The 111414-nt window shown below is 65.1% G+C and carries 107 protein-coding genes, 1 tRNA gene and 2 pseudogenes (2 of these 110 cut by a window edge); 61 read left to right on the top strand and 49 right to left on the bottom strand.

The window, feature by feature from the left end; translation table 11 throughout:
- The 4 genes from AC25MA_RS10625 to AC25MA_RS10610 all read left to right on the top strand — a co-directional run.
- On the top strand, nt 1-935 hold the 3' portion of the coding sequence (locus tag AC25MA_RS10625; RefSeq protein ID WP_288520205.1) for an ABC transporter permease. Its footprint begins 649 nt before the window's first position; only the last 935 of its 1584 coding nucleotides appear in the window; its start codon lies off the left edge, out of view; its stop codon occupies nt 933-935.
- Entirely contained in the window at nt 932-1795 is an 864-nt protein-coding gene (locus AC25MA_RS10620) for an ABC transporter ATP-binding protein (protein ID WP_486972006.1), read from the top strand. The genes AC25MA_RS10625 and AC25MA_RS10620 overlap by 4 nt, the downstream gene beginning before the upstream one ends.
- 85 nt (nt 1796-1880) lie before the next feature.
- A tRNA-Arg gene (locus tag AC25MA_RS10615) sits at nt 1881-1957 on the top strand.
- A 589-nt stretch (nt 1958-2546) separates the two neighbouring features.
- The gene (locus AC25MA_RS10610; RefSeq protein ID WP_197866685.1) at nt 2547-2786 is read left to right on the top strand and encodes a hypothetical protein; all 240 of its coding nucleotides are present in this window, start codon (nt 2547-2549) and stop codon (nt 2784-2786) included.
- A gap of 157 nt (nt 2787-2943) precedes the next feature.
- On the opposite strand, the gene AC25MA_RS10605 is transcribed toward AC25MA_RS10610, so the two are convergent.
- On the bottom strand, nt 2944-4788 hold the full coding sequence (locus tag AC25MA_RS10605; RefSeq protein ID WP_486972005.1) for a DUF3857 domain-containing transglutaminase family protein: 1845 nt from the start codon (nt 4786-4788) through the stop codon (nt 2944-2946).
- Between the two features lie 226 nt (nt 4789-5014).
- Between AC25MA_RS10605 and AC25MA_RS10600 the strand changes: the two genes are divergently transcribed.
- Complete coding sequence (locus AC25MA_RS10600; protein WP_486972004.1) at nt 5015-6745, top strand: dipeptidase; 1731 nt, start codon at nt 5015-5017, stop codon at nt 6743-6745.
- 146 nt (nt 6746-6891) lie between these two features.
- A complete protein-coding gene (locus AC25MA_RS10595) occupies nt 6892-7329 on the top strand; it encodes a CBS domain-containing protein (RefSeq protein WP_028688590.1) in 438 nt (145 codons plus the stop codon).
- 6 nt (nt 7330-7335) lie between these two features.
- Here the strand turns inward: AC25MA_RS10595 and AC25MA_RS10590 are convergent, their stop codons facing one another.
- From AC25MA_RS10590 to AC25MA_RS10580, 3 genes are all read right to left on the bottom strand, one after another.
- A complete protein-coding gene (locus AC25MA_RS10590) occupies nt 7336-7974 on the bottom strand; it encodes a hypothetical protein (protein WP_028688591.1) in 639 nt (212 codons plus the stop codon).
- A gap of 70 nt (nt 7975-8044) precedes the next feature.
- Nucleotides 8045-8287, bottom strand: a complete 243-nt coding sequence (locus AC25MA_RS10585) for a DUF2789 domain-containing protein (protein ID WP_028688592.1) — start codon at nt 8285-8287, stop codon at nt 8045-8047.
- A gap of 60 nt (nt 8288-8347) precedes the next feature.
- Nucleotides 8348-8806, bottom strand: coding sequence for an aminoacyl-tRNA deacylase (locus tag AC25MA_RS10580; RefSeq protein WP_088852180.1), 459 nt, complete (start codon nt 8804-8806; stop codon nt 8348-8350).
- A 96-nt stretch (nt 8807-8902) separates the two neighbouring features.
- Here AC25MA_RS10580 and AC25MA_RS10575 point away from each other — a divergent pair, with 96 nt between their 5' ends.
- Both AC25MA_RS10575 and AC25MA_RS10570 read left to right on the top strand, forming a co-directional pair.
- Nucleotides 8903-10246: an NfeD family protein gene (locus AC25MA_RS10575; RefSeq protein ID WP_486972003.1), complete on the top strand. Its 1344-nt coding sequence runs from the start codon at nt 8903-8905 to the stop codon at nt 10244-10246.
- 3 nt (nt 10247-10249) lie between these two features.
- Entirely contained in the window at nt 10250-11002 is a 753-nt protein-coding gene (locus tag AC25MA_RS10570; protein WP_028688595.1) for a slipin family protein, read from the top strand.
- Between the two features lie 28 nt (nt 11003-11030).
- On the opposite strand, the gene AC25MA_RS10565 is transcribed toward AC25MA_RS10570, so the two are convergent.
- The 3 genes from AC25MA_RS10565 to AC25MA_RS10555 all read right to left on the bottom strand — a co-directional run bounded on the left by AC25MA_RS10565 (nt 11031) and on the right by AC25MA_RS10555 (nt 14240).
- Nucleotides 11031-11663, bottom strand: a complete 633-nt coding sequence (locus AC25MA_RS10565; RefSeq protein WP_028688596.1) for a LysE family transporter — start codon at nt 11661-11663, stop codon at nt 11031-11033.
- 79 nt (nt 11664-11742) lie between these two features.
- Nucleotides 11743-12330, bottom strand: a complete 588-nt coding sequence (locus tag AC25MA_RS10560; protein ID WP_062359913.1) for a mechanosensitive ion channel family protein — start codon at nt 12328-12330, stop codon at nt 11743-11745.
- Nucleotides 12330-14240: an ATP-binding cassette domain-containing protein gene (locus AC25MA_RS10555; protein WP_028688598.1), complete on the bottom strand. Its 1911-nt coding sequence runs from the start codon at nt 14238-14240 to the stop codon at nt 12330-12332. Before AC25MA_RS10555 ends, AC25MA_RS10560 begins: the two co-directional genes overlap by 1 nt.
- 50 nt (nt 14241-14290) lie before the next feature.
- Here AC25MA_RS10555 and AC25MA_RS10550 point away from each other — a divergent pair, with 50 nt between their 5' ends.
- Nucleotides 14291-14770 carry a TIGR02444 family protein gene (locus tag AC25MA_RS10550; RefSeq protein WP_486972002.1) on the top strand — a complete coding sequence of 160 codons (480 nt, stop codon included), beginning with the start codon at nt 14291-14293 and terminating at the stop codon, nt 14768-14770.
- Here the strand turns inward: AC25MA_RS10550 and AC25MA_RS10545 are convergent.
- Nucleotides 14746-15828, bottom strand: coding sequence for an AlgP family protein (locus tag AC25MA_RS10545; protein WP_088852178.1), 1083 nt, complete (start codon nt 15826-15828; stop codon nt 14746-14748). The two genes, AC25MA_RS10550 and AC25MA_RS10545, sit on opposite strands and share 25 nt — an antisense overlap.
- A gap of 224 nt (nt 15829-16052) precedes the next feature.
- On the opposite strand from AC25MA_RS10545, the gene AC25MA_RS10540 reads away from it, so the two are divergent.
- Nucleotides 16053-16718: an FKBP-type peptidyl-prolyl cis-trans isomerase gene (locus AC25MA_RS10540; protein WP_028688601.1), complete on the top strand. Its 666-nt coding sequence runs from the start codon at nt 16053-16055 to the stop codon at nt 16716-16718.
- A 1-nt stretch (nt 16719) separates the two neighbouring features.
- On the opposite strand, the gene AC25MA_RS10535 is transcribed toward AC25MA_RS10540, so the two are convergent.
- The 7 genes from AC25MA_RS10535 to AC25MA_RS10505 all read right to left on the bottom strand — a co-directional run bounded on the left by AC25MA_RS10535 (nt 16720) and on the right by AC25MA_RS10505 (nt 23214).
- Nucleotides 16720-17190, bottom strand: coding sequence for an Rsd/AlgQ family anti-sigma factor (locus tag AC25MA_RS10535; RefSeq protein ID WP_028688602.1), 471 nt, complete (start codon nt 17188-17190; stop codon nt 16720-16722).
- Between the two features lie 230 nt (nt 17191-17420).
- Nucleotides 17421-17918, bottom strand: coding sequence for a disulfide bond formation protein B (locus tag AC25MA_RS10530; RefSeq protein ID WP_028688603.1), 498 nt, complete (start codon nt 17916-17918; stop codon nt 17421-17423).
- Nucleotides 17919-18209: 291 nt separating this feature from the next.
- On the bottom strand, nt 18210-19448 hold the full coding sequence (locus tag AC25MA_RS10525; RefSeq protein WP_028688604.1) for a heme biosynthesis protein HemY: 1239 nt from the start codon (nt 19446-19448) through the stop codon (nt 18210-18212).
- Entirely contained in the window at nt 19445-20545 is a 1101-nt protein-coding gene (locus AC25MA_RS10520) for a uroporphyrinogen-III C-methyltransferase (RefSeq protein WP_486972001.1), read from the bottom strand. Before AC25MA_RS10520 ends, AC25MA_RS10525 begins: the two co-directional genes overlap by 4 nt.
- Before the next feature lie 46 nt (nt 20546-20591).
- Nucleotides 20592-21359, bottom strand: coding sequence for a uroporphyrinogen-III synthase (locus tag AC25MA_RS10515; protein WP_486972000.1), 768 nt, complete (start codon nt 21357-21359; stop codon nt 20592-20594).
- Nucleotides 21356-22297 carry a hydroxymethylbilane synthase gene (gene hemC, locus AC25MA_RS10510; RefSeq protein WP_028688607.1) on the bottom strand — a complete coding sequence of 314 codons (942 nt, stop codon included), beginning with the start codon at nt 22295-22297 and terminating at the stop codon, nt 21356-21358. Before hemC ends, AC25MA_RS10515 begins: the two co-directional genes overlap by 4 nt.
- Nucleotides 22298-22464: 167 nt before the next feature.
- Nucleotides 22465-23214 carry a LytR/AlgR family response regulator transcription factor gene (locus AC25MA_RS10505; RefSeq protein WP_028688608.1) on the bottom strand — a complete coding sequence of 250 codons (750 nt, stop codon included), beginning with the start codon at nt 23212-23214 and terminating at the stop codon, nt 22465-22467.
- A gap of 297 nt (nt 23215-23511) precedes the next feature.
- Between AC25MA_RS10505 and argH the strand changes: the two genes are divergently transcribed.
- On the top strand, nt 23512-24906 hold the full coding sequence (gene argH / locus AC25MA_RS10500; RefSeq protein ID WP_028688609.1) for an argininosuccinate lyase: 1395 nt from the start codon (nt 23512-23514) through the stop codon (nt 24904-24906).
- Nucleotides 24907-25028: 122 nt separating this feature from the next.
- Here argH and AC25MA_RS10495 read toward each other — a convergent pair whose 3' ends face one another.
- Nucleotides 25029-25688 carry a glutathione S-transferase gene (locus tag AC25MA_RS10495; protein ID WP_062359924.1) on the bottom strand — a complete coding sequence of 220 codons (660 nt, stop codon included), beginning with the start codon at nt 25686-25688 and terminating at the stop codon, nt 25029-25031.
- Between the two features lie 146 nt (nt 25689-25834).
- Between AC25MA_RS10495 and AC25MA_RS10490 the strand changes: the two genes are divergently transcribed.
- From AC25MA_RS10490 to AC25MA_RS10480, 3 genes are all read left to right on the top strand, one after another.
- The gene (locus AC25MA_RS10490; RefSeq protein WP_028688611.1) at nt 25835-26137 is read left to right on the top strand and encodes a hypothetical protein; all 303 of its coding nucleotides are present in this window, start codon (nt 25835-25837) and stop codon (nt 26135-26137) included.
- Nucleotides 26138-26188: 51 nt separating this feature from the next.
- A complete protein-coding gene (locus AC25MA_RS10485; RefSeq protein WP_028688612.1) occupies nt 26189-26440 on the top strand; it encodes a TIGR02647 family protein in 252 nt (83 codons plus the stop codon).
- Between the two features lie 166 nt (nt 26441-26606).
- Complete coding sequence (locus tag AC25MA_RS10480) at nt 26607-29471, top strand: class I adenylate cyclase (RefSeq protein ID WP_062359925.1); 2865 nt, start codon at nt 26607-26609, stop codon at nt 29469-29471.
- 45 nt (nt 29472-29516) lie between these two features.
- Here the strand turns inward: AC25MA_RS10480 and rnk are convergent, their stop codons facing one another.
- From rnk to cyaY, 3 genes are all read right to left on the bottom strand, one after another.
- Nucleotides 29517-29927: a nucleoside diphosphate kinase regulator gene (gene rnk, locus AC25MA_RS10475; protein WP_028688614.1), complete on the bottom strand. Its 411-nt coding sequence runs from the start codon at nt 29925-29927 to the stop codon at nt 29517-29519.
- A 156-nt stretch (nt 29928-30083) separates the two neighbouring features.
- The gene (locus tag AC25MA_RS10470) at nt 30084-30302 is read right to left on the bottom strand and encodes a DUF1289 domain-containing protein (RefSeq protein ID WP_028688615.1); all 219 of its coding nucleotides are present in this window, start codon (nt 30300-30302) and stop codon (nt 30084-30086) included.
- Nucleotide 30303: 1 nt separating this feature from the next.
- Nucleotides 30304-30636 (bottom strand): iron donor protein CyaY, encoded by a 333-nt coding sequence (gene cyaY, locus AC25MA_RS10465; protein ID WP_028688616.1) that lies wholly within the window; start codon nt 30634-30636, stop codon nt 30304-30306.
- A 207-nt stretch (nt 30637-30843) separates the two neighbouring features.
- On the opposite strand from cyaY, the gene lptM reads away from it, so the two are divergent.
- From lptM to AC25MA_RS10435, 6 genes are read left to right on the top strand one after another with little or no spacing between them, the layout of a single operon-like run.
- Complete coding sequence (gene lptM / locus AC25MA_RS10460; RefSeq protein WP_050703271.1) at nt 30844-31050, top strand: LPS translocon maturation chaperone LptM; 207 nt, start codon at nt 30844-30846, stop codon at nt 31048-31050.
- Between the two features lie 9 nt (nt 31051-31059).
- A complete protein-coding gene (gene lysA, locus AC25MA_RS10455; protein ID WP_486971999.1) occupies nt 31060-32307 on the top strand; it encodes a diaminopimelate decarboxylase in 1248 nt (415 codons plus the stop codon).
- 4 nt (nt 32308-32311) lie between these two features.
- Entirely contained in the window at nt 32312-33142 is an 831-nt protein-coding gene (gene dapF / locus AC25MA_RS10450) for a diaminopimelate epimerase (protein WP_028688618.1), read from the top strand.
- A gap of 13 nt (nt 33143-33155) precedes the next feature.
- Nucleotides 33156-33866, top strand: a complete 711-nt coding sequence (locus tag AC25MA_RS10445) for a DUF484 family protein (protein WP_028688619.1) — start codon at nt 33156-33158, stop codon at nt 33864-33866.
- Complete coding sequence (gene xerC, locus AC25MA_RS10440; protein ID WP_028688620.1) at nt 33866-34765, top strand: tyrosine recombinase XerC; 900 nt, start codon at nt 33866-33868, stop codon at nt 34763-34765. Before AC25MA_RS10445 ends, xerC begins: the two co-directional genes overlap by 1 nt.
- Complete coding sequence (locus tag AC25MA_RS10435; RefSeq protein WP_062359929.1) at nt 34762-35457, top strand: HAD family hydrolase; 696 nt, start codon at nt 34762-34764, stop codon at nt 35455-35457. Before xerC ends, AC25MA_RS10435 begins: the two co-directional genes overlap by 4 nt.
- Nucleotides 35458-35571: 114 nt before the next feature.
- Here AC25MA_RS10435 and sutA read toward each other — a convergent pair whose 3' ends face one another.
- The 3 genes from sutA to glnK form a co-directional block, all read right to left on the bottom strand.
- Entirely contained in the window at nt 35572-35901 is a 330-nt protein-coding gene (gene sutA, locus AC25MA_RS10430; RefSeq protein ID WP_023632536.1) for a transcriptional regulator SutA, read from the bottom strand.
- Nucleotides 35902-36332: 431 nt separating this feature from the next.
- Nucleotides 36333-37667 carry an ammonium transporter gene (locus tag AC25MA_RS10425; protein WP_028688622.1) on the bottom strand — a complete coding sequence of 445 codons (1335 nt, stop codon included), beginning with the start codon at nt 37665-37667 and terminating at the stop codon, nt 36333-36335.
- A gap of 47 nt (nt 37668-37714) precedes the next feature.
- Nucleotides 37715-38053 (bottom strand): P-II family nitrogen regulator, encoded by a 339-nt coding sequence (gene glnK / locus AC25MA_RS10420; protein WP_002555808.1) that lies wholly within the window; start codon nt 38051-38053, stop codon nt 37715-37717.
- Between the two features lie 406 nt (nt 38054-38459).
- Here glnK and AC25MA_RS10415 point away from each other — a divergent pair, with 406 nt between their 5' ends.
- From AC25MA_RS10415 to AC25MA_RS10395, 5 genes and pseudogenes are all read left to right on the top strand, one after another.
- The gene (locus AC25MA_RS10415; RefSeq protein WP_028688623.1) at nt 38460-38723 is read left to right on the top strand and encodes an accessory factor UbiK family protein; all 264 of its coding nucleotides are present in this window, start codon (nt 38460-38462) and stop codon (nt 38721-38723) included.
- A gap of 24 nt (nt 38724-38747) precedes the next feature.
- Nucleotides 38748-38945: pseudogene (locus AC25MA_RS10410) on the top strand (TOBE domain-containing protein); the annotation flags it as partial.
- Between the two features lie 817 nt (nt 38946-39762).
- On the top strand, nt 39763-42474 hold the full coding sequence (gene mgtA, locus AC25MA_RS10405; RefSeq protein WP_486971998.1) for a magnesium-translocating P-type ATPase: 2712 nt from the start codon (nt 39763-39765) through the stop codon (nt 42472-42474).
- 10 nt (nt 42475-42484) lie between these two features.
- Nucleotides 42485-42919, top strand: coding sequence for a DUF2493 domain-containing protein (locus AC25MA_RS10400; RefSeq protein ID WP_236179218.1), 435 nt, complete (start codon nt 42485-42487; stop codon nt 42917-42919).
- A 93-nt stretch (nt 42920-43012) separates the two neighbouring features.
- Complete coding sequence (locus AC25MA_RS10395) at nt 43013-43285, top strand: type II toxin-antitoxin system RelE/ParE family toxin (RefSeq protein ID WP_062359937.1); 273 nt, start codon at nt 43013-43015, stop codon at nt 43283-43285.
- 9 nt (nt 43286-43294) lie between these two features.
- Here AC25MA_RS10395 and AC25MA_RS10390 read toward each other — a convergent pair whose 3' ends face one another.
- Nucleotides 43295-43561: a type II toxin-antitoxin system RelB/DinJ family antitoxin gene (locus AC25MA_RS10390; RefSeq protein WP_062359938.1), complete on the bottom strand. Its 267-nt coding sequence runs from the start codon at nt 43559-43561 to the stop codon at nt 43295-43297.
- 199 nt (nt 43562-43760) lie between these two features.
- Here AC25MA_RS10390 and AC25MA_RS10385 point away from each other — a divergent pair, with 199 nt between their 5' ends.
- The 4 genes from AC25MA_RS10385 to AC25MA_RS10370 all read left to right on the top strand — a co-directional run bounded on the left by AC25MA_RS10385 (nt 43761) and on the right by AC25MA_RS10370 (nt 48887).
- Nucleotides 43761-45248, top strand: a complete 1488-nt coding sequence (locus AC25MA_RS10385) for a YifB family Mg chelatase-like AAA ATPase (protein ID WP_028688629.1) — start codon at nt 43761-43763, stop codon at nt 45246-45248.
- A gap of 326 nt (nt 45249-45574) precedes the next feature.
- A complete protein-coding gene (locus AC25MA_RS10380) occupies nt 45575-45826 on the top strand; it encodes a DUF2790 domain-containing protein (protein WP_028688630.1) in 252 nt (83 codons plus the stop codon).
- Between the two features lie 31 nt (nt 45827-45857).
- Nucleotides 45858-46874 carry an alpha/beta hydrolase gene (locus AC25MA_RS10375; protein WP_486971997.1) on the top strand — a complete coding sequence of 339 codons (1017 nt, stop codon included), beginning with the start codon at nt 45858-45860 and terminating at the stop codon, nt 46872-46874.
- Nucleotides 46875-47099: 225 nt separating this feature from the next.
- A complete protein-coding gene (locus AC25MA_RS10370; protein WP_069015926.1) occupies nt 47100-48887 on the top strand; it encodes a monovalent cation:proton antiporter-2 (CPA2) family protein in 1788 nt (595 codons plus the stop codon).
- A 3-nt stretch (nt 48888-48890) separates the two neighbouring features.
- On the opposite strand, the gene AC25MA_RS10365 is transcribed toward AC25MA_RS10370, so the two are convergent.
- Complete coding sequence (locus tag AC25MA_RS10365; protein WP_088852700.1) at nt 48891-49169, bottom strand: HigA family addiction module antitoxin; 279 nt, start codon at nt 49167-49169, stop codon at nt 48891-48893.
- Between the two features lie 699 nt (nt 49170-49868).
- Here AC25MA_RS10365 and AC25MA_RS10360 point away from each other — a divergent pair.
- Together AC25MA_RS10360 and AC25MA_RS10355 are read left to right on the top strand one after the other, a co-directional pair.
- Complete coding sequence (locus AC25MA_RS10360; protein WP_028688634.1) at nt 49869-50153, top strand: DUF6124 family protein; 285 nt, start codon at nt 49869-49871, stop codon at nt 50151-50153.
- 90 nt (nt 50154-50243) lie between these two features.
- Entirely contained in the window at nt 50244-51155 is a 912-nt protein-coding gene (locus AC25MA_RS10355) for a LysR substrate-binding domain-containing protein (protein WP_280092183.1), read from the top strand.
- A 93-nt stretch (nt 51156-51248) separates the two neighbouring features.
- On the opposite strand, the gene AC25MA_RS10350 is transcribed toward AC25MA_RS10355, so the two are convergent.
- From AC25MA_RS10350 to ycaC, 3 genes are all read right to left on the bottom strand, one after another.
- Complete coding sequence (locus AC25MA_RS10350) at nt 51249-53219, bottom strand: amidohydrolase (RefSeq protein ID WP_486971996.1); 1971 nt, start codon at nt 53217-53219, stop codon at nt 51249-51251.
- Nucleotides 53220-53285: 66 nt separating this feature from the next.
- The gene (locus tag AC25MA_RS10345) at nt 53286-53852 is read right to left on the bottom strand and encodes an antibiotic biosynthesis monooxygenase (protein WP_028688637.1); all 567 of its coding nucleotides are present in this window, start codon (nt 53850-53852) and stop codon (nt 53286-53288) included.
- A gap of 125 nt (nt 53853-53977) precedes the next feature.
- The gene (ycaC, locus tag AC25MA_RS10340; protein ID WP_028688638.1) at nt 53978-54607 is read right to left on the bottom strand and encodes an isochorismate family cysteine hydrolase YcaC; all 630 of its coding nucleotides are present in this window, start codon (nt 54605-54607) and stop codon (nt 53978-53980) included.
- 258 nt (nt 54608-54865) lie between these two features.
- Between ycaC and AC25MA_RS10335 the strand changes: the two genes are divergently transcribed.
- Entirely contained in the window at nt 54866-56293 is a 1428-nt protein-coding gene (locus AC25MA_RS10335) for a mechanosensitive ion channel family protein (RefSeq protein ID WP_062359949.1), read from the top strand.
- A 95-nt stretch (nt 56294-56388) separates the two neighbouring features.
- Here AC25MA_RS10335 and amaA read toward each other — a convergent pair whose 3' ends face one another.
- Together amaA and amaB are read right to left on the bottom strand one after the other, a co-directional pair.
- A complete protein-coding gene (gene amaA / locus AC25MA_RS10330) occupies nt 56389-57675 on the bottom strand; it encodes an L-pipecolate oxidase (protein ID WP_197866825.1) in 1287 nt (428 codons plus the stop codon).
- A 147-nt stretch (nt 57676-57822) separates the two neighbouring features.
- Nucleotides 57823-59313 carry an L-piperidine-6-carboxylate dehydrogenase gene (amaB, locus tag AC25MA_RS10325; RefSeq protein ID WP_062359953.1) on the bottom strand — a complete coding sequence of 497 codons (1491 nt, stop codon included), beginning with the start codon at nt 59311-59313 and terminating at the stop codon, nt 57823-57825.
- 136 nt (nt 59314-59449) lie between these two features.
- Between amaB and AC25MA_RS10320 the strand changes: the two genes are divergently transcribed.
- The gene (locus AC25MA_RS10320) at nt 59450-60340 is read left to right on the top strand and encodes a LysR family transcriptional regulator (protein WP_028688642.1); all 891 of its coding nucleotides are present in this window, start codon (nt 59450-59452) and stop codon (nt 60338-60340) included.
- Between the two features lie 140 nt (nt 60341-60480).
- On the top strand, nt 60481-61866 hold the full coding sequence (hglS, locus tag AC25MA_RS10315) for a 2-oxoadipate dioxygenase/decarboxylase HglS (RefSeq protein ID WP_486971995.1): 1386 nt from the start codon (nt 60481-60483) through the stop codon (nt 61864-61866).
- 121 nt (nt 61867-61987) lie between these two features.
- Here the strand turns inward: hglS and AC25MA_RS10310 are convergent, their stop codons facing one another.
- The 3 genes and pseudogenes from AC25MA_RS10310 to AC25MA_RS10300 all read right to left on the bottom strand — a co-directional run bounded on the left by AC25MA_RS10310 (nt 61988) and on the right by AC25MA_RS10300 (nt 65078).
- Nucleotides 61988-62719, bottom strand: a complete 732-nt coding sequence (locus AC25MA_RS10310) for a methyl-accepting chemotaxis protein (protein ID WP_486972011.1) — start codon at nt 62717-62719, stop codon at nt 61988-61990.
- A 135-nt stretch (nt 62720-62854) separates the two neighbouring features.
- Nucleotides 62855-63967: pseudogene (locus AC25MA_RS10305) on the bottom strand (Cache 3/Cache 2 fusion domain-containing protein); the annotation flags it as partial.
- Nucleotides 63968-64148: 181 nt separating this feature from the next.
- Nucleotides 64149-65078: a LysR substrate-binding domain-containing protein gene (locus tag AC25MA_RS10300; protein WP_028688645.1), complete on the bottom strand. Its 930-nt coding sequence runs from the start codon at nt 65076-65078 to the stop codon at nt 64149-64151.
- Between the two features lie 157 nt (nt 65079-65235).
- Between AC25MA_RS10300 and AC25MA_RS10295 the strand changes: the two genes are divergently transcribed.
- The 6 genes from AC25MA_RS10295 (at nt 65236) to AC25MA_RS10270 (ending at nt 70481) form a co-directional block, all read left to right on the top strand.
- Nucleotides 65236-66624: a NorM family multidrug efflux MATE transporter gene (locus AC25MA_RS10295; protein ID WP_050703226.1), complete on the top strand. Its 1389-nt coding sequence runs from the start codon at nt 65236-65238 to the stop codon at nt 66622-66624.
- 342 nt (nt 66625-66966) lie between these two features.
- Nucleotides 66967-67179 (top strand): DUF1127 domain-containing protein, encoded by a 213-nt coding sequence (locus AC25MA_RS10290; RefSeq protein WP_028688647.1) that lies wholly within the window; start codon nt 66967-66969, stop codon nt 67177-67179.
- A gap of 297 nt (nt 67180-67476) precedes the next feature.
- Complete coding sequence (locus AC25MA_RS10285; RefSeq protein ID WP_028688648.1) at nt 67477-67794, top strand: DUF2388 domain-containing protein; 318 nt, start codon at nt 67477-67479, stop codon at nt 67792-67794.
- Between the two features lie 81 nt (nt 67795-67875).
- On the top strand, nt 67876-68169 hold the full coding sequence (locus AC25MA_RS10280) for a DUF2388 domain-containing protein (protein ID WP_062359958.1): 294 nt from the start codon (nt 67876-67878) through the stop codon (nt 68167-68169).
- 36 nt (nt 68170-68205) lie between these two features.
- Nucleotides 68206-68526, top strand: a complete 321-nt coding sequence (locus AC25MA_RS10275; protein ID WP_011531558.1) for a DUF2388 domain-containing protein — start codon at nt 68206-68208, stop codon at nt 68524-68526.
- Nucleotides 68523-70481, top strand: coding sequence for a DUF7844 domain-containing protein (locus AC25MA_RS10270; protein WP_486971994.1), 1959 nt, complete (start codon nt 68523-68525; stop codon nt 70479-70481). The genes AC25MA_RS10275 and AC25MA_RS10270 overlap by 4 nt, the downstream gene beginning before the upstream one ends.
- Before the next feature lie 38 nt (nt 70482-70519).
- Here AC25MA_RS10270 and AC25MA_RS10265 read toward each other — a convergent pair whose 3' ends face one another.
- Nucleotides 70520-70921: a GFA family protein gene (locus AC25MA_RS10265; protein WP_182321968.1), complete on the bottom strand. Its 402-nt coding sequence runs from the start codon at nt 70919-70921 to the stop codon at nt 70520-70522.
- Nucleotides 70922-71190: 269 nt separating this feature from the next.
- On the opposite strand from AC25MA_RS10265, the gene AC25MA_RS10260 reads away from it, so the two are divergent.
- From AC25MA_RS10260 to AC25MA_RS10220, 9 genes are all read left to right on the top strand, one after another.
- On the top strand, nt 71191-72498 hold the full coding sequence (locus AC25MA_RS10260; RefSeq protein WP_028688652.1) for a CitMHS family transporter: 1308 nt from the start codon (nt 71191-71193) through the stop codon (nt 72496-72498).
- Nucleotides 72499-72571: 73 nt separating this feature from the next.
- Nucleotides 72572-73342, top strand: coding sequence for a TerC family protein (locus AC25MA_RS10255; RefSeq protein ID WP_028688653.1), 771 nt, complete (start codon nt 72572-72574; stop codon nt 73340-73342).
- 263 nt (nt 73343-73605) lie between these two features.
- Entirely contained in the window at nt 73606-75264 is a 1659-nt protein-coding gene (locus AC25MA_RS10250; RefSeq protein ID WP_062359966.1) for a Na/Pi cotransporter family protein, read from the top strand.
- A 31-nt stretch (nt 75265-75295) separates the two neighbouring features.
- On the top strand, nt 75296-76702 hold the full coding sequence (locus tag AC25MA_RS10245) for a M16 family metallopeptidase (RefSeq protein ID WP_288519566.1): 1407 nt from the start codon (nt 75296-75298) through the stop codon (nt 76700-76702).
- A gap of 74 nt (nt 76703-76776) precedes the next feature.
- Nucleotides 76777-77799, top strand: a complete 1023-nt coding sequence (locus AC25MA_RS10240; protein WP_028688656.1) for a DUF5924 family protein — start codon at nt 76777-76779, stop codon at nt 77797-77799.
- A gap of 83 nt (nt 77800-77882) precedes the next feature.
- The gene (locus AC25MA_RS10235; protein WP_028688657.1) at nt 77883-79016 is read left to right on the top strand and encodes an ABC transporter permease; all 1134 of its coding nucleotides are present in this window, start codon (nt 77883-77885) and stop codon (nt 79014-79016) included.
- Nucleotides 79013-79798 (top strand): ABC transporter ATP-binding protein, encoded by a 786-nt coding sequence (locus tag AC25MA_RS10230; protein WP_062359969.1) that lies wholly within the window; start codon nt 79013-79015, stop codon nt 79796-79798. Before AC25MA_RS10235 ends, AC25MA_RS10230 begins: the two co-directional genes overlap by 4 nt.
- Before the next feature lie 3 nt (nt 79799-79801).
- The gene (locus AC25MA_RS10225) at nt 79802-80740 is read left to right on the top strand and encodes an MlaD family protein (RefSeq protein WP_028688659.1); all 939 of its coding nucleotides are present in this window, start codon (nt 79802-79804) and stop codon (nt 80738-80740) included.
- Nucleotides 80737-81351 (top strand): ABC-type transport auxiliary lipoprotein family protein, encoded by a 615-nt coding sequence (locus tag AC25MA_RS10220; RefSeq protein ID WP_062359971.1) that lies wholly within the window; start codon nt 80737-80739, stop codon nt 81349-81351. Before AC25MA_RS10225 ends, AC25MA_RS10220 begins: the two co-directional genes overlap by 4 nt.
- On the opposite strand, the gene AC25MA_RS10215 is transcribed toward AC25MA_RS10220, so the two are convergent.
- The 5 genes from AC25MA_RS10215 to AC25MA_RS10195 form a co-directional block, all read right to left on the bottom strand.
- Nucleotides 81333-82562: a nucleoside recognition domain-containing protein gene (locus AC25MA_RS10215; protein WP_062359973.1), complete on the bottom strand. Its 1230-nt coding sequence runs from the start codon at nt 82560-82562 to the stop codon at nt 81333-81335. The two genes, AC25MA_RS10220 and AC25MA_RS10215, sit on opposite strands and share 19 nt — an antisense overlap.
- A gap of 126 nt (nt 82563-82688) precedes the next feature.
- Nucleotides 82689-84023, bottom strand: a complete 1335-nt coding sequence (gltP, locus tag AC25MA_RS10210; protein WP_028688662.1) for a glutamate/aspartate:proton symporter GltP — start codon at nt 84021-84023, stop codon at nt 82689-82691.
- A gap of 729 nt (nt 84024-84752) precedes the next feature.
- Nucleotides 84753-85223, bottom strand: coding sequence for an inhibitor of vertebrate lysozyme family protein (locus AC25MA_RS10205; protein ID WP_028688663.1), 471 nt, complete (start codon nt 85221-85223; stop codon nt 84753-84755).
- 5 nt (nt 85224-85228) lie between these two features.
- Complete coding sequence (locus AC25MA_RS10200; protein ID WP_028688664.1) at nt 85229-85390, bottom strand: DUF1328 domain-containing protein; 162 nt, start codon at nt 85388-85390, stop codon at nt 85229-85231.
- A gap of 39 nt (nt 85391-85429) precedes the next feature.
- Nucleotides 85430-85714 carry a hypothetical protein gene (locus AC25MA_RS10195; RefSeq protein WP_028688726.1) on the bottom strand — a complete coding sequence of 95 codons (285 nt, stop codon included), beginning with the start codon at nt 85712-85714 and terminating at the stop codon, nt 85430-85432.
- 390 nt (nt 85715-86104) lie between these two features.
- Between AC25MA_RS10195 and algB the strand changes: the two genes are divergently transcribed.
- Nucleotides 86105-87451, top strand: coding sequence for a sigma-54-dependent response regulator transcription factor AlgB (algB, locus tag AC25MA_RS10190; RefSeq protein ID WP_062359975.1), 1347 nt, complete (start codon nt 86105-86107; stop codon nt 87449-87451).
- Complete coding sequence (locus AC25MA_RS10185) at nt 87448-89226, top strand: KinB sensor domain-containing domain (protein WP_028688666.1); 1779 nt, start codon at nt 87448-87450, stop codon at nt 89224-89226. Before algB ends, AC25MA_RS10185 begins: the two co-directional genes overlap by 4 nt.
- A 26-nt stretch (nt 89227-89252) precedes the next feature.
- Here AC25MA_RS10185 and AC25MA_RS10180 read toward each other — a convergent pair whose 3' ends face one another.
- The 7 genes from AC25MA_RS10180 to AC25MA_RS10150 all read right to left on the bottom strand — a co-directional run bounded on the left by AC25MA_RS10180 (nt 89253) and on the right by AC25MA_RS10150 (nt 96644).
- Nucleotides 89253-90872 carry an EAL domain-containing protein gene (locus AC25MA_RS10180; protein ID WP_028688667.1) on the bottom strand — a complete coding sequence of 540 codons (1620 nt, stop codon included), beginning with the start codon at nt 90870-90872 and terminating at the stop codon, nt 89253-89255.
- A 244-nt stretch (nt 90873-91116) separates the two neighbouring features.
- Complete coding sequence (locus AC25MA_RS10175; RefSeq protein ID WP_028688668.1) at nt 91117-91893, bottom strand: N-acetylmuramoyl-L-alanine amidase; 777 nt, start codon at nt 91891-91893, stop codon at nt 91117-91119.
- A gap of 79 nt (nt 91894-91972) precedes the next feature.
- Nucleotides 91973-93931: a GGDEF domain-containing protein gene (locus AC25MA_RS10170; RefSeq protein WP_062359981.1), complete on the bottom strand. Its 1959-nt coding sequence runs from the start codon at nt 93929-93931 to the stop codon at nt 91973-91975.
- A 96-nt stretch (nt 93932-94027) separates the two neighbouring features.
- Nucleotides 94028-94879 (bottom strand): endonuclease/exonuclease/phosphatase family protein, encoded by an 852-nt coding sequence (locus AC25MA_RS10165; RefSeq protein ID WP_028688670.1) that lies wholly within the window; start codon nt 94877-94879, stop codon nt 94028-94030.
- Nucleotides 94880-94891: 12 nt separating this feature from the next.
- Complete coding sequence (gene dsbA, locus AC25MA_RS10160; RefSeq protein WP_062359983.1) at nt 94892-95527, bottom strand: thiol:disulfide interchange protein DsbA; 636 nt, start codon at nt 95525-95527, stop codon at nt 94892-94894.
- 165 nt (nt 95528-95692) lie between these two features.
- Complete coding sequence (locus tag AC25MA_RS10155) at nt 95693-96310, bottom strand: c-type cytochrome (RefSeq protein WP_028688672.1); 618 nt, start codon at nt 96308-96310, stop codon at nt 95693-95695.
- 31 nt (nt 96311-96341) lie between these two features.
- Complete coding sequence (locus AC25MA_RS10150; RefSeq protein ID WP_028688673.1) at nt 96342-96644, bottom strand: c-type cytochrome; 303 nt, start codon at nt 96642-96644, stop codon at nt 96342-96344.
- Between the two features lie 208 nt (nt 96645-96852).
- Here AC25MA_RS10150 and yihA point away from each other — a divergent pair, with 208 nt between their 5' ends.
- Nucleotides 96853-97485, top strand: a complete 633-nt coding sequence (gene yihA / locus AC25MA_RS10145) for a ribosome biogenesis GTP-binding protein YihA/YsxC (RefSeq protein WP_028688674.1) — start codon at nt 96853-96855, stop codon at nt 97483-97485.
- A 382-nt stretch (nt 97486-97867) separates the two neighbouring features.
- Here yihA and polA read toward each other — a convergent pair whose 3' ends face one another.
- Nucleotides 97868-100618: a DNA polymerase I gene (polA, locus tag AC25MA_RS10140; RefSeq protein WP_486971993.1), complete on the bottom strand. Its 2751-nt coding sequence runs from the start codon at nt 100616-100618 to the stop codon at nt 97868-97870.
- Nucleotides 100619-100692: 74 nt separating this feature from the next.
- Between polA and AC25MA_RS10135 the strand changes: the two genes are divergently transcribed.
- On the top strand, nt 100693-100980 hold the full coding sequence (locus tag AC25MA_RS10135) for a DUF2782 domain-containing protein (protein ID WP_028688676.1): 288 nt from the start codon (nt 100693-100695) through the stop codon (nt 100978-100980).
- Nucleotides 100981-101051: 71 nt separating this feature from the next.
- Nucleotides 101052-102002 carry a homoserine kinase gene (locus AC25MA_RS10130; protein ID WP_028688677.1) on the top strand — a complete coding sequence of 317 codons (951 nt, stop codon included), beginning with the start codon at nt 101052-101054 and terminating at the stop codon, nt 102000-102002.
- Nucleotides 102003-102080: 78 nt separating this feature from the next.
- Here the strand turns inward: AC25MA_RS10130 and AC25MA_RS10125 are convergent, their stop codons facing one another.
- Nucleotides 102081-103037, bottom strand: a complete 957-nt coding sequence (locus tag AC25MA_RS10125; protein ID WP_051555603.1) for a zinc ABC transporter substrate-binding protein — start codon at nt 103035-103037, stop codon at nt 102081-102083.
- 18 nt (nt 103038-103055) lie between these two features.
- Between AC25MA_RS10125 and zur the strand changes: the two genes are divergently transcribed.
- The 4 genes from zur to AC25MA_RS10105 all read left to right on the top strand — a co-directional run bounded on the left by zur (nt 103056) and on the right by AC25MA_RS10105 (nt 105923).
- Nucleotides 103056-103541 carry a zinc uptake transcriptional repressor Zur gene (gene zur / locus AC25MA_RS10120; RefSeq protein ID WP_028688679.1) on the top strand — a complete coding sequence of 162 codons (486 nt, stop codon included), beginning with the start codon at nt 103056-103058 and terminating at the stop codon, nt 103539-103541.
- On the top strand, nt 103538-104311 hold the full coding sequence (znuC, locus tag AC25MA_RS10115) for a zinc ABC transporter ATP-binding protein ZnuC (protein WP_028688680.1): 774 nt from the start codon (nt 103538-103540) through the stop codon (nt 104309-104311). The genes zur and znuC overlap by 4 nt, the downstream gene beginning before the upstream one ends.
- Nucleotides 104304-105086: a zinc ABC transporter permease subunit ZnuB gene (gene znuB / locus AC25MA_RS10110; RefSeq protein WP_028688681.1), complete on the top strand. Its 783-nt coding sequence runs from the start codon at nt 104304-104306 to the stop codon at nt 105084-105086. The genes znuC and znuB overlap by 8 nt, the downstream gene beginning before the upstream one ends.
- Nucleotides 105087-105215: 129 nt before the next feature.
- Nucleotides 105216-105923, top strand: coding sequence for a PA5502 family lipoprotein (locus AC25MA_RS10105; RefSeq protein ID WP_062359987.1), 708 nt, complete (start codon nt 105216-105218; stop codon nt 105921-105923).
- 93 nt (nt 105924-106016) lie between these two features.
- Here AC25MA_RS10105 and katE read toward each other — a convergent pair whose 3' ends face one another.
- On the bottom strand, nt 106017-108161 hold the full coding sequence (gene katE, locus AC25MA_RS10100) for a catalase HPII (protein ID WP_028688683.1): 2145 nt from the start codon (nt 108159-108161) through the stop codon (nt 106017-106019).
- Nucleotides 108162-108384: 223 nt separating this feature from the next.
- Here katE and AC25MA_RS10095 point away from each other — a divergent pair, with 223 nt between their 5' ends.
- The 3 genes from AC25MA_RS10095 (at nt 108385) to AC25MA_RS10085 (ending at nt 110898) form a co-directional block, all read left to right on the top strand.
- Entirely contained in the window at nt 108385-109392 is a 1008-nt protein-coding gene (locus AC25MA_RS10095) for a methionine ABC transporter ATP-binding protein (protein ID WP_062359991.1), read from the top strand.
- Nucleotides 109392-110063 carry a methionine ABC transporter permease gene (locus AC25MA_RS10090; RefSeq protein WP_028688685.1) on the top strand — a complete coding sequence of 224 codons (672 nt, stop codon included), beginning with the start codon at nt 109392-109394 and terminating at the stop codon, nt 110061-110063. Before AC25MA_RS10095 ends, AC25MA_RS10090 begins: the two co-directional genes overlap by 1 nt.
- Before the next feature lie 64 nt (nt 110064-110127).
- Entirely contained in the window at nt 110128-110898 is a 771-nt protein-coding gene (locus AC25MA_RS10085) for a MetQ/NlpA family ABC transporter substrate-binding protein (protein ID WP_028688686.1), read from the top strand.
- A 137-nt stretch (nt 110899-111035) separates the two neighbouring features.
- Here the strand turns inward: AC25MA_RS10085 and AC25MA_RS10080 are convergent, their stop codons facing one another.
- Nucleotides 111036-111414 carry the 3' portion of an SCO family protein gene (locus AC25MA_RS10080; RefSeq protein ID WP_028688687.1) on the bottom strand. 254 nt of this gene lie beyond the right edge of the window, so only the last 379 of its 633 coding nucleotides appear in the window; its start codon lies off the right edge, out of view; it ends in the stop codon at nt 111036-111038.

Raw genomic sequence — 111414 nt, 5'->3', positions numbered from 1 at the left:
CGTCCAGCGAAGGCATCGGCTACCTGATGGTCTGGGGGCGGCAACTGTTCATGCTCGACCTGGTGTTCCTCTGCATCCTGGTGATCGGCCTGGTCGGCGCGCTGATGGATCGCGGCTTCACGCGCCTGGAGCGCGGCCTGTTGCACTGGCCGCAACCGGCCACGGGCGAACAGCTGCGCGGCCAGGTGCCACGCGGCTGGCAAAGCCTGCTGCTGCCTGCGGGGCTGTTGCTGCTGTGGCAGGCCGCCAACAGCCTTGGCTGGGTCGACGCCAACATCCTCACCTCGCCGCTGGAAGTGCTGCGCAGCCTGTACGCAGGCCTGCTCGACGGTTCATTGCCCGAGGCCCTGCGCCTGAGCCTGCAACGCACCCTGGCCGGGCTGCTGCTCGGCGGTGGCGCGGGCTTCGTACTGGGCCTGCTGCTGGGCCTGTCAGCCAACGCCGAACGCATGCTCGGCCCGAGCCTGTCGGCGCTGCGCCAGGTGGCGCTGTTCGCCTGGGTGCCGCTGCTGACCGCCTGGTTCGGCCTGGGTGAAGGCGCCAAGCTGGTGTTCGTCGCGCTGGCGGCGTTCTTCCCGCTGCTGATCGCCACCCAGCGCGGCATCGCCAGCCTCCCGCCACAGCTGGGCGAGGCGGCCCAGGCCCTGCGTCTGGACCTGCCGCACCGGCTGCGTCTGCTGGTGCTGCCCGGCGCCGCCCCGGCGATCTTCGCCGGGCTGCGCCTGGCGCTGATCTACGCCTGGCTCGGCACCATCGGTGCCGAGTACTTCATGCCCTCGGACGGTGGCATCGCCAGCCTGATGATCGGCGCCCAGCAATTGTTCCGCATGGACCAGGTGATGGCCGCCATGGTCCTGATCGGCCTGGTCGGCGCCCTGCTCGGCCACCTCGGCCAACGCCTCGAATCGCGCGCCACGCGCTGGAGATCCGCATGAACGCCTTCATCACCCCGGCCCTGCACGCGGCCAACCAACCCGACGCCACGCCGCCACTGGTCAGTTTCGAGGGGGTCGGCAAGACCTTCAGCGTCGATGGCCAGCCCTTCGAAGCGATCCGCCACTTCGACCTGTCGATCAACGAAGGCGAGTTCATCGCCATCGTCGGCTCCTCCGGCTGCGGCAAGTCCACCCTGCTGCGCCTGCTGGTGGGGCTGGACACCGACTACAGCGGCACGATCCGGGTCGACGGCCAGCCGGTCGACGGCATCGGCGGCGAACGCGGCATCGTGTTCCAGGAGCACCGCCTGTTCCCGTGGCTGACGGTGGCACAGAACATTGGCTTGGGGCTAGTCAACGAGACGCTCACCCAAGGCAAGCGCGCCCGGCGCGTGCACGAGTACGTGCAACTGGTGGGCCTGGTCGGCTTTGAGTCGGCCTACCCGCACCAGCTGTCCGGCGGCATGGCCCAGCGCGTGGCCATCGCCCGAGGCCTGGTGGCCAGCCCACGGATCCTGCTGCTGGACGAGCCCTTCGGCGCCCTCGACGCGCTGACCCGCCAACAGCTGCAGGACGAACTGCTGGCGATTCGCGAACGCTCGGGGATCACCATCCTGCTGGTCACCCACGATGCCGAGGAGGCGACCTACCTGGCCGACCGGGTGGTGGTGCTGGAGCCGAGGCCGGGGCGGATCAAGGCGGTGGTGGAAATCGACCTGCCGCACCCGCGCCAGCGCACCGGCGTGGCATTGCATGGCTTGCGCGAAAAGGTCCTGCACCAGATCACCGGCAACGGCGGGTACCTGAAGCCGGCGGTACAGCGGGTGGAAGGGCTGCGGCCAGAGCTGATCGCACTGTGACCGGCACCCGCTGTCCCCCGGGAAAAAACTCCACAGATCAAGGCCATGGACGCCACCGACACAGATGGGTATCATGCGGCCCGTTGCACTCGTAGCTCAGCTGGATAGAGTACTGCCCTCCGAAGGCAGGGGTCGTGGGTTCGAATCCCGCCGAGTGCGCCATGACATCAGCAGTCACTCGTGTATGTTCACCGGTGCCGGCAAGCAAAAGCCCCGCTCAGATCACTCTGGCGGGGCTTTTTCGTTTCCGGTGTCCCGTCCTACGCTGCGAGAGGAGGGTCCAGCAGGCCTGCACTAGTCCTCAGCATCAATGAAGTGAGACCAGGGTTAAAGCGGGCCCAGAGATCAGTCCAAAGCGGCCAGCCTTGAGCACTTGAGGGCTGGATAGGCGACCGCTCACAGCTGAAAACAGTCGACTCGCCACGACTGCTGAACTACTCGGCTTAGCGACCGGCGACCCACTTATCTTTCGACCCAGAGAATTGTTATAACTTCAAATTAAATATAACAATCAAAAAATACTGTTTAATAGAAATGCTTTTAATAATTGTAATTTATTGATTTTTATTACTATTTTTTCCCAATATTTCATTGCCTCTACATGAGCGAGGAATAGGGCTTGTAATGCAAAAAAAAATGGGTAAGGCTTGCATCCTTCCCTCCGAAAGCCAGCCTGTATTCCTGCAAGAACCTGGGCCGACTCAAGAGGGGAGTGACAAACCTACCCACCTTTAAACAAAGTGATCATATCATGGCTGACAACGTAACGAACCACCGGGTGCGTGAGCTGGAGCGAAAGGTAGCTGGCCTGCAAACTCAGGTTCAGATTCTTCACTCCCTCCGGGACACGGATAACAAAAAACACGATCGCCAGATTCGCGATCTGGAGATCAACGCCGCCGTTAGCAAGGGTGTTCCCAAGAAGGAAGTGGCGAAAATCTTCAAGCTCTCTCCTGGCCGCATCAGCCAACTGACCCGCCGCTCGGCCTAACAACGGCGTAACCTGCTTGTTCAAACAGACGGCGAGGATTCCCTCGCCGTTTTTCGTTTGCAAACTACGCTCTACCGTCACCCACGTGTTTGCACGGTGACGGCAAAAGCAAAGCCCCGCTCAGATCGCTCTGGCGGGGCTTTTGCGTTTCCGGGCCTCAGCCCTGCACGATGATCTGGCCCTGCAGGTCTCGGACCATGGTCTCGATGACCGGCTTCATCGCCTTGAACTCCTCAGGCGTGCACACTGCCTTCGGGTGCTTGAACTGCATGCGGCGCTCGACCACCACGGCGTTGCCGTCACGGGTGTAACGGGCGCTGTAGTCGAAACTGCCTTCCTTCACGGCAACGGCCTTGGGCGTCGCCAGGACGGTGACCCCGGCCGGGAACTCGAAGCGCGATTGCTCCAGCGTTTCGTTGGAGATGCAGACGAAGCCCTGGGTGCGCTCGTTCTCGGTGGCAAAGCCATAGACTGACTGGGCGATGCCGCCCACCAGGCTGCTCAGGGCTGGCACGCCCACCGGGCCGGGCAGGTTCACCAGGTTCTCGGTATGGCCCTGGACCTGGCTGCGAAAGTGCTCCGGCGCCGTCGACGGCTGGATCAGGATCTTGCCGCTGCCCCGTTGCCCGTAGGCATTGAGCACCTGCTCGACAATGCGATCGAGGTCCGTCGGTTTCATCGTCTTGGCGCCATAGCGGTTGACCTCGCTGGCCCAGCCTTCGATGGTCGAGTCGCCGGTGAAGTCCGCGGCACCCGTGTCCTTGACCTTGAACAGCATTTCACCGACCTGCTTGCCGAACTGGGTGGCCGGGGTCTTGCCGAACACGCCGGTGGCGGTCAGCAGCGTGGTCTTGTCCAGGTCCATCAGCGGCAGGTAACCGGCGGCCACCGACGGGTCGGTCGAATCCAGGTACAGGTCGAGGCTCGGCACATAGGTCAGCACATGGTTGAGCACACCGAGTGTCGGCACCTTCGGCAGCTGGTAGGCATTGCCGAGGTTGATCAGCGCCGGCGAGCTCTCGATACCCGCCGCCTTGAGCAGCGCCTCGAGCAGGGCCACATGGTCCTTGCAGTCGCCATAGCGGTTGTCGAGCACGCTCTGCGCCGCGTGCGGAACCACGCCACCGGCACCGACATAGACCGCCACGTAGCGGATGTTCTCACGCACCCAGTCGCTGAGCTTGAGCGCCTTGGCCCGGGCGTCGGGCAGGTTCGCCGTCAATTGTCCGGCCAACGCGGCAATGGCCGGTGTCACTTGCACGTCGGCGCGCGCCTGGTAGCTGGCGGCAAGCCCTGCGTAGTCCTTGAAGGTCGAGACCGCGAGGTACTGGCCATAGTCCAGGTAGGACACGGCGCTCGCCTCGATCCTGGCCCTGTCGGTCGGCACGAAGTCCCAGCGGTAGACCTTGCGGCCCTTGCCGGCCTTGGGCGTGGACGCCTTGAAACCACGGGCGTCGGCATACAGCGGCAGGTCCGCCGGCAGGTCGTAGATCAGCGAGAACTGCTCCACGGGGTGAAATTCCGCCGCGGTGAGGTCCTCGAAATGGCCGGGGAACAGCGCGGTGGTGCGATGGCGCTTGTAGCGCAGCACCAGGCGGTCGCCGACGGCCACTTCCGGGAAGATCACCACCTTGACCCGGGAGTCCTGGAACATCGGCGCGTAGGTGGACGCCTGCTCCTGCTGCTCCTTGATCTGCGAGGCGTCGACCATGACCTTGCGCCCGTCGGGCTTCTGGGTGAAGGCCTGGTCGACCTCCAGGGTCTCGTACCCACGGTTGTAGCTCAGTGCTTGCTGGGCCTTGGCCTGGATGGCGCGCTCTTCGTTGATGCGCGAGACCGATTCGACCGCCACCTGGAAACTGCCGTCGCGCTGCACGGTGAAGGTCTGCACGACCTTTTCAAGGGTGACGGAGTGGTCGGTGCCATCGTCCCGAGCCTGGGCAGGTGCGATGCAGGCCAGGGTGAATGCCAGCACCCCGGCCAGGGGTGCAAGGTAAGACATGAACATGAGGATCCTTCTCTTGTGACGCGAGGGTTATTACAAAAAACGCTAATGATACGTATTTTTATCATAAACCTGCAGGCCGCGCCGTATATGAACGCTTGCACGTTTGTGCAGAAAAGCACATTGCCACCTCTCCCGTGCCGGTGGTCATTGGTGATAGCGTGGGCATCTTCCGTTTGCGTAAACGGTCACCCTCCACCCCTGCAAAGGAATGCGCACCCCCATGTCATATACCAAGCTATCCGCCGCATCGCTCCTGCTGGCCAGCGTGGCCATGTTCTCGATCCCGGCCCAGGCCAACCTCTCCCAGCAGCAGTCCGCCGCCATCATCAAGGCCTACGACGGCAGCGACCCGGCCGACTTCAAGCAGTTCCTCGGCAAGCTGGCCGGCAGCGACCTGGCCAAGGCCGACAAGCTGGACGACACCCTCAAGCTGTACCTGGCCGGCAAGCCGTTGAGCGCCGAACAGCAGGACGAGATCAGCCGCTTGCTGGGCCTGTACACCCGCATCAAGTACGGCAAGGCCGCCAAGGAAACCCTGCGCGAGCTGGTGGAGATTCCGACCGTTCGCAAGGACGGTGTACCGCAGCACGAGAATCCTGAGTTCATCAAGATCGCCGACAAGATCAAGGCCCTGGCCGAGGGCTTCGGCCTGACGTTCCGCAACATCGACAACCGCGTCTACGAGATCACCCTCGGTGAAGGCAAGGAAGTGATCGGCATCCACGCCCACGCCGACGTGGTACCGGTCACTCCGGACAACTGGAAGCTCAAGGACGGCACCAAGCTCGACCCGTTCAAGGTCACCCTGGTGGGCGACCGCATGTACGGCCGCGGCACCGAGGACGACAAGAACGGCATCGTCGTCGCGCTGTACGCGCTGAAGGTGGCCAAGGACGAGAAGCTGCCGCTGGCGCGCCAGTTCAAGCTGCTGGTGGACACCACCGAGGAAACCACCGGCGACGCCATCCCTTATTACTTCGAACGCAACGCCACCCCCGACTACAACCTGGCGCTGGACGGCGGCTACCCGGTGGTAATCGCCGAGAAAGGCTACGGCACCGTCATGGCCACCTTCGCCAAGCGTGCCGGTGACGGCAAAGGCGCCGAGGTGATCAACCTCACCGGCGGCCTGGCCACCAACCAGATCCCCGGCAGCTCGGTGGCGACATTGACCGGCGACAAGCCGGCCGACCTGGCCAAGGCGCTGAACAAGGCCGGCGCGGCCTACGTCAAACGCCATGGCGGCGACTTCAGCATCGACGCCAAGGTCGACGACAAGCAGGTGCTGCTCACCGTGACCGGCGTGTCGGCGCACTCCTCCGAGCCCGAGTCCGGGGTCAACCCGGTGGCGCGCATGCTCGACTTCCTCAACGGCCTGGGCAAGGACGTGCCGCTCAAGCACAACCACATCACCGACGCCGCTCGCTACGCCGCCGACAACTGGGGCCTGGACTACCTGGGCAACAAACTCGGCGTCGGTTTCAAGGACGACTTCATGGGCCCGCTGACCACCTCGTTGACCTTCGTCGGCCTGGATGACAAGGCGCTGAAGTTGGCCGTCAACCTGCGCATTCCCAAGGGCAAGTCGCTCGACACCCTCAAGGGCGAGATCGCCGGCAAGCTCGATGCGTGGAAGGCCAAGAGCAAGACCCCGGTGGCGTTCGACTACACCCTCGATGAGCCGATGTACCGCAACCCCGAGGGCGAATGGGTCAAGGCCCTGCTGGCCGTGGCCAGCGAGAACCTGGGCATGAAGCACGAGTACGGCACCTCCGCCGGCGCCACCTCGGTGCACGACCTGCCCAACGGCGTGCAGTTCGGCCTGGCCATGCCGGACGTCAAGTACACCGGGCACAACGACAACGAGTTCAAGACCGTGGAGCAGTTCATGCTCGACCTGCAGGTCGTCAGCGAGATGGTGGCGCGGATCGGGCAGATGCCGAAGCTCTGATGACCCACTCGGGGCCGCGTTGCGGCCCCTTGCCGCGATGACGTTTTTCAATCACCTCGATGCCGTTTCCTGCATTGCCGTGCAGAGCGCCGTGCCGGATGCTTTATTTACTCCGACACGTCGCATTTGCACCCACAGAGGCCCGTATGAAGAACGTCGAACAAATCCTCAAAGCCAAGTCCCAGCACCACACCGTCTACACCATCAACCCTGACGACTCGGTGTTGGATGCCTTGAAGTTGCTGGCGGAGAAGAACGTCGGCGCCCTGCCGGTGATGGAGCATGGCCAGGTAGTGGGAATCGTCAGCGAACGCGACTACGCCCGCAAGCTGGTGCTCAAGGGTCGCTCCTCGGCGGCCACGCCGGTACGCGACATCATGAGTTCTCCAGTGGTCACGGTTGAACCCAAGCAGAATCTCGAGTACTGCATGAACCTGATGACCAACCGCCACCTGCGCCACCTGCCGGTGGTGCATGAGGGCAAGCTGCTCGGGCTGCTGTCTATCGGCGACCTGGTGAAGGAAACCATCGCCGAACAGGCCAACCTGATCCTGCAACTGGAGCAGTACATCCGCGGTGAATGACCCAGCTCAGTGATAGGCGCGCTCCAGCTCGTCCAGCTGATGGTCGAAGCTGCGCAGGCGCGCCGACCAGGTGTACACCAGCACTTCCAGATCCCTGTTGAGCACGGCGGTGTTGCCGCCATCACGGGCCGGCGCGTCGCACAGGTCCAGCTGGTAGCGCTCGCGGGCCATGGCCGTGGCCACGCTGGACAGGTCGCGGGCATTGGCCAGCCAGTGATGGTGGTGGTCGTGCACTTCCCGGTCGAGTTCCCGGCACTGGCGCTTGAGGGCGTCCAGGCTCTGCTCCAGCGGCGTGCCCTTGAGCTCGCCCATCACCTCCTCGAAGGTGCGTCCGGAGTGCCAGTAGCTGCCCCAGAAATAGCGGTCGAACACCGTCTCGACCCGGCGCAGGGCGACCTTGGTGTTCCAGATGGTCAGCAACGTTCGTCCCTGGGCGACTTCGCGTCTGTTCAGGTGCAGCTGCTGCCAGGCGATCCACGCCAGCCCGCACAACGCCACCGCCGCGGTCACGGCGGCGGCGGCATAGAGAAACTGCACGGCCTGGTTCATCGTGTGGGTGTGCCGGATACCGTAGAAGTAGCCGGCGGTCAGGGTGCCCAGGATCGTCACGGTGCACCAGAAACCTGGTGCGTAGGGATCTTTCATTGCGCCATCCCCTCTTGTTTTCCCTGAGCATAGCAACGCCCCGATCACCCATCAGGTGCCGCTCGGCGCTTTATTGGCGGGGACGGCGCAGCGCCTCGTTGAGTTGGTCGAACAGCTCCGCCCAATCGGCATCTTCAAGGATGCTGTCCCTGAGGAACGAGCGCTGGGACTCGTTCCAGAACGGCGCATCCACCAGCTTCACATCCCCCTTGAGCGGCGAATGGCTGGTGATGAACTGGTCGATGCCCAGCGCATCGTCCGGCAGGCCCAGTTGCTTGAACAGTTCGGAAAACTTGTGGATCGGCGCTTCCATAATTCACTCCTATGGCCGGGCCGGTCGTCCACGACGCCAGCCCGGCGTGGGTTGCGAGCATCAGCTCAGTTCGCGCACTTCGGCGTGCGGCACCAGTTTCAAGTATTGCTCCATGCTCATGTGGATAAGGTGATCGTGGTCACCTGCCTCGAGGTAGACATCACCTTGGCGGGTAAGGGTCCGGTCGAGCAGCATGGGAATGTGGTAGGCATCGCCCAGGGCCGGGATGGCGCCGCGTTCGCAATCGCCGAACAGGCTCGGCAGGTTGCTTTCGCGGGTCAGCTGCCAGGCGCCGGTCATGCGCACTTCGGTCATGTCCAGATGCCGGTTGGCCGGCAGTACGGCCATGATGTAGTTGCCATGGCGGTCATCGAGCATCACCGACTTGGCGACCCGCTCGGCGGGTACGCCGGCCGTGCGCGCCGACTCCAGGCTGGTGGCCGAATGGGGATGGGGAATGATGTCGTAGTCGCAGTTGGCCTGGTCCAGGCGCTGCTGAAGGGTCTTGGCCATACGCATGATGCACCTCCGGTTTTGCCCCCACCCTCAAGTTTAGGCCGTGGCCCGGCAGCCACGACTAAACTTCAAGGACAGGTCCGCATGAGGTGACGACAGGTGATCGCCCGGCGCTGGCGCGTGCTGCTGTTGCTGCTGATCCTGGGCTTCGCCCCGGGCGGCCAGGCCGCGCCCGGTGCCAACGTATGGCTGCTGAGCGTCGACGACGCCATCGGTCCGGCCAGCGCCGACTACCTCCTGCGCGGGCTGGACCAGGCGCAGGCCCAGGGCGCGCAACTGGTGGTCATCCGCCTCGACACTCCCGGCGGGCTCGACAGCGCCATGCGCCAGATCATCAAGGCCATTCTCGCAAGCACGCTGCCGGTGGCCACCTACGTCGCCCCGGGCGGCGCCAGGGCGGCCAGCGCCGGCACGTACATCCTCTATGCCAGCCACGTGGCGGCCATGGCCCCGGGAACCAACCTGGGCGCGGCGACGCCGGTACAGATCGGCGCACCCGGCAAGGACGAAAAGCCCGCCGCGAACAGCGAGCAGGACACCCTCGCCCGTAAACAGGTCAACGACGCCGCGGCCTACATCCGTGGCCTGGCGCAACTGCGCGGGCGCAACGCCGACTGGGCGGAGAAGGCCGTGCGCGAGGCGGTCAGCCTGTCGGCCAACGAAGCCCAACGGCTGAAGGTGATCGACCTGGTCGCCGCTGACCTGCCCGACCTGCTGCGCCAGCTCGATGGCCGGACGCTGACCGTCGCCGGCCAGCCAGCATCACTGCAGACCGCCGGCGCCAATGTAGTGGAGCACCTGCCGGACTGGCGCACTCGCCTGCTGGCGGTGATCACCAACCCCAGCGTGGCGCTGATCCTGATCATGATCGGCGTGTACGGCCTGCTGTTCGAATTCATGAACCCAGGCTCCGGAGTCGGCGGCGTGGTCGGCGGCATCTGCCTGCTGCTGGCGCTGTACGCCCTGCAACTGCTGCCGGTGAGCCACGCCGGGGTGGCGTTGATCCTGCTCGGTGTGGCGTTCATGGTCGCCGAGGCGTTCCTGCCCAGTTTCGGGGTGATCGGCTTCGGCGGCATCGTCGCCTTCGTGGTCGGCGCGGTGATCCTGATGGACACCGACGCCCCTGGCTTTGGCATTCCGCTGACGCTGATCGTCAGCCTGGCAGTGTTGTCGGCGCTGTTGCTCGGCGGCGTGCTGGGCATGGCGCTGAAGGCGCGCCGACGCGCCCTGGTCAGCGGCGATGCCGGGCTGGTGGGCAGCCTGGTGACGGTGACCCAGGTACGCGCGGACAACCCGTTCTGCGGCTCGGTACAGGCCCAGGGCGAACAGTGGCAGGCGCAGTGCGCGACACCGCTGCAGCCGGGCCAGCACGTGCGGGTGACCGCCCGTCATGGCGTGACGCTGGAAGTCAGCGCCACTGCGCCCACGGCGCAAGGAGAGTAGACGATGTTCATGCAATTCGGATTCAGCGCCGTGCTGGTGCTGCTGGGCATACTGCTGCTCTCGGCCCTGCGCATCCTGCGCGAGTACGAGCGCGGCGTGGTGTTCCAGCTCGGGCGCTTCTGGCAGGTCAAGGGCCCGGGGCTGATCATCCTGATTCCCGGCATCCAGCAGATGGTCCGGGTCGACCTGCGCACCGTGGTGCTCGACGTGCCCTCCCAGGACGTGATCACCCGCGACAACGTCTCGGTCAAGGTCAATGCCGTGCTGTACTTTCGCGTGCTCGACCCGCAGAAGGCGATCATCCAGGTCGAGAACTTCCTCACCGCCACCAGCCAGCTGGCCCAGACCACCCTGCGCGCCGTGCTCGGCAAGCACGAGCTGGACGAACTGCTGGCCGAGCGCGAGCAGTTGAATTCGGATATCCGCGAGGTGCTGGACGCGCAGACCGACGCCTGGGGCATCAAGGTGGCCAACGTCGAGATCAAGCATGTCGACCTCAACGAGTCGATGGTCCGCGCCATCGCCCGCCAGGCCGAGGCCGAGCGCGAACGACGGGCCAAGGTGATCCATGCCGAAGGCGAGCTGCAGGCCTCGGAGAAGCTGATGCAGGCCGCGCAGATGCTGGGCAAGGAGCCGGGGGCGATGCAGCTGCGCTACATGCAGACGCTGGGGTCGATCGCCGGGGACAAGAGCTCGACCATCGTGTTTCCGCTGCCGGTGGATCTGCTCAAGGGGCTGGTGGACAAGCAGCGCTGATGGGGCCTCTGGGAGGCCCCATCACGCGTCAAAGCGGCGCGCGACGCAAGGTAGCGAGGAACGTCGCCGCACCGATGAACAGCCCGGCAAAGGTACGGTTCAGGCGCTTCTGCTGCTTCGGCGTGCGCAGCAGGCGCAGCACCCGCGAAGCCAGCCCGGTATATCCAGCCATCACCAGCATGTCGACACTGATCATGGTCACGGTGATCGCCACATACTGCGGCAACAGCGCCTCGTGCGGGTTGATGAACTGCGGCAGCACCGCCAGCATGAACACCAGCGCCTTGGGGTTGCTGACGTTGACCAGGAAGCCGCGGAACACCAGGCTCAGCGGCTTGCCGATCGGTCGTACGCCGGACTCGTCGCTCATGTCCATCGGCAGGGCTTGCCATTGCTTGTAGGCGAGGTAGACGAGGTAGGCGACGCCGAACCACTTGATGACCTGGAAGGCGGTGGCCGACGCGGCGAGGATGGCGCCAACACCGGCGGCGATGATGGCGATCTGCACGATCAGGCCCAATTGCAGGCCCAGGGCGTTCCAGTAACCACGCCAGAAGCCGTACTGCAGCCCACTGGACATCGAGGCGATTGCCCCGGCGCCCGGCGACAGGCTGATCACCCAGCACGCGGCAAAGAAGGCCAACCACGTTTCCATCGACATCGCACACCTCGCTCTAACAGCTTTTGCAAACCGCTAAGCTAAGGTGTTGGCGAAAAAATAACCAGACAATTCTGCGGCTTCAGTCGGTTTCCATCGCCTCAGGCTTGGCCGCCACGGCGGCTTCAGTGCCACGCCAACGCCGCACGGCCTTCTGGAAGAACTGGCTGTTCGGCACCTGCACCAGCGCTCCACCGGCTTCCGGCGTTTCCATCAGCGTGGTGTACAGCAGGTTGATGGCGATCACCCGGCCTTTCACCCCCGGCTTGTCGAGGGTATCGACCAGCTCGACCACATCGCCAATGCGAAACGGTCCGACGGTGAAGATCAGCACCGCGCACAGCAGGTTGGACAGCACGCTCCAGATGGCGAAGAACGCCACCGCCGCCACCGCGACGAAGCCCGACAATGCCGTCCACAGCACCGTGGCGGACACCCCCATGCGCTCGAGCACGAACAGCAGCGCGCTGCCCATGATCAGCCAGCGCAGGGCGCCGCGCACCGGCACCATCAGCTCGTGCGGCAACGGGTAGCGCTCGCCCAGGCTGCGCAGGCCGCGCGCGACCATGCGCTGCAGGACGAAGGCGGCGATCAGGATCAGCAGGATCTGCAGCCCCAGCCAGAACGAGTCCATCCACTGCCCCGGCAGCAGCGAACGCAGCGCCTCCATCAGGACAGCGCCTCGAGCTCGGCCTGCATGCTTTCCAGCGTTTCCAGGGCTTCCATCCAGGCTTCCTCAAGCTCGCCTTCGCGTTGCTTGAGCTTGGTCTGACGGGCCAGCAAGTCGCGCAGCTCATCCTTGCGCGTGGCCTCGTACAGACCGCTGTCGCCCAACGTCGTCTCGATCTCGGCCAGTTGCTGGTGCACCTGGTTGAGTTCGGCCTCCAGCTTGTCGGCCGCCTTCTTGTGCGGTGCCAACTGCTGACGCAGGGCCGCAGCGGCCTGGCGCTGGGCCTTCTTGTCGGTCTTGTCCGGGTTCGCGGGCGCGCTGCTCACCGGCGCGTTGCGTTGGCGGTACTCGACCAGCCAGCGGCTGTAGTCGTCCAGGTCGCCGTCGAAGGTGTCGACCTTGCCGTCGGCCACCAGCAGGAAGTCGTTGGTGGTGCTCTTGAGCAGGTGACGGTCGTGGGACACCACCACCACGGCACCGGCGAACTCCTGCAGGGCCATGGTCAACGCCAGGCGCATCTCAAGGTCGAGGTGGTTGGTCGGTTCGTCGAGCAGCAGCAGGTTCGGCCGCTCCCAGGCGATCAACGCCAGGGCCAGGCGGGCCTTCTCGCCACCGGAGAAATTCACCACCGGCTCGTCGACACGGTTGCCGTGGAAATCGAAGCCGCCGAGAAAGTCGCGCAGGGTCTGCTCGCGCTCGCCCGGGGCGATGCGCTGTAGGTGCAGCAGCGGACTGGCCTTGTCGTCCAGCGAGTCGAGCTGGTGCTGGGCGAAATAGCCGACGGCGAGGTTCTCGCCGCGCACCAGGCGCCCGGACAGCGGCTGAAGCTCGCCGGCGAGGTTCTTGATCAGGGTCGACTTGCCCGCGCCGTTGGGGCCGAGCAGGCCGATCCGCGCACCCGGCGCCAGTTGCAGCTTGACCTTCTCGAGGATGGCCTTGTCGCCATAGCCCAGGCGGCCTTCGGACAGGTCGAGCAACGGGCTGGAAATCTTCTCCGACTCGCGGAAGACAAAGTCGAACGGCGAATCGACATGGGCCGCCGACAGCTCCTCCATGCGCTCCAGGGCCTTGATCCGGCTCTGTGCCTGGCGGGCCTTGGTGGCCTGGGCCTTGAAGCGGGCGATGTACTTTTCCATGTGCGCGCGCTGCGCCTGCTGCTTCTCGTAGGCCTGCTGCTGCTGCGCCAGGCGTTCGGCGCGGGTGCGCTCGAAGGCGCTGTAGCCGCCCTTGTAGAGATTGAGCTTGCGCTGCTCGACATGCAGCACATGGTCGACCACTGCATCGAGGAAATCACGGTCGTGGGAGATCAGCAGCAGCGTGCCCGGGTAGCCCTTGAGCCACTCTTCCAGCCAGAGGATGGCATCGAGGTCCAGGTGGTTGGTGGGCTCGTCGAGCAGCAGCAGGTCGGACGGGCACATCAGTGCCTGGGCCAGGTTCAGGCGCATTCGCCAGCCACCGGAGAAGTCGCCGACGCGGCGGTCCATCTGCTCGTTGGTAAAGCCCAGGCCGGCCAGCAGCTTGCGCGCGCGGGCATCGGCGGTGTAGCCGTCGGCGCTGTCCAGCTCACTGTGCAGGCGCGCCAGGGCGGTGCCGTCGTGTGCCTGCTCGGCGGCGGCCAGCTCCGCCTGCACCTTGCGCAGGCGGGCGTCGCCGTCGAGCACATAGTCCACGGCGATGCGGTCAAGGGTGTCGACCTCCTGGCGCATGTGGGCGATGCGCCAGTCGCCGGGCAGCAGGCAATCGCCGGCATCGGGCGAAAGCTCACCGCGCAGCAGGGCGAACAGGCTGGATTTACCGGCGCCGTTGGCGCCGATCAGGCCGGCCTTGTGACCGGTGTGCAGGGTCATCTCGGCGCCTTCTAGCAGGCGCTGGGGACCACGCTGTAAAGTGAGGTTCGATAGTCTGATCATGATGGTCGCGGAGTCTACCAGCTTCGTCGATCACTGGCGCGAGTGAAACCATGCACACCGACCTGTGGAATCACGCCCTGGCCTTGTATGCCCGGCCAGGCGTCGAAGCCGCCAGCCTGACCCTCCAGGAACTGGGCGGCGATGTCTGCCTGCTGCTCTGCGGCACCTGGCTGCAGACCCGCGGCGTGGCCGCCGATGAACAAAGGATTACCGCCTTGAAGGCCCTTGCCGGCCCCTGGCAACGCGACGTGGTGACGCCGCTACGCATGCTACGCCGGCAATGGCGCGAGCAGGCGCTGGCCGACCCGCGACTGAGCGTGATGCGTGAGCAGGTGAAGGCGCTGGAGTTACAGGCTGAACGCACCTTGTTGGAGCGCCTGGAGGCGTTGGCGCACGAGTGGCCTGCGCAAGCGGGCGCCGCGCAGGACTGGCTGACCCGGCTGGCGCCGGACCAGGCCCGGGACCACGACGCGCTGCATCAACTGCGCGCCGCGGCCCGTGAGCTTCAGGACGCCGAAGTCGACGACTGAGCCGGTGTGGCGGTTGCCGCAGGCGTGGCCGCGCTGTTCGCAGGCGCCGGGGTGGTGCTGGCGGTCGGCGTGGCTGGCTGGTTTTCGGCTGGTTTGCTGGCTACAGGCTTGGCCGGAGCCTTGGCAGCGGCCGGTTTGGCTGCTGTCTTGGCTGCAGGTTTGGCGGCGGGCTTGGCCGCTGCTGGCTTGGCCGGGGCCTTGGCGGCAGCAGACTTGGCCGCTGATTTGGCTGCTGGTTTCGCTGCAGCGGTCTTTGCCGGTGCCTTGGCAGCAGCTGGTTTAGCCGCTGGCTTGGCAGCAGGTTTCGCGGCGGCGGTCTTCGCCGGGGCCTTGGCGGTAGCAGGCTTGGCCGCTGGCTTGGCGGCAGGTTTCGCGGCTGCAGTCTTCGCCGGGGCCTTGGCGGCAGCCGGTTTGGCCGCTGGCTTGGCGGCAGGTTTTGCGGCTGCAGTCTTCGCCGGGGCCTTGGCAGCAGCCGGTTTGGCCGCTGGCTTGGCGGCAGGTTTTGCGGCTGCAGTCCTCGCCGGTGCCTTGGCGGCAGCCGGTTTGGCCGCTGGCTTGGCGGCAGGTTTAGCGGCAGCAGTCCTCGCCGGTGCCTTGGCGGCAGCAGGCTTGGCCGCTGGTTTGGCTGCAGCTTTCGCGGCGGCTTTCGGTGCCGCAGTACGCGAGTCCAAGGCCTTGGCGGCGGCCTCACGCACCTTGCCGACACCCTGGGCCAGCTTCAGGCTTTCCTGGGCATCGCGCTTGAGTTGCTGGATATAAGTACGGGTTTGCGCTTGGCGATCCTTGAGCGAATCGAGCAAGTCCTCAAGTTCTCCGGCGACTTTTTGCGCCTTGCCCTGAGCCTTGGCTTTACCGGCCTTGGCGGCGTCCTGCAACTTCAAACGAGCGTTGTGCAGTTTCTCTTGGGCCTTGCCACGTTGTTTTTCCAACTTGGCCAACAGTTTCTCGGCATCCGCCAGCGCTTGGGAGCAGGCATCTTCCAAATGTTCGAGCAAGCTACCGGAAAGTTGCTGGAGCAGGTGCAACGGCGTACTGACTGCTTTCTTCTTGGCCGACATGGTTTACCTCCTGGCTGACGAGAGTGCGGCTCATACTATGCTTCTGCTGCTACCGCCGCTAGGGCATGTTGACAGTCTCAGTAGCGCCGCGTTGCATGCCTGGGCAAAGTTGTTGTCTTGCAGCTGGAAACAAGTGTAGTTGCCCATTAGTGCACTGCCGATATTTACACATCTTCGCCCAATAACGCTGGCATACTTTGCGCTCTTTGCCGCAGGAACCGTTCATGCCTCGTTATCTGACTCTGGGCCTGTGCCTGGTGATGCCACTCGCCCTGGCCAACGCCGAAACCGCCCCCGCCAACGACAGCGACCTGGCCTACAGCCTCGGTGCCAGCCTGGGCGAGCGCCTGCGCCAGGAAGTCCCCGGCCTGCAGCTCGACGCCCTGGTCGAAGGCCTGCGCCAGGCCTATCAGGGCCAGCCGCCCCGCATTGCCAAGTCACGCATGCAGGCCATCCTCGAACAGCACGAGACGCAAGCCAACGCCGCCGCCGAACAGGCCCAGGTGGACAAGCTGGTGGAAGCGGAAAAACGCTTCATCGCCGGCGAACGGGCCAAGGCCGGGGTACGCGAACTGCCTGAGGGCATCCTCTACAGCGAGCTGGCCAGCGGCAGCGGCGCACAACCCAAGGCCAGCGGTCGCGTGCAGGTGCGCTATGTAGGGAAATTGCCGGATGGCACGGTGTTCGACCAGAACCTGCAACCGCAATGGTTCAAGCTGGACTCGGTGATCGAGGGCTGGCAGGTGGCGCTGCCACGCATGAAGGCGGGGGCGAAATGGCGCCTGGTGATCCCGTCGGCGCAAGCCTACGGCGCCGACGGTGCGGGTGACCTGATCGCACCCTATACCCCACTGGTGTTCGAGATCGAACTGCTGGACGTGGCCGACTGAATCAGGCCTGCACCGCGTCCTCTTGCTTGTGGGCGTTGTGCAGCACTTCGATCAGGCAGTCTTCCAGCTCGAAACGCTCGTGCAACAGGCTTCCGAGCTTGCCCAGCTTTTCCGCGAAGCGTTCGGTGTCGGTGCATTCGCCCTTGGCGCAGTGGTCGTTGAAGGCCAGGGCGATCTGGGTGATGTCGTTGATCCGCGGGTTGATTTCCTCGGCCAGCTCCAGCGCACGCTCGTCGCCAAAAGCCTTGGCCTCGCTGATGAGCTGTTCGCACACCTCGAAGTGCCACGCCGAGACGTAGTCGACGAGGACCTCGCAGAATCCGCCGTTGTGGTGCTTGTCGGCAAAGGCCGGCTTGGCATCGCGCAACGCGCGGAAGGCCTGCACCAGTTCCTGGCGCTCCTCCAGCCAACGATCGATCAGCTTGTGAACACCGCCCCAGCGTTCCTGGGCGTTCTGGCAACTATCGAGCATGGCGATCTCTTCCCTTCTGGGTAGATGCCGCTGCACCTCGCGACACAACACCGTGGCACAAAGGTGACGTCAGCAAACGGCATCGAGCAGTTGTATTTTCGGTAAGCGTGCTGCGAGATTATTCCCGCGCGACCTGCCCTTCAAGGTACGCAGCAGACAAAGTTCATACAAGCGTTTAATCCCGTTGCCGGCCACCGCTGGTCGCGCAATGCCCGGTGCATTGCCGTGGATCAACCCGCCGCGTCCTGGCGCAATCGATACAGCACCAGCCACGACAACGGCACCGCCGCCAGCAACAGGAAGGCCAGCAGGCTCCATTCCGGCAGGGTCAGATCGAGGAAGCTCCAGTTGACCGACACGCAGTCCGGGCTGCCCAGCAGGAACGCCTGCAGAATCTCGCTCCACGGGCGTTCGACCAGGTGCGCCAGGGGCAGGTGGCAACCGCTGACCGGCAGCGGCTCGGCCTGCAGCCAGACATGCCGCCCCGCCAGCAAGGCGCCAGCCGACGCGAACAGCAGCGCCAGCCGGGCATGCCAGCGGCGGGCGCCGGTGTGTAGCGTGGCGACCAGGCAGGTCAGCGCAAAACAGCCCAGCATCAGGCGCTGGCTGAAACACAACGCGCAGGGATCCAGGCCAACCACGTTCTCGAGACGGAACGACGCAACCAGCACCACTACGGCGGCCAGGAAGGCGGGAAGGAACGAGCTGCGCAAGCAGGCCAGCGACATGGGTAGATGTGATCCGAAAATGAAGGAAGTGGTTTGAAACGGTAGAGGAAAGGAGCGCTTTGTATCAAGGCGCTACAGTGCAGACAAGTCGCTGAATGGCTAGAGAATCATTTTTGTGGAGCGTGGGAATATTCCGACGCGAAGGAAGGAAGATTCAACGCCCTCCCCGCAGAGGGCGCGTCTTGAGTCATCGCTCATCAGAAAATGCAACACGCCGCTGGCAAAACATCGCACCTGCACCGGCAGGCATGCCCGCGATGCGCAACAGTACGTCACGTGGCCACTGAGCCCTCAGGCCCGAACACCCTCCGGCAGCGGCAACGCCAGCAGGCGCTCATCCAGCAGCCCCAGGCCCTCCTGGAACAGCTGATTGCTGCGCTCGGTCTCACCAAGCCCGGCCAGCAAGCGTGCCAGCTCGGCGCAGGTTTCCGGATTGCGCTCCATGCGCAGACTGCTCTCCAGATAATCACGCGCCTTGCCCCACAAGCGGTTCTGCAGGCTCAGCCGGCCGAGGGTGAGCAGCAGGCTCGGGTCCTGCGGATGCTCCTTCAGCCAGCCTTCGGCCGTCTGCAACTGGCGCGCCGGATCGTCGCCGCGCACCAGCCCGTACAGGCGTGCCAGGTGGCTTTCGTAGCCGCGCTTGAGCGCGCCGCGAAGCACCTGCTCGGCCTCGCCCTGGGCACCGACCTGACGCAGCTGTTCGGCATAGGCAGACACCAGTTGCGGCTCTTGACGCTGAGCATTGGTCAGCTGTTGCCAGGCGCGCTCGAGCGCCTGGCGCGCCGTCTGCGGATCCTCGCCACGGGTCGCCGCCAGGCCCAGGTTCTGGCCCCAGGCGCGCTGCTCCAGGTCGGCAAGCTCCGCCGCGGGCAGCACCTTGTGCTTGCGCAAGTCCGGCAGCAGGCGGATCAACGCCGGCCAGTCACCGCGCTCCAAGTGCAGGCGCTGCAGCAGGCGCAACACCTGGGCATTGTGCGGGTGACGCTCCTGCATCGCCTGCAGGGCCTCCAGCGCACCCTCGCTCTCGCCCCGGTCCATCTGCAACTGGGCATGGGTCAGGGCAACGGCGAGCTCCGCCTGGGGCTGGCGCTCCAGGGCACGTTCGAGCAGGTTGTCACGCTCCTCCACCCGTCCCAGTTCGTTGGCGGCGCGAGCGGCACCGAGGTAGTAGAGCAGTGGCTGGCGGTCGGACTCGGCGGCACGCTGCAAGTGGCGCTGGGCACTCGCCCAGCGCCCCTCGGCCAGGTCCAGCTGGCCTTGTTCGACGGCGATGCGGGTACGGCGGCTGCGGTTGCGCCGCGACCACGGGTTGACCACCCCGGACGAGGTCAGCACCAGGCCGACCAGGTAACGCAGCAGCAACAGCAGCACGATGATGCCAACCAGCGCGCCGAGCGCCGCCCACAGCCCGGACTGATAGCGGAAGCCGCCGTAGGCGATCAGCACGTAGCCGCTATGCTTGGCAATCGCGATGCCCAGCGCCGCGGCAACGACGATCGCCAGCACCGCCAGCAGGTACACTCGCTTCATGGCTTGGCCCCCTCGGCGGCGGCCGGTAGGTGGCGACGCTGGATGTAGGCCTGCACCGCGGCCAGGCTCTCGCTCAGGTCAGGCGTGACCACCGACACCGGCTGTTCGGCCAGCTGGTTGAAGCTGTCGAGCATCGCCTTGCTTTGCGGGTTGTCCGGGTTGAAGTTGGCCAGCAACACGCTGCGCGCGTCGTCCAGGGCCTGGGCATAGACCTTGGCCTCGCCGTTGAGCGCCGCCCATTGCGCCTGATCGATGGTCAGGCTCAGGGCCAGGCGCAGCTGGTTGAGCGACTGCCCGGACAGCAGCGGGCGGACGTTGTCGTCGGCATTGAACTCGATCTGGAAGTACTTGGAGATCTCCGCCCACCACTGCGACCAGCGGCTGGCGCCGTCGCCATCGGCGGTCAGCGCGCCCATGGCGTCGGCTTTGCTGTCGAACTCCGGCGACTGGGCGCTGAGCTGCTGCACCAGCTCACGCTGCGCGGCGAGCTTGAGGAACAGCCCAGTGCGATCCGGCTGCTCGGTGCTGGACAGCGTCGCCAGGCTGCGGGCCAGTTGCTCGCGGGCGGCGAAGGCGCCCGGGTCGCTCTGCTCGCGGAGGATCTCATCGGCACCTTCGACCAGCGCCTTGGCGCTGGTGATGTCCTGCAGCGCCGACAGGCGCAGGGTGGCGAGGCGCAACAGGTGCTCAGCCTCGGCCAGGCGCCACTCCTTGCGGCTTTCGCCGAGCACGGTTTCCAGGCGCTGGCTCAGGCGCTGCTGGTCGCCCTGCAATTGCGCCACAAGGCGCCGGCGGTCTTCCAGCTCACTGGCTGCCGGCAAGCTGGCCAGCTGCGCGCTGAGCTGCTGCTCGCGCTGCTGCAGCGCGTCGGCGCGTTGATTGAGGGCTTGCAGGTGTTCGCCCTGGCCTTGCTCGCTGCCTTGCAGCTGACGGACCTGCCAGACGCTCCAGCCGCCGACCGCGACGCCGGCGGCGCCCAGCAGCAGGGCCAGCAGCGCCAGGCCGTTGCCGGAGCGTCGGGCGGGCTTGGCGGTGGCGGATTGCGGCGCCTCGGGCGCCGCGGGCTGTTCAGTGTTGGACAAGACAGTTTCGCTCACGTATCCATCCTTTGCATGGTGGCGCATAGCTCTCTAGCTTAGCGCCTTAAGGGGCAGGCACAGCGGTTCGCTGCACGGCTGCCAGCAAGGCCGCGGCGCTGGCGCCACGGCAATCCACAATGTCTTTCGCCCCGAGCGCTCGGGCCTGCTCGGCCACCCGGGGGCTGGGCACGAACAGCGGCAAGCGGGAAAACCGCGGCCAATCCGCACCCGCCAGTCGCTGCAAGTGTTCCAGACCCTGCCCACTGCTGACCACCAAGCCATTGAGGCGTTCCCCATCGATGCGCTGGGCGAGGGTCGTGGCAGGGTAGTGCGGCAGGCAGCGGCGATACAATTCCAGATAATCGACACTAGCACCTTGCTCGGCAAGACGCTCGGCCAGCAGTTCACGACCTCCGACGCCGCGCACGATAAGGACGCGGGGTGCCGACACGGCGATAGCCTCGCGCAGGGCGGGCAATGCGAGCAAGGCTTCGCTGTTGTCGCCGACAGCCGGGAAGGCCACCTGCAACCGGCGCTCCTGAAGGATCCGCGCGGTTGCCTCGCCCACCGTGAACCAGCCGGCGAACGGCGGCGTCACTCCCGCTTGGGCGAGTTGCTCCAGCAGCAGGCGGGCCGCCGGTTTGCTGACCACGATGATGGCGTGGGCCTCGGCGATCGCCCGCAGGCGCTGCAACTGCTCAGGGGCCGGCGCGATCGCCTCGATCACCAGCAACGGCAGGCTGGCGCTGGCGATGCCCGCGTCGGCCAGGGTCTGCGCCAGCGCCGCACAGTCCTCTTCAGGGCGGGTCAGCAGCAGGCGCCAGGGGCTCACGGGTGGCCGGCCTCGCCGTAGACTTCCTTGAGGATCGCCTCGGCCCCCTGCCCGAGCAGGTCTTCAGCGACCTGCACACCCAGGCGCTCGGCATCGGCACGCGGCGCCCGGGCCTCGGCCACCAGCAAGGTGCCGCCGGAGGGCTGGCCAACCAGGCCGCGCAGCCACAGCTGCTCGCCTTCGAGCACCGCGTAGCAGGCGATCGGCACCTGGCAGCCGCCATTGAGGCGCTTGTTCAGGGCGCGCTCGGCCACCACCCGATCGGCGGTGTCGGCATGGTGCAACGGCGCCAGCAAGGCATGGATCTGGGCGTCGGCGCTGCGGCATTCGATGCCCACCGCGCCCTGGCCGCCCGCCGGCAGGCTGTCATCGACGCTGATGGAGGCAGTGATGCGGTCCTCGAAGCCGAGGCGAATCAGGCCGGCGGCGGCGAGGATGATGGCGTCGTACTCGCCGGCATCGAGCTTGGCCAGGCGGGTGTTGACGTTGCCGCGCAGGAAACGGATCTCGAGGTCGGGCCGGCGCGCCAGCAACTGGGCCTGGCGGCGCAGGCTGGAAGTGCCAACGATGCTGCCGGCCGGCAAGGCCTCGAGGCTGGCGAAGGTGTTGGAAACGAAGGCGTCGCGCGGGTCTTCACGCTCGCAGATGCAGTACAGGCCCAGGCCCTCGGGGAAGTCCATGGGGACGTCCTTCATCGAGTGCACGGCGATGTCGGCCTCGTTGTCGAGCAGGGCGGTTTCCAGCTCCTTGACGAACAGGCCCTTGCCGCCGATCTTCGCCAGCGGCGCGTCGAGCAGCTTGTCGCCGCGGCTGACCATCGGCACCAGGGTCACCAGAAGACCAGGATGCGCCTGCTCCAGGCGGGCTTTGACGTATTCGGCCTGCCACAGGGCCAAGGCACTTTTACGGGTGGCAATGCGGATTTCGCGAGTGGACATGAAGCGCACCGATCCAGAGAAATGCGGTCGATGATAACAGCTCCTCTGGGTGTGCCCGCAGATTCAGATCAGCAAAGCGCCACGCGGGAGCGGGCATGACCCGCGATTGCGATGGCGGGCAACACCTCATCGCGGGGCAAGCCCGCTCCCACGCTACGAACAGGTACTCAGTGCAAGGACTGCATCATCTTGCGCACCCCCGCCACATGGCGGCGGCTGACGGTCAAGGCGTCGCCGTCCAGGCCCTTGAGATAGAGCTGAAAATGCCCCAACGGCGTGCGCTGCAGGCGCTCAATGCGCTCACGGGCAACCAGCGCGTTGCGGTGGATGCGCACGAAACGCTCGCCAAACTCGTCCTCCAGGGCCTTGAGCGGCTCGTCAAGCAGCACTTCGCCCGCCTCATGGCGCAGGGTGACGTACTTGTGGTCGGCGATGAAGTAGATGACCTGGGGAATGGGGATCAACTCGATGCCTTTGCGGGTACGGGCACTGATATGGCTGCGCGGGCCACCACCGGCATCGCTGGCGGGGCGGGTCAGCGCGGCCAGTTGGGCCCGGTTGGGTTTTTCTGCCCGGCGCAGGGCGTCGCGCAGGGCCTGCGGCTGGATGGGCTTGTCGACATGGCTCAGGGTGCTGTCCCTGAAAGCTTCGCTGCCGTACTCATCGTCGCCGGTGCAGAACACCACCGCCGGCGGCGACTCGCGTTCGCACAGCCGGGCGGCGACCTGCAGGCCATCGAGGCCCGGCATGCCGATATCCAGCAGCACCACATCGGGCTTGAGGCTTTCGATCAGGGTCAGGGCCTCCTCGCCGTTGGTGGCGCTGGGCTCCATCACGGTGTACCCCTCCAGCTCGCCAAGCAGCCGGCTCAGGCGCTCGCGGGCCAGGGGTTCATCATCAACGATCAGGACATTCATAATTGCGCTGGATTCCTGAGTGAGTCTCGCACGGGTATAGCGTAGACAAGTGTGGGGCGACCGAAACGCGGTCACGCTACAGACCGGTGCGAAGGCCAAAGATTCACTGGTCTGGCAGATTCACCGCCAGTCCTTTGTCCAACTGTAGACGCTCCGTGGAACACTGCCGTTCAATCGTTGAATATGCCGCACCCCCTTGTAACGGGACGATTCTCGCGACCAGCGCCCTGCGGCGGCGGGCGCAACCCTGCTATGATCGGCGCACTTTTTCCGTTCACGCCTTCAACGAGTGAATCCATGAGCACCGACAAGACCAATCAGTCCTGGGGCGGCCGCTTCAGTGAGCCCGTCGACGCCTTCGTCGCCCGCTTCACCGCCTCGGTCGATTTCGACAAGCGCCTGTACCGCCACGACATCATGGGTTCGATCGCCCACGCCACCATGCTGGCGCAGGTCGGCGTCCTCACCGATGCCGAGCGCGACACCATCATCGATGGCCTGAAGACCATCCAGGGCGAAATCGAGGCCGGCTCCTTCGACTGGCGCGTCGACCTCGAAGACGTGCACATGAACATCGAAGCGCGCCTGACCGACCGCATCGGTATCACCGGCAAGAAGCTGCACACCGGCCGCAGCCGCAACGACCAGGTGGCCACCGACATCCGCCTGTGGCTGCGCGACGAGATCGACCTGATCCTGGCCGAGATCACCCGCCTGCAGCAGGGCTTGCTGGAGCAGGCCGAGCGCGAGGCCGAGACCATCATGCCCGGCTTCACCCACCTGCAGACCGCGCAGCCGGTGACCTTCGGCCACCACCTGCTGGCCTGGTTCGAGATGCTCAGCCGTGACTACGAGCGCCTGGTGGACTGCCGCAAGCGCGCCAACCGCATGCCCCTGGGCAGCGCCGCCCTGGCCGGCACCACCTACCCGATCGACCGCGAACTGACCTGCAAGCTGCTGGGCTTCGAGGCCGTGGGCGGCAACTCGCTGGACAGCGTCTCGGACCGCGACTTCGCCATCGAATTCTGCTCGGCGGCGAGCATCGCGATGATGCACCTGTCGCGCTTCTCCGAAGAGCTGGTGCTGTGGACTAGCGCCCAGTTCCAGTTCGTCGACCTGCCTGATCGTTTCTGCACCGGCAGCTCGATCATGCCGCAGAAGAAGAACCCAGACGTGCCGGAGCTGGTGCGCGGCAAGAGCGGCCGCGTGTTCGGCGCCCTGACCGGCCTGCTGACCCTGATGAAAGGCCAGCCGCTGGCCTACAACAAGGACAACCAGGAAGATAAAGAGCCGCTGTTCGACGCCGCCGACACCCTGCGCGACTCACTGCGTGCCTTTGCCGACATGATCCCGGCGATCAAGCCCAAGCACGCGATCATGCGCGAAGCGGCCCTGCGCGGCTTCTCCACCGCCACGGACCTGGCCGACTACCTGGTGCGCCGCGGCCTGCCGTTCCGTGATTGCCACGAGATCGTCGGCCATGCGGTGAAGTACGGTGTCGATACCGGCAAGGACCTGGCCGAGATGAGCCTGGACGAACTGCGCCAGTTCAGCGACCAGATCGAGCAGGACGTGTTTGCAGTGCTGACCCTGGAAGGTTCGGTCAACGCCCGCAACCACATCGGCGGCACCGCGCCGGCCCAGGTGCGCGCGGCCGTCGCGCGCGGCAAGGCCTTGCTGGCTTCTCGCTAAGCAGTCAGGGGCCGCTTTGCGGCCCTTTCGCCGGCAAGCCGGCTCCCACTCCGATCACACAGCCCTCAGCGCTTCGCTGTATCCGTGGGAGCCGGCTTGCCAGCAAAAGGCCCCGACGCCAGTCAGCGCTTGCTCTTGATCATTTCCAGGAACGCCGGCATCGCCGCGTCCTTGTCCGCCACGATCCGCGCCATGTGTGGGTGCTCGCCCAGCAACTGCAACAGCGCCTTCGCTTGCGGGAAATCCGCCAGGAAGTCGATACTGAGCACCTTCTTGCCCACCGCGCAGGCCAGGTCTACCGAGAAGCAGAACATCAGGTCGGCGATGGTCAGTTGCTCACCGGCCACGTATGGCTGGAACCGCCCGTTGCGCTTGAGGGTGGCGAAGCCCGCCAGCAGGTCCGCCCGCGCCCGCTCCTTGATCAGCGGCTCCACCGCCGTGCCGAAGAACGCCTCGGCGTAGCAGGTACGCGCCGGCAGCTCGATATACAGCTCGATTTCCCGCAGCAGCTCGCGCACCTTGGCCTGCCCGAAGGCATCGGCCGGCAGCAGCGCCTTGCCCGGCTGGGTCTGTTCGATGTAGTCGAGGATGACCCCGGTTTCGCTGATGAAACCGTGCTCGGTCTCCAGCACCGGCACCTTGCCGCGAGGGCTGACGGCCAGGGCTTGAGGCAACTGACCACCGAAGAACGGTACCTCCTCGAAGGGCACGCCCTTCTCCAGCAAGGCCAGCTTGACCATGTTGTAGTAGTTGCTGACTGCGAATCCATGAAGCTTGAGCATTGAGACAGCCTCCAAGGCCGTATGGGGTTGGCCCGGCTGTTATAGCCCCCTGCCCGGCCCTTGACCAGTGGCATGCTCGGCGTTGATGGCCGGGCATTGCCAACCCAGACATGGCACACTATGCGCTTCACCACAGGAGTACCGCCATGAGCGAGCACGACGAGATCGACGGCAACGACGAAGAAGCCTTCACCGAGGCTACCCTCACCCAGGCCATCGAGAACCAGATCGAAAGCGGCGAACCCGCGGCGGCCAAGGCCACCTTCAACAAGCTGACCCTGGTCGGCTACGAGCGCGAGGACATCCTCAATCTCATGGCCCATGTGCTGGCCATCGAAATCGACGCCATGCTCGACGAAGACCGTCCGTTCAACACCGAATGGTATGAAACCGCCCTGCGGGCCCTGCCGGAGCTGCCACCTGAGGCGGATCAAGGCGACATCGAATAAGCCTGACTACACTCCTGACTTCCATCCTTGTCTCGAAGTCAGGAGTTGCCCATGCCTTTTACCCCCGAACTGATCGCCGAACTGGAAGTCCTTTCTCAGTTCAACCTGGATAACCACCAGGAAGGCATCAAGGTTAGCAGCGACGCCTCCCCCGCCCTGGTCGCCGCTGCCAAGCGCTTGCATGACAAAGGGCTCACCGACCAACCCGATGGCGGTTACCTCACCAGCCTTGGTAACGATGCTGCTGAGAGCGTCCGGCTTTTGCTGACCATCCTCAAATCAAAATCCGCCCAGCCGGCCTGAACCCCTGCTCCCGCTCCTGCAGCTCGGCAGACCTGCAGGAGCGGGCTTACCGTCGATGGCTTGCACGGGCGCTGCAAATCTGACGTCAAAAACCCAGCAACCCCTTATCCGAGCGCCCCACTCAGGCTAAACTCGCCAGTGCTCCCCCGGCCTGCCTGAGTGCGCAATGTACCACCCCCATGAAATCCGCCCCGATCTCGACCAAGGCATCGACCGCAAGGAGCTGTCCAAGCTGCGCGCGCGCTTCCTGAAGATCAACCAGGGCCGCCTGGCACGGGCCATGGAAGGGCTGTCCACGCGCCAGCAACTGGTCCTCACCCTGTTGCCGCTGTTCTTCCACGTCAATCACCCGCTGTTGCCGGGCTATGTGTCGGGCACCACCCCCGCCGGCGTATCCGGCTTCGAGCCCGACAGCGACCTGCTGGCCGAGGCCCAGCGCCTGACCCGCTCGTTCACCTACAAACCGCGCCACGGCAAGCCGCAGCAACCAATCCACGGCCTGTTCCTGATGGGCAGCCTGGGCACCCTGGCTCAGGCCGAGCAGAGTGACATGGACCTTTGGGTCTGCCACGCCCCCGACCTGGACGAGCAGGCCCTGGCCGACCTGCGCCGCAAATGCCAGCTGCTCGAAGCCTGGGCCGCCAGCCAGGGCGCCGAGGCGCACCTGTTCCTGATCGAGCCACGCGGCTTCGTCCGGGGCGAGCGCGACAGCCAGCTCAGCTCCGACGACTGCGGCACCACCCAGCACTACCTGCTGCTCGACGAGTTCTACCGCACCGCCATCTGGCTGGCCGGGCGTACGCCGCTGTGGTGGCTGGTGCCGGTGTACCAGGAGCATAACTACCGCGACTTTACCCAGACCCTGCTGGCCAAGCGCTTCATCCGCATCACCGACGCCCTGGACCTCGGCAACCTGGCGCACATACCGCCTGGCGAGTATGTCGGTGCCGGGCTGTGGCAGCTGTTCAAGGGCATCGACTCGCCCTACAAATCGCTGCTCAAGCTGCTGCTCACCGAGGCCTACGCCAGCGAACACCCGCAGGTGCGCTGCCTGAGCCTGGACTACAAGCAGGCCGTGTTCGCCAACCAGCTGGACCTGGACGAGCTCGACCCCTACGTCATGGTCTACCGGCGCATCGAACGCTACCTGCTTCAGCGTGGCGAATCGGCGCGCCTGGAGCTGGTGCGGCGCAGCCTGTACCTGAAAGTGAACAAGAAGCTAAGCGACCTGGGCCGCACCCGCAGCGGCGGCTGGCAGCGCCAGCTGCTCGGGCGCCTGACCGAGGAATGGGGCTGGGACGAGCGCCAGCTGGCGTTGCTCGACAGCCGCAGCCAGTGGAAAGTGCGCCAGGTGGCGGTCGAGCGCCGCGAGCTGGTGGCCGAGCTGAACCACAGCTACCGCTTCCTGACCCAGTTCGCCCGCCAGCAGAACGCCAACAGCCGCGCCGACCAGCGCGACCTCAACGTCCTCGGCCGGCGCCTGTACGCCGCCTTCGAGCGACGGGCCGGCAAGATCGAGGTGATCAACCCGGGCATCGCCCCGGACCTGGCCGAAGACACCCTGACCCTGGTGCACTCGCCCAACCGCAAGGAGCCGGGCACCCACCACTGGGGCCTGTACAACGGCAACCTCGGCGTGCACGAGTGGGAGCACTTCAGCCCGATCAAGCGCTGCCGCGAACTGCTCGAGCTGCTCACCTGGGCCCATCGCAACGGCGTGATCGACAGCGGCACACGCCTGGCCCTGCACCCTGGCGCCAGCGACCTGAGCGAGTTCGAGCTGTTCAACCTGATCGGCAGCCTGCAACAGAGCATCCCCCTGCCCCTGGAAACGGTCAGCGAGGTGCGCCTGCTGCAACCGAGCGTGGCCGACGAGATCCTGCTGCTGGTGAATGTCGGGGTCGATCCGCTGCGCCATCACCGCGACCTGAACATCCTGATGACCACCGAGCGCACCGACTCGCTGAGCTACGCCGGGGTGCGCGAGAACCTGGTGCTGACCCTCGACCAGATCACCCTCAACAGCTGGAACGAGGTCCTGGTGCAGCGCTACGATGGCGAGCATGCGCTGGTGCGCTGCCTGCGCGACTTCCTCAACAGCCTGGGCCTGCGCAGCCACCGCCCGCGGGTGCGGGTGCGCTGCTACTGCCACAACCGCGCCCAGGCTATCAGCCAACGGGTCGAGGACATCTTCGACACCGTGCAGCTGCTGCTCGACCAGGGCCTGAATCACCGCTACCTGCTGCAGGTGGCCCAGCACACCCACATCCTCGACCTGCAGCCCGGGCAGATCACCCTGGCCAGCCTCGCCGACCACGACGCGGTGCTGGCGGCCCTCGGCGAGGAGCGCAGCCGCTACAGCCCGCTGCACCTGGACGCCCATGCCCTGCAGGACCATGACCTGCCGCTGGTCCTGGCCCAGGGCCGCCCCGGCTGTATCCAGGTGTTCTACCGGCTGTTCGAAGGCTGGGCCGACCTGTATGTGCTCGACGAGCACAACGCGCTCTGGCAGCAACGGCTGCCGCTGCAGGACGAGCAGCACCTGCTGCTGCCGCTGCAACGCTTCCTGCAATCGATGCTGATGCGCCGCGATGCCCAACTGCCCCTGGACAGCCTGCCGCTGGCGTCGCTGGATATCCTCTACTACCAGTTGCTGCCATCCGGCCTCGGCAAGGCACGCAGCCTGGAGCCGCGACAGACGCCAATGGACAGCCAGAACCAGGCCTACTACGAGGTCCAGGCGATCCTCCAGGCGGGTACCGGCGACGGGGTGCATGTCACGCTCTACTGCGACCAGCAGGAGTTTTCCGAACTGGAGCATGGCGACCAGCTGTATGCCGTGGTCGCCCGGCAGATCCTGGGCCAGCGGCGCAGCAGCGGCCGTTACCGCTGCTACATCACCGACCTCGACCTGTCCGAGCTGCTGGAGGACGAGCAGGGGTCCACCAGCCTGTACCTGCGCTACAAGCGCGAGCTGGAGCAGGCGCTCAACGATGGGCTGGAACAGTTGCAGGCGCGGCTGGAGCCCTGACTCTCTCGGCGTTGACGGGCCGCTCCTACAGGGGAATGCGCAGTATCAGAGATCGAAATCCCCTGCCGCCTCCGGCTGGTACTCGACCGCCAGCAGCTCCAGCTTGAGGGTCTTGCCGCCCGGCGCCGGCCAGTCGATCTGGTCGCCCACCGACAGGCCGAGCAGGGCGCAGCCGATCGGCGCAAGAATCGATACGTTGCCCTCGGGGCCGGCATCCTTCGGGTACACCAGGGTCAGGTGGTAATCCTTGCCGCTGGCACTCTCTCGGCAGTGCACCCGCGAATTCATGGTCACCACGCCGGCCGGCACCTCTTCATGCCCGACCACCTGCTCGGCACGGTCCAGCTCGTCCTGCAGGGCGAGCACACCTGGGGTGCTTTCATCGAGGTCGTCGAGCAGGCGCTCGAGACGCTGCACGTCCAAGCGGGTGAGGATGAGGGAAGGCTTGGTGCTCATGATCCAGTCAGACTCCTTTGAACAGGCAATTTTCAACAGGCAGATAAAGCAAAACCCCGCCCAAGGGCGGGGTTTGCAAAATACTGTGGCGTCATCGACGCAGACCCTGACACTACCACAGCGGGGCAAATACTCAAGCCCACACCTTCGTTGTGCCTATGCCGGTGCTCGCGATTTCAGGGCCAGCGCCTCGCGGCAGATCTGCCGGCGCCGCTCGTCATCGGCCGAGCGCCACTCGCGGATATGCTCGACATGGCGGTGACAGCCGGTGCAGACCTTGTGCTCATCCAGCCGACATATGCTGATACAAGGTGATGGCACCGCCGGGCTCACGTTGCTGTAGAGCGGCTTGGGTGGCCGGGGCAGGTCGCTCATCTCAGATCTCGTCAAAGTCCAGCTTCTCGCCGGCGCGTTCCCAGACGATGCGCTCGAGCATCTCGCCCAGCAGTTCTTCGCTCTTCTCACAGACCCATTTGCCGCTCTCTTCGTCGTAGTCGAAGTGGAAGCCGCCGGACTTGTCCGCCAGCCACAGCTGGCGCAGCGGCTCCTGGCGGCTGAAGATCAGCTGGCTGCCGTTGTCGAACTTGACGGTGAGAACGCCGGCGGAGTTCTCCATGTCCAGGTCCATGCCGCTTTCATCGAACAGGTCTTCCAGGGCCTGTTGGGTCGCATCGACCAGGTCGTGGAAACGCGCTTCGCTCAAACTCATTGCAGGGACCTCGAAAAATGGCTGTACACACGCAAGCCGGGCACGATAAGGGCGAACGCCTCAAGCTACAAGCTAATCGCGGTAAGAAAAAGCCGCATGTCCTTCGGTCGCCCATGCCCGCCGAGCGGGGCTGACCCTTGCATAGGCAATCAGGTGGGCGCTCGGTATACTCGGGCGCAATACTGCATATTTCCAAGGATTTCACCCATGAAACGCCTGATTTCCTCCCTCGCGGCGCTGGTCGCGGTTGCCTGCCTCGTTTCGGCCTGCGGTCAGAAAGGCCCCCTGTACCTGCCTGAAGACGGCAAGGACGGCAAAGGCCCGCGCAAATCGCACCAGCATGCCAAGCCTGTCCAGCCGCAACCGGTGCTGGTGCAGCCGCAAGAGCAGCCAGAAGAGTCGCCCGCGCAGTAAGGAAATCCCATGGACGCATTCAACTACCGCGGCGGCGAGCTGTTCGCGGAAGGGGTGGCCCTGACGGCGATCGCCGAACGCTTCGGCACGCCCACCTACGTGTACTCGCGCGCCCATATCGAGGCCCAGTACCGCAGCTATACCGACGCCCTGCAAGGGGTCGAGCACTTGGTCTGCTTCGCGGTCAAGGCCAACTCCAACCTGGGCGTGCTGAACCTGCTGGCGCGCCTCGGCGCAGGCTTCGACATCGTCTCCGGCGGTGAGCTGGAGCGCGTCCTGGCCGCCGGCGGGCGCGCCGATCGCGTGGTGTTCTCCGGGGTCGGCAAGACCCGTGACGACATGCGCCGCGCTCTGGAAGTGGGCGTGCACTGCTTCAACGTCGAGTCCACCGACGAGCTCGAGCGCCTCCAGGTCGTTGCCGCCGAAATGGGCAAGACGGCCCCGGTTTCGCTACGCGTGAACCCGGACGTCGACGCCGGCACCCATCCGTACATTTCCACCGGTCTCAAAGAGAACAAGTTCGGCATCGCCATCGCCGACGCCGAGGCTATCTACGTGCGTGCCGCGCAGTTGCCGAACCTGGATGTGGTCGGCGTCGACTGCCACATCGGCTCGCAACTGACCACCGTCGAGCCCTTCCTCGACGCCCTCGACCGCCTGCTGGTGCTGGTCGACCGCCTGGCCGAGTGCGGCGTCCACCTGCGCCACCTGGACCTCGGCGGCGGTGTCGGCGTGCGCTACCGCGACGAGCAACCACCGCTGCTGGCCGACTACATCGCCGCCATTCGCGAGCGCGTCGGCGAGCGCGACCTGGCCCTGGTGTTCGAGCCGGGCCGCTACATCGTCGCCAACGGCGGCGTGCTGCTGACCCGCGTGGAATACCTCAAGCACACCGAGCACAAGGATTTCGCCATCATCGATGCGGCCATGAACGACCTGATCCGTCCCGCCTTGTACCAGGCCTGGATGGACGTCAGCGCGGTCAAGCCCCGCGAAGGTGAAGGCCGGGCCTACGACCTGGTCGGCCCGATCTGCGAAACCGGCGACTTCCTGGGCAAGGACCGCGTGCTGGACCTGGCCGAGGGCGACCTGCTGGCCGTCCGCTCGGCGGGCGCCTATGGTTTCGTCATGAGCTCCAACTACAACACCCGTGGCCGTTGCGCCGAAGTGCTGGTCGATGGCGACCTGGCCTTCGAAGTGCGTCGCCGCGAGACCGTCGCCGAATTGTTCGCCGGCGAAAGCCTGCTGCCGGAGTGAGCCCATGCTGCTGCGTTTCACCAAGATGCACGGGCTGGGCAACGACTTCATGGTCCTCGACCTGGTCAGCCAGCACGCGCACATCCAACCCAAGCACGCCAAGCAATGGGGCGACCGCAACACCGGTATCGGCTTCGACCAACTGCTGATCGTCGAGGCGCCGAATAACCCGGATGTGGATTTCCGCTACCGGATCTTCAATGCCGACGGCTCCGAAGTCGAGCAGTGCGGCAACGGCGCGCGCTGCTTCGCTCGCTTCGTATTGGACAAGCGCCTGACGGCCAAGAAGCGCATTCGCGTCGAGACCAAGGGCGGCATCATCGAGCTCGATGTGCGCAACGACGGCCAGATCTGCGTCGACATGGGGCCGCCACGCTTCGCCCCGGCCGAGATCCCGTTCATCGCCGACGAGCAGGCCATCAGCTATGCGCTGGAAGTCGATGGCCAGGTGCACCAGATCGCCGCGGTGTCCATGGGCAACCCGCATTCGGTACTGCGCGTCGACGACGTGCGCAGTGCGCCGGTCCATGAGCTGGGCCCGAAGATCGAGCATCACCCGCGCTTCCCGCAGCGGGTCAATGCCGGCTTCATCCAGGTGGTCGACCGCCACCGCGCCAACCTGCGGGTATGGGAGCGTGGCGCCGGCGAGACCCAGGCCTGCGGTACCGGCGCCTGCGCCGCGGCCGTGGCGGCGATCAGCCAGGGCTGGATGGACTCGCCGGTGACCATCGACCTGCCGGGCGGCCGCCTGAGCATCGAGTGGGCCGGCCCCGGCAAGCCGGTGCTGATGACCGGCCCCGCCGTCCGCGTGTTCGAAGGACAAGTTCGTCTCTAAGCGAGTATCCGCCATGACCGATCAGCCTAACGTTGCATCCCCGCAGGCCCGAGAGCTCGATGCCGAAGCGGTGGTCGCCTACCTGCGCGCCCACCCGACCTTCTTCGCCGAGCACGACGAGCTGCTGCTCGAACAGCGCATCCCCCATCAGCGCGGCGACAGCGTGTCGCTGGTGGAGCGCCAGCTCAAGCTGCTGCGCGACCGCAACATCGAGATGCGCCATCGCCTGTCGCAGTTGATGGACGTGGCCCGTGACAACGACCGGCTGTTCGACAAGACCCGCCGGCTGATCCTCGACCTGCTCGACGCCGGTACCCTCGAAGAGGTGGTGATGGCGGTCGAGGACAGCCTGCGCCAGGAATTCCAGGTGCCCTTCGTCAGCCTGATCCTGTTCGGCGAGAACGCCGCGCCCGTGGGCCGCTGGGTCTCCGGGGCCGAGGCACAGCAGGCCATCGGCGGGCTGATCGGCGGCGGCAAGACCATCAGCGGCAGCCTGCGCGAGCATGAACTGGCCTTCCTGTTCGGCGATGCCCAGCACAAGGAAGTCGGTTCCAGCGCCGTGGCCACCCTTGAGTACCAGGGCCTGCACGGCGTGCTGGCGATCGGCAGCCGCGACCCGCAGCACTACAAGAGCAGCGTCGGCACCCTGTTCCTCAGCTACATCGCCGAAGTGCTTGGCCGCGTGGTGCCGCGCTTCACCCAGACGCTGCGCTCGGTACGCTGATGGAACGCCAGCTGGAGGCTTATTGCGCTCACCTGCGCAACGAGCGCCAGGTGTCCGAGCACACCCTGCTGGCCTACCGCCGCGACCTCGAGAAAGTCATCGAATTCTGCAACACCCAGGGCATCGCCGGCTGGAGCGCCCTGCAGGTCCAGCAGTTGCGCCAGCTGGTCGCCCGTCAGCACCATCACGGCCAGTCCTCGCGCAGCCTGGCGCGCTTGCTCTCGGCGGTGCGCGGCCTGTACCGCTACCTCAACCGCGAAGGCCATTGCCAGCACGATCCGGCCAACGGCCTGGCGCCGCCCAAGGGTGAACGGCGCCTGCCCAAGGTGCTGGACACCGACCGTGCCCTGCAACTGCTCGATGGCGGCGTCGACGACGAGTTCATTGCCCGTCGCGACCAGGCGATCCTCGAACTGTTCTACTCGTCCGGCCTGCGCCTGTCGGAGCTGACCGGGCTCGACCTCGAACACCTGGACCTGGCCGCCGGGCTGGTACAGGTGCACGGCAAGGGCGGCAAGAGCCGCGTGCTGCCGGTCGGCCGCAAGGCCCGCGAGGCGATGCAGGCGTGGCTCAAGCTGCGCGGCATCGCCGGCCCGCGGGACGGCGCGGTGTTCCTCAGTCGCCAGGGCAAGCGCCTCGGCCCCCGCGCCATCCAGCTGCGGGTCAAGGCCGCCGGCGAGCGCGAGCTCGGCCAGCACCTGCACCCGCACATGCTTCGCCATTCCTTCGCCAGCCACCTGCTGGAATCGTCCCAGGACCTGCGCGCGGTGCAGGAGATGCTCGGCCACGCCGACATCAGCACCACGCAGATCTACACCCACCTGGACTTCCAGCACCTGGCTGCGGTGTACGACAGCGCCCACCCTCGGGCCAAACGCAGCAAGGACACGGACTCATGAGCATCAAGCTGATCACCTTCGACCTGGACGACACCCTCTGGGACACCGCGCCGGTCATCGCCAGCGCCGAAGTCGTCCTGCGCGACTGGCTCGAAGCCAACGCGCCGATCCTCGGCGGCGTGCCGGTCGAGCACCTGTTCGCCATCCGCGAGCGCCTGGTGCAGGCCGAACCGGGCCTCAAACACCGCATCAGCGCCCTGCGCCGACGGGTGCTGTTCCACGCCCTGGAAGAGGTCGGCTACAGCGAGCAGCACGCCCAGGAGCTGGCCAACGAGGGCTTCGAGGTGTTCCTGCATGCCCGGCACCAGGTCGAGGTGTTCCCCGAGGTGCAGCCGGTGCTGGAGATCCTGCGCCATCACTACACCCTCGGCGTGGTCACCAACGGCAATGCCGACGTGCGCAGGCTCGGCCTGGCGGACTACTTCCGCTTCGCGCTGTGCGCGGAGGACCTAGGGATAGGCAAGCCGGACCCGGCACCGTTCCTCGAAGCGCTGAAGCGCGGTGAGGTGGACGCAGGGGCGGCGGTGCACGTCGGCGACCATCCGGGTGACGACATCGCCGGCGCCCAGCGCGCCGGGCTGCGGGCGGTATGGTTCAACCCGCAGCACAAGCCCTGGAGCGGCGAACAGGCGCCGGATGCGGAGATTCAGCGGCTGTCGCAGTTGCCCGACGTGCTGTCGCGCTGGCGCTGACTGGCTTCACATTCCCCATCCCACATCTTCAGGCAATGCTCCTACAGAGACCGTGCCAACCTGACAGGCACAAAAAAGCCCGCAGCGACGGCGGGCTTTTTTGCGTTCAGCCACTCAGATAGGGCGGCTGCCGTACTTGTTGTCCGGCTTCTTGGGCGGATCGGCGACCACGTTGGCCTCCACTTCCTGCACCTTGCCACCGCGCGACAGGAACTCTTCCATCGCCTTGGCCAGCGCATCGCGCTCTTTCTGCTTGGCTTCCATGCTCGGCATCTCGTCTACCGAGACCGCCGCCTTGGACTTGCCCTTGGCCGCAGGAGCCGGGCTGCTGTCATCGTCGCCGGCGTCTTCCGCGCCGTCGTCAGCGGCCGCTTCAAGGCCGTCATCAGCCTCGTCTTCGTCGCCTACTTCGAGGTCATCATTTTCCAGATCGTCGTCGCTCATGTTCTACCTCATGACTTGCGAAAAGCAGGTTAGTTATAGACCGGTGCAGCCGTAGACCGGCAGCCACCAGTGAAAATTCAACTGGCCGTGGATTGGCCACTGCCCTGGGTGTCCACCCCCTCATGGGGGGCCCGGCACCCTGCAGGCCCTGCTCCTGGCAAGGCCTGACAAAATTGTTTGAGCCCTTGCTGGCCACAGGCTATTGGCAAGCCTAGCAAAGGGTAGCGAAGTGTGTGGACTACTCGTCCAGCTTCCTTCGGCGCGCATTCTAGCGCGCTCGCAGAAAAAGCAAAGCACCAGAAACACCCGATGGCTTGTAAGTTTTAACCCCGGGTCGCGATCAGCGCAGGGAAACCGTTTGCCCCAGGCCAAACGGTAAATTACAGGCAAAAAAATGCCCGGCGAACCGGGCAAGTTTTCCAGCATCGCGGTTACAGGTTGTAGCCGCGCTCGTTGTGTTGAGCCAGGTCGAGACCGACCGACTCTTCTTCTTCGCTAACCCGCAGGCCCATCACCAGGTCGAGGACCTTGAGGATCACGTAGGTGACGATGGCGGTGTAGACCACGGTGAAGATCACGCCCTTGGCCTGGATCCAGAACTGCGCGGCGATGTCGGTGACCGCGCCGAAGCCGCCCAGGGCAGGTGCCGCGAACACGCCGGTGAGCAGTGCACCGATGATGCCGCCGATGCCGTGCACGCCGAAGGCGTCCAGGGAGTCGTCATAGCCCAGCTTGCGCTTGAGGCTGGTGGCGCAGAAGTAGCAGACCACGCCGGACACCAGGCCGATCACAAGGGCGCCCATCGGCCCGACAGTGCCGGCGGCCGGGGTGATGGCGACCAGGCCGGCGACCACGCCCGAGGCAATGCCCAGTGCGCTTGGCTTGCCGTGGAAGATCCACTCGGCGAACATCCAGCCCAGGGCGGCGGCGGCGGTGGCGATCTGGGTCACCAGCATGGCCATGCCGGCGGTACCGTTGGCCGCGGCGGCGGAACCTGCGTTGAAGCCGAACCAGCCGATCCACAGCATGGCCGCGCCCATCAGGGTGTAGCCCAGGTTGTGGGGGGCCATCGGCGTGGTCGGGTAGCCCTTGCGCTTGCCCAGCACCAGGCAGCAGACCAGGCCGGCGATACCGGCGTTGATGTGCACCACGGTGCCGCCGGCGAAGTCCAGCACGCCCCAGTCCCACATCAGCGCGCCGTCACCGCTCCAGACCATGTGCGCGATCGGCGCATAGACCAGGGTGAACCACACGCCCATGAAGATCAGCATTGCCGAGAACTTCATGCGCTCGGCGAAGGCACCGACGATCAGCGCCGGGGTGATGATGGCGAAGGTCATCTGGAAGGTGATGAACACCGCCTCGGGGAACAGCGCGGTGGCCGAGGTCAGGCCCGACGGCGTGACGCCGTTGAGGAAGGCCTTGGAGAAGCCACCGATGAAGGAATTGAAGTTGAGCACGCCCTTTTCCATACCAGCGGTATCGAAAGCCAGGCTGTAGCCGTAGATGACCCACAGGATGCTGATCAACCCAGTGATGGCGAAACACTGCATCATCACCGACAGCACGTTCTTCGAGCGCACCATGCCGCCGTAGAACAGGGCCAGGCCCGGGATGGTCATGAACAGGACCAGTGCCGTCGAGGTGAGCATCCAGGCGGTGTCGCCGGAGTTCAGCACGGGGGCGGCAGTTTCCTCGGCCAGGGCCAGCCCTGGCATTACGAGGGACAATAGGGCTCCTAGCCCTGCGATCTTGCGCAGAGTCATGTTGTTTTCTCCTGGGGCGTTGGGTTTGGTGAGGCTTGGTTTGGCGCTTAGATCGCGTCGGTATCGGTCTCGCCGGTACGGATGCGGATCGCCTGCTCCAGATTGACCACGAAGATCTTGCCGTCGCCGATCTTGCCGGTGTTGGCCGCCTTGGTGATGGCTTCGATCACCCGATCGAGGTCCTTGTCGTCGATGGCGACATCGATCTTCACCTTGGGCAGGAAATCGACCACATATTCAGCGCCGCGATACAGCTCGGTGTGACCCTTCTGCCGGCCGAAGCCTTTGACTTCGGTCACGGTGATGCCCTGCACGCCGATTTCCGACAGCGACTCGCGCACGTCGTCCAGCTTGAACGGCTTGATGATGGCAGTGACTAGCTTCATGAAACTCTCTCCCGATTTGGTGGACTTGCCCCAGGAAAACAAACCCGTCTCAAGTCTAAGCGCAGCGCCTGGCTTTGTAACGCGTCGTCGGCTCCATCCTCCCCGCCGACGCACGATCCGGCTGTGACGAAGAACCTTCCGGCTCCGCCTGCGCACTGCCTGGTCACAAGGGACTGCATCAGTGCATGGCTCGCTCAGGTCTTTGCAGAAACCTTGCCAGTTAGCGTAAGTCACGGGAAAACAGGTAGTTGCGTGAACCGGCAGGGATTGGCCAATCGCCAGCAAGGAAAAAGCGCACAAAATCGGTGCGCGACCTTTGGCCGCCCTGCGCGAAAAGCGTGCAGCGCAAGTGGCCCGGAGCCCCGTGCTACACTGCTGCCCTTTCAGTGATCAGCGGATACCAGACATGCTCGCGCCCAAAGCCTTCCTCGATGCCCTGAGCGACCAGGCCTCGCGCCTGTTCAGCGGTGACACCGCCGCGCCCCGCGCCGAACTGGAAAGCCAGTTCAAGGTGCTGATGCAGGGTGCCTTCAGCAAGCTCGACCTGGTCAGCCGCGAGGAGTTCGACAGCCAGATGGTGGTGCTGGCCCGCACCCGCGCCCGCCTGGAGGCCCTGGAAAAGCAGGTTGCCGAGCTGGAAGCACGGATGGCGCCGCCCGCCGCAGACTAACAATCGATACAGGGAGTGTTAGCCATGAAAGTCAGTGCCCGGAATGTCTTTGAAGGTTCGGTCAGCGACATCAAGCCAGGCGCGGTGAATGCCGAGGTCGAACTGACCCTGGGCGGCGGCGAGAAGCTGGTCGCGGTGGTCACCATGGCCAGCCTGCACAACCTCAACATCAACGTCGGCAAGCAGGCCGTGGCGCTGGTCAAGGCCTCGCACATCATCCTGGGCGCCAAGCCTTGATCGAATGCCCGCTTCTGCCTTGACCAGGCAGGAGCGGGCTTGCCCTGCGATAACACTTGCGCAGAGGTATTGCATTAATTCCCCGCCCAGCAGATGAAACATATTTAAGTTACGCCTTCCCGGTTGACTTCCCCGCTATGCTTTGCATAAAGTTCACCCGCCCCGAAAAGCGGGCCTTTATTTCAACTCACGAAGAATTCAATGGACACAGTATCTAGTCGCTGTCTGGCAGCCTTTGGCCGCCAGGCACTTGAACCGGAACTCCGGGCCCGCCCCTAGGTCGGGCAAGCCGCGCCAGAGCCTGCTGCTCCGCCGTAGCTTGCCGCCCCGGGTGCCCGCCCGGTCGGAGGCAAGCTCATGAACCTCGATATCGCCACCCCTCGCCTGCGCACCTGTGTGCCCAAGGCCCCGCACCGTCCTGTCCTCGGCTGGGGCCTGTCCTCGTCCCTGGAACCGCCCAGTCGATAGCGCGCCCGTTACTGCCTTCAGTGACGCGCGCGATGCTGTCCGTTAGCTGAACTGACGCCATATAAATCGTCAGAAACGTCCGAACTTTAAATAATTAAAGTTTGTTGGCGTTCTATTGCCCGCCATTTAGCAAAGGAATTAACCGACCATGGAATCAGCCAGTCGAAAGTTCGCTGCCGATCTAATTTCCGGCATTCGCCAGCGAACAGGTAAACGTCGGAAAAACCACGTTTTTCATTGTTTGAATCATTGCGACACGGGACACGTTCACTCACCTTCCCTACCGTGAGTCGACTGTGTGTCGTGCCGCCTCCTGCGGCAGGAGCACAGCCAAATGACCGTAAAAGACCGCAACACCCGCAGCAAAGCCGGCGACGATGCCCGCCTGTCGATGCGCGCCGCCCGCGAGGCACGCAACGGCCTGGCCGTGACCCTGGCCAACCTCGACGCCAGCGAGCTGGGCCTGACCGAGCACGAAGCCGCCAAGCGCCTGCAGCGCGACGGCGCCAACCAGGTTGCCCATGACAAGCCGCAACCGGCCCTGGTGCAACTGCTCAAGGCCCTGCACAACCCCTTCATCTACGTGCTGCTCACCCTCGCCGGCATCAGCTTCGTCACCGACTACTGGCTGCCGGTACGCGCAGGCGACCTGGAAGAAGCGGACCTGACCAAGGTCATCATCATCATGACCATGGTCAGCCTCAGCAGCCTGCTGCGCTTCTGGCAGGAGTACCGCTCGGGCAAGGCCGCCGATGCGCTCAAGGCCATGGTCCGCACCACCGCCACCGTGCTGCGCCGCGAGCGCCACGACCAGCCGGCGCGCCTGCGCGAAGTGCCGATGAACGAACTGGTGGCCGGCGATATCGTGCAACTGGCCGCCGGCGACATGATCCCCGCCGATATCCGCCTGATCGAGTCCCGCGACCTGTTCATCAGCCAGGCCGTGCTGACTGGCGAAGCGCTGCCGGTGGAGAAGTACGACACCCTCGGTCACGTCGCGCAGAAGTCCGCAGCCGACAGCGCCAACGATGAAAGCGGCCTGCTGGATCTGCCCAACATCAGCTTCATGGGCACCAACGTGGTCAGCGGCCGCGCCCGCGCCGTGGTGGTGGCCACCGGCACGCGCACCTACTTCGGTTCGCTGGCCAAGGCCATCGTCGGCTCGCGCAGCCAGACCGCCTTCGACCGCGGGGTGAACAGCGTCAGCCGCCTGTTGATCCGCTTCATGCTGGTGATGGTGCCAGTGGTGTTCATGCTCAACGGCGTGGTCAAGGGCGACTGGAGCGACGCCTTCCTGTTCGCCCTGGCCGTGGCCGTGGGCCTGACCCCGGAAATGCTGCCGATGATCGTCAGCGCCAACCTGGCCAAGGGCGCCGTGGCCATGGCCCGGCGCAAGGTGGTGGTCAAGCGCCTGAACGCCATCCAGAACTTCGGTTCAATGGACGTGCTGTGCACCGACAAGACCGGCACCCTGACCCAGGACCGCATCATCCTCGAGCACCACGTCGACCCCAGCGGCCACAAGGACCCGCGCCTGCTGGAACTGGCCTGGCTCAACAGCCACCACCAGAGCGGCGTGAAGAACCTGATGGACCAGGCCGTGCTGCGTTTTGCCGGCGCAGACCAAGGCTTCCAGCCACCCTATGCCTACGCCAAGGTCGACGAGCTACCCTTCGACTTCATCCGCCGGCGCCTGTCGGTTATCGTCCAGGATGCCCTGGGCGATCATTTGCTGGTGAGCAAGGGCGCCGTCGAGGAAATGCTGGCCATCGCCACCCATGTCGAGGAAGGCGGCCAGCGGGTCGCCCTGGATGCCGGGCGGCGCCAGCAGTTGCTGGCCACCGCCAGCGCCTACTACCAAGACGGTTTTCGCGTGCTGCTGGTCGGCACCCGCGACATTCCGGCCGCCGCCGGCAAGCCCCAGTACCACACCGATGACGAGCGCGAGCTGGTGATCCGCGGCTTCCTGACCTTCCTCGATCCGCCCAAGGAAACCGCCGGCCCGGCCATCGCCGCCCTGCGCGAGATGGGGGTGAAGGTCAAGGTGCTGACCGGCGACAACCCGGTGGTCACCTGCAAGGTCTGCCGCGAAGTGGGCCTGGAACCCGGCCAGCCGCTGCTCGGCCAGGACATCGAGCGCCTGGACGACACCCAGCTCAAGGCGCTGGTCGAAGAGCGCACGGTGTTCGCCAAGCTCACTCCGTTGCAGAAATCGCGGGTGCTCAAGGCGCTGCAGGCCAACGGCCACACCGTGGGCTTCCTCGGCGACGGCATCAACGACGCCCCGGCGCTGCGCGATGCCGACGTGGGCATCTCGGTGGACAGCGGCACCGACATTGCCAAGGAGTCGGCCGACATCATCCTTCTGGAAAAGAGCCTGATGGTGCTGGAAGAAGGCGTGCTCAAGGGCCGCGAAACCTTCGGCAACATCATGAAGTACCTGTGCATGACCGCCAGCTCCAACTTCGGCAACGTGTTCTCGGTGCTGGTGGCCAGCGCGTTCATCCCGTTCATGCCGATGCTGGCGATCCACCTGCTGCTGCAGAACCTGATGTACGACTTCTCCCAGCTGTCGCTACCGTGGGATCGCATGGACAAGGAATTCCTGCGTGAGCCACGCAAGTGGGATGCCCGCAACATCGGTCGTTTCATGCTGTGGATCGGCCCCACTTCGTCGATTTTCGACATCACCACCTTTGCCCTGATGTGGTACGTGTTCGCCGCCAACAGCCTAGAGATGCAGGCGCTGTTCCAGTCCGGCTGGTTCATCGAGGGGTTGCTGTCGCAAACGCTGGTTGTGCACATGCTGCGCACCCGCAAGGTGCCGTTCTTCCAGAGCACCGCGGCGCTGCCGGTGATCCTGGCCACCGGCCTGGTCATGTGCCTGGGCATCTACATCCCGTTCTCGCCGCTGGGGGCGATGGTCGGGCTGGTGCCACTGCCGTGGGAATACTTCCCGTGGCTGGCCGCCACCCTGCTGGGCTACTGCCTGGTGGCCCAGGGCATGAAGACCCTGTACATCCGCCGCTTCGGCCAGTGGTTCTGAGGGGGTGAGCATGCGCGTACTGATCTGCGCGGGGCGCAACTACGCCGACAGCCAACGCTGCCGCCAGGCGCTGGACGCCCTCCAGCGCCAGCAACCGATCCGGGTGCTGATCCACGGCGGTAGCCAGCACCTGGGCGGCGAGATCGAAGGCTGGGCCCGGGAACAGGGCGCCGACATCGTGCGCTATCCGCCCAACTGGCAGCTGCACGGCAAGCTGGCCGAGCGTCTGCGCAACGTCTTCATGCTGCGCGACAGCCGGCCCGACCTGGTGCTGGCGCTGCCGGGCGGGGACGACACCGAGGAACTGCTGGCACGGGCGCGGGGTTCGGGGATTCCAGTGATCTGCGGCAGGCAGCCTCGGGCGGCAGGCGCCCACAGTACTGAGTGCCAGGCCGGACAAAACTCGACGCACTCTTCTCGTCCACCTGCCCAGGAGCACCACTAAGCTTTGCCAGGCCGCAGGCTGCGGCTTTCACGCGAACCTGGAGTGCCAACCCCAACCGAAACTCCCGTCGCGCAACCCGGCGGGAGGCCTCCAGTGTTCAAGATCCAGACCACCGAACAATTCCGGGCCGACTTTCGGTTGCAACTAAGCAGGGGCCCAGACCTTGCCGCCTTCAAGGATGTTGTCCGCCACCTGGAAAAGCAGCTCCCGCTGCCGCCCAGGCATTGTGATGGTCAGCTGGTAGGGGCGCCCGGTCGCTGGTGCTGCCTCGTCAGTTACGACTGGTGGTTAATCTACCAATGCGACATCAGAGCCGGCGCCATCACCTTGGAACAGACCGGCCCACACAGCTACCTGTTCGAATAGACCCTTGGCTCAAATACCCAGGTCCTTGAACAACGCCTCGGCGTTGTCATGCGTCTGCACGGTACGCTCACGGTCTTGGGCTTCCATTACCTGGCGGGCTCGCTCGTTTAGCGACAAAGCCTTCACTTCGAACGGCAGCGTTTTGGTCTGTACGACCTGGACCAGCATCATGCGGATGGCCTGGGAAACGGTGATGCCCATTTCCTCCAGGATTTTTGTCGCATTGGTCTTCAGTTCGCTATCGATGCGCGTGCGAACGACTTCGGTATGGGCCATGAGATCCCCCTTAAAGCACTTTGTAGCTACATTGTGATCACATTCTAGACCTTAGCCTCGCCCTGTCCAGATACAACAGTCAGAAAGGCGGGCTGACCGGAAAAACCTCGACGCACTCTTCTCGTCCACCTGCCCAAGCGCACCACTAAGCTTTGCCAAGCCGCAGGACGCGGCCATCACCTGCAAACACGGAGTGCCCATGTCCCTCGCCCTCGTCCACAGCCGCGCCCAGGTGGGCGTGCAGGCCCCCGCCGTCAGCGTCGAAACCCACCTGGCCAACGGCCTGCCCACGCTTACCCTGGTCGGCCTGCCGGAAACCACGGTCAAGGAGAGCAAGGACCGGGTACGCAGCGCCATCGTCAACTCCGGCCTGGACTACCCGGCCCGGCGCATCACCCAGAGCCTCGCCCCCGCCGACCTGCCCAAGGACGGAGGCCGCTACGACCTGGCCATCGCCCTGGGCATCCTCGCCGCCAATGGCCAGGTGCCGGTGGCCACCCTCGACGATATCGAATGCCTGGGTGAGCTGGCCCTGTCGGGCGCCTTGCGCCCGGTGCAAGGCGTGCTGCCCGCCGCATTGGCGGCCCGGGATGCGGGTCGGGCACTGGTGGTGCCACGGGAGAATGCCGAGGAGGCCAGCCTGGCCAGCGGCCTGGTGGTGTATGCGATGGGGCACCTGCGCGAGCTGGTGGCCCACCTGAACGGCCAGCCCGCGCTGTCTCCCTACGCGGCCAATGGCCTGCTGCTGGAGCAACGCCCCTATCCGGACCTCAGCGAAGTCCAGGGCCAGATCGCGGCCAAGCGCGCCCTGCTGGTAGCCGCGGCCGGTGCGCACAACCTGTTGTTCACAGGTCCCCCGGGCACTGGCAAGACCTTGCTTGCCAGTCGTCTGCCCGGGCTGCTGCCGCCGCTGGACGAGCGCGAGGCACTGGAGGTGGCGGCGATCCGCTCGGTCAGCGGCCACGCCCCGCTCGATAGCTGGCCACAGCGGCCGTTCCGCCATCCGCACCATTCGGCCTCAGGTCCGGCGCTGGTCGGCGGCGGCAGCCGGCCGCAACCCGGCGAGATCACCCTGGCGCACCATGGCGTGCTGTTTCTCGACGAGCTGCCCGAGTTCGAACGGCGCGTGCTGGAGGTGCTGCGCGAACCGCTGGAGTCCGGCGAGATCGTGGTGGCCCGGGCCAAGGACCGGGTGCGCTTCCCGGCGCGCTTCCAGCTGGTGGCGGCCATGAACCCCTGCCCCTGTGGCTACCTGGGCGACCCCACCGGCCGCTGCCGGTGCAGCAGCGAGCAGGTCCAGCGCTACCGCAACAAGCTGTCCGGCCCGCTGCTCGACCGTATCGACCTGCACCTGACGGTAGCCCGGGAAAGTACCGTACTGACCCACCAGCCCAGTGGCGAGACCAGCGCCAGCGTTGGCCAGAGAGTGGCCGAGGCACGGGCGCTGCAGCAGCGCCGGCAGGGCTGCGCCAACGCCTTCCTCGACCTCAAGGGGCTGCGTCGGCATTGCCCGCTGGAGCCGGTTGACCAGGCCTGGCTGGAGCAGGCCTGCGAACGGCTGACACTGTCGTTGCGGGCGGCGCACCGGCTGCTGAAGGTCGCCCGCACGCTGGCGGACCTGGAGGGCGCGCAATCCATCGCCAGGGCACACCTGGCGGAAGCGTTGCAGTACCGACCCGGCACTTGATGTTGCCCCCTGAGAAAGCGGCCTTGCCGAGGCGTAGGGCCGGTCGGAAAAGGGCGCGCAGCGGCCTCAGATTCCGAGCCACCATCGAAATTGCTGGGGCTGCTGCGCAGCCCTTTCGCGACGCAAGGCCGCTCCCACAGGGGGACAAATTCCCTGCGCGACAGCGCAGCCCGAAGGGCTGGGCGATCTCCTCCAGGAATTAGCCAAGACGCACTCAATCAGCGTCATAGCGGAAATATATTTTGCACGCTAAATATTAGCGCGCAATATTCACTTCAAGCAGCAAGCAGTCGCCACCCCCACTCAGCAGAACCCGGAGAACGATCATGACCCTACGCAAAGCCTTCGCCCTTACCGTTACCACCCTGGCCCTCGGCACCAGCGCCGGCAGCTTCGCCAGCGAAGCCACCCCGTACCACTACGGCATGGATCTGGACATCGCCAAGGTCATCAGCATCGATGCACCCACCAGCGCCCAGGGCCAGGCCAGCACCGCCACCCTGACCTACCGCGACAGCAGCGGCCAGCTGCGCGCCGTGAGCTACGTGCAACCCACCGTCCTCGCCAACCAGAACTGAGCCACGGCTCGAACCCTAAAGGAGCTAGAACATGAAACTGTCCCGCACCCTGACCGCCGGCCTGCTGGCCCTCGCCGTGAACAGCGCCTTCGCCGCCGGCAGCCCTGGCGTCGAGCACACCACCCAGGGCTTCCTCGAGGCCCTGGCCACAGGTGGCGGCAAGCCGCTTGAAACCCTCACGCCCAAGGATGCCCGTGCGGTGTTGAGCGGTGCCCAGGCCGGGGTGAAGGTCGACCTGTCGGGGATCCGCGTCGAACGCCGGACCATCCAGGCCGACGGCCAGCCGCTGGAGATCCGCGTGGTGCGGCCCGAAGGCGCCAAGGGTGAACTGCCAGTGTTCATGTTCTTCCACGGCGGCGGCTGGGTGCTGGGCGACTACCCCACCCACGAACGCCTGATCCGTGACCTGGTGGTGGGCTCCGGTGCTGCGGCGGTCTACGTCGACTACACGCCCTCACCGGAAGCGAAGTTCCCCACCGCGATCAACCAGGCCTATGCCGCCACCCGCTGGGTCGCCCAGCACGGCAAGGAGATCGGCGTGGACGGCAGCCGCCTGGCGGTGGCCGGCAACAGCGTCGGCGGCAACATGGCCGCAGTGGTGGCGATCAAGGCCAAGGAGGCCGGCACGCCCAAGCTGCGCTTCCAGGCCCTGCTGTGGCCGGTGACCGACGCCAACTTCAACAACGGGTCGTATAACCAGTTCGCCGAAGGCCACTTCCTGACCCGCAACATGATGCAGTGGTTCTGGAACAACTACACCACCGACCCGCGCCAGCGCGACGATATCCACGCCTCGCCGCTGCGCGCCAGCCTCGAGCAGCTGAAAGGCCTGCCGCCGGCCCTGGTGCAGACCGCCGAGATGGACGTGCTGCGCGACGAAGGCGAAGCCTATGCCCGCAAGCTGGACGCCGCCGGGGTACCGGTGACCGCCGTGCGCTACAACGGCCTGATCCATGACTACGGCCTGCTCAATGTACTGAGCACCGTGCCCAGTGTGCGCAGTGCCATGGACCAGGCGGCGCAGGCGCTGAAAGACCATCTGCAGTAAGCAGTTGATCGCGGGGCAAGCCCGCTCCCACGAAGGTCAGTTACCTTGCGTGCGAGCGGGCTTGCCCCGCGATTGATTCAGCAAAGGTCCTACTTTCAGAACGCTGCTTCCTGTAACCCCAGGATTGTCCTGTTTCGCTCCCCACCCGAAAATGCCCGCCTCTTTCATCGATGACATAAGCTGTTGCATCAAACGCTGCCGCACGCAGTTCAAGGAGTCCGAGCAATGCCACACGAAGGCAGCCTTCTACAAACCGCCGTCATCTTCCTCCTCGCCGCCGTGGTCGCCGTGCCCCTGGCCAAGCGCCTGCAACTGGGCGCCGTGCTCGGCTACCTGCTGGCCGGCGTGGCCATCGGCCCGCAGGCCCTGGGGCTGATCCGCGACACCGAGAGCGTCGCGCACATCTCCGAGCTGGGCGTGGTGTTGCTGCTGTTCATCATTGGCCTGGAGCTGTCGCCCCGGCGCCTGTGGCTGATGCGCAAGTCGGTGTTCGGCGTCGGCACCGCGCAGGTGGTCCTGACCGGCGCGGCACTCGGCGCCATCGCCCTGTTCGGCTTCAGCCAAAGCCTGCCGGCGGCCATCGTGCTCGGCCTGGGCCTGGCGCTGTCGTCCACCGCCCTGGGCCTGCAGAGCCTGGCCGAGAGCAAGCAGCTCAACGCGCCCCACGGCCGCCTGGCCTTCGCCATCCTGCTGTTCCAGGACATCGCCGCAATCCCGCTGATCGCCCTGGTGCCGCTGCTGGCCGCCAGCGGCCCGGACACCAGCCACGGCGACAGCTTCGAACATGGCCTGAAAGTATTCGCCAGCATCGCCATCGTTATCGTCGGCGGCCGCTACCTTTTGCGCCCGCTGTTTCGCACCGTTGCCCGCACCGGCTTGCCGGAGGTGTCCACCGCCACCGCACTGCTGGTGGTGATCGGCACTGCCTGGCTGATGGAGGAAGCCGGTATTTCCATGGCCCTGGGCGCCTTCCTCGCCGGTCTGTTGCTGGCCGACTCCGAGTACCGCCACGAGTTGGAATCGCAGATCGAGCCGTTCAAGGGCCTGCTGCTGGGGCTGTTCTTCATCAGCGTCGGCATGGGCGCCAACCTGCGCCTGCTGCTGGAAATGCCGCTGGTGCTGCTGGGCATGACCGTGCTGTTGATCGCGGTGAAACTGCTGCTGCTGATCGGCGTCGGCCGCATCGCCGGGGGCCTCAACAGCGCCAGCGCCCTGCGCCTGGGCATGGTGCTGGCGGCCGGTGGCGAATTTGCCTTCGTGGTGTTCAAGCTGGGCAAGGACCAGGGCCTGTTCGACACCCTGACCTACGACCTGCTGCTGATGACCATCACCCTGTCGATGGCCCTCACCCCGCTGCTGATGATCGGCTGCGCCCGCGCCCTCAAGCGTCCGCAACCCGCCCGGGAAGTACCTGAGCAATACAAGCAGATCGACGCCGGCACGCCACGGGTGGTGATCGTCGGCATGGGCCGCATGGGCCAGATCGTGGCGCGCATCCTGCGGGCGCAGAAGATCCCCTTCGTCGCCCTGGAAACCTCGGTGGACACCATCGAGATGACCCGCATGTTCGAGCAGGTGCCGGTGTTCTACGGCGATCCGTCGCGTACCGAGGTGCTGCATGCGGCAAAGGTCGACGAAGCCGAGTACGTGATCATCACCATCGACGACCCCGAGGCCGCGACCCGCACCGCGGAGCGGGTCAAGCGCCTGTACCCGCACCTGAAGGTCATCGCCCGGGCGCGCAACCGCCAGCATGTGCACAAGCTGGTGGACGTGGGCGCCGAGCCGATTCGCGAGACCTACCATTCCAGCCTGGAAATGAGCCGGCGGGCGCTGGTCGGGCTGGGGCTGACGGAGGCCCAGGCGGCGGATCGCATCGCCCGCTTCACCGAGCATGACGAGCAGGTGCTGGAGGCCCAGGGGCATGTGCGCGACGACCGGGCCAAGGTGATGCAGACGGCCAAGGAAGCGCGGGTGGAGCTGGAGCGGTTGTTTGCGTCGGATGAGGATTGACGCTCAGGCGAACGCCAGCCGCTCGATGGGTGGATGCTCGCGGTGCGCGGCCTGCCACAGGTCGTAAGCCGCCTGCTCAGCCAGATACTGCCGGGCACTGCCAAGACCGGCCAGTTCGAGGCGATAGGCCAGGTCGGCTGAAATGGCTGTATGGCCGTTGAGCACTGTGGATAACTGACCACGTGAATAGCCAAGGTGGCGGGCCAGGGAAGAGACGTTCATGCCGATGGCGGGCAGTACGTCTTCGCGCAGGGCTTCGCCGGGGTGGGGTGGGTTGTGCATAGTTGTCACTTCGTCTTGAAATCTTGGGGCTGCTACGCAGCCCTTTCGCGACACAAGGCCGCTCCCACAGCGATCGCGCCAGATTGAGGGACCTGAGCCAGACAGTTGCTCCTACAGGAGATCGCGATCTCTGTGGGAGCGGCCTTGTGTCGCGAAAGGGCCGCAAAGCGGCCCCCAGTTCAAACAGAGCAGATCGAGGTCTCACCCTACGCTGATGATCCAGCCACCAACGGTGGTTCCTACGCCAGTTCTCGCCACTGGATAGCAACTGGTTTCGCGCTCGCCTGAAACCATACAACAGCGGCAGTGCAGATCAACCGAGAAGCTTCCGACAAGCTCGAAGGAACGTCTTCAAAAAACGCTCGAATCTGCTGAGCTCAGCCATGTCCTACATGATCTGAAAACCTTTCCTGCTGAGCAGCCGGCAGCCCAAGAAATACCCTACAAAGTCTGTCGATACCCTTCTGATTGTCCGGGGAAATCATGCCCTCTAGGCTGACCGGGTCGCTGTCGGTTCAGCGATCGGGCGTGGAAACCCGGCTGGTTGGTTATCGGATTATCTGTCGTAACGGCAGCTGTACGCGGGAGGCCACAAGGCCTGCCGGGGTTCTCCGATAACCTGGGTTTCCACCCCGTGTACAGCCGCCACCCTTCACGTGGAAACGGACGGTGCCGGTCAATTTCTATCGGAGTTTGACCATGAAAAAAATCGTCCCCGACCCACCCCTCCCCGACACCCGCCACCACCCCTTCGGCAAATGCGACGCCGGCCACCCACCGCTGTTCGCGGTCAACCCCAATATCAACGCCCACGACGCCCTGGTGCATGTCGCCGAGTACCTGCGCAGTGCCTACAACGTCGGCTACAAGGCGCTGGAGCATATGGATGAAACCGGCAGGAGCCTGTTGTGGGCCAGCCTGCATGGCATCGAGATGGCCGAAGGCCTGACGGAGGCAATGCTGGAGGGAATCGAGTCATCCTGAGCGACATTGGCTTGAAGGGAGTTGGATAAGGGCCACCATCGCCCGGTAGACTGCGAGCCATTGTCCCCGGCGCGCTGCGGAGATCGCCCCTTGGAAGACCTCAACTCCCTCTACTACTTCACCCAGGTGGTCGAGCACGGTGGCTTCGCCCCGGCCGGACGGGCGCTGGACATGCCCAAGTCCAAGCTCAGCCGGCGCATCGCCGACCTGGAGGAGCGCCTCGGCGTGCGCCTGCTGCACCGCACCAGCCGGCACTGCTCGCTGACCGAGATCGGCCAGGCCTACTACAACCGCTGCCTGGCCATGCGCGTGGAAGCCGAGGGCGCCGCCGAGATCATCGAGCGCAACCGTAGCGAGCCACGCGGGCTGGTGCGCATCAGCTGCCCGACCACCCTGCTCAACTCCTGGGTCGGGCCGATGCTGACCCGCTACATGCTCAAGTACCCGCAGGTGGAGCTGTTCATCGAAAGCACCAACCGCCGCGTCGATCTGCTGCATGAGGGCTTCGACGTGGCGCTGCGGGTGCGTTTCCCGCCGCTGGAGAACACCGACATGGTGATGAAGGTGCTGAGCAACAGCACCCAGTGCCTGGTCGGGCATCCGTCGTTTCTCGAACAGCTTGCGCAAGGCTTTGATCCGCAGCAGCTCAGCGAGCTACCCAGCGTCCACTGGGGCGGCGCCCAGCGTGATTACCAGTGGGAGCTGTTCCAGGGTGAGGACATGAGCCGCAGCCTGGTGATCCCGCACAAACCACGGATGGTCACCGACGACCTGTTCGCGCTGCGGCATTTCGTGGTGGCGGGCGTGGGGATCGCGCACCTGCCCAGGGTGGCGGTGCGCGAGGACCTGGCGGCGGGGCGGCTGGTGGAGATGCTGCCAGGCTGGCATCCGCGTTGCGGCATCGTGCATGCGATCTTCCCGTCACGGCGGGGGTTGCTGCCGTCGGTGCGGTCGTTGATCGATCATCTGGCGGAGGAGTTCGCCATCAGCGACATGGCGTAGTACGCCATTGCGGGGCAAGTCGGGCCGCCGCATCGCCGCTCCCACAAAGCCCTGTAGTCTCGGTGGGAGCGAGCTTGCCCCTCGATCAGGCCATCAGAAGGCAAAGCAGGAACAACCCAGCGCCCCCCAGAACCCCTGGTAATCGCTCACCGGCACACTGGAATGCCGCGCCTTCTCATGGCTGTGGGCATGCACCCCGCACGGCCCGACGCACTGGTGCAGCGCCGCCGCCATCGGCGCACCGGCGCGCCAGTGCCCCGGCACCTTGGCCACCGGCGACCACTCCGGCAATACCGGTACCTGCGCTGGGCCCAGCTTGTCGAACTCCGCGGCGCCGTACACCACCTTGCCGTCGACAACGGTCAGCACCGACTCGATGCCCTTGATCGCCTCTTCATCGACGCTGAAGAAGTCCAGCGACAGCGCCGCCAGGTCCGCCAGCTGGCCGACCTTGATCTGCCCCTTCTTGCCCTGCTCGCTGGAGAACCAGGCGCTGCCATGGGTGAACAGCTGCAGCGCGGTCTCGCGGCTCAGGCCTTGCGGATACAGTTCCAGCCCACCGACGGTCTTGCCGCTGACCATCCAGTACAGCGAAGTCCACGGGTTGTAGCTGGAGACCCGGGTAGCATCTGTCCCCGCCCCCACCGGCACGCCCATGTCGAGCATGCGCTTGATCGGCGGGGTGTGCTCGGCGGCCTTGGCGCCATAACGGTCAACGAAGTACTCACCTTGGAAGGCCATGCGGTCCTGGATGGCGATGCCACCGCCCAGTGCCCGGACTCGCTCGATGTTCTGCGGGGTGATGGTTTCGGCATGGTCGAAGAACCATGGCAGGCCATTGAACGGGATGTCGCGGTTGACCTTCTCGAACACATCGAGCATGCGCGAGATCGACTCGTCGTAGGTGGCGTGCAGGCGGAACGGCCAGCGCTGCTCGACCAGGTGACGCACCACCGGCTCCAGCTCCTGCTCCATGGTCTGCGGCAGGTCCGGGCGCGGCTCGAGGAAGTCCTCGAAGTCGGCGGCGGAGAACACCAGCATTTCGCCGGCACCGTTGTGGCGGAAGAAGTCGTTGCCGTCGCCGGGCTTCACCTTCTGCGTCCAGTTCTTGAAGTCAGCCAGTTCTTCCTTGGGCTTCTGGGTGAACAGGTTGTAGGCAATGCGCACGGTCAACTGGTTGTTGTTGGCCAGTTCCTGGATCACCTGGTAGTCGTCCGGGTAGTTCTGGTAGCCGCCACCGGCATCGATCGCGCTGGTCAGGCCGAGGCGGTTGAGCTCGCGCATGAACTGGCGGGTGGAGTTGACCTGGTACTCCAGCGGCAGCTTCGGCCCCTTGGCCAGGGTGGCATAGAGAATGGTGGCGTTGGGCCGGGCGATGAGCATGCCGGTGGGATTGCCGAACTTGTCGCGCTGGATCTCGCCGCCTGGGGGATTGGGCGTGTCCTTGGTGTAGCCCACCGCCCTGAGCGCGGCGCGGTTGAGCAGCGCACGGTCGTAGAGGTGCAGCAGGAACACCGGGGTGTCCGGCGCGGCCTGGTTGATCTCTTCCAGCGTGGGCATGCGTTTCTCGGCGAACTGGAACTCGTTCCAGCCGCCGACCACGCGCACCCACTGCGGGGTCGGCGTGCGCTCGGCCTGGTCCTTGAGCATGCGCAGGGCGTCGGCCAGCGACGGCACGCCTTCCCAGCGCAGTTCGAGGTTGTAGTTCAGGCCACCGCGAATCAGGTGCAGGTGCGAGTCGTTGAGGCCGGGGATCACCGTGCGCTGCTTGAGATCGATGATCTGCGTGGCGGTCCCCTTGTGGGCCATGGCTTCGGCGTCGCTGCCCACGGCGAGGAACTTGCCGTCCTTGATGGCGACGGCGCTGGCGGTGGGTTTCTCGCGGTCAACGGTGTGCAACTTGCCATTGAACAAGATGAGGTCGGCGTTCATGGGATCTCCTGAAAGGGCGGCACGGGCGGAATCGGTGAACGGCAATGCGCTCCACAGCGCGCCGGCGGCACCGAGCACGGTGCTGGTGGCGAGGAACTTGCGGCGGCTCTGGTCGGTAGGGTCCTGGCTCATGGTGCTCTCCGTCCGGGTGGGTGATCGGCAGGCGGTTGAAGGCTAGCAATGGATCACGGCGGGCGCTCAGCGGCGCAACCAGCCGGCACAGCGGCGCGTCACCCAGGGCATGATGTAGAACACCACAGGCAGGATGACGAACAGGTTGGTGACCAAGTTGCCGGTGATCTGGCCACCCAGCAGCGGATAGCGAGCAAACAGCGGCGCCAGCAGCTGGGGAATGACCAGGGTCATCGGGCAGATCACCAGGTAGGTCAGCAGGGCCTGTTTCCAGCGCGGCGGTTGCGCGGCGCCGACGCTGGGCGGGGTGAACCAGAACTCCGGGTCATCGTGCACCTGGGTCTGATCGCCGTCTTCCAGCAGTGGCAGCACTTCACTGATCAGCGCCTGGCGCTCGGCAGAGTTGACCCAGGCCTGCAGCAGGCCGGCGTCGGCGAAGCGCACCACGGTGGTGAAGTGGCGGCCGCCGTCGTCCGGGCGGATGACATTGACGTCCAGATGACCGGGCTGTTGACGAGCGGTAGTCACGGCGCGCTTGAGCCAGGTTTCGTAGCGCGCCAGCGCCTGGGCACGGACCTTGTGCTGGATCACCAGCGTGACGACGCTGCGGTTGCCTTCGGTTGCGGTGTTCATCGCTGTCATTCCCTGGAGATGAGCTGGCCTGCATCCACTGTGCAACAGCAGACGAGCGCTGGATTGGATAGGTGTGCTGCCTTGCCTGGCACCATCGCCCTCGCGGGTGCCAGGCTGGCGGCGGCTTACTTGCCGGCGGTCAGGGCGTTGTAGCTGGTGATCAGGTTGCGGTAGTCCGGGATGTGGTTGGAGAACAGCGCCGCCAGCCCTTCGACATCGTTGCGCCAGTCGCGGTGCAGCTCACAGGCCACGCCGAACCAGGTCATCAGTTGCGCGCCGGCCTGGCTCATACGGTTGTGGGCCGCGTCGCGGGTCATTTCGTTGAAGGTGCCGGAAGCATCGGTGACCACGAACACCTCGAACTCCTCTTCCAGAGCCGCCAGCGCCGGGAAGGCCACGCACACTTCGGTCACCACGCCGGCGATAATCAGCTGTTTCTTGCCAGTGGCCTTTACTGCCTTGACGAAGTCTTCGTTGTCCCAGGCGTTGATCTGGCCTGGGCGGGCGATGTACGGGGCATCCGGGAACAGCTCTTTCAGCTCCGGCACCAGCGGGCCGTTGGGGCCTTGCTCGAAGCTGGTGGTGAGGATGGTCGGCAGGTTGAAGTACTTGGCAAGGTCGGCCAGGGCCAGCACGTTGTTCTTGAAGCGGTCCGGCTCGATGTCGCGGACCAGGGACAGCAAGCCGGCCTGGTGGTCGACCAGCAGTACGGCGGCGTCGTCTTTGTTCAGGCGGTTGTATTTGAAGTTGTTCATTGCCGGTGCTCCTTGGGTTTCGATCTTCAGTGGGGTGGGTGTTTCGCGTTGATGGGAGAAGATTAAAACCGGAACCTTTGTGGCGGTAGATAGCGAAATTTGGCTGTAGCGTTCTATTCTACGAACGATGGATAGGCGCCACGTTTTCTGGCCTTATCGCGGGCTTGCCCCGCGATTGCGATACCCGCAGACAGCCATTGCCCGCTACCCCAACCTGCTCTATTACTACCCACAGCCCTCCCCCGCACCGAGACCACCATGCTGGCGTTCATCCAGTCATACCCGCTGTTGCTCGGCACCTTGCTGATCCTGCTCGACCTGCTGCTCTGGCAGCTGATTCCGCTGCACCACCGGGCTTGGCGCATCGCCACGCGGCTGGTGTGCTTCCTCGTGTTTAGCTCGGTGCTGCTGACGGCGGGCATGAGCCCGCTGCAACCGCCGCCCTGGGCCGACGATGTGCCGCGCAACCTGATGGCCACGGTGCTGGCGATCGGCTGGTGGCTGTTCGCCGCGCGCACGGTGACGGTGGTGTTCGGCCTGCTGCTGGTGGCACGCGGCAGCCACGGCGGGCGCCTGCTGCAGGATGTGGTCGGGGCGCTGATCTTCCTGGTCGCGGCGGTGGCGGCGGCGGCCTATGTGATGCAACTCCCAGTCAAGGGCCTGCTGGCGACCTCCGGGGTGATGGCCATCGTCATCGGCCTGGCGTTGCAGAGCACCCTGGCCGACGTGTTCTCCGGCATCGTGCTGAACACCACGCGGCCCTACCAGATCGGTGACTCGATCTCGATCGACGGCACCGAGGGCAAGGTGGTCGACATCGACTGGCGCGCCACCCGCCTGATCACCGGCAACAGCAGCCTGGCGGTCATCCCCAATTCAGTGGCGGCCAAGGCCAAGATCCTCAACTTCAGCCGCCCGGCCGAGGTGCATGGGGTGTCGATCAGCGTGGTGGTGCCGGCCAAGGTGCGTCCGCAGCGGGTGTTCGATGCGCTGGAAAAGACCCTGCAGGGCACCAGCATCCTGCTCGACAAGCCGGCGCCCAAGGTCACGGTGAAAGCTTCGAGTCTGGAGTCGGTGGAGTACGAAGCCAGCGGCTTTATCGCCGAGATGTCGCGCAAGACCGAGGTGCGCAACCAGCTGTTCGACCTGGCCCACCGCCACCTGGAGGCCAGCGGCGTGACCTGGAACACCGAGCTTGGCGCCCCCGTGCGCAGTCGCCAGCGCGAACTGCTGGACGAAGTGCGGGTGTTCCGCTCACTGAGCAACGAAGAGCGCGATGCCCTGAGCCAGCGCATGACCACGGTGGAGTACCTGGCCGACCAGGTCATCCTGGGCATCGGCGAGCGCTCGGAGCATGTGCTGCTGATCAGCCGTGGCGTGGTGCTGGCCTCGGTACGCGATGGCGAGCGGTTGATCGAAGGCGGGCGCATGGGGCCTGGGGAGGTGCTGGGGCTGGAGGGGCTGGTGGACGACGAGGCCTCGCCGGTCGAGTTCCGCGCCCTGAGCGGCTGCATGCTCTATCGCATCGACAAGGAACAGGTGCGCGGTTGCCTGGCCGAGAGTGGTGATGTGAAGTCGGCGCTGACCAAGCTGCAGCGGTTCCGCCGGCAGAAGCGCGAGTCACTGCTGCTGCAGAAACCGGCGGTGGTGAAGAAAGGTGGGTTCCTGAGCTGGTTGCATAAGTGAGCCAATCGCGGGGCCAGCCCGCTCCCACGTTCCTGGCTGCCCCAAGGATTATCCAGCCTGCACAGCGTGGGAGCGGGCTTGCCCCGCGATAGCGATTACAACACCACCCGCAGACACTGCCCCGCGTGATACAGCGAGAACCCCGACTCGTAGAACGCCGTGCGCAGCGACGGCGCGCTCACCGGCCTCATCGGCGAGAATGGAATCGGCAGGCTGTCCGGATCATCCTTGAGCAGGAACTCGGCAAACGCCCGGCCGATCACCGTGCCGGTGGTGTTGCCGCGCCCGTTGTAGCCGGTCACCGCCACCAGCCCCGGCGCCGGTTCGAACAGGCGCATCAGGTGATCCGGGGTGAAGTCGATGCAGCCTGTCCAGTGCATCTCCCACTCGACCTTGCCCAGCGCCGGGTAGTAGTGGCTCTGGATACGGTCGGCCCAGCTGCGCACGAACCACGCCGGCTTGTTGTCGACCCGGCCGAGGCTGCCGAGCAGCAGGCGGCCCTGGTCGTCACGGCGGATGCTGCTGAGCACGGTGCGGGTGTCCCACGAGCCCTGGCCATGGGGCAGGACCTTGTCGGCGGCGGCGCCATGCAGAGGCTTGGAGGCGACCTGGTAGTAATAGCCGCGGAAGAAGTGCTTCTGCAGGTTGCTCCAGTCGCCTTCGGTGTAGGCGCCGGTGGAGATCACCACCTTGTCGGCACGCACCGCGCCGCGTGCGGTCTTCACTCGCCAGGCGTCGCCATCACGCTCCAGGCCCTCTACCGAGGACTGCTGGAACAGCTTGCCGCCCAGCCGGTTCACGGCGGCGGCCAGGCCTTGTGTATAGCCCATGGGGTTGATAGTGCCGGCGCGGCGGTCGAGCAGCGCGGCGGAAATCTTGTCGGTACCGCAGTATTCCTGGCAGTGCGCGCCGGTCAGCAGCTCGACGTCGGCGCCGCGCCGGGTCCACTGCTGGTGGCGGGCCTCGAGGTCTGCGATGCCGGTGGCGTTGTGCGCCATGTGCAAGGTGCCCTGATGCCGGGCCTGACAGTCGATACCCAGGCGCTCGATCATGGCGAATACTTCACCCGGGGCCTCGCCGAGCACCTTGTTCAGGCGGGCGCCCTGCTTGTGGCCGAGAGTGGCCTCGACGTCGTCGGGGCGGATCCAGGTGCCGGCGTTAACCAGGCCGACGTTGCGCCCGGAGCCGCCGTGGCCGATCTTCCAGGCTTCCAGCAGGATCACCGACTTGCCCTGCTCCAGCAGGTGGATCGCCGCCGACAAGCCGGTGATGCCGCCGCCGATCACGCAGACATCGGCCTTGTGCTCGCCGGCCAGGGCCTGGGCGGCGACGGTCGGCTGGGTGACGTGTTCCCACAGACATTCTTGACGCAGTTCGGACATGGCCGGCTCCAGCAATTGTTCTTATTGCCTCTGGGGCCGCTTCGCAGCCCTTTCGCGACACAAGGCCGCTCCCACAGGAATTGCGCCGAACCCTGTGGGAGCGGCCTTGTGTCGCGATTCGGGGGCGTCAGCCCCCGCCCACGATCATCAATCGAACACGATGCCCTGCGCCAGCGGCAACTCACGCGAATAGTTCACGGTATTGGTCTGCCGGCGCATGTAGCCCTTCCAGGCGTCCGACCCGGACTCACGCCCGCCACCGGTCTCCTTCTCACCCCCGAACGCCCCGCCGATCTCAGCACCGCTGGTGCCGATGTTGACGTTGGCGATGCCGCAATCGCTGCCCGAGGCGCTCTGGAAACGCTCGGCCTCGCGAATGTCGGTGGTAAAGATGCACGACGACAGGCCTTGCGGCACCTCGTTGTTCAGGCGCAGGGCCTCTTCGAAGTCGTCGTAGGCCAACACGTAGAGGATCGGCGCGAAGGTCTCGTGGCGGACCACGTCGCTCTGGGCCGGCATCTCGGCAATGGCCGGCGACACGTAGTAGGCGTTCGGGTACTGCTCGGCCAGCTGACGCTCGCCACCGAACACCTGGCCACCCTCGTCGCGGGCCTTGGCCAGCGCGCCCTGCATGGCATCGAACGACTGCTTGTCGATCAGCGGGCCGACCAGGTTGTCCTTGCGCGGGTCACCGATGCGCACCTTGCCGTAGGCGGCTTTGACGCGGGCGACCACTTCGTCCTTGATCGAACGGTGAACGATAAGACGGCGCAGGGTGGTGCAGCGCTGGCCGGCGGTGCCGACGGCGGAGAACAGGATGCCGCGCACGGCCAGGTCGAGGTCGGCGCTCGGGGCCAGGATCATGGCGTTGTTGCCGCCCAGCTCGAGAATGCTGCGGCCGAATCGCGCCGCGACACGCGGGCCGACTTCACGACCCATGCGCGTACTGCCGGTGGCGCTGACCAGCGGCACGCGTGGGTCGTCGACCAGGGCTTCGCCGGCTTCGCGACCACCGATCACCAGTTGCGCCAGGCCAGCCGGCGCATCACCGAAGGCCTTCACGGCCTTGTCGAACAGTGCCTGGCAGGCCAGGGCGGTCAGCGGGGTCTTCTCGGATGGCTTCCACACCACGGCGTTGCCGGCCACCAGCGCCAGCGCGGTGTTCCACGCCCATACCGCCACCGGGAAATTGAAGGCGCTGATCACCCCGACCACGCCCAGCGGGTGCCAGGTTTCACGCATGTGGTGGCCCGGACGCTCGGAGGCGATGGTCAGGCCGTACAGCTGGCGCGACAGGCCGACGGCGAAGTCGCAGATGTCGATCATTTCCTGCACTTCGCCCAGGCCTTCCTGGGTGATCTTGCCGGCTTCGATGGAGACCAGTTCGCCGAGGTCGGCCTTGTGTTCGCGCAGCACCTCGCCGAACAGGCGCACCAGCTCGCCGCGACGTGGGGCCGGCACGCTGCGCCAGGTTTCGAAGGCCTGTTGCGCCTGGTCGATGCGGGCAATGGTGTCGGCCTTGCCGAGCAGTTTCACCGAGGCGATGCGGCTGCCGTCAATCGGGGTGTGAACAGGGTAGTCGCCCTGGGTGTGAGCCGCGGCGGCAACGCCAAGACGCTCGAGCAGTGCAGCAACCATTGTGCTTCTCCTTTCATCGGGTGAAGGGGTGGAAAAGGATGTGGGTCAGTATTAATCCGATTACACAGGTGCAACAAACGACCTTTATTCCGCATATCATTCCGCCAGGTAATGATTTCAGCCGCCGAGACCGCTTATGTCCAAACGCCTGGTTCCGTCCATGACCGCCCTGCAGTGCTTCGAGGCCGCAGCCCGCCACCTGAGCTTCACCCGCGCCGCCGAGGAGCTGCACCTGACCCAGAGCGCGGTGAGCAAGCAGGTGGCGCAGCTCGAGGAGATGCTGCGTCACCACCTGTTCCTGCGCATCCGTCGACGCTTGCAGCTAACCCCCGCCGGCAGCCTGTACCTGGCCGAGGTGAACAAGATCCTTACCCAGGTGGACATGTCCAGCCGCTATGTCCTGAGCTATGGCTCGCAGACCGAAGTATTGAAGGTAGCCACTCAACCGAGTTTCGGCGTGCGCTGGTTGATTCCGCACCTAAAAGGCTTCGGCAAGCGCCACCCGAACATCCACCTGGATATCCGCAACGAGATGGAGCCGTTCTCCCTGCTGCAGGGGTCGGCCGACGTGGTGTTCTTCTATGGCCAGGGCACCTGGCCGGGGGCGACCTGCGTCGAGCTGTTCGGCGAAGAGGTGGTGCCGGTGTGCGCGCCGGAGCTGTTGCAAGGCCGCACGCTGCCTGACGCGGGCGCGGTGGCGGAGCTGGTATTGCTGCAGAGCACCTCGCGCCCGGAGGCCTGGCACGCGTGGTTCCTGGAGCAAGGGCTGCACACCGACAACAGCTACCACGGGCCGCGCTTCGACACCTTCTACATGGCCTTGAGCGCGGCGCAGGCGGGTTGCGGGGTGGCGCTGGTGCCGCGGTACCTGGTGGCCCGGGAGCTGGCCGAGGGCAGCCTGGTGCTGGCCTGGGACCATGCGATGAAGAGCAGTGGCGCGCATTATCTGGCGTATGCCGAGCATGCGGCGGAAGTGCCGAAGGTGCGGGCGTTGGTGGAGTGGGTTCGCGAACAGTTGCAGGCTTGAGATTGCCGGGGCCGCTTTGCGGCCCCATGGTCCTCAAGGTCGATCAATTATGGAATGAAACCCGCACTTTTTTTCGCTTGTACGCCAGCTCCATTCCCAGTTTTCATGTAAGTGTCCTCCACTCACCCAGGAAGCTTGCGATGCCCGCCCATGATTTCGTCAGCCCCGACAGCATCCGCGCGCAGTTCTCTGCCGCCATGTCGCTCATGTACAAGCAGGAAGTCCCCCTGTACGGCACGCTGCTTGAGCTGGTGAGCGAGACCAACCAACAGGTCATGGCCGCACAGCCCAAGGTGGCCGAGGCCCTGCGCTGGACCGGCGAGATCGAACGCCTCGACCAGGAACGCCACGGCGCCATCCGCGTGGGCACCGCCGAGGAACTGGCCACCATCGCCCGCCTGTTCGCGGTGATGGGCATGCAGCCGGTCGGCTACTACGACCTGAGCTCGGCTGGCGTGCCGGTGCACTCCACCGCGTTTCGCGCCGTGCATGAACAGTCGCTGCACATCAGCCCGTTCCGCGTGTTCACCTCGCTGCTGCGCCTGGAGCTGATCGACAACCCGCAACTGCGCGCACTGGCCCGGGGCATCCTGGAGAAACGGCAGATCTTCACCCCCCGCGTGCTCGAGCTGATCGCCCAATGCGAACGCGACGGCGGCCTGGACGCAAGCGATGCCGAGGCCTTCGTCCAGGAGGCATTGCACACCTTCCGCTGGCACCAGGACGCCACGGTCAGCGCCGAGCAGTACCAGCAGTTGCACGACCAGCACCGGCTGATCGCCGACGTGGTGGCGTTCAAAGGCCCGCATATCAACCACCTGACCCCGCGCACCCTGGACATCGACGCGATCCAGCTCGGCATGCCGGCCAAGGGTATTCCGCCCAAGGCCGTGGTCGAGGGACCGCCCACCCGGCGCCAGCCGATACTGCTACGCCAGACCAGCTTCAAGGCCCTGCAGGAGAAGGTCGCCTTCAGTGATGCCCAGGGCAGCCACACGGCGCGTTTCGGCGAGATTGAACAGCGCGGCGCGGCGCTGACGCCCAAGGGGCGCCAGCTGTACGACCGGCTGCTGGATGCGACCCGTGAAGCTTTGGGCGGCGCGCCGGCTGAGGCCAATGCCGAGCGATACAGGGCGCTGCTCGCGGAGCACTTCGCCGAGTTTCCGGATGACCTGGGGCAGATGCGCGAGCAGGGGCTGGCGTACTTTCGCTTCTTCGCCACCGAGAAAGGCCTGGCCGAGCGCGGGCAACAGGATCGCCCGACCACCCTGCAGGGGCTGATCGACGCCGGGCACGTGCATTTCGAGGCGCTGGTGTACGAGGATTTCCTGCCGGTGAGCGCGGCAGGGATCTTCCAGTCCAACCTGGGGGACGATGGCCAGGCCGACTATGGCAGCAACGCCAACCGTGAGGCCTTCGAGCAGGCGCTGGGGTTGCAGGTGCAGGATGAGCTGGCGCTGTATGCGCAGAGCGAGCGCCGGTCGTTGCAGGCGTGTGCGCAGGCGTTGGGGCTGGGGACGCTGTAGTATTTGAAACCGCTGGGGCCGCGTTGCGGCCCGTTCGCGACACAAGCCCGCTCCTACATGGGAACGCGCTCGCCTGGAGCGGCCTTGTGTCGCGCAAGGGCTGCAAGGCAGCCCCAGTGCACTAGCGGTGAGTGCGGAACCGATCCACTTCCTGGCGCAACTGCCCCGCCAGCCCCTCCAGCTCGCGGGCCGTCATGGCCAGTTCATTGGCCACATCACGCTGCTCGCTGTTGGCCTGGGCGATGCTCTGCAGGTTGCGGCTGAGCACCGTCGCGGTGCTGCTCTGCTCCTGGGTCGCGGTGCTGATCACGGCGAATTGCTCGCCCGCCACCCGGCTCTGCTCGTCGATGCGCGCCAGGGCTTCGGCCACCTTGTCGTTGCGTGCCAGGCCTTCCTGCATCAGCTGATTGCCCTGCTCCAACGTGCTGATGGCATGGCCGGTCTGCTGCTGGATGCTGGCGATCATGCCCGAGATCTCGTCGGTGGCCTGGCGGGTGCGCGCGGCCAAGCCACGAACTTCGTCGGCGACCACGGCAAATCCACGGCCCTGCTCGCCGGCCCGCGCCGCCTCAATGGCGGCGTTCAGCGCTAGCAGGTTGGTCTGCTCGGCGATCGAGGTGATCACGCCGACAATCCCACCGATCTCCTGCGAACGGGCTCCCAGGGTGTCCATCACTCTGGCGGTGCCACCCAAGGCCTCGGCGATCTGCCGCAGGGAAACCGAGGCTTCGTCCATGGCGCTGCGTCCGAAGCGGGTCTGCTGGGCATTGTCGCGGGCCATGCGCTCGGTGCCGGCCATGTTGTCGGCGATGTTCATCGACGTGGCGCTGAACTCCTCCACCGCGCCGGCCATGCTGGTGATCTCGCCGGACTGCTGGTCCATGCCCTCGCAGGCACCGGACGACAGGCCCGACAACGAGCGGGCACGGCCACTGACCTGGTCGGAGGCAGCACGGATATGCTCGACCATGGTCGCCAGGGCCTCACCCATCTGGTTGAAGCTGCGGGCCAGCTGGCCGATCTCGTCATGGCTGGTGACGCTCAGGCGAGCATTCAGGTCGCCGGCGCCGAGGGCTTCGGCCTGGCGCACCAGGTCGCCCAGCGGGCGCAGTTTACGGCGCAGCAACCAAAGGGTGGCGGCCACGGCCAGCAGCATCGCCAGCACGCTGCCGATGGCCAGGCGCAGGCCAACGCTCCAGGTCACGTCGCGGATCTCGCCCTCGGGCATGCTTGCCACCACGGTCCACGGGCCCTCGGCGAACGGCTCGGTGACGCTGAACACCAGCTCGCCGGCACCGGCCCAGAACTGCCCTGCCCCCGGTTTCAGCGCCTTGACCGCCTGGGCAGCCGCCTCGCCGTCACGTACCTCGGCCGGCGGCACCAGCCACTTGCCCTGCTCGTCCAGCAACGCCAGCGAGCCGGTCTGGCCGATGCGGAAGCGCTTGAGGTTGGCGAACTGGGCGTTCTGCGCATCGGTGTAGTCGAAGCCGACGAACAGCACCGCGATCACCCGGCCACCGCCGTCACGCACCGGCACGTAACGGGTCATGTAGTTGCGCTCGAACAGCACGGCGCGGCCGACGTAGGTCTGCCCGGCCATCAGCTTGGCGTAGGCCGGATGCTGGCGATCGAGCTGGGTGCCGATGGCGCGGCTGCCGTCCTGCTTGGTCAGGCTGGTGCTGATACGCACGAAGTCGTCGCCGCTGCGCACGAACAGGGTCGCGACCCCGGCGGTCATCTGCTGGAACTCGTCGACCTGGCGGAAATCGTTGTTCAGCAGGTGGTCGCCCAGGTACAGCGCCGGTGTCGCGGCACCGGCGACGTTGACCGTCTCACCGGCGTGCAGCGCCAGCCCCGAGGCGAATCGGCGCTCGAACAGGCCGCTCAGGCGCTGGGTGTTGTCCTTGAGCGAGCCGTGGAAGGTGTCGAGCTGGTCGGCCAGCAGCCGCGCCTCGCTGGCCAGATGCGCCTGGCGGGTGGTGAGGTTGGCGTCGTCCAGCGAACGCAGGGCGAACAGGGTGCTACCGGTGATCACCAGCGCCAGCACGATGGCGAGGGCGATCCCGAGCTGCGAGGCGATTCGGGCACGCGGTTGAGACATGGCAAGGCTCCTGGCAAGAGGCCGGGATCGTCCTGATCACGCTGACCGCCCGCTGCATATCGACGGGGAATCGCGTCCTCTTCCGGGACGCTGGTGCAAGTTGATCGGCGTCTGTAGGAAATACTTGAGTGCTGGACCGGGATATTCGCAAACGTTTTCTTGCTGTGGCCCGCGATGGTTATCAACCTTGCGCCGACAGTACCTGCACAACCGGCAGGTCCATTGCCGCCGCCTCCTCCTGCAGGAACACACTCAACCTGCGCAGCCGCTCCCCGCCCGGCCGGGTCCGCGGCCACACCAGGTAGTAGTCCATGCCACTGGCCACCGCAGTCGGCCAGGGCAGGCTCAGCCGGCGCTGGGCCACGTCCTCGGCCACCATCAGCAGGTCGCCCATGGAGATCCCATAGCCCCGTGCCGCGGCGATCATGCCCAGTTCCAAGGTATCGAACACCTGCCCGCCCTTGAGCGAGACCTTGTCGGTCAGCCCCATGCGCGCCAGCCAGGCACGCCAGTCACGCTTGTCCGGCGTGGGGTGCAGCAGTTCGATGCCCGCCAGGCGCCGTTCGTCCCAGGGCGCGTCATCGAGCAGTTCCGGCGCGCCCACCGGGATCAGCAACTCGGAGAACAGCCGGCGCACCTCCCAGTCTGCCGGAAAGCTGCCATCGCTGAGCAGCACCGCGCAGTCGAACGGCTCCTGGTTGAAGTCGACATGATCGACATCCATCCAGGCGCTGGTCAGCTGCACCTCGTTGCCCGGCTGCAGGTGGCGAAAACGGCTCAGGCGCGCCAGCAGCCAGCGCATGGTCAGGGTCGAGGGCGCCTTCATGCGCAGGATGTCGTCCTCGCCGCGCAAGGTATCGCAGGCCCGCTCCAGCGACGCGAAGCCGTCGCGCACACCGGGCAGCAGCATGCGCGCGGCTTCGGTCAGTTGCAGGCTTCGCCCGCTGCGTATGAACAGGCGGCAGGCGAAATGCTCCTCAAGGGTGCGGATATGCCGGCTGACCGCGCTCTGGGTGATCGACAGTTCTTCACCGGCACGGGTGAACGAACTGAGCCGGGCGGCAGCTTCGAATGCGCGCAGCGCATAGAGCGGAGGCAGTTGGCGGGTCATGGCGCACCTGTTAGGCGGGGCGTAGGTCGGATGCACAGGATCATACATCCATGAGTCAGGCTCATGCCTGTGATCGCATTTATCCTTTTGTGCAAAGCTGACCGAGGCCTCAGAATCGACGGCTCGCTTCCCCGACTCATCCAGAAGGACCGCCCCCATGCATGTCGCGCCCACCACTGAACTCAAGGCTTTGCTGCGCCTGGCCGGGCCACTGATCGCCTCGCAGTTGGCGCACATGCTGATGGTACTCACCGATACCCTGATGATGGCCCGCATCAGCCCGCAGGCCTTGGCCGGTGGCGGCCTGGGCGCGGCGAGCTATTCGTTCGTGTCGATCTTCTGCCTGGGTGTGATCGCCGCGGTCGGCACGCTGGTGGCGATCCGCAAGGGCGCCAACGACACCGAGGGCGTCACCCGCCTGGCCCAGAGCGGCCTGTGGCTGGCCTGGGGCTTGGCGTTGGTCTCGGCGCTGGTGATGTGGAACCTCAAGCCAGTGCTGCTGCTGTTCGGCCAGAAGCCGGAGAACGTCGACTCGGCGATGCAGCTGCTCACCCTGCTGCCGCTCGCCCTCCCCGGCTACATGACCTTCATGGCCCTGCGCGGCTTCACCAGCGCCCTGGGTCACTCGACCCCGGTGATGGTCATCAGCCTGGTGGGCACAGTGTTCAACTACCTGTTCAACCATGCGCTGATCGAGGGCATGTTCGGCCTGCCCAAGCTCGGGCTGATGGGCATCGGCCTGGTCACCGCCGTGGTGACCCTGGGCATGGCCATCGCCCTCGCGCTTTATATTCGCTGGCACAAGGCCTATGCCGCCTACCCGCTGCGCAAGGGGCTGTCGCGCCCTTCCCTGCCGGCACTGCGCGAGCTGTGGCGGCTGGGCCTGCCGATTGGCGGTACCTATATGGTCGAAGTGGGCCTGTTTGCCTTCGCCGCCCTGTGCATGGGCGTGCTGGGCAGCACGGAACTGGCGGCGCACCAGATCGCACTGCAGATCGTCTCGACCGCATTCATGGTCCCGACCGGTCTTTCGTATGCGGTGACCATGCGCGTCGGCCTCTACTATGGTGCCGGCAACCTGTTGGCGGCTCGCAGCGCCGGGCGCGTGGGTATCGGCTTCGGTGCCTCGCTGATGTTCGCCTTCGCCGCACTGTTCTGGTTGTTGCCGGACGCCCTGGTTGGTTTGTTCATCGACCGTAACGACCCGGCCTTCGCGGCGATCTTCATGCTGGCGGTACAGTTGGTGATGGTGGCGGCATGGTTCGAGCTATTCGATGGCGTGCAGACCATCGCCATGGGCTCGATCCGTGGCCTGAAGGACGCCAAGACCACTTTCCTGATCGGCCTGGTGTGCTACTGGCTGGTGGGTGCGCCGAGCGCGTGGCTGTTCGCCTTCAACCTCGGCGGCGGCGCGCAGGGGATCTGGTGGGGGCTGGCGCTGGGCCTGGCCTGCGCGGCGGTGGCGTTGACGTTCGGCTTTGAGTGGCGGATGAAGCGGTTGCTGGGCAAGGCAGAGCGGGCGCGGGGGGCGGCGGTGTCGGTTTGAGGGGTTTGGGGGCGCTGGGGATCACGTGATGGCGGACAAGTACCTGGCGCTGCAACTGTACCGTCGAACACCTTGAAGTAAAAACCGTCTAAAACTGTACTACTGTACCGCCATAAACATCACTTTCTGTTCACCACTTCCCTACTACCTCCACAAAACCGCACCAAAAAAGCGCACACCAGTACAGTTTTGCCAATAACAAGTGCAACAGTCCCTTCAAACAGTTAACTGCCCCCTCACAATACACCTGAACTGTACCTACTGTTCTGGACGAGAGAAGAGGAAGATGGGCACCAGTTAAATCACTCCCTAATGCCGCCACAAGCGGAAGGATGACACATCATGGAACGTACCCTCAGTTCCGACCTGGTTTTCGAAAAAGCCCAAGCTTCCAACGCCGCCCTGCCGCTGCGCGTCCTGTCCACCCTGGTACTGTGGCAGCGCCGCATGGCCAGCCGCCGCCAGCTGGCGCGCCTGGACTCCCGCCTGCTGGCTGACGCCGGCATCAGCGAGTCGCAGCGCTACGAAGAGCTGAGCAAGCCGTTCTGGCGCTAAGCGCCGGACGCCGGCCCAGGCCGGCACCGCAAACTCACAAGAACCCGTTGCAGGAAACTGCGGCGGGTTTTTTGTTTCAAGGCCCGGACTAGAGCATTCGCACGACCAAACATAACAGTTTTTATAACTTACAAATCGACAGGCACAGTTACTATTTGTGATCTTTTCTCGAGCCAAATGGCCGAACCAGCGCGTGTTACGCTTGTCTTACGCGCCTGGCAGAGAAAAGTACCGTGACGAGCCAAGCGAGCGTCCGATAAGCAGAACCATCCAGACCCTGTGCAGGAGTCCCCGACCATGTCCCGTTATCACCTGTTTGGCGCCGCCTTGCTGCTGTCGCTCGCCGGCGCGGCCAATGCCACCAGCTTCGTCGTCACCACCGACGCTGTGGTAGGCGCAGTAGCCGCCTCCACCGACGCCACCTCCGACATCTCCTCCTCGTTCCGCGACGACAAGATCGTCAAGGCCGCCCGTGACGATGCCGCCAGCTTCGTTGGCAGCGACGGCGCCATTCGCGGCGCCAAGCTGGAGAGCGCGTTCGCGCATATTCGCCAGCAACTGCCGGAGCTGCAGGCCAGCGACGCGCAACTGGCCCGCGCCATCCTCGCCATCTGAGCCCCGCACCGCCCGGATTCACTGGCCCCGCCCGTGGATCCGGGGTAGCCTTCGCAGCCCGAGATCATCGCCAGACCGCCCATGCGTTACCTGTTGCCTTCACTGTTCGCCCTGGCCTGCATGAGCAGCGCCCAGGCCATGGATACCACCACCCAGAGCCTGGTCATCAGCGGCTACGTCACCAGCCAGGTTACCGCCGCGCCGTTCGACCGCAAGCTGGTCGCCGCCGCCCGTGACGACGCTGCCGCATTCGTCGCCAGCGACGGCCGGATCCGCGGCGCGCGCCTGCAGGCGGCGCTGGACATGCTGCACCAGGACCTGGCCCGGCCTTGCGTCGGCGACCGTGAACTGGCCGAAGCGATTCTCGTCCAATAACTACATTCGACTCCCCTGTACTTCCGGAGATGCTCCATGCGTAAACCGCTGATCGCCGCCACCCTCGGCATGCTGCTGCTCGCCGACCTGGCCCAGGCCCACACCCTGGTGGCCACCAGCAACATCATCGTCCGCGCCTTTGGCCGTTCGATCGATTTCACCTCCGACACCACCACCTCGATCCGCGACTCGAAAGTGGTGCGTGAAGCCCACGACGACGCCGCCAGCTTCGTCGCCAGCAACGGTGATATCCGCGGCGCCCAGCTCGAGGCCGCCTTCGACACCCTGCGCGCCCGCGTCCCCGAGGCCCGTGACGCCAGCGACCAGGTGCTGGCCGAAGCCATCCTCGCCCTGTGAAGCGCGTGCGTGCCTGGCTGCTGGGCTGCGCCCTGACGCTGCTCGGCACGCCCGCCCTGGCCGACCTGCAGCTGGTGCTGCAGCGCGACGGCCTCGACCCTGCACAACAGCAGGCGACCCAGACGTTGCTCGACGAAGCCATGGCCAAGCTGCCACCGCGCTTCAAACAGCAATTGGACCGGCAAATCCTGGTCGGCTGGACCGAGCGCATGCCCGAGGACGCCTACGGCCAGGCTTCTCCGGTGGCCAGCCTGGAACTCAACCGGCGCCTGCTGCCGGGCCTGGTCGACGGCAGCGCCGCCCGCGAGAAGACCAACCGTCCCCACGGCACGGTCCGCGAGGAATTGCTGGCCACCGTGCTCCACGAACTCACCCATATCTATGACCGCGCGCGCCTGTGGCCGGACGCCGAGCGCCAGCTGATCAGCCGCTGCAAGCGCCAGCAAGGCGCTCTGGGCAAGGTCGGGCTGCCGCAGGACTGCCGTGGTCAGGCCGAACGCCGCTTTACCCTGAGCGACGACCCGCGCCTGCTGGATTTGGCCGGCTGGCCACAGTACGTCGGCCGGCGCGGCGAGCGCGAGCAGCACAACGGCCAGCTGGTGCGCAGCCCGGATCCCTACGAGCTGAGCAGCCCGAAAGAGTTCATCGCGGTCAACATGGAATACTTCCTCCTCGACCCGAGCTACGGCTGCCGTCGCCCTGCGCTAAACCAGTACCTGCGCGACCATTTCGGCTGGGCGCCGCAACAGGACACCTGCGCCAGGGGCCTGCCGTTCCTCAATGCCGGCAACGATTTCGCCCGCCAGCCATTGGGTGAGATCGACCCGGAGCGGGTCTACGAGGTGGACTACCTGCTGGCCGAAGCCAACCAGAACTGGGTCAGCCGTTGGGGCCACAGCATGCTGCGCCTGGTGATCTGCGCCCCGGGCCGCCCGCGCGGTCCAGCCTGCCGCCTGGACCTGGACCAGAGCCTGGTGCTGTCGTACCGCGCCTTCGTCAACGACGTGCAGCTGTCCAGCTGGGACGGCCTGACCGGCGCCTATCCCTCGCGGCTGTTCGTGCTGCCGCTGGGGCAGGTGATCGACGAATACACCAAGACCGAGCTGCGCAGCCTGGCCTCGGTGCCGCTCAAGCTCAGCCGCGGCGAGATCGAGAACCTGGTGCGCCAGGCCGCCGAGATGCACTGGAGCTACGACGGTAACTACTACTTCCTGTCCAACAACTGCGCCGTGGAATCGCTCAAGCTACTGCGCAGCGGCACCGGCAACCCGCGCCTGAACGACCTTGACAGCATCATGCCCAACGGCTTGCTGGAGGTACTCAAGGGCAGGGGACTGGCCGATACCCACGTGCTCGACGACCCGCGCGAGGCACTGCGCCTGGGTTATCGCTTCGACTCTTATCGCGACCGCTACCAGGCAATGTTCGAGGTGCTGCGCAAGCAGTTGCCGATCAAGCAGACGAGCGTGGAAGACTGGCTGGCGCTGGACGCCGAGCAGCGCCGCCAATGGTTCGACCGCGCCGACCTGCGTACCAGCGCGGCCTTGCTGCTGCTCGAGCAGGCCGGCCTGCGCCGCCAGCTGCTGCTGGCCCAGGACGAGGTCAAGCAACGCTACCTGAATGGCCGGGCGCTCAAGGACGGCAGCTTCGACAAGGCCAACGAAACCTTGCAGGCGATGCTGGCCAACAGCGGCTTCCTCAGCCGCCCGGCGGAATTGCTGGGGGCAGGGGGCTATGGCCTGCCGCAGCCTGCCGAGCGCAAGCAGCTGGAGCAGGTGAGCAGCGAGCGCCAGGCGCAGCTGCTACGGCTGAGCACCGACCTGGACCAGCAGGTGAGGGCGCTGCTGAGGCCGGAACGGGGCAGGGAGATCAAGGCCGTGGAGGCCAATATCAAGCAGGTGGGCGAGCATCTGCGGGCGTTGCACAAGGCGGCCGGGGGGTTGCAGCTGCCCTAGCGCATGGCGATAAGGCCGAACAGAGGTAGCACAATGCCCTACAGGCTTTCCTCGTCCTCCTCCGGCAACCCTTGATCCACCTGCAACCATGGCAACCGGCTCCCCACCCAGATATGCCGATTGGCCGGCACCCGCTCCGGGTGATCCAGCGTCGCCACCGTCACATCGATCGTTTCAGGGCTATGCGCGGTCACCAGCGCCACGTGCGCCCCGCAGTTGCCACAGAAATACCGGCTGCAGCTCTGCGGCGCCATGTAGCGCTGGGGCGAGCCCGCCAGCCACTGGAAACCCGCGAGGGGCAGGGTGACCCAGGTCAGCAGCGTACCGCCGCTGACCCGCCGGCAGATCGAGCAATGGCAATGGGCGACATCGCCCAGATCGGCCTGCAGCCGGTAGCGCAACGCCCCGCAATGACACCCGCCTTCCACGACATCCACCATCGAAATGACCTCCCGTCGCCTGAGCGCAGGCGAAAGCTGGCTGAAAGCTTGCCCACATAGGATAGCGCCACCACCGGCAGCAGACCGGCCAGCCAGGGCACCCGGAAACCTCCGCGCCCCGGCCCAATCAACAACAACAATGGTGATTCTGATGTTTTCCTGTGCCCGCCTTCTCGCAGTATCCCTCCGCCTGCTCCTCGCGCAGCGCCTGACGCGCTGATCCGCCCGAATCGTCCTTCCTTTCGCCGCGCCACGCCTGGAGTACCGCCATGCTGACCTTCCTCGGCTTCGCCATGGTCATCACCTTCATGTACCTGATCATGACCAAGCGCCTGTCGGCCTTGATCGCGCTGATCCTGGTACCGATCCTGTTCGCCCTGTTCGGTGGCTTTTCCGCCAAGATCGGCCCAATGATGCTCGAAGGCATCAGCAAGCTCGCGCCCACCGGCGTGATGCTGATGTTCGCCATTCTCTACTTCGCCCTGATGATCGACTCCGGCCTGTTCGACCCGGCCGTGCGCAAGATCCTCAAGCTGGTCAAGGGCGACCCGCTGAAAGTCTCGGTCGGCACCGCGGTGCTGGCCCTGGTGGTGTCCCTCGACGGTGACGGCGCCACCACCTACATGATCTGTTGCGCCGCCATGCTGCCGCTGTACAGCCGCCTGGGCATGAGCCCGCGGATCATGGCCGGCCTGATCATCCTCGCCGGCGGAGTGATGAACATGACTCCGTGGGGCGGCCCCACCGCCCGCGCCGCCAGCGCCCTGCACGTGGACCCGTCGGACATCTTCGTACCGATGATCCCGGCCATGGCCTTCGGCGTGGCGGCGATCCTGGCCATCGCCTACTGGTACGGCAAGCGCGAGCGTGCCCGCCTGGGCGAGCTGCACCTGCCGACCGACGACATCGACCACAGCGAGATCAGCGTGTCGCAGTTCCCCGAAGCGCGCCGGCCGAAACTGATCTGGTTCAACGGTGCCCTGACCGCAGCGCTGATGGTCGCGCTGATCGCCGGCGTGCTGCCGCTGCCGGTGCTGTTCATGATTGCCTTCAGCATCGCCATGATCGTCAACTACCCGTGCCTGCAGCAGCAGAAGGACCGCATCGCCGCCCACGCCTCCAGCGTGCTGGCCGTCAGCGGGCTGATCTTCGCCGCCGGCATCTTCACCGGCATTCTGTCGGGCACCGGCATGGTCGACGCCATGTCCAAGAGCCTGCTGGCGGTGATCCCGGAAGCGTTCGGCCCGTACATGGCGGTGATCACCGCGATCGTCAGCATGCCGTTCACCTTCTTCATGTCCAACGACGCCTTCTACTACGGCGTGCTGCCGGTGCTGTCGGAGTTCGCCAGCCACTACGGCGTCACCCCGGTGGAAATGGCTCGCGCGTCGATCGTCGGACAGCCGGTGCACCTGCTCAGCCCGCTGGTACCCTCCACCTACCTGCTGGTGGCCCTGGCCGGCATCGAGTTCGGCGACCACCAGCGCTTCACCCTCAAGTGGGCAGTGCTGGTGTGCTTGTGCATAATGGCCGGCGCGCTGGCACTGGGGACTTTCCCGCTGTTCAGCAGTCTGTAATACAAGCGCATCATCCAACTGCAAAGCGCCCGGCCTCTTGGGCGCTTTGCCTTTAACGCTCGAAGGAATACACATGGAATGGCTGACCAGCCCGGAAATCTGGGTTGCCTTTTTCACCCTCACCGCGCTTGAGATTGTGCTCGGGATCGACAACATCATCATGATCTCGATCCTGGTCAGCCGCATGCCCAAGCACATGCAGCCGCGCACGCGGATCTTCGGCCTGGCCCTGGCCATGGTCACGCGGATCATGCTGCTGCTGTCGATCACCTGGGTCATGCGCCTGACCGACGACCTGTTCCATGTGCTCGGCCAGGGCATCTCCGGGCGCGACCTGATCCTGTTCTTCGGCGGCCTGTTCCTGCTGTGGAAGAGCTCCCAGGAGATCTACCACGGCCTGGAAGGCGAGGACGAGAGCGCGGATGCGCCGAAAGGGGCGGGCGGCAAGTTCTTCTACACCATCATCCAGATCGCCATCATCGACATCGTGTTCTCCCTGGACTCGGTGATCACTGCGGTGGGCATGGTCTCCCACGTACCGGTGATGATCGCCGCGATCATCGTCGCGGTGCTGGTGATGATGCTCTGCGCCGGCACCATCAGCGACTTCATCGACAAGCACCCGTCGCTGAAGATGCTTGCGCTTTCGTTCCTGATCGTCGTTGGTACCGTGCTGATCGCCGAATCTTTCGATGTTCACGTGCCGAAGGGCTATGTCTACTTCGCCATGGCCTTCTCGCTGGCGGTTGAAGCGATCAACATCCGCATGCGCACGGCGCTGGCGCGCAAGAAGGGCAAGGAGCACGATCCGGTGAAACTGCGCAAGGACATTCCCGGTCAGTAAGATCAGGAGCGCAGTACAAAAGGGCCCTTCGGGGCCCTTTTCGCATCCACGTCCCTGTAGGAGCGCCCCCTATCGCGACACAGGGCCGCTCCTACAGGCACCCGTGTTTCAAATAGATTTCAGTCATGCCAAGCTGGCACCCATCGCGCAAAACAACTAAAGCTTCAGTGAGCACTGAAAAAACCAGCCCACCCCCGGGCCAGGCTCACCGTTGTACCCATTGGCCCCGCACAGGGGCATAGAAGAAAAAAGGGGGCCCGACCATGCTGACTCTGCTCAACCTGCTCTCCGCCGTGGCATTGCTGGTGTGGGGCACCCATATCGTGCGGACCGGTATCCTGCGGGTCTATGGCTCGAACCTGCGCCGGGTGCTCGGCCAGAACATGAACAAACGTCCGCTGGCGTTCATCGCCGGGATCCTGGTAACCGCCATGGTGCAGAGCAGCAACGCCACCGCCATGCTGGTCACCTCGTTCGTCGGCCAGGGCCTGATGGCCATGACCCCGGCCCTGGCGATCATGCTCGGCGCTGACGTGGGCACCGCGCTGATGGCGCGGGTGCTGACCTTCGACCTGTCCTGGCTGTCGCCACTGCTGATCTTCCTCGGGGTGATCTTCTTCCTCTCGCGCAAGCAGACCCGCGCCGGCCAACTGGGCCGGGTGGGCATCGGCCTGGGCCTGATCATCCTGGCGCTGCAACTGATCGTCCACGCCGCCGCGCCGATCACCCATGCCCAGGGGGTCAAGGTACTGTTCGCCTCGCTGACCGGAGACATCCTGCTCGACGCCCTGATTGGCGCGTTGTTCGCCATGATTTCCTACTCCAGCCTGGCCGCCGTGCTGCTCACCGCCACCCTGGCCGGCGCCGAGGTAATCAGCCTGCCGGTGGCCATCGGCCTGGTGATCGGCGCCAACATCGGCAGCGGCCTGCTCGCCTTCCTCACCACCAGCCTGCAGAACAGCGCCGGGCGCCGGGTGGCGCTGGGCAGCCTGCTGTACAAGATCATCGGCCTGCTGCTGATCATCCCGGTACTGCACCCGCTGGTGGAATGGATGGACAGCCTGAGCTTCAGCCCGCAGGAGCTGGTGATCGGCTTCCACCTGCTCTACAACACCCTGCGCTGCCTGCTGATGCTGCCGACGGTCAACCCCATGGGCCGGGTGTGCAACTACCTGCTGCCCGAGCGCGACAACGGCAACGGCCACCACCAGCCACGCCACCTCGACCCGACCGCACTGAACACGCCCAGCCTGGCCCTGGCCAACGCCGTGCGCGAAACCCTGCGCCTGGGCGATATCGTCGACAGCCTGCTTGACGCCATGCTCGGCGCCCTACGCGGCACCCAGACCGCCATGCCACAACAGGTGCGTGCCCTGGGCGAGGACGCCGAGGCCCTGTACAACGCCATCAAGCTGTACCTGGCACAGATGCCCCGCGAGGATCTTGGCGAGCAGGACAACCGGCGCTGGGCGGAGATCATCGAGCTGGCGATCAACCTCAAGCTGGCCAGCGACCTGATCGAGCGCATGCTGCGCAAGGTCCAGCAGCAGAAGACTTCGCAGCGTCGGGAGTTCTCCCAGGTCGGCCTCGAGGAACTGACCGGACTGCAGGAGCAGCTGCTGGCAAACCTGCGCCTGGGCCTCTCGGTATTCCTCAGCGCCGACCCGCAGAGCGCGCACCAGTTGCTGCGCGAGAAACGCCGCTTCCGCGCCCAGGAACGGCGTCTGGCCCATGCCCATGTCAGCCGCCTGCAACGTAAAGTGGTGCAGAGTATCGAGACCAGTTCGCTACACTTGGAGCTCATTGCCGACATGAAGCGTTTGAACTCTTTGTTCTGCAGCAGTGCCTATGTGGTACTGGGCGGCACCGATACCGGCGGGCTGATGCTCGACAGCGTGCCGGACGAAGCCCGCCAGCCCTGAGCCCAGACACCCCGGAGACCGAAGCTCGCCTATGCGTTGCCTGTTGTTCGCCTGCCTGCTGATCCTCAGCCTGCCCACGCTCGCCCTCGACCGCTCGCGGGTCGAGGGCTACCTGCTGCCCAACGGCCTGCAAGTGATCCTCAAGTCTGGCTACGAGCGCGACCATGTGTCGATCCGCCTGGTGGTTGGCGTGGGCCTGGACGACTTCGATTGCGACCAGCGCGAACTGCCGCACCTGCTCGAGCACCTGCTGTTCAGCGGGATCGACGAGACGGGCGAGGGCGGCCTGGAAGAGCGCATGCAGGCCCTGGGCGGGGAATGGAACGCCTTCACCAGCAGCGCCGACACCACCTTCGTCATCGAGGCCCCGGCGCGCAACCAGCGCAAGGTGCTCGACCTGCTGCTGGCGATCATTCGTGACACCCGCATCGACGAAAAAGCGCTGGCCACGGCGAAGAAGATCATCGAACGCGAGGACGGCGGGCACTACGGCCGCCTGCAGCGCTGGCTCGACCGCCAGGACATCGGCCACCCGGCCAGCGACCAACTGGCCACCGAGCTGGGCCTGAAGTGCCCCGAGCGCTCCAGCCTCGACGATATGACCCTGGAGCAGGTGCGGCAACTGCGTGAGCACTGGTACGTGGCCAACAACATGTCGCTGATCGTCGTCGGCGGCCTCGACCGCCTGCTGCCGGCCTATCTGGAGCGCACCTTCGGCGAGCTGCCGGCCACCGAACCCGGGGAACGCCGCAACCTGGAGAGCATCAGCCAGCAGGCCGAGCAGCGCCGCGACCTGACCCGCGGCTGGCTGGGCGACAACGTCAAGCTGCACTGGCTGTTCATCGAGCCGACGCTGGAAGAGGGCCATGACCAGACCCTCGAGCTGCTTTCGCGTTACCTGGACTGGGCGCTGTACGACCAGCTGCGCCTGCGTCACGGCCTGTCCTATGGCCCGTCGGTGCAACGCGAAAGCTTCGGCGACAGTGGGATGCTCAGCCTCAATGCCGACCTTGAGCGCCAGGACCTCGACGCGGCGCTGAAGGTGCTCGGGGAACTGTTCGACCACCTACGCAAGCACGGTCTGGACCCGGACACCTTCGCCCGGATCAAGGAGGCGGCGATTGCCCGGGAAAGCTGGACCACCCAGGGCAACGCGGCGCTCGCCGACTACTACTGGGGGGCGCTCAACGCCTACGTGGACGGGCGTTTCACCGATCCGGTGCGGCAACTGCGCCAGGTCAGCCTCAAGCAAGCCGACGCGGCGCTGCGCGAACTGCTCAAGGAACCGGGGTACCTGCGCATCGAGAAGCCGTTGCTGGGGTATGACGAACTGTATGGTCTGGTGGCGCTGCTGCTGGGGCTGATCCTGGCTGCGGGGCTGATCCGTCGGCGCCGCGTGCTGGCCAAGCGCCCCAGTGGTGCTACACGGGAGCCGTGATTCGGCGGTATCCTGTCAGCCAACAGCGTCCACGTCCCGGACGCCTCGAACACGCCTCTTCCTGTTGTAAACCCATGCCCCCGATCCCCGGCTTCATCCTGCGCATCATCGAACTGCTCAAACGCTACCCCGGCATCATCGCGCTCTACGGTTTCCTCTCGGGGATCGGCAGTTTTATCCTGGTCGACCGCCAGGCCGGCCTGGCCAGCTGGATCGCCATCGTCATGCTGGTCAGCTGGATCTGGCTGATGCTGGAGAACACCCTCACCGAGCTGTTCGCCCGCACCTTCAAGCGCGAAATCCCGCAGCCCCTGCTGCGCTTCGCGACGCAGATGATCCACCAGGAAAGCCTGTTCTTCGTCCTGCCGTTCTTCTTCATCACCACCACCTGGAACAGCGGCCAGCTGATCTTCACCGGCCTGCTCGGCGCCGCCGGGCTGATCTCGATCGTCGACCCGCTGTACCACAAGTGGCTGGCGCCACGCCGCTGGCTGTTCCTCGCACTGCACACCCTGACGCTGTTCGCCGCGATGCTCACGGCGCTGCCGATCATCCTCCACCTGACCACCGCGCAGAGCTTCAAGCTGGCGCTGATCGCCGCCATGGTGCTGTCGTTCCCGAGCCTGGCCAGCAGCTTCCCGATCAACAACTGGCGCCGCGGCGTGGCTCTGGTGCTGGTGACCCTGGCGGTCGGTGGCGGCGGCTGGCTGCTGCGCTCCTGGGTACCGCCGGCCACGCTGTGGATGACCGACGTGGCGATCAGCACCGAAGTGCTCAACCGCCAGCCGGGCGCCTCGCTGGACGAAGTGGCCGCCAGCCGCATCCGCAGCGGCGGACTTTACGCCTATACCGCCATCAACGCGCCCCGTGGCCTGAACGAGCGCATCTACCATGTGTGGCAGCTGGACGGTAAGGAAGTGGACCGTATCGCCCTGGATATCCACGGCGGGCGCAAGGAAGGCTACCGGGCCTGGACCCACAAGCAGAACTTCCCGCCCAATCCGGTGGGCAAGTGGCAGGTGAGGGTGCTGACCGAGGACGGGCAGGTGATCGGGGTGTTGCGCTTCAAGGTGGTCGACGGCGCGCCTGCGCAGTGAAGGGCTGGGGCTGCTGTGCAGCCCTCCAGTCAGCACACATTCAACATGCGCTATGATCAGCCTCTATGCCCTCAGTCAGACGCATGGAGCCTATGACCGTCCCCAGCGCCACCCTGGACACCACCGAGCAGCCCTCGCGCCTGCGCATCGTCGGCGACTGGACCCTGGCCCACTACGCCAGCCTCAAGCGCGAATGCGAGCGCCTGGGCAGCCAGTACGGCGATGACACCCAGGTCGACCTCAGCCAGCTGGGCCGCCTGGACACCGCCGGCGCCTCGCTGCTGGCCGAGCTGCTGGGTTCCGAACGCCTGTCGCGCTGCACTGACGAACTCCCCGATGCCAGCCGCGCGCTGCTGAAGAACGTCTACTGCTCGGTGCAGGACTACTGCATCCCGGTCAAGGAGCCGGAGCAACCGGTGCTGCTCCTGCTGCTGGCGCGCATCGGCCGCGCCGTCGACCAGCTGTGGCAGGACACCAACCAGGTGCTGGGCTTCGTCGGCCTGATCCTGCAGACCCTGTTCCTGCGCCTGTTCCAGCCGCACCGCTGGCGCGTCACGCCGGTGGTCGCGCACCTCGAGCAAACCGGCCTGGACGCCGCGCCCATCGTCGCCTTGCTGACCTTCCTGGTGGGCGCGGTGGTGGCCTTCCTCGGCGCCACGGTGCTGGCCGACTTCGGCGCGACCATCTTCACCGTCGATCTGGTGGCCTTCTCCTTCCTGCGTGAATTCGCCGTGCTGCTGACCGCCATCCTCATGGCCGGTCGCACCGCCAGCGCGTTCACCGCGCAGATCGGCTCGATGAAGGCCAACGAAGAGATCGACGCCATCCGTACCCTGGGCCTGAACCCCATCGAACTGCTGGTGGTGCCCCGGGTGCTGGCGCTGCTGATCGCGCTGCCGCTGTTGACCTTTGTCGCGATGCTCTGCGGCATGATCGGCGGCGCGGTGGTCTGCGCACTGACCCTGGATATCTCGCCGGCCATGTTCCTCTCGCTGCTGCAGAGCGACATCGGCGTGCAGCATTTCCTGGTGGGCTTGGCCAAGGCACCGTTCTTCGCCTTCCTGATCGCCGCCATCGGTTGCCTGGAAGGCTTCAAGGTCAGCGGCAGCGCCGAATCAGTGGGCGCCCACACCACCTCTGCCGTGGTGCAATCGATCTTCGTGGTGATCGTGCTGGACGCGGTGGCCGCGCTGTTCTTCATGGAGATGGGCTGGTGACTGAAGCCGTGATCGAAGCCCGGGGCCTGTGCAACCGCTTTGGCAGCCAGAGCGTGCACGAGAACCTCGACCTGGACCTGTACCGCGGCGAGATCCTCGCCGTGGTCGGCGGCTCGGGCAGCGGCAAGTCGGTGCTGTTGCGCAGCATCGTCGGCCTGCGCCGGCCCAACGAAGGCACGGTCAAGGTGTTCGGCCAGGATCTGGCCAGCCTCGACGAAACCCAGCGCTCGCTGGTCGAACGCCGCTTCGGCGTGCTGTTCCAGAAGGGCGCGCTGTTCTCGTCGCTGACCGTGACCGAGAACGTCGCCCTGCCGCTGATCGAGCATGCCGGGCTGTCGCGGGCCGACGCCGAGCACCTGGCAGGAGTCAAGCTGGCCCTGGCCGGGCTGCCGATCAGCGCCGCCGACAAGTACCCCGCGTCGCTGTCCGGCGGCATGATCAAGCGCGCCGCCCTGGCCCGCGCCCTGGCCCTGGACCCGGACATCCTGTTCCTCGACGAGCCCACCGCCGGCCTCGATCCGATCGGCGCCGCCGCCTTCGACCAGTTGATCCTGACCCTGCGCGACGCCCTGGGGCTGTCGGTGTTCCTCATCACCCACGACCTGGACACCCTCTACACCATCACCGACCGGGTGGCGGTGCTGTCGCAGAAGAAGGTGCTCGTGGCAGGGCCCCTGGCCGAGGTCGAGCAGACTGAAGACCCCTGGATTCATGAATACTTTCACGGCCCGCGTGGTCGGGCGGCCGAAGACGCCGCCCTGCGCGCCCGCCAGGAGCGCTGAACGATGGAAACCCGAGCTCATCATGTCCTGATCGGCCTGGTCACCGTGCTGGTGGTGGCCGGCGCCATGCTGTTCGGCCTGTGGCTGACCAAGTCCAGCGTCGACGACGCCTTCAAGGACTACGAAGTGGTATTCAACGAGGCGGTCTCAGGCCTGTCCCGCGGCAGCCCGGTGCAGTACAACGGCATCAAGGTCGGTGACGTCAGCAGCCTGCGCCTGGACCCGAACGATCCGCGCCGGGTGCTGGCCCGCGTGCGCCTGAGCGGCGACACGCCGGTCAAGGAAGACACCCAGGCCAAGCTGACCCTGGCCGGGGTGACTGGCAACTCCTTCATCCAGCTCAGCGGCGGTACCCCGCAGAGCCCAGAACTCAAGGGCAAGGGCGGCAAACTGCCGGTGATCGTCGCCTCGCCGTCGCCGATCTCACGCCTGCTCAACGACAGCAGCGACCTGGTGACCAACATCAACCTGCTGCTACACAACGCCAACCTGATGTTCTCCGAAAGCAATATCGAGCGCCTGAGCAACACCCTGGCCAACCTGGAGCAGACCACTGGCGCCTTCGCCAGCCAGAAGGGCGGCATCGCCGATGCCATCGAGCAACTGGCCCAGGTCGGCAAGCAGGCCAACGCCACCCTGGCCGAGACCCAGGCGCTGATGCGCAACGCCAACGGCCTGCTCGGCACCCAGGGCAAGCAGGCCATCGGCAGTGCCGAACAGGCCATGCAGTCGCTGGCCGAAAGCACCGCCACCATCAACAGCCTGTTGCAGGACAACCGCCAGTCTCTGGACGACGGTGCCCAGGGCCTGAACCAGATCGCCCCGGCGATCCGCGAACTGCGTGAGACCCTCAACTCGCTCAAGGGCATCTCCCGGCGCCTGGAAGCCGACCCCAGCGGCTACCTGCTGGGCCGCGACAACAACAAGGAGTTCCAGCCATGATCCCATCGTTGCGCCTGGCCTTCGCCGCCGCCACGCTGAGCCTGGTTTCGGCCTGTTCGATCCTGCCGCAGAGCGAGCCTGTGGATATCTACCGCCTGCCGGTGAACCAGTCGGCCCGCGCCGCCGCACCGCTGGACTGGTCGCTGCGCCTGAACAAGCCGCTGACCAGCGAAGCCCTGGCCGGACCGCGTATCGCGGTGATCCCCCAGGGCGATGTGATCAGCAGTTACAAGGGCGCACGCTGGAGCGACCCGACGCCGATGCTGGTGCGCAACCGCCTGCTCGACGGTTTCCAGCGCGATGGCCGGGTGCAGCGCCTGAGCGCCGATGACAGCAACCTGCAGGCTGACTACGAGCTGGGCGGCGAGCTACAGGCCTTCCAGAGCGAATACCACCCAGGCGGGGCGGTGGAGGTGGTGATCCGCTACGACGCGCGGCTGGTGCAGGGCCGCAGCCAGCGCATCCTCGCGAGTAAACGCTTCGAGGTGCGCCAGGTGCTGGGCGAACAGCAGGTCCCGGCGGTGGTCGCCGGCTTCGGCGCGGCCAGCGACCAGCTGGCGCGCCAGGTGATCGACTGGACCGTCAGCCAGGCTCAGGCGAAGAACCAATAGCAGACGAAGATCGCCGCGATCACCCCCGACAGCTCGGCCAGCAACGCACAGCCGACGGCGTGGCGCACCCGCTGGATGCCCACCGCGCCGAAGTACACCGCCAACACGTAGAAGGTGGTCTCGGTGCTGCCCTGGATGGTCGCCGCCACCAAGGCCGGGAAGCTGTCCACGCCTTGGGTCTGCATAGTCTCGATCAGCATGGCCCGCGCCGCGCTGCCGGAGAACGGCTTGACCAGCGCGGTGGGCAACCCTTCGACGAAGCGGGTGTCCAGGCCCATCCAGTTCACCGCATGGCGAATGCCGTCCAGAGCCAGCTCCAGCGCCCCTGAGGCGCGCAATACACCGACTGCCACCAGCATCGCCACCAGGTAAGGCAGCAGGCTCTTGGCCACGTCGAAGCCTTCCTTGGCGCCTTCGACGAAGGCCTCGTACACCTGCACCCGCCTCAACGCGCCGATCACCAGGAACAGGATGATCACCCCGAACAGCGTCAGGTTGCCGAGGATCGACGACAGGCTGGCCAGCGCGGCCGCCGACAGGGTGCCGAGGAAGGCCATGAAACCGCCCAGCAGCAGGGCACCGGGAACCAGGTAGGCAAGCACCACCGGGTCCCACAGGCGCAGGCGCTGCATCACCGCCACCGACAGCAGGCCGACCAGGGTCGAGCAGCTGGTGGCCAGCAGGATCGGCAGGAACACCATGGTCGGATCGGGCGCGCCTTGCTGGGCGCGGTACATGAAGACGGTCACCGGCAGCAGGGTCAGCGACGAAGCGTTGAGCACCAGGAACAGGATCTGCGCGTTGCTCGCCGTGGTACTGCTGGGGTTGAGCTCCTGCAGCGCGCGCATGGCCTTCAGGCCGATGGGCGTGGCGGCGTTGTCCAGGCCCAAGCCATTGGCGGCGAAGTTCATGGTGATCAGGCCCAGGGCCGGGTGGCCGGGCGGCACTTCCGGCATCAGCCGGGCGAACAGCGGGCCAAGGACCTTGGCCAACCATTCGACGATGCCGGCCTTCTCGGCGATTTTCAGGAAACCCAGCCACAGGGTCAGGGTGCCGAACAGCAAGACCATGACCTCCACCGACAGCTTGGCCATGGCGAAGATGCTCTCGACCATCGCGGCGAAGATGCCGGCGTTGCCGCCCACCAGCCACTGGGCCAGGGCGGAGATGGCCGCCACCAGGAAAAAGCCGAGCCAGAGGCCGTTGAGCATCCGTGTGTTCCCCCGTGAAAAGTGCCCGAATGATAGCGAAGATTGCGGGCGAGGGCTGCGCCCTCGACTATTGCGCAGACAACAAAAAGCCCCGACAAGTCGGGGCTCTTCGTTCAGCTCAGTGGCTTACTGGTTGACGGTCTTGCCCGCCATCACAGCCTCTTTCTTGCCTTTTTCCAGCACCAGCGACTGGTAGTACGCCGCGCCTTTCTCGGCGTCGTACATGCCCTGCCACTTGGCGATGACCACTGCGGCCAGGGCGTTGCCCACCACGTTCAGCGCGGTACGGGCCATGTCCATGATGCGGTCGACACCGGCGATGAAGGCCAGGCCTTCCAGCGGAATGCCCACGCTGCCCAGGGTGGCCAGCAGTACCACGAAGGACACGCCCGGCACGCCGGCGATACCCTTGGAGGTGACCATGAGAGTCAGCACCAGCAGCAGCTGCTGGCTCCAGGACAGGTCGATGCCGTACAGCTGGGCGATGAAGATCGCCGCGATGCTCTGGTACAGGGTCGAACCGTCGAGGTTGAACGAGTAGCCGGTCGGTACCACGAACGAGCAGATCGACTTCGGCGCGCCGTACTTCTCCATCTTCTCGATCACGCGCGGCAGCACGGTCTCGGAGCTGGAGGTGGAGTAGGCGAGGATCAGCTCGTCCTTCATGATGCGCATGATCTTGATGATCGAGAAGCCGAACACGCGCGCCACCAGGCCCAGCACCATGAAGGCGAAGAAGGCGATGGCGAAGTACACCAGCAGCACCAGCTTGGCCAGCGGCAGCAGGGAGGCGAAGCCAAAGTTGGCGACGGTGGCGGCGATCAGGGCGAACACGCCGATCGGGGCGTAGTTCATGATCATGTGGGTGACCTTGAACATGGTCTCCGACACGCCCTGGAAGGTGCGCACCAGCGGCTCGCGCAGGTCGGCGTTGAGGCTCGACAGGCCCATGCCGAACATCACCGAGAAGAAGATGATCGGCAGCATCTCGCCACGCATCAGCGCCGCGAAGATATTCGACGGGATCAGGTTGAGCAGGGTCTCGATGAACGCGTGCTCATGCTGCACCTCGGCCGCGGTGGCCTGGTACTTGGAGATGTCGACGGTGCCCAGGGTGCTCATGTCGATGCCGGCGCCCGGGTGGAACACGTTGGCCAGGACCAGGCCGACGACGATGGCGATGGTGGTCACCACCTCGAAGTAGATGATGGTCTTCAGGCCGATGCTGCCCAGTTTCTTCGCGTCGCCAACCCCAGCGATGCCCACGATCAGCGACGAAATCACGATCGGGACGACGATCATCTTGATCAGGCGAATGAAGATGTCGCCGGCTGGCTGGAGGACGTTGCTGATCCACCATGCCTTTTCTGCACTGAAATGATTCAGTAGCGCGCCGACTGCAACGCCCAGCAACAGACCGATGACGATCTGCCAGGCGAGGCTCAGTTTTGCCTTCTTCATGTCATTACCCTTTGTTGTAGTGGTCACGGGCACCGGCCGAAAAGGTGCATGCCAGAGCGGCTTGAAGCCATTCCGGTTGCGCCTGGTCGATCCGGCGTCCCACTGTAAGGACACCGCGAGCGAACATTGCTGGCGCTCGGGCCGAGGAAAAAGGCGGCAACTATTGCGACGTGGGGAGGGGCAGTCTAATGCCGGAAACGACTACCCTATGCCGAATCGGCATGAGACCGGAAGGCGAAATCGGGCATCGCCAAGTCCTTGATTTTCAACGTTCGGATTTCCGAACAAGGCCAAAGCGCCATTTTTAGGCCGATTTGACGGGAGCACAGAAAGGTGTGAAGTGGCGTGTTCGACAATCCGAATGGCTGAAATGCCACATGAGCTGACCTGTCGGACAAGTAAAAAAAAATCGATATACGGTAGCGACAAAATGTGTCTGAAGTAAAAAGTCGCTCGTATTAAAGGAAGAACTCCCACAGGCGCTTCGGAAGCCAGATCGGTTACATCGTCCTGTTCGGAGCCAACCGACCTGCAACTTCCGATGCCACCCTCTCCTGACCCGGCCCATGACGGAGGCACTCCCTGTACCCCTAGGCCACTGCGACCCTGCAACAGTCAGAGCGGCCCGGCCCCCTGGTCATGCGCCGCCCCTCCTCGGGGCGGCGCACCATAGAAGCCTGAAAGGTAAAAAGGTTCAGCTTCTATAGCATTACAGTCCGCGATCGCTGGTCAGTACCAGTTCGGATCGCGCTTGAGCTGCTCCCGCAGCAGAGCCTTCATCCCGTCATCCGGCTTGCCCAGCCAGCGGTAGTCGGCATGACGGGTAGGGGACTTGTCGGCAGGCAGCCCTTCGGGCACCTCCACAAGCATGCCGTAGGCTTCGTCCTTGTCCCAGCTGAAGGCCACGATCAGGCGCTTGTAGGTACAGTTGCCTTCGGACTCGCACAGCGGGCCGACCAAGTACTTGTCGCCGTCCTCGGTTACCGCAGACATCTGCTGCGCCGAGCTCCCGCTGAGGTTGATCACCCACTCGGGCAGGCGCTCCTCGTTCTTGAGGGTCTTCTGCCAGGTTTTCTGGTATTCGGGGTCCGAGCCAAGCAACTGGTTGGCCCGGACCTGGCCGTCATTGGCCGCCAGCGCTGTCGCGCCGCTGCCCAGCAGCAGCGCGACAAGCAGGGCCTTGGGGAGCATCCTGCTCATGGTCATCAACCTCTGCCACGGCCGAAGAAGAAGGAGGCTACGAACAGCACCAGGAAGATGATGAAGAGGATCTTCGCGATACCGGTCGCGGCGCCAGCGATACCACCAAAACCCAGGACTGCGGCGATGATGGCGATGATCAGGAAGGTGATTGCCCAACTAAGCATGATGTTTCTCCTTTTCTTGTGCGAAATCGGTCGATGGCGTCAGAACACCCAACGCTCCTCGGGCTGAACACGCTCGAGAACGGCAGGCGCATTGTCGGCACTGGGCAGCGGCTCGGCGGCCTTGACCAGGGTAGAGGCATGGGTTGTCCGTAACTGCGTCAACAGCGCGGTCTGCACCGCCACCTGCTCGGCCAGCCGGGCGGTCTGCCAGCTGTGGTAGAAGAGGCCCGCCGCCAGGGTGAGCAGCAAGGCCATGCCGAGGAACAACAGCTGGTGCAGGGGGACTACAGCGCTCTGCGTACGATTGTCTTGGGGGCGATTCATGCCGACTCCTCCTGCTGTGCTTGTTATCCATTCTGCAAAGGTTATTGCAGCCTGCATGCCAGCCTTCTCGAACAATAAAAATCCTTTTAAATCATAAAGTTACGAAACACGCCCGCCTTACCGAGGGACGTATCCTGCACGATGACCCACAATCGGGTCGTGCGTTTTGCACGACACAGCCGTCGGCCAATCCCTGCCGATGCCTCGATTTCAGCCCGTGGAATCCGAATAGAAGCCAATTGCCAGCGATCAACTTCATATTTATCAGAGACTTAGCCATCATTAAGGCATGCAGCTAGCATGCATGGAGCAGAATCAATCAGAATCGACCATGCAACTTGCCCGATTTTTCCGACACTAATTGAGATCAATCCCAAAGGAGCGCAGGAAATGGAATCAGCCCAGGACAACCAAGGCCGCATTCTGCTGGTGGATGACGAGTCCGCCATCCTGCGCACATTCCGTTATTGCCTCGAGGATGAGGGCTACAACGTGGCCACGGCTAACAGCGCTGCCCAGGCCGAGGCACTGTTGCAGCGCCAGGTGTTCGATCTGTGTTTCCTCGACCTGCGCCTGGGCGAGGACAATGGCCTGGACGTACTGGCACAGATGCGTATCCAGGCACCGTGGATGCGGGTGGTGATCGTCACCGCCCACTCGGCCATCGACACTGCGGTGGATGCCATCCAGGCCGGCGCCGCAGACTACCTGGTCAAACCCTGCAGCCCCGACCAGCTGCGCCTGGCTACCGCCAAGCAGCTGGAGGTCCGGCAACTGTCGGCGCGCCTGGAGGCCCTCGAAGGCGAGGTGCGCAAACCCAAGGACGGCCTGGACTCCCACAGCCCGGCGATGATGGCGGTGCTGGAAACCGCGCGCCAGGTGGCGACCACCGACGCCAACATTCTCATCCTGGGCGAGTCGGGCACCGGCAAGGGCGAGCTGGCCCGTGCCATCCACGGCTGGAGCAAGCGGGCACGCAAGGCCTGCGTGACCATCAACTGCCCCTCGCTGAATGCCGAGCTGATGGAGAGCGAGCTGTTCGGCCACACGCGCGGCGCCTTCACCGGCGCCAGTGAAAGCACACTGGGCCGAGTCAGCCAGGCCGATGGCGGCACGCTGTTTCTTGACGAAATCGGCGATTTTCCCCTCACGCTACAACCAAAACTGCTGCGTTTCATCCAGGACAAGGAATACGAGCGGGTCGGCGACCCGGTCACCCGCCGGGCGGATGTGCGGATTCTCGCGGCCACCAATCTCAACCTCGACGAGATGGTCCGCGAGAACCGCTTCCGTGAAGACTTGCTGTACCGACTGAACGTCATCACCCTGCACCTGCCGCCGCTGCGCGAGCGCTGCGAGGACATACTGACCCTGGCCGACCGCTTCCTTGCCCGCTTCGTCAAGGAGTACTCGCGCCCGGCCCGCGGCTTCAGCGATGAAGCACGCACGGCGCTGCTCAACTACCGCTGGCCGGGCAACATTCGCGAACTGCGCAACGTGATCGAGCGCGCCAGCATCATCTGTCCCCAGGAGCGGGTGGAGATCATCCACCTGGGCATGGCCGAACAACCCGCCAGCAACGCGCCCAGGGTCGGTGCGGCGCTGAGCCTGGATGAGCTTGAGCGTGCCCATATCGGGGCGGTGCTCGCTGCCAGCGACACCCTCGACCAGGCAGCCAAGACCCTGGGCATTGATGCCTCCACCCTTTATCGCAAGCGCAAGCAATACAACTTATGAAATGGCCGATGAAGCTACGCACACGGCTGTTCCTGAGCATCTCGGCACTGGTTACCGTGGCTTTGCTTGGCCTGTTGCTGGGCCTTTTCAGCGTGCTGCAGATGGCAGCCCTGCAGCAGCACGTCGTCAAGGACACCACCTACACGCTCGAGCTGGCCCTCAAGTTGCGGCAGAACCTGGGCGAACAGCTGAATCTGATTCTCGACGAGGACACCACCCCGAATACCCTCGTCACCCTGCAGGACCAATTCCAGACACTCCTCGATCAGGGACTGGAACAAGGCGGAGAACGCACCGGCTTGAGCAAGGCCGCCAGCAACTACCAGGCATTTGTCCAGGCCTATCGACAGAGCCCCTCGCCTGCACGCAGCATGGGTGTCGAGCAGCCCCTCGGAGCGGCCTTCAACCAGGTACGCATGGACCTGCTGGAGTCCCACCGCCACGCCTTGGAAAAAATCACCCGCAGCGAGGAGCAGTCGCGCAATCAAGCCCTGCTCATCAGTGGCATGCTCGGCATGGTTGGCCTCACTGTGCTGGTACTAGGTTTCATCACTGCCCACAACATAGCCAGGCGCTTCGGCCAGCCGATCGAGGCACTGGCCAAGGCCGCCGACCAGATCGGCCAGGGCAATTTCGACGTCACCCTGCCGGTGACCCAGGCCACCGAGCTCAATCAGCTGACCCGCCGCTTCGGCCTGATGGCCGATGCCCTGCGCAAACACCAGGCCACCAACATCGATGAACTGCAGGCCGGCCAGCAACGCCTGCAGGCGGTACTCGACAGCATCGATGACGGTCTGCTGATCATCGATCGCCAGGGCCGCCTGGAACACCTCAATCCGGTAGCCCAGCGTCAACTCGGCTGGGATCCGAGCCGCCGGGGCACAGGCCTGGCCGAGGCCTTGCAACGCCCGGAGCTGGACCTGCAACTGCGCCAGGTACTGCGCGGCGGCAGCCTGGATCGTCCACCGGACGACCTGAGTCTGGAGGTGGATGAGGAAACCCGCCTGCTGACCTACAGCCTGACCCCGGTCAGCCACCCCGAGGGGCCGATCCTTGGCGCGGTGATGGTGCTGCACGATGTTACCGAGCAGCGCGCTTTCGAGCGGGTACGCAGCGAATTCGTACTGCGCGCCTCCCACGAATTGCGCACGCCGGTCACTGGCATGCACATGGCCTTCGGCCTGCTGCGCGAGCGGGTCAGTTTCCCGCCTGAGGCGCGGGAGAACGATCTGCTCGAAACCATCGCCGAAGAAATGCAGCGCCTTACCCAGCTGATCAACGACCTGCTCAATTTCTCCCGCTATCAAAGCGGCCTGCAGAAGCTGGAGCTGGCTCCCTGCGCCCTCGACGAACTGTTCGAGCGCGCCCGGGCACGTTCTGCCGAGCAGGCTTCGAGCAAGCAGATCGAGCTGATACTCGAGCTGGAGTCACCACTGCCGCGCATCCAGGCCGACGTCACGCAGCTCGACCGGGTGCTCGACAACCTGCTGCACAACGCCATCCGCCACACCGGCAGTGGAGGGCGTATCCGCCTGCACGCACGGCGCCATGCCGAACGGGTGATCATCAGTGTCGAAGACAACGGCGAAGGCATCGCCTACGGCCAGCAAGGGCGGATCTTCGAGCCGTTCGTCCAGGTCGGGCGCAAGAAGGGCGGGGCCGGCCTGGGCCTGGCGCTGTGCAAGGAGATCGTCCAGCTGCATGGCGGGCGGATGGGCGTATTCTCGCGGCCTGGGCAGGGTACGCAGTTCTACATGGCCTTACCGGTCTGACACGGCTTTTTTTCAGGCAATCAGCCTCAAGGCTCATCATCGATCCGCCGCCCTGCCACCCGCCGCCCCCGGGTAATCAGCTCGGCAAACTGACGCGCGTTCAACGGATGGGCGAACAACCAGCCCTGTCCATAGTTGACACCCTCGCTGTTAAGTAGCACCGCCTGGTCCTCTGACTCGATACCCTCGGCGATGACCCGCAGGTGCAAGTCATGGGCCATGCGGATGATGTGCGGCGCCACACCGCTGCTGGCGGCGTCATGGCCAAGGGCGTCGATAAATGACTTGTCGATCTTCAGGCAATCCACCGGCAACGTCTGCAGGTAGGCCAGGCTGCAATAGCCGGTGCCGAAGTCATCGATCAACACTTGGTGTCCCACGGCGCGCAGGGCCTGCAGGTTGTCCCGCGCCACCACCACATCGATCAACCCGCGCTCGGTCACCTCGAAGGCGATCTGCCGGGGCGCCACCCGATGATGGGCCAGCAGTCGCGCCGCCACTCGACCGATACGCGGCGCCATGACGTCGCAGGCCGCCAGGTTCACCGAGATATACAACTGGCGGTTGGCCCGCAGCAACTGCCCAAGCTGCTCGAGCACCCGCTGTAAGACGAAGTCGGTGATCTGGCGAATCTGCCCGGTGTTCTCTGCCAGGGGAATGAACAAGTCCGGGCTGGTCAGGCTGCCATCCGGACGGCGCCAGCGCACCAGAGCCTCGGCCCCGACACAGCGCCGGCTGTCCAGCTCGAAGATCGGCTGGTACAGCACCTGCAGCTCGCCCCGGCGCAAGGCCTGCTGCAGCTCAGAACTCATCGAGCGGCGTTGCAGGATCAGTTGCAGCACCAGCCAGCCGATGCACGCCGCCAGCACCAGGCTGCCGGGAAAAAGCAACCAGAGCAGGCCATTAAGCTTCAGGGGCAGGCTGGCGCGCGGGGCGATCAGCACCAGTTGGTAGTCCGGCGATTTGGTGGACATGCGATAGACCAGGCGATCGGGCAGCTCGATCAGCGACTTGCCCTGGGGCGGCGGCCAATCGGCGATGGGTGGCCAGGGTTGCGCCGGCCCCAGTACCGGAATGGCCCGCGTGCCCCGATCGAGCACCACCAGCAAGCTGCCGCCTGGGGGCAAATCGACCACGTCCGTGAGGTGGCCACGGGAGGTGGACACCACGAAGCGGCCCCGACCCAGCATCAGCGCCGCGAGGTTTTCGTTGGGCTCGGTGGTGGTGTTCAGCCAGTAGCTGTAGGTCGGCCCCTGGATGTCCGGGCTGCGCAAGGGTTCGATGATCCGCTCGCCGCCGCGGTTCGAACAGGCAAGCGTACCTTCCACATAGGACGCCTCGTAGATGAACCGCGACTCCAACGCCACCTGCTGCAACTGCGCCAGCATCTGCGGATCGCAGCCGCGCAGGGGTTGCGCCTGGAGCTGGTCCACACCCTCGCGCAACTGGCCGAAGACCTGCTCAAGGCGCTCCAGAAAACGCTCGCCCTGCGCGTTCATCTGTGCGCTTTCGCTCTGCTTCATCTGCTGCAAGGCCACATTGACGCTGATCGCCAGCAACAGTGCGGCACTGGCCAACGCCGCGAGCGCGGCCAACAGCCAGGGTCGGTGGAAAAATTGACGCACCGAAGCGAGGAGGTCAAACATGCGTGGCATCCAGTTGAATACCAAAGGTATAGCAACTGAATCGATGATTGGCGTGGCCGCTGGGCGTGTGATTGCCAGGATTTGCTCGCTCCCGTGTAGGAGCGGCCTTGTGTCGCGAAAGGGCTGCGCAGCAGCCCCGGCAATCTTTAGTCAGACTCGAGATCCTGGGGCCGCGCTGCGGCCCTTTCGCGACACAAGGCCGCTCCCACAGGGCAAGACCAGTTTCTATGCTATGAAAGCTGCCTCACCGCTTGCGGTTGAGCACCTGCAACATCGCGGCGGTCTGCGCATCCGGCACACCATCGAAGCGCTGCGCACGGAAGCGCATCTGGAAGGCGGCGATCACATGACGAGTGGCCACATCCCATTCGCCGGTCTGGTCGATGGCGTAGCCAAAGCGCGCCAGCTGCTGCTGGTACCAGGTGACGCTCGGCGGGTTGACCTCGAAATAGGCCTGCTGGCGTGCCACCGACGCGGCGTCCGGCCAGATGCCCAGACCGGCGTCGGCCAGGCGCTTCCAAGGGAACAGCGGGCCCGGGTCGAGCTTGCGCAACGGCGCGATATCACTGTGGCCAATGATATGGCGCGGGTCGATGTTGTTGCGCTTGACGATATCCTTGAGCAACGCGATCAGCGCCTGCACCTGTGCTTCACTGTACGGGTGCCAGACCCGCCCGGTCGGGGTGTCGGTATACCCCTCGTTGACGATCTCGATGCCAATGGAGCTTGAATTGAGCCAGGTACGCCCCTGCCACTGACTGTCCCCGGCGTGCCAGGCACGACGATTCTCGTCCACCAGTTGATAGACCGTGGCCGGGCCGTCACCGATCAGGTAGTGGCTGCTGACTTCGCCATGGGTCAGCAGGGCAAGGGAGCGCTCCAGCGAGGCATTGGTGTAATGCAGCACGACAAACTGGATACGGCTGTCCTGGTTGGCCGAAGGATGGCTGCGGTCGATGCGCAGGCCACTGGAACAACCTGCCAGGGCCAGCAGGAGCAGGGCGGTGAAGAGTCTTTTCATAGCAGGGGCACGTCATGGAGTCAGCGGCAACAATGCTACAGTATAACGTGCCGGTCACGATTGCTCACCCTGAACCCGACTAACCCTGCTCCACCCGATTGCGCCCCAGCTCCTTGGCCCGGTACAACGCCTCGTCGGCGCGCTTGAGCACCTGGTCGCCGCGCTCGCCGGAGCGAAAGGCGCTGATGCCGATGGAAGTGGTGATGACCACCCGCTCGCCCTTGAAGTGGAACGGGCAGGCCTCGATGGCCGCACGCATTGCCTCGGCCACCTGCACCGCTGCCGGCGGCGAAGTCTGCGGCATCAGCAGGACAAATTCCTCGCCGCCGAAACGGGCGATGAAGTCGCGGCCGCGCAAGCGCTTGCGCAACTGATCAGCAACGATCTTCAGCACTTTGTCGCCCGCCAGATGGCCATAGCCGTCGTTAATGCGCTTGAAATGATCAAGGTCGAGGATCGCCATGGCCAGGTGGCCACCATTTTCCTGCCAGTCGAGTACCTCGCGCTCGACCTGCTCACTCCAGGCTGCACGGTTGGGCAGACCGGTCAGCGGATCGATCATGGCTTTCTGGCGCTGCTCCTCGAGATGCTCGCGGTAACCGAGGGCCTCCTGCTCCATGCTTGCCACACGCTCGGCCAGGCCTTGCAGGCGGCTGGCCAGCTCGTGCTCACGGCGATCACGCTCGTGCTGGTGATCGTCCATGGTCACCAGCAGGCCTTCGAGGCGGTTCTCCAGGATGTGCTTGAGGCTGTCGACATCGACGGCGCCCTGCACGCTGCTTTGCAGACCATCGACCTGCTCGCGTAGCTGGCTGTCCAGCGCGCGGGCGGCGGAGCTGTTGTCGGCATGGCCGGCGCTGGCTTCGTGCAGGTGGCTCTGGAAGGACTCCAGGCGCTCGTTGAGCTGTTGCAGGTAGGCTTCGAATTCATGCTGGCCACTGTCGGTGATCGCCAGCATGAGCACAGCCAGGTCATCCAGGACCGGGATCAGTTCGTACCAGTTCAGCCCCCGTGAAACCCGCTCGCGCATCTCCAGGGCCTGGGCCTTGTGACGCTCCGGCAGGCTGAGGTCGTCGAGCAGACCGATCAGGGTCTGCTCGATATGAGCGGCGACCTGACTGTACGGCGGCTCGACCGCGTCAGGGAGGGCGTAGGGACCGTCCTCGCCGACGACCTCCTCGACCGTGGCCTCAGGTTCGCGCGCAGCGGCGCCTTCGTCCTCGACAGAGGCCTCGGCTTGCGGATCGATGTGTTCGACCGGCTGCACCAGTGCTTGCGGTTCAGGTTGCGGCTCGGCAACGGGCACCGGCGTGGCTTCAACCAGTGCGGGACCAGGTAACTCGACCTCGGGCCCGGACAATTCGGCAGGCTCAGGCGTGACATCCGGCGCGGGTGCCACGGCATGCAGCTCATCAGCGTCCCTTGGCTGCACCTCAGGCGCAATGACGGGCGCCTCCAGCGACGCAGGCACAGGGGCGTCGACCGCCGCAGGCGCCAGCTCAGCCTGGGGCTCGTCACGACCACCGAACAGACGCTGCAGGAAGCCCGGGCGAGTCCCGTCCTCGGGCTTTTGCATCGCACTCAGGGCGCGTCCCTGCAAGCCACTGAGTTCACCCAGCAAGGGCGGCAGCTCACGGGACTGGCTGACCCCGCCATCAAGCTTCTTCGCCAGTTTTTTCAGCGGTCGCGACACCTCGCCTGGCAGCGGCAGGGTCTGCAACTGGGTAACCAGCGCAGTCAGCGCGTCGCTGACCTGGTTCATGCGGGTTTCGCGGCGCTGCTCGGAGTCGAGTACGGCTTTTTCCAGGCGCGGAATCAGCCCGGCGAGGCCGGCGTCCATGTTGTCGCTGCGGATGACCTCGCGCATTTCCTTCATGCACTGGTCAACGGTCTTGTCGCTACCTTCAGCCGCCAGGGTGCTGCGCACCAGGCCACGGCGCAGCAGGTCGAGACGGGCTTCCCAGCGCCGCTCGAGCTTTTCCTGCTGCTCGATGCTCTTGAGGTATTTTTCTTTCCAGCGCTCGGCTTCTTCGGTCATGCCTGGATCCGCAACGGGTAGTGGCATCTAGTCCTGCAATCACTGGATTTCGGCGGAAAAGCCCAACACTTGAGCGCCGGATTCGCCCAGGCAGGACTAACTCAGGACCGGCAGCGTATCCACAGTCAGGGCATCAGGCAATCGTATCTCGACGGCAACCGGAAGGTGGTCGGAAATAGGCTGCGCCAGCACCTCGACACGTTCGAGCGTCAGGCTTGGGCTGAGCAGGATATGGTCAAGGCAGCGCTGGGGGCGCCAACTGGGGAAGGTGGCCTCGACCTGGGGCGCGATCAGGCCCAGATCACGCAGTGGCGAGTGGTCGATCAGGTCGTTGGCGTGGGTGTTCATGTCACCCATGAGGATCTGATGGCGATAGCCGCCGATCAGCTCGCGGATGTAGGCCAGCTGACGGGCGCGGGTCTTGGCGCCAAGGGCCAGGTGCATCATCACCACGATCAGCGCATCCTCGCCCTCGCCGAAGCGCACCAGGATCGCCCCACGGCCGGACGGGCCGGGCAGGGGATGGTCTTCCAGGTGCTGGGGCTTGAGACGGCTGAGTACGCCGTTGCTGTGCTGGGCGAAACGCCCGAGGTTGCGGTTGAGCTGCTGGTACCAGTAGGGAAAGGCGCCCAGCTGTGCCAAGTGCTCGACCTGGTTGACGAAGCCGGAGCGCAGGCTGCCGCCGTCGGCCTCCTGCAGGGCCACCAGGTCGAAGTCGCCGAGCAGGTCGCCGATCTTCTGCAGGTTGCCGGCGCGCCCGTTGTGCGGCAGCAGGTGCTGCCAGCTGCGGGTGACATAGTGCCGATAACGCTCGGTGCTGATGCCGACCTGGATGTTGAAGCTGAGCAGCCGCAGGCGACCATCTTCCGGCAAGCCGGTGGCCCGCAGGTGATGCTCGTTGACCTGCGGCTGGGGCAGGCCGATGCCTCGCGTGGCACGCAAGCGCATGGCAATCGCCGCTTACTTAGCGGCGCGCTCCTTGGCGATCAGTTGGTCGGCGACGTTCAGCACGCCTTCCGGACCTTGGGCGGTGCCCAGGTCGAAGCGGTATTTACCGTTGACGACCATGCTCGGTACGCCAGTGATCTCGTACTTCTTGGCCAGCTCCTTGGCCTGGTTGACCTGGCCCTTGATGGCGAAGGAATTGAAGGTGGCGAGGAACTTGTCCTTGTCCACGCCCTGGGTGGCCAGGAAGTCAGCCATTTCTTCAGGCTTGGTCAGACGCATGCGCTTGTTCTGGATGGCATCGAATACCGCGTTGTGGACGTTGTGCTCCACACCCATGGCTTCCAGGGTCAGGAACATCTGGCCGTGGGCATCCCATGGGCCACCGAACATGGCCGGTACGCGCTTGAAATTGACATCCTTGGGCAGCTTGTCGATCCAGGGATTGATGACCGGTTCGAAGTGGTAGCAGTGCGGGCAGCCGTACCAGAACAGCTCGACGACTTCGATCTTGCCGGGTACCGAAACAGGCACCGGGTTGCTCAGCTCGATATATTCCTTGCCGGCGGTTGCAGGCTCCGCGGCCTGCACGGCGGCCATACCGAATACGCTGGCGGCGACCAGCGCGGCGCTGAGAATCAGTTTACGCATGCTTTACTCCTGAGCAGTCTTTGGTCGCCTCGACGCGACCCGTGTAGGACAGGCCGGATAGGGCTCGAGTTCTGTAGTGTAACGGCTATGGACAGAAAAAAGGGCAGCCTGGGCTGCCCTTTTCATCTTTAGCGCTGGTGCATTAACCGAGTGTTAACGCGTATGTCAGTGCAGGCCTTGAATGTAGCTGGACAGCGCTTCGATGTCCTTGTTGCTCAGCTTGCCGGCGATGGTGCGCATGGTCATGGCGTCGCCGTCGTTGGTGCGGTTGCCTTCGCGGAAGTCGGTCAGCTGCTTGCTGACGTACTGCGCGTGCTGGCCGCTCAAGTGCGGGAATTTCGCCAGGGCGATGCCCGCGCCGTTGGGGGAGTGACAGCCGGTGCAGGCGGGCATGCCTTTCTCGAGGTTGCCGCCATTGAACAGGGCACGGCCACGCTCGACCAGTTTCGGATCGGCGGCACCAACACTGCCTTTCTGGCTGGCGAAGTAGGCGGCGATATCGGCCAGGTCCTGGTCGTTGAAGTTGGCCAGCATGCCGGTCATCTCCAGCACGGTACGCTTGCCGTCCTTGATGTCATGCAACTGCTTGTTCAGGTAGGGCTCACCTTGGCCGGCGAGTTTCGGGAAGTTCGGTGCCAGGCTGTTGCCGTCAGGGTTGTGGCAGGCCCCACAGACAGCTGTTTTGGCCTGACCGGCAGCAGCATCGCCTTTGATGGGGCCCGCAGCAGTTGCCGCACCTGCGACCCCCATGGTCAACAGCAGACTCACGAATAGTTTGTTCATCAGCTAATCCAACACGGCTAAGGGTGAAATGTTATGTATCGGGACTGCCGCTCATCCAAAGGATGACCAAACGGTAGTCCTCGGCACTGCAGTCCATGCACAATCCACGCGGCGGCATAGCCTTGAAACCCTGTGTAACATGTGCCACCAGTTGCTCCATGCCTCGCGCCAGCCTTGGCTCCCAGGCCGCCCGGTCACCGCTTTGGGGTGCCTGGGGCAGTTGTCCGGCGTGACAGGCCGCGCACGTGCGGTTGTACAACGCCTCGGGATCCTGTGTAGCCTGTGCGCTGAAAAACGGCAGGAACATACCGACAGCAAGCAGCCATTTCGCCATGCGAAACGACCTGACAGGGTTGGGGGCCGCGCTGCGTTCTGTTGCGCGAGCTATTGTTCGACACCCCATGCTCAATTGCCTTCGCTGGGCGAATGAGCACACAAAAACTGGGGCATTATATACTTCCGCCAGCCAAACGGAAACGACACCGCTTGCCAGGCCTGGTCCTACGCCTCCAGCGCTGGGCAACACCCACATCGGAAATCCCATGCAAGTCAAGAACCCCATCCTCGGCCTCTGCCAGAAAGCCAAATTCGCCCTCAGCGCCGCCAAGGTCGAACAATGCCCCGAAGACCAGGGTTACGAGGTGGCTTTCGCCGGCCGTTCCAACGCCGGTAAATCCAGCGCCCTCAACACCCTGACCCACGCCAGCCTGGCGCGCACCTCGAAGACCCCCGGGCGCACCCAGCTGCTGAATTTCTTCAGTCTGGACGATGAACGGCGTTTGGTCGACCTGCCGGGCTACGGTTATGCAAAAGTGCCGATTCCGCTCAAGCAGCACTGGCAGAAACACCTGGAAGCCTACCTGGGCAGCCGCGAGTGCCTGCGCGGAGTGATCCTGATGATGGACACCCGCCACCCGATGACCGACTTCGACAAGATGATGCTCGATTGGGCCAAGGCCAGCGGCATGCCCATGCACATCCTGCTGACCAAGGCCGACAAGCTGACTCACGGCGCCGGCAAGAACACCTTGCTCAAGGTGCAGGCGGAAATCCGCAAGGGCTGGGGCGATGCGGCGACCATCCAGCTGTTCTCGGCGCCCAAGCGCCAGGGGCTGGAAGAGGCCTACCGGGTGCTGGCGGACTGGATGGAGCTGGAAGACAAGCCAGCTGTCTGAAGGCCAAGGGATACTTACGTGGGAGCGGGCGTGCCCCGCGATCAGTCGATCGCGGGGCACGCCCGCTCCCACGGATTTCCCAGGCTTCAGGCCGAATTCCGGGCAAAAAAAACCCCGGACTTCGTATGGGGAGGGGGAAGTTCGGGGTCCAAGTCCGGACCGCTAGGGCGGGGTCCAGATATCTGCCAACACTTAACACAACATAGGAGCATCGAAAGGCTTCACCAGCCATTCAGTACCTCTGAGTGGCGGTTCACCGGTTTAGTTCCGAGCCCCTCGAAACTATTTGCGATAGTTTCATGAAACTCCTGATCTAAGGCCCAAGGCCAGCACCGGATCCGCGACACCACGCCGCAGATCCTACACAGCTTTCACGCGGGGTTTAGTGAGCTTCGTCCCAATTCGAGCCGACACCCACTTCCACCAGCAGCGGCACGTCGAGATCCGCAGCACCACTCATATAGCCACGAATTTCATCTTTCACCTGCTCGACCAGGTCCTCGCGCACCTCAAGCACCAGTTCGTCGTGCACCTGCAGGATCACTCGCGCATCCAGCTTGCTGTCGGTCAGCCAGTTGTCCACCGCTACCATCGCGCGCTTGATGATGTCCGCCGCGGTGCCCTGCATCGGGGCGTTGATCGCGGTGCGCTCGGCGCCTTTACGCAGGGCCGGGTTCTTGGCGTTGATGTCCGGCAGGTACAGGCGGCGGCCGAACAGGGTCTCGACGAAGCCTTGCTCGGCGGCCTGGGTGCGGGTGCGCTCCATATAGGCGAGCACGCCGGGGTAACGGGTGAAGTAGCGGTCGATGTAGTCCTGGGACTGCTTGCGATCGACCCCGATCTGCTTGGCCAGGCCGAACGCGCTCATGCCATAGATCAGGCCGAAGTTGATCGCCTTGGCGCTACGGCGCTGGTCGCTGGTGACGTCCGCCAGGGCCACGCCGAACACCTCGGCGGCGGTGGCGCGGTGCACGTCCAGGTCGTTGCGGAAGGCATGCAGCAGGCCTTCGTCCTTGGCCAGATGAGCCATGATGCGCAGCTCGATCTGCGAATAGTCCGCCGCCAGCAGTTTGTAGCCGGGGCTGGCGACGAAGGCCTGGCGAATGCGCCGGCCTTCGGCGGTGCGTACCGGGATGTTCTGCAGGTTCGGGTCGCTGGACGACAGCCGGCCGGTGGCGGCCACGGCCTGCTGATAGGAGGTGTGGATCCGCCCGGTGCGCGGGTTGATCTGCCCCGGCAGCTTGTCGGTGTAGGTGCTCTTGAGCTTGCTCAGGCTGCGGTACTGCATCAGTACCTTGGGCAGCGGGTAGCCCTGCTCGGCCAGGTCATCCAGGACCGCCTCGGCGGTGGACGGCTGGCCCTTGGCGGTCTTGCTCAGCACGGGCATGCCCAGCTTGTCGTAGAGAATCGCGCCCAGTTGCTTGGGCGAGCCCAGGTTGAACGCCTCGCCGGCCAGGGCGTACGCCTCACGCTCAAGCTCCACCAGCTTCGCCCCCAGCTCGCCGCTCTGCACGCCAAGCAGCGCGGCGTCGACCAGCGCGCCCTGGCGCTCGATCTTCGCCAGCACCGGCACCAGCGGCATCTCGATGTCCATCAGCACCGGCAGCACGCTCGGCGTCGTGGCCAGGCGCGCCTGCAACGCGTGATGCAGACGCAGGGTGATGTCGGCGTCCTCGGCCGCGTAGGGGCCGGCCTTTTCCAGGGGGATCTGGTTGAAGGTCAGTTGCTTGGCGCCCTTGCCGGCGATGTCCTCGAAACCGATGGTGGTGTGGTCCAGGTACTTCTGCGCCAGGCTGTCCATGTCGTGACGGGTGGCGGTGGAGTCGAGCACATAGGACTCGAGCATGGTGTCGTAGGCCACGCCGCGCATCAGGATGGCCGGGCTGCCGTTGGCCAGGATGTTGATGTCGTACTTGGCGTTCTGGCCGATCTTGCCCTTGGCCGGGTCTTCCAGCAGGGGCTTCAGGGCCAGCAGAACGGCGTCACGGTCGAGCTGGGCGGGGGCGCCTTCGTAATCGTGTGCCAACGGTACGTAGGCGGCCTCGTGGGGTTCGACGGCGAATGACAGGCCGACCAGTTGCGCCTGCTGCGCGTCGAGGCCGGTGGTCTCGGTGTCGAAGGCGAACAGCGGCGCCTGGCGCAGTTTCTCCAGCCAGGCGTCGAAACGCGCCTGGTCGAGGATGGTCTCGTACTTCGGCTCGACCTTCTCGGCCACTGGCTCAACGTCGGCAGCAACGCTGCCACCGGCCTGGGGCGCGCTACGCTGAACCTCGGCCACCCAGCTCTTGAACTCCATCTCGGTATACAGCGCCAGCAGCGCCTCACGGTCCGGCTCGCCGCAGACCAGGGCGTCCACTTCGACATCCAGCTCGACATCGCACTTGATGGTCGCCAGCTCGTAGGACAGGAAGGCCGCGTCGCGGTGCTCCTCCAGCTTGGCCGGCAGGGTCTTGGCGCCACGGATGGCCAGGGCCGGCACCTTGTCGAGGTTGTCGTACAGGTCGCGCAGGCCGCCGCCGATACCGGTCAGCAGGCCGACCGCGGTCTTCTCGCCAACGCCCGGCACGCCGGGGATGTTGTCGACCTTGTCGCCCATCAGGGCGAGAAAATCGATGATGTGCTCGGGACCTACGCCGAACTTCTCGTGCACGCCGGCGATGTCCAGCACGCTGCCGGTCATGGTGTTGACCAGGGTGACGTGGCCGTCCACCAGCTGGGCCATGTCCTTGTCGCCGGTCGAGATGATCACCGGACGGCCGGCGGCGGCGCTGCTGCGCGCCAGGGTGCCGATGACGTCGTCGGCCTCCACGCCTTCGACGCACAACAGCGGGTAGCCGAGGGCGCGGACGCTGGCGTGCAGCGGCTCGACCTGCACCCGCAGGTCGTCGGGCATGCTTGGGCGGTTGGCCTTGTACTCGGCGAACATGGCGTCGCGGAAGGTCCCGCCCTTGGCGTCGAAAACCACCGCGAACAGGCTGTCCGGGTACTGCTTGCGCAGGCTCTTGAGCATGTTCAGCACGCCCTTGACCGCGCCGGTGGGCATGCCCTTGGAGGTGGTCAGCGGCGGCAGCGCGTGAAAGGCGCGGTAGAGGTAGGACGAACCGTCCACCAGGACGAGGGGCGCTTGGCTCATGAGGAGAATCAACCTTTTCGACGGGTCCGGCGCTAGAATAGCCAGATCAATGACGACAAAAGGACTAGGTTATCATGCGCACACCCATTCGCCTGTTACTGCTCGGTCTGCTGGTCACCATGCCAGTCGTCACCCAGGCGGCGGACGAAGCCCCATCGGCCGATCCCGATGTAACCATTCGCACGGAAGGCGACAAGACCATCCAGGAGTACCGTCAAAACGGCTTCCTGTATGCGATCAAGGTCACGCCGAAGAACGGCAAGCCTTATTTCCTGGTACGCGCCGATGGCTCCGAAGGCAATTTCATTCGTTCCGACCAGCCGGACATGCTGATTCCGTCCTGGAAGATCTTCGAGTGGTAAGCTAGTAACGCGTATCGTTCTTATCAACCAGGCACTTCCGGCGGAAGTGCCCGCATGGGCAATTCTTCAACATGTCAGTCTTCACCCCTGTGTCCCGGCCTGAGCTGGAAACCTTTCTGGCGCCGTACGAGCTGGGTCGCCTGCTCGACTTCCAGGGTATCGCCGCCGGTACCGAGAACAGCAACTTCTTCGTCAGCCTGGAAAAAGGGGAGTTCGTCCTCACACTGATCGAGCGCGGGCCGGCTGAGGACATGCCGTTCTTCATCGAGCTGCTCGACGTGCTGCACGCTGCCGACATGCCGGTGCCCTATGCCCTGCGCGACCACGACGGCAACGGCCTGCGCGAGCTGTGCGGCAAGCCGGCGCTGCTGCAGCCACGGCTGTCGGGCAAGCACATCAAGGCCCCGAACAACCAGCACTGCGCCCAGGTCGGCGAGCTGTTGGCGCATATCCACCTGGCCACCCGCGAGCGCATCATCGAGCGCCGCACCGACCGTGGCCTGGACTGGATGCTGGAATCGGGCGCCGAATTGCTGCCGGGCCTGAACCGGGAACAGGCCGGGCTGCTGCAGCCGGCACTGGCGGAAATCACCGCGCACAAGGTGCAGATCCTCGCCCTGCCCAAGGCCAACCTGCACGCCGACCTGTTCCGCGACAACGTGATGTTCGAAGGCACCCACCTGACCGGGCTGATCGACTTCTACAACGCCTGCTCCGGGCCGATGCTGTATGACATTGCCATCACCGTGAACGACTGGTGCCTGGACGAGCAGGGCGGTATCGACCTGCCGCGCGCCCAGGCCCTGCTGGGCGCCTATGCGGCGCTGCGGCCGTTCACCGCCGCCGAGGCCGAGCTGTGGCCGGTGATGCTGCGGGTGGCCTGCGTGCGCTTCTGGCTGTCGCGCCTGATCGCGGCGCAGGCCTTCGCCGGGATGGACGTGATGATCCATGATCCGAGCGAATTCGAAGTGCGCCTGGCGCAGCGTCAGCAGGTGGCGCTGAAGCTGCCGTTCGCGCTCTAAAGGGCAGCTCGTTCAAGTTATCGATGATTGGCCACGAAGCGGGTGCCACACAACGTGGCGCCTGCTTCGCGGCTGCTCCTACAGCTGTTCCAGACAGCCGGTCAGGTCGCTGCCCAGCTTCTCCAGCAAGCGCTCATAGCCCCTGGCATCCACTGTATCGCTGCCCCCCAACGCATCCAGCTCCGCCAGGCGCACCGGCAACCCGGCCGTCAGCGTCTCGGCCAGGCGCGGGCGCAGCGGCGGCTCGCTGAACACACAAGTCTTGCCCACTGCCTGCAGGCGCTTGCGCATGGCGGCGACGTGCTGCGCGCCCGGCTGCACTTCCGAGGCGACGCTGAACACACCGGCGTGCTTCAGGCCATAAGCGGCCTCGAAGTAGTCGAAGGCTTCGTGGAACACGAAGTACGGCTTGCCGGCGATCCCCGCTACCCGCTGTTTGATCCGCCCATCCAGGGCATCCATGCGCTCGACGAACAGCTTGAGGTTGGCCTGGTAGCGCGCCGCATTAGCCGGATCCGCTGCCGCCAGGTCGCCGGCCATCTTCGCCGCGATCACCCGGGCATTCACCGACGACAGCCACAGGTGCGCATCGAGGCTGCCCGGACGGTGGTCGTGATCGTGATCGTCGTGGTCCTCCTCGTCGTGGGAGTGGCTATCCTCGCCGAAGTGACGCAACTGCATACCCGACAGCGACTGCACGGCCACGGTCGGCTTGGCGCGGCTCTTCAGCACACGGGGCAGGAAGCCTTCCATGTCCGGGCCGATCCAGTACAGCAGGTCGGCATCGGCGACCTTGCGTACATCGGAGGGGCGTAGCGCGTAGTTGTGCGGAGACGCCCCCGGCGGCAGCAACACGTCGGGGCTGCCGACACCGTCCTGGACGGCGGCGGCGATCTGCTGAAGGGGCTTGATGCTGGTCAGCACGCGCACGTCGGCGTGGGCCGAAAAAGCGATGAAAGCGACAAAGAGGGCAAGGAATCGGGACACGGTGGATACTCGGGTCGTCAGAAACAGGTAACATAATAACGTCTCCATCCTGAACCGTCGCTGCCCATGTCCATCACGCCGCTGGCCCACCGTCCCCACGATCATTCCCACTGCGTCCACAGTGCGCTGGCCGAGGCCGACGCGCTGTGCAACCGTCAGGGCCTGCGCCTGACCGCCCTGCGCCGCCGCGTGCTGGAGCTGGTGTGGCAGAGCCACAAGCCGCTGGGCGCCTACGACATCCTCGCCGTGCTCAGCGAGCAGGACGGCCGTCGCGCCGCGCCGCCCACCGTCTACCGGGCGCTGGACTTCCTGCTGGAGAACGGCCTGGTGCACCGCATCGCCTCGCTCAACGCCTTCATCGGCTGCAGCCACCCCGAGCATGCGCACCAGGGCCAGTTCCTGATCTGCCGCGCCTGCCATGTGGCCATCGAGCTGGAGCAGAACAGCATCAGCGACGCCATCGTCAGCAGCGCCAAGGCCGTGGGCTTCGCCGTGGAGACGCAGACGGTCGAAGTGGTCGGGTTGTGCGGCAACTGCCGGGGCAAGGCATGAGCGACGCCCTGATCCGCCTTGAGCAGGTCGGCGTCAGCTTCGGCGGCGAGGCGGTGCTCGACAGCATCGATCTGGCCGTCGCGCCCGGGCAGATCGTCACTCTGATCGGCCCCAACGGCGCCGGCAAGACCACCCTGGTGCGCGCCGTGCTCGGCCTGCTCAAGCCGCACCGCGGCACGGTGTGGCGCAAGCCGAAACTGCGCATCGGCTACATGCCCCAGAAGATCCAGGTAGACGCCACGCTGCCGCTGTCGGTGCTGCGCTTCCTGCGCCTGGTTCCCGGGGTAGACCGCGCGGCAGCCTTGGCGGCGCTGCAGGAAGTCGGCGCCGAGCAGGTGATCGACAACCCGATCCAGACCATCTCCGGCGGCGAGATGCAGCGCGTGCTGCTGGCCCGTGCCCTGCTGCGCGAACCCGAGCTGCTGGTGCTGGATGAGCCGGTGCAGGGCGTCGACGTGGTCGGCCAGACCGAGCTGTACAACCTGATCACCCGCCTGCGCGACCGCCATGGCTGCGGCGTGCTGATGGTCTCCCACGACCTGCACCTGGTGATGAGCGCCACCGATCAGGTGGTCTGCCTCAACCGCCATGTGTGCTGCTCGGGCCACCCGGAGCAGGTCAGCAACGACCCGGCCTTCGTCGAACTGTTCGGCCAGAACGCGCCGAGCCTGGCCATCTACCACCACCATCACGATCACAGCCACGACCTGCACGGCTCGGTGATCGCCCCCGGCGCCCATGTCCACGGAGAGCACTGCAAGCATGGCTGATTTTCTTCTCTACGCCCTGCTTGCCGGCCTGTCGCTAGCGCTCGTCGCCGGCCCGCTGGGCTCCTTCGTGGTCTGGCGGCGCATGGCCTACTTCGGCGACACCCTGTCCCACGCCGCGCTGCTCGGCGTGGCGCTGGGCTTCGCCCTGGACGTCAGCCCGGCGTTGGCGGTGACCGTCGGCTGCCTGTTGCTGGCGATCCTGCTGGTGACCCTGCAACAGCGCCAGCCACTGGCCTCGGACACCCTGCTCGGGATCCTCGCGCCCAGCACCCTGTCGCTGGGCCTGGTGGTGCTGAGCTTCATGCACGATGTGCGGATCGACCTGATGGCCTACCTGTTCGGCGACCTGCTGGCAATCAGCCCCACCGACCTGGCCTGGATACTCGGCGGCAGCGCGCTGGTGCTGGTGCTGCTGGCGATGTTCTGGCGGCCGCTGCTGGCGGTCACCGTGCACGAGGAACTGGCGATGGTCGAGGGCCTGCCGGTGGCCGGCCTGCGCTTGGCGCTGATGCTGCTGATCGCCGTGGTGATCGCGGTGGCGATGAAGATCGTGGGCGTGCTGCTGATCACCTCGCTGCTGATCATCCCGGCCGCCGCGGCACAGCGTCACGCCCGCTCACCGGAACAGATGGCCGTGGGCGCCAGCCTGCTGGGGGTTACCGCGGTCTGCGGCGGCCTGGCGCTGTCCTGGTTCAAGGACACCCCGGCTGGGCCTTCGATCGTGGTCTGTGCGGCGGTGCTATTCTTGCTGAGCCTGGCGTTGCCGAAACGCTGAGATTCCAGGGCGCACGCTGACGCGTCCTGCAACCTTTTCATCGCTTGCAGGTCACACAAGACCCGTTTTCGAGCGTGCGCACCTGGGTGTAGACTTGCTCGCTTTTTGCGCAAATAGAGAGTCGCAGGAATGAAGCCGTTCGCCTCACGTTATCTGCTTGTTGCCGCGTTTTCCCTGTTCCTGACCGCCTGCTCCAGCAAGCCGGTCGAGCAGCCGGTCGCGCCTGCCCAGCCGGATGCCTGGCAGCAGCTGGAACAAAGCATTGCCAGCAACGAACTGGCCACCGCCGAAGACCAGCTGGCAGCGCTGCAGGCCCAGGCACCGGGCGATGCGCGCCTTGAGCCGCACCAGCGCCAGCTGGCCGAGGCCTACCTGCAACGCAGCCGCATCGTCCTGCAAAAAGGCGACGTGAATGCCGCCGCCACCGCGCTGGCCCGCGCCCGGGCGCTGATGCCCCAGGCACCGGCCCTGACCGGCGGCGATGCCATGGCCCAGGCGCGCAAGGCCGAGCTGGAAAAGGCCGAGGCAGCGCTGAAGGCGGCCGAGTCCAAGCCCAGGGCCCGGGTCATCGACCCGACCGCGCCCAGCACCGTGGTGGCGCTGAAGACCACCGACAGTCGGGCGATGCGCCGCCAGTTGGATGACATTGCCGCCGATGTAGTGAATTACCAGTGCGAGGTGGTGTTCCAGGTCCCGCGCACCCAGGACGCGCCGTGGCTCAAGACCCTGCTGGAGAAGCGCGTGCGCAAGCTCGACAGGGGTTTCGAGCTTGAGCAAAAGCATGAGATCCAGCGCTCATTGCCGGCGCAGGTGGTGTTGATTCCCCACCAGCAATAAACCTGACAGGGCCCCATCGCCGGCAAGCCGGCTCCCACACATGATCCCTGTGGAAGCCGGCTTGCCGGCGATGGGCTTCATAGCAGCCCCCGACTATGCCGGAACAACTTCGGCAGCCGCCTCCCGCGCCCACACCCGGTGACCCTCGACTGCCTTGAAAAACGCCTCGAGCACCTTCGGGTCATCGCCCAGCAACAGCCCCACATCTTCCTTGAGCCCCAGTTTGTTCAGCAGGAGCTTGCCCTCACTGGCTACGCCCATGGGCTTCAGATGCTTGTAGGCCTCGAGCAAAAAATGCTTGGCCACGCCACTGTTTTCCAGCGCCTCCAACGACACCTTGCCCGCCGGCACCCACACGCCGTCGAACATCACCGACGGCATGCCCTCCATCGACGCATCCACCGGCAGCTGCTTGCCATCGGCAGTCTTCACTGGTGCCGAAGTCGGCCCGAGCAGCATGGGGCGCGCACTTTGCGCCTCCAGCGCCTTGACCACCTTGTCGACACTCGCGTCATCCACGCCATCAGCCACCAGGATGGCAATCTTGCGCCCACTGATGCCGATGTCCCCGAGGTGGTTCATCTGGCTCAAGGCCTTTGACTGCGCCGGCTTGCTGCCCTTGACCTTGACCGTGCCGGCCTTCGGCGCCGGCAGCCCGAGGTTGGCCGCCACCGCTGCCGCCAACTTGAGATCGATGTTGGCCAGAATCTCGTTCACCTCCCGCGCCCGGATCGCCTCGCGCTCGACCTTGCCCAGCTCGAAGCTGTAGGCCTTGATGATGTGCTGCTGCTCGGTGGGGCTCATGCTCTGGAAGAACAGCCGCGCCTGGGAGAAATGGTCGCCGAACGACTCGCTGCGCTGGCGGATCTTGTTCGCATCGATACGTTCCTGGTAACTCTCGAAACCGCCATCCTGCGCGGCAGCCGGCGTTTCCTTCGGCCAACCGCCATCGATCGAGTTAGGCTCGTAGGAGGCCCGCCCCTTGTCGATGGTCATGCGGTGCATGGCATCGCGCTGGCTGCTGTGATTGGGCGCGACAGGGCGGTTGATCGGGATCTCGTGGAAGTTCGGTCCGCCCAGGCGGCTTATCTGGGTGTCGGTGTACGAGAACAACCGGCCCTGCAGCAAGGGATCATTGCTGAAATCGATGCCCGGCACGATATGCCCCGGGCAGAAGGCAATCTGCTCCACTTCGGCGAAGAAGTTGTCCGGGTTGCGGTCGAGCACCATCTTGCCCAGCGGCGTCACCGGCACCAGCTCCTCGGGGATGAGCTTGGTCGGGTCGAGCAGGTCGAAGTCGAACTTGTGCTCGTCGGCCTCCGGCACGATCTGCACGCCCAGTTCCCATTCCGGGTAATGACCGGTCTCGATCGCTTCCCACAGGTCGCGGCGGTGGTAGTCGGTGTCCTTGCCTGCAAGCTTCTGGGCTTCGTCCCACAGCACCGAGTGCACGCCCTGGCGCGGCTTCCAGTGGAACTTGACGAAGCTGGCCACGCCTTGGGCATTGATCAACCGGAAGGTATGCACGCCAAAGCCTTCCATCATCCGCAGGCTGCGCGGGATGGCGCGGTCGGACATGGCCCACATGACCATGTGCGCGGATTCCGGCACCAGCGATACGAAGTCCCAGAAGGTATCGTGGGCAGAGCCACCGGTGGGTATCTCGTTGTGCGGTTCGGGTTTGACCGCGTGGACGAAGTCGGGAAACTTGATCGCGTCCTGGATGAAGAACACCGGCATGTTGTTGCCGACCAGATCGAAATTGCCCTCATCGGTGTAGAACTTCACCGCAAAGCCGCGCACGTCTCGCACCGTGTCACCCGAGCCACGTGGGCCCTGCACGGTGGAAAAGCGTACAAACACCGGGGTTATTTTCTCGGGATCTTGCAGGAAACCGGCCTTGGTCAGTTCGGCATGGCAGCCGTAGCTTTGGAAGTATCCATGGGCGCCGGTCCCGCGGGCATGGACGATACGCTCGGGTATGCGCTCATGATCGAAGTGGGTGATCTTCTCGCGCATGATGAAGTCTTCGAGCAGCGAAGGCCCGCGGACACCGGCCTTGAGACTGTTCTGGTTGTCGGCGACCTTCACCCCCTGGTTGGTGCGCAGCGCCTGGCCGCTGGCGTCGCTGCGAAAAGCCTCCAGGCTCTGCAGCTTGGCGTTGGTGTTGGCCTTGTCCGGGGTGTCGGTGCCGGCGACAGGGCTGGGCTGTGGCGCCTGGGGCGTCTTGCTGGGCATCTTCGGCTCTCCTCATCAGTCATCAGGCTGCCCATTCGGGCTTGTTCAATTAGTGACTGGGCCGCCGTCGGATGCGTTCAATCGGATTGCCGACCGTCGCGATATGCCGATTGGATTGGAGCATTGCGAAATTAATGCTAAGAACAGGCAGGGGAAAAGGCTAAAATGCGCGACCCCGGCTAACCGCTGACCCAAATTCCATGCGCCCCACAAGGTTCGCTCAGTGATCGAGTTTCAAAATGTCCACAAGACCTACCGCGTCGCCGGTAGGGATATCCCGGCCCTGAACCCGACCAGCCTGACCATCGAAGATGGCCAGGTGTTCGGCCTGATCGGCCACTCCGGTGCCGGCAAGAGCACCATGCTGCGTCTGATCAACCGCCTCGAGGAGCCGTCCGGCGGCAAGATCGTGGTCGACGGCGAAGACGTCACCGCCTTCGACGCCAACCAGCTGCGCCGCTTCCGCCAGCAGGTCGGTATGATCTTCCAGCACTTCAACCTGCTGGCGTCCAAGACCGTCGCCGACAACGTCGCCCTGCCGCTGGTGCTGGCCGGCGAGCTGTCGCGTGGCGAGATCGACAGGCGCGTCACCGAGCTGCTGGCCCGTGTCGGCCTGTCCGAGCATGCGAAGAAGTACCCGGCGCAGCTGTCGGGCGGGCAGAAACAACGCGTCGGCATCGCCCGCGCCCTGTCCACCAACCCGAAGATACTGCTGTGCGACGAGGCCACCAGCGCCCTCGACCCGCAGACCACCGCCTCGGTGCTGCAACTGCTGGCCGAGATCAACCGCGAGCTGAAACTGACCATCGTACTGATCACCCACGAGATGGACGTGATCCGCCGGGTCTGCGACCGCGTGGCGGTGATGGACGCCGGGCAGATCGTCGAGCAAGGCCCGGTGGCTGAAGTGTTCCTGCACCCGCAGCACGCCACCACCCGGCGCTTCGTCCAGGAGGACGAGCAGATCGACGAGAACGAGCAACGCGACGACTTCGCCCATGTGCCGGGCCGTATCGTGCGCCTGACATTCCAGGGTTGCGCCACCTACGCGCCTCTGCTGGGCACCGTGGCCCGCGAAACCGGTGTCGACTACAGCATCCTGGCCGGACGCATCGACCGCATCAAGGACATTCCCTATGGCCAGCTGACCCTCGCCTTGATCGGCGGAGACATGGACGCGGCATTCGCCCGCTTCACTGCAGCTGATGTACATATGGAGGTACTGCGCTGATGGACATCCTCAGCTATTTCGCCAACGTCGACTGGGTCGAGATCTGGCAAGCGACCAACGACACCATGGTCATGCTGTTCATCTCACTGGCCTTCATCATCCTGCTCGGCCTGCCGCTGGGCGTCGTGCTGTTCCTGTTCAGCCCTCGGCAGATGTTCGAGCACAAGAAGATCTACGCAGTGCTGGCGACCATCGTCAACATCGTGCGCTCGGTGCCATTCATCATCCTGCTGATCGTGATGATCCCGATCACGGTACTGATCACCGGTACCTCGCTGGGTGTCGCGGGCGCGATTCCGCCGCTGGTGGTCGGCACGACGCCGTTCTTCGCACGCCTGGTCGAGACGGCCCTGCGTGAAGTGGATCGCGGCATCATCGAGGCCACCCAGTCGATGGGCGCCACCACCCGCCAGATCATCTTCAAGGCAGTGCTCCCTGAAGCCATGCCGGGCATCATCGCCGCTATCACCGTAACGGCCATCACCCTGGTGTCCTACACCGCCATGGCCGGCGTGGTCGGTGCCGGTGGCCTGGGCGACCTGTCGATCCGCTTCGGCTACCAGCGCTTCCAGACCGACGTGATGATCGTCACCGTGGTACTGCTGGTGATCCTGGTCCAGGTGCTACAGATGATCGGCGACAAGCTGGTCGTGCATTTTTCCCGTAAGTAACCCCAATGGGGTCGGCCCGGCCGACCCGTTCGGGGGCCGTCGCGGCCCTCACAAGGAGTGATCAATGAAGAAGCTGCTTGCTGTTGTCGCCGCCGTCGCGGCCTTCTCGGCCCACGCCGAGACCCTGACCGTCGCCGCCACCCCGGTGCCGCACGCCGAGATCCTCAACTTCGTCAAGCCGCAGCTGGCGAAGGAGGGCGTGGAGCTGAAGGTCAAGGAGTTCACCGACTACATCCAGCCGAACGTGCAGGTCGCGGAAAAGCGCCTGGACGCCAACTTCTTCCAGCACCAGCCTTACCTGGATGAGTTCAACAAGGCCAAGGGCACCCAGCTGGTCAGCGTTGCCGGCGTGCACCTGGAGCCGCTGGGCGCCTACTCGAGCAAGTACAAGAAGCTCGACGAACTGCCATCCGGCGCCACCGTGGTCATCCCCAACGACGCCACCAACGGCGGCCGTGCCCTGCTGCTGCTGGACAAGGCTGGCGTGATCAAGCTCAAGGACAGCAAGAACATCCTGTCGACCGTGAAGGACATCACCGGCAACGACAAGAAGCTGAAATTCCGCGAGCTGGAAGCGGCCACCATCCCGCGCGTGCTGACCCAGGTCGACCTGGCGCTGATCAACACCAACTATGCGCTGGAAGCCAAGCTGAATCCGGAGAAGGACGCCCTGGTGATCGAAGGCAGCGATTCGCCTTACGTGAACATCCTGGTGGCGCGTCCGGACAACAAGGACGCCGATGCCATGAAGAAGCTGGCTGCGGCCCTGCATTCGCCTGAGGTGAAGCAGTTCATCACCGAGAAGTACAAGGGCGCGGTGATTCCGGCGTTCTAAGCTGACATCCCCGGGGCCGCTTTGCGGCCCATCGCGGCAGGCCCGAGGAACGAACACCAATCGCGGGGCCAGCCCGCTCCCACGCCAGATTGCGTTCTGGTGTGGGAGCGGGCAGGCCCCGCGATTCATTTCTACGGTCAGTCGCGCTTGACCAGCCCCGGCAACTGCGCCACCAGCTTCTGGTTGTTGAACGGCGCACGGATGAACCCGCGCTGGCGCCCGTCCGGCCCGACCACCGCCAGGTTGCCGCTGTGATCAACGGTGTAGCCCGGCTTGCTGGTATCGGCCGGGATGAACGGAATGCTCAAGGCATTGGCCAGCTTCTGGGTGTCCTCGATCGACCCCGCCACCCCGACGAAATCCTTGTCGAAGTAGCCCAGGTACTGTTTGAGCTGGTTCGGCGTGTCGCGGTTCGGGTCGACGCTCACCAGCACCACCTGCAGACGCTCCAGCGCCTCCTTGGGCAGCTCGCTCTTCACCTGGCGCAGCTGGGCCAGGGTGGTCGGACAGATGTCC

It is taken from the genome of Pseudomonas sp. P65(2024), assembly GCF_057480955.1.
This window is presented reverse-complemented; position numbering and strand designations above follow the sequence as displayed.

Bases quoted from the DNA above. Each gene is read 5' to 3' on its own strand.
- AC25MA_RS10555 (WP_028688598.1), bottom strand. From the start codon at position 14,240: ATGATCAGACTATCGAACCTCACTTTACAGCGTGGTCCCCAGCGCCTG.
- AC25MA_RS10155 (WP_028688672.1), bottom strand. From the start codon at position 96,310: ATGAACAAACTATTCGTGAGTCTGCTGTTGACCATGGGGGTCGCAGGT.
- AC25MA_RS10435 (WP_062359929.1), top strand. From the start codon at position 34,762: ATGAGCATCAAGCTGATCACCTTCGACCTGGACGACACCCTCTGGGAC.
- AC25MA_RS10135 (WP_028688676.1), top strand. From the start codon at position 100,693: ATGCGCACACCCATTCGCCTGTTACTGCTCGGTCTGCTGGTCACCATG.
- AC25MA_RS10620 (WP_486972006.1), top strand. From the start codon at position 932: ATGAACGCCTTCATCACCCCGGCCCTGCACGCGGCCAACCAACCCGAC.
- AC25MA_RS10390 (WP_062359938.1), bottom strand. From the start codon at position 43,561: ATGGCCCATACCGAAGTCGTTCGCACGCGCATCGATAGCGAACTGAAG.
- hemC (WP_028688607.1), bottom strand. From the start codon at position 22,297: ATGTCCACTCGCGAAATCCGCATTGCCACCCGTAAAAGTGCCTTGGCC.
- AC25MA_RS10540 (WP_028688601.1), top strand. From the start codon at position 16,053: ATGCCTCGTTATCTGACTCTGGGCCTGTGCCTGGTGATGCCACTCGCC.
- AC25MA_RS10375 (WP_486971997.1), top strand. From the start codon at position 45,858: ATGAAACTGTCCCGCACCCTGACCGCCGGCCTGCTGGCCCTCGCCGTG.
- AC25MA_RS10345 (WP_028688637.1), bottom strand. From the start codon at position 53,852: ATGAACACCGCAACCGAAGGCAACCGCAGCGTCGTCACGCTGGTGATC.
- AC25MA_RS10250 (WP_062359966.1), top strand. From the start codon at position 73,606: ATGCTGACTCTGCTCAACCTGCTCTCCGCCGTGGCATTGCTGGTGTGG.
- AC25MA_RS10085 (WP_028688686.1), top strand. From the start codon at position 110,128: ATGAAGAAGCTGCTTGCTGTTGTCGCCGCCGTCGCGGCCTTCTCGGCC.
- glnK (WP_002555808.1), bottom strand. From the start codon at position 38,053: ATGAAGCTAGTCACTGCCATCATCAAGCCGTTCAAGCTGGACGACGTG.
- polA (WP_486971993.1), bottom strand. From the start codon at position 100,618: ATGAGCCAAGCGCCCCTCGTCCTGGTGGACGGTTCGTCCTACCTCTAC.
- rnk (WP_028688614.1), bottom strand. From the start codon at position 29,927: ATGAGCACCAAGCCTTCCCTCATCCTCACCCGCTTGGACGTGCAGCGT.
- AC25MA_RS10605 (WP_486972005.1), bottom strand. From the start codon at position 4,788: ATGTCTTACCTTGCACCCCTGGCCGGGGTGCTGGCATTCACCCTGGCC.
- AC25MA_RS10150 (WP_028688673.1), bottom strand. From the start codon at position 96,644: ATGGCGAAATGGCTGCTTGCTGTCGGTATGTTCCTGCCGTTTTTCAGC.
- AC25MA_RS10240 (WP_028688656.1), top strand. From the start codon at position 76,777: ATGCCCCCGATCCCCGGCTTCATCCTGCGCATCATCGAACTGCTCAAA.
- AC25MA_RS10550 (WP_486972002.1), top strand. From the start codon at position 14,291: ATGCACACCGACCTGTGGAATCACGCCCTGGCCTTGTATGCCCGGCCA.
- AC25MA_RS10310 (WP_486972011.1), bottom strand. From the start codon at position 62,719: ATGGCCGGCGCGGTGGAGGAGTTCAGCGCCACGTCGATGAACATCGCC.
- AC25MA_RS10505 (WP_028688608.1), bottom strand. From the start codon at position 23,214: ATGAATGTCCTGATCGTTGATGATGAACCCCTGGCCCGCGAGCGCCTG.
- AC25MA_RS10425 (WP_028688622.1), bottom strand. From the start codon at position 37,667: ATGACTCTGCGCAAGATCGCAGGGCTAGGAGCCCTATTGTCCCTCGTA.
- AC25MA_RS10585 (WP_028688592.1), bottom strand. From the start codon at position 8,287: ATGGAAGCGCCGATCCACAAGTTTTCCGAACTGTTCAAGCAACTGGGC.
- AC25MA_RS10600 (WP_486972004.1), top strand. From the start codon at position 5,015: ATGTCATATACCAAGCTATCCGCCGCATCGCTCCTGCTGGCCAGCGTG.
- AC25MA_RS10365 (WP_088852700.1), bottom strand. From the start codon at position 49,169: ATGCACAACCCACCCCACCCCGGCGAAGCCCTGCGCGAAGACGTACTG.
- AC25MA_RS10245 (WP_288519566.1), top strand. From the start codon at position 75,296: ATGCGTTGCCTGTTGTTCGCCTGCCTGCTGATCCTCAGCCTGCCCACG.
- AC25MA_RS10380 (WP_028688630.1), top strand. From the start codon at position 45,575: ATGACCCTACGCAAAGCCTTCGCCCTTACCGTTACCACCCTGGCCCTC.
- AC25MA_RS10525 (WP_028688604.1), bottom strand. From the start codon at position 19,448: ATGAAGCGAGTGTACCTGCTGGCGGTGCTGGCGATCGTCGTTGCCGCG.
- znuC (WP_028688680.1), top strand. From the start codon at position 103,538: ATGAGCGACGCCCTGATCCGCCTTGAGCAGGTCGGCGTCAGCTTCGGC.
- AC25MA_RS10265 (WP_182321968.1), bottom strand. From the start codon at position 70,921: ATGGTGGATGTCGTGGAAGGCGGGTGTCATTGCGGGGCGTTGCGCTAC.
- AC25MA_RS10320 (WP_028688642.1), top strand. From the start codon at position 59,450: ATGTCCAAACGCCTGGTTCCGTCCATGACCGCCCTGCAGTGCTTCGAG.
- katE (WP_028688683.1), bottom strand. From the start codon at position 108,161: ATGCCCAGCAAGACGCCCCAGGCGCCACAGCCCAGCCCTGTCGCCGGC.
- AC25MA_RS10480 (WP_062359925.1), top strand. From the start codon at position 26,607: ATGTACCACCCCCATGAAATCCGCCCCGATCTCGACCAAGGCATCGAC.
- AC25MA_RS10570 (WP_028688595.1), top strand. From the start codon at position 10,250: ATGTTCATGCAATTCGGATTCAGCGCCGTGCTGGTGCTGCTGGGCATA.
- dapF (WP_028688618.1), top strand. From the start codon at position 32,312: ATGCTGCTGCGTTTCACCAAGATGCACGGGCTGGGCAACGACTTCATG.
- sutA (WP_023632536.1), bottom strand. From the start codon at position 35,901: ATGAGCGACGACGATCTGGAAAATGATGACCTCGAAGTAGGCGACGAA.
- AC25MA_RS10495 (WP_062359924.1), bottom strand. From the start codon at position 25,688: ATGCTCAAGCTTCATGGATTCGCAGTCAGCAACTACTACAACATGGTC.
- AC25MA_RS10485 (WP_028688612.1), top strand. From the start codon at position 26,189: ATGCCTTTTACCCCCGAACTGATCGCCGAACTGGAAGTCCTTTCTCAG.
- yihA (WP_028688674.1), top strand. From the start codon at position 96,853: ATGCAAGTCAAGAACCCCATCCTCGGCCTCTGCCAGAAAGCCAAATTC.
- AC25MA_RS10400 (WP_236179218.1), top strand. From the start codon at position 42,485: ATGCGCGTACTGATCTGCGCGGGGCGCAACTACGCCGACAGCCAACGC.
- AC25MA_RS10185 (WP_028688666.1), top strand. From the start codon at position 87,448: ATGAAATGGCCGATGAAGCTACGCACACGGCTGTTCCTGAGCATCTCG.
- AC25MA_RS10335 (WP_062359949.1), top strand. From the start codon at position 54,866: ATGCTGGCGTTCATCCAGTCATACCCGCTGTTGCTCGGCACCTTGCTG.
- algB (WP_062359975.1), top strand. From the start codon at position 86,105: ATGGAATCAGCCCAGGACAACCAAGGCCGCATTCTGCTGGTGGATGAC.
- AC25MA_RS10560 (WP_062359913.1), bottom strand. From the start codon at position 12,330: ATGGAGGCGCTGCGTTCGCTGCTGCCGGGGCAGTGGATGGACTCGTTC.
- AC25MA_RS10275 (WP_011531558.1), top strand. From the start codon at position 68,206: ATGCGTAAACCGCTGATCGCCGCCACCCTCGGCATGCTGCTGCTCGCC.
- AC25MA_RS10260 (WP_028688652.1), top strand. From the start codon at position 71,191: ATGCTGACCTTCCTCGGCTTCGCCATGGTCATCACCTTCATGTACCTG.
- AC25MA_RS10530 (WP_028688603.1), bottom strand. From the start codon at position 17,918: ATGTCGCTGGCCTGCTTGCGCAGCTCGTTCCTTCCCGCCTTCCTGGCC.
- AC25MA_RS10170 (WP_062359981.1), bottom strand. From the start codon at position 93,931: ATGACCGAAGAAGCCGAGCGCTGGAAAGAAAAATACCTCAAGAGCATC.
- lysA (WP_486971999.1), top strand. From the start codon at position 31,060: ATGGACGCATTCAACTACCGCGGCGGCGAGCTGTTCGCGGAAGGGGTG.
- amaA (WP_197866825.1), bottom strand. From the start codon at position 57,675: ATGTCCGAACTGCGTCAAGAATGTCTGTGGGAACACGTCACCCAGCCG.
- AC25MA_RS10300 (WP_028688645.1), bottom strand. From the start codon at position 65,078: ATGACCCGCCAACTGCCTCCGCTCTATGCGCTGCGCGCATTCGAAGCT.
- lptM (WP_050703271.1), top strand. From the start codon at position 30,844: ATGAAACGCCTGATTTCCTCCCTCGCGGCGCTGGTCGCGGTTGCCTGC.
- AC25MA_RS10290 (WP_028688647.1), top strand. From the start codon at position 66,967: ATGGAACGTACCCTCAGTTCCGACCTGGTTTTCGAAAAAGCCCAAGCT.
- AC25MA_RS10220 (WP_062359971.1), top strand. From the start codon at position 80,737: ATGATCCCATCGTTGCGCCTGGCCTTCGCCGCCGCCACGCTGAGCCTG.
- AC25MA_RS10445 (WP_028688619.1), top strand. From the start codon at position 33,156: ATGACCGATCAGCCTAACGTTGCATCCCCGCAGGCCCGAGAGCTCGAT.
- AC25MA_RS10470 (WP_028688615.1), bottom strand. From the start codon at position 30,302: ATGAGCGACCTGCCCCGGCCACCCAAGCCGCTCTACAGCAACGTGAGC.
- xerC (WP_028688620.1), top strand. From the start codon at position 33,866: ATGGAACGCCAGCTGGAGGCTTATTGCGCTCACCTGCGCAACGAGCGC.
- AC25MA_RS10595 (WP_028688590.1), top strand. From the start codon at position 6,892: ATGAAGAACGTCGAACAAATCCTCAAAGCCAAGTCCCAGCACCACACC.
- hglS (WP_486971995.1), top strand. From the start codon at position 60,481: ATGCCCGCCCATGATTTCGTCAGCCCCGACAGCATCCGCGCGCAGTTC.
- AC25MA_RS10235 (WP_028688657.1), top strand. From the start codon at position 77,883: ATGGAGCCTATGACCGTCCCCAGCGCCACCCTGGACACCACCGAGCAG.
- AC25MA_RS10215 (WP_062359973.1), bottom strand. From the start codon at position 82,562: ATGCTCAACGGCCTCTGGCTCGGCTTTTTCCTGGTGGCGGCCATCTCC.
- AC25MA_RS10370 (WP_069015926.1), top strand. From the start codon at position 47,100: ATGCCACACGAAGGCAGCCTTCTACAAACCGCCGTCATCTTCCTCCTC.
- AC25MA_RS10125 (WP_051555603.1), bottom strand. From the start codon at position 103,037: ATGGAGACGTTATTATGTTACCTGTTTCTGACGACCCGAGTATCCACC.
- AC25MA_RS10385 (WP_028688629.1), top strand. From the start codon at position 43,761: ATGTCCCTCGCCCTCGTCCACAGCCGCGCCCAGGTGGGCGTGCAGGCC.
- gltP (WP_028688662.1), bottom strand. From the start codon at position 84,023: ATGAAGAAGGCAAAACTGAGCCTCGCCTGGCAGATCGTCATCGGTCTG.
- AC25MA_RS10180 (WP_028688667.1), bottom strand. From the start codon at position 90,872: ATGTTTGACCTCCTCGCTTCGGTGCGTCAATTTTTCCACCGACCCTGG.
- AC25MA_RS10590 (WP_028688591.1), bottom strand. From the start codon at position 7,974: ATGAAAGATCCCTACGCACCAGGTTTCTGGTGCACCGTGACGATCCTG.
- AC25MA_RS10580 (WP_088852180.1), bottom strand. From the start codon at position 8,806: ATGCGTATGGCCAAGACCCTTCAGCAGCGCCTGGACCAGGCCAACTGC.
- AC25MA_RS10195 (WP_028688726.1), bottom strand. From the start codon at position 85,714: ATGAATCGCCCCCAAGACAATCGTACGCAGAGCGCTGTAGTCCCCCTG.
- AC25MA_RS10535 (WP_028688602.1), bottom strand. From the start codon at position 17,190: ATGCTCGATAGTTGCCAGAACGCCCAGGAACGCTGGGGCGGTGTTCAC.
- AC25MA_RS10565 (WP_028688596.1), bottom strand. From the start codon at position 11,663: ATGTCGATGGAAACGTGGTTGGCCTTCTTTGCCGCGTGCTGGGTGATC.
- ycaC (WP_028688638.1), bottom strand. From the start codon at position 54,607: ATGAACAACTTCAAATACAACCGCCTGAACAAAGACGACGCCGCCGTA.
- znuB (WP_028688681.1), top strand. From the start codon at position 104,304: ATGGCTGATTTTCTTCTCTACGCCCTGCTTGCCGGCCTGTCGCTAGCG.
- argH (WP_028688609.1), top strand. From the start codon at position 23,512: ATGAGCACCGACAAGACCAATCAGTCCTGGGGCGGCCGCTTCAGTGAG.
- AC25MA_RS10490 (WP_028688611.1), top strand. From the start codon at position 25,835: ATGAGCGAGCACGACGAGATCGACGGCAACGACGAAGAAGCCTTCACC.
- AC25MA_RS10415 (WP_028688623.1), top strand. From the start codon at position 38,460: ATGCTCGCGCCCAAAGCCTTCCTCGATGCCCTGAGCGACCAGGCCTCG.
- amaB (WP_062359953.1), bottom strand. From the start codon at position 59,313: ATGGTTGCTGCACTGCTCGAGCGTCTTGGCGTTGCCGCCGCGGCTCAC.
- AC25MA_RS10175 (WP_028688668.1), bottom strand. From the start codon at position 91,893: ATGAAAAGACTCTTCACCGCCCTGCTCCTGCTGGCCCTGGCAGGTTGT.
- AC25MA_RS10225 (WP_028688659.1), top strand. From the start codon at position 79,802: ATGGAAACCCGAGCTCATCATGTCCTGATCGGCCTGGTCACCGTGCTG.
- AC25MA_RS10200 (WP_028688664.1), bottom strand. From the start codon at position 85,390: ATGCTTAGTTGGGCAATCACCTTCCTGATCATCGCCATCATCGCCGCA.
- AC25MA_RS10360 (WP_028688634.1), top strand. From the start codon at position 49,869: ATGAAAAAAATCGTCCCCGACCCACCCCTCCCCGACACCCGCCACCAC.
- AC25MA_RS10285 (WP_028688648.1), top strand. From the start codon at position 67,477: ATGTCCCGTTATCACCTGTTTGGCGCCGCCTTGCTGCTGTCGCTCGCC.
- AC25MA_RS10130 (WP_028688677.1), top strand. From the start codon at position 101,052: ATGTCAGTCTTCACCCCTGTGTCCCGGCCTGAGCTGGAAACCTTTCTG.
- AC25MA_RS10205 (WP_028688663.1), bottom strand. From the start codon at position 85,223: ATGAGCAGGATGCTCCCCAAGGCCCTGCTTGTCGCGCTGCTGCTGGGC.
- AC25MA_RS10090 (WP_028688685.1), top strand. From the start codon at position 109,392: ATGGACATCCTCAGCTATTTCGCCAACGTCGACTGGGTCGAGATCTGG.
- mgtA (WP_486971998.1), top strand. From the start codon at position 39,763: ATGACCGTAAAAGACCGCAACACCCGCAGCAAAGCCGGCGACGATGCC.
- AC25MA_RS10610 (WP_197866685.1), top strand. From the start codon at position 2,547: ATGGCTGACAACGTAACGAACCACCGGGTGCGTGAGCTGGAGCGAAAG.
- AC25MA_RS10350 (WP_486971996.1), bottom strand. From the start codon at position 53,219: ATGAGCCAGGACCCTACCGACCAGAGCCGCCGCAAGTTCCTCGCCACC.
- AC25MA_RS10255 (WP_028688653.1), top strand. From the start codon at position 72,572: ATGGAATGGCTGACCAGCCCGGAAATCTGGGTTGCCTTTTTCACCCTC.
- cyaY (WP_028688616.1), bottom strand. From the start codon at position 30,636: ATGAGTTTGAGCGAAGCGCGTTTCCACGACCTGGTCGATGCGACCCAA.
- AC25MA_RS10280 (WP_062359958.1), top strand. From the start codon at position 67,876: ATGCGTTACCTGTTGCCTTCACTGTTCGCCCTGGCCTGCATGAGCAGC.
- AC25MA_RS10165 (WP_028688670.1), bottom strand. From the start codon at position 94,879: ATGCGCTTGCGTGCCACGCGAGGCATCGGCCTGCCCCAGCCGCAGGTC.
- AC25MA_RS10105 (WP_062359987.1), top strand. From the start codon at position 105,216: ATGAAGCCGTTCGCCTCACGTTATCTGCTTGTTGCCGCGTTTTCCCTG.
- dsbA (WP_062359983.1), bottom strand. From the start codon at position 95,527: ATGCGTAAACTGATTCTCAGCGCCGCGCTGGTCGCCGCCAGCGTATTC.
- AC25MA_RS10545 (WP_088852178.1), bottom strand. From the start codon at position 15,828: ATGTCGGCCAAGAAGAAAGCAGTCAGTACGCCGTTGCACCTGCTCCAG.
- AC25MA_RS10295 (WP_050703226.1), top strand. From the start codon at position 65,236: ATGCATGTCGCGCCCACCACTGAACTCAAGGCTTTGCTGCGCCTGGCC.
- zur (WP_028688679.1), top strand. From the start codon at position 103,056: ATGTCCATCACGCCGCTGGCCCACCGTCCCCACGATCATTCCCACTGC.